Origin of the sequence: Pueribacillus sp. YX66, assembly GCF_041725775.1 — a bacterium.
GTDB lineage: Bacteria > Bacillota > Bacilli > Bacillales > UBA6769 > Pueribacillus.
Window position 1 is genome coordinate 1 of record NZ_JBEUEL010000007.1, and the last position, 112,993, is coordinate 112,993.

Genomic DNA, 112,993 nt, shown 5'->3' on the forward strand with positions numbered 1-112,993 from the left:
GTTTGTTTCAAGTTCTTCGCTAATCGTTTAAATGCATTTAATTCACAGTCTTGTTTTGGTGTATCCTCGGATTCATTTTCAATAAATTCTGAAGCAACACTGAATACCATATTTCCAACGACTAATTTCGCCTCAAGTACATGATGCATATAAACGGTTGTTGTTTCTCCAGTTTCTTCATCCTTGTATTCTCTTCGTAGACAGTGCTCACAATGCTTTTCTCTAAATGTATGAAGACCCGTACCATCTACAATAATTGGCCAATATTTATCTAAAATGCGGTAAGATTCAAAGCATCTCTTCTTTAGAAGTGCTTTAATCATGTATGTTCTTATTTTCTCTAGCTCTTCCATTTCCAACTTGGATAAAAAGTCATTGATTGTATCGTAATGAGGAAGTTCTTCGAGCTCATCTATGCTTAGAGCTGTTTTCACATTCTCAATACATTCATCCGTGTTAAAGTGCACAGTCATGTTTCTCATCGTATCAATGCCGATGATACTTTTAAGAAGAATGGTATATAAAATCGTTTCAGGTCCATACGTAATATAACCTTGGTGCCTAGGGTCTTTGACTTTATTTAGCTGTTTTATAAAGTCTTTGAAGAAATGATGTTGAATTTTGAGTAAGTCGAAAAAATAATTTTTATTTTTTTCTCTATTACGTTTTTCTTTTCGTGTAAGCATTTTAAAATCCCCCAATCTTTGATAAATACAGTTAAATTATCCCATATTTATCACATGTTGGGGGAAGATTATCTCGAAGAATTTTTACTCCTCAGACCTGAATTCACGATTCACCCTTCAAGTCTTCAATCCTATAAACGTAATACCCTTCATAATGATAACTTGCGTCGATTCCTTTCATATAAACATCTCGATCATTGACGTTATCCGTCAAAGCTGCTTTCAAAAGAACTTTGATTTCAACATCTTTTATTGGACTTCTCTCCATCGCTAAAAGATAATCTTCCTTGTCAACCTTACTCCAATCAACAACTTGTTTTAATTCTTTTTTCAATATATTGTCAAGCCATATTCTCATACTTCTACCATTTCCTTCTCTAAAAGGATGAGCAATATTCATCTCAATATATTTTTCAATAATTTCATCAAAAGTCGCTTGCGACATCTTCTCAATGTTTTGAAGGGCATCTGCTAGATATATCACAGGTGCGAAACGAAAATTGCCTTTTACAATATTTACATCACGTATTTTCCCGGCGAATTCATAAATCTCTCCGAATAGATAATGATGAATTTTCGATAAGGCTTTATAAGTTCCAACTTCCAAAGCATCTAAAAAACCAGTTTCAAACATTTCCAAAGCTTTTTTCTTACTAATCTTTTCCTCCACACGTGCTAGTTCCGCAGCATTCGTAATAGCTAATTTATTTTCAAGCACCATTACTTTACCCTCCTCTTAACATAATTTTTCATTTTATAAGATATCGTTCATGAATATACGACAAAACTATCATAGTATCTTTATTATAACGTAATGATACAGATGAACGTATTAATTTAAAAGGTCAGCCGTTAAATTGAAGTCAATATCTATACTATCCACTCTCCTGCTAGTTATTACTTCTGTCTACTCAATCTAGTTATTTTTCAGGCGCCCTTGATTTGTTCCCGCAAACCAAAAACACCTATTTCGCCGAGTTGACAAAATAGATGTTCTTTCTTAAAACGTTGTTATATCAATATTTACTCCTGTACTTTTAAAATAAACACTTTTCTTTCCCCACCCCACAACCACGCATTCTACCATTGCCTATTAAAATAAAGTTTTGGCTCACACTTTTTCATCACGCTTTTTCCCAATCCTTGATTTCATGGGCTTTGCAAGTCATTTCCTGGCTTAAGACAAATCTTTATTATAAAAATCGGGGGAAAGATTAGGGGCAAAGGAGACAAATGTTTATTTTAACGGATAAGACTTTATTTTAAATTCACAACTCCTGTACAATCAAAATAAACTTCTGCTTTTTCTCCCCCCTCAAACCCGCATTCCACCGTTCAAGTTAAAATAAAATTTTGCTACAGAACCCCCATTTTCACACATTTTCGGTTCAAAAACGACCGTTTTTCGAGCCTTTTTCGGCTGTTTTTTCACCTTTTTTCGAAGTTGGAATAATGTTTTGCTAGATAATAGAGTGAAGAATTGAAGAAAGAAGAGATGAGGAAACCAGAGAAAAATATTGGATTAGTATTGATTTTTTAATGATTTAATATTGAGTGTAATATTGGATAAACCCTTTTATATTAATGAGTTAGGAACATTACTGTATTGAAAAAGTATTGGAAAAGACATAAAAAAACTCGGGATCCTTTTGAGGAAAACCCGAGTAAATACTGAGTTAGATAATGAAAAAGCAAATGTTTATTATGGTGCTACAACTCCCTAGACATCAATGCTACCAACTCAACATGGAACGAGCCACCAAGCTTGATGTCTAGAGATTTTTTATGGGTGAGTAGGTATGCGGGAACATGTCGACTAACGATGTACGTACGTGGGAATAGGTCAATAAATTTTGTTATATGACAAGGCTTAAAGTCATCTTGTTCATCCTATTACTATCTTCAACAAGGAAATCTCATACTCTTTTATCAAATCTAGTGTTTGAAAAATATTCATCAAAAATATTTGGATCAAATGGTTCTCCATGTTTCCAAGTTGGATTGTTTTCCCTCACAATATCGACTAACTTTTGCGCCTCTGCTGTCTTTATCTGTGTCAACGTCCACATAACTGATGCACGTTCATCTACAGGTAAAGTCTTCGCATGCTTTTTTATGAGTTCATTAAATGATTCACTTTTTTCGTTTACCATACCAAATCCGTTTATAAAATTCTTCCTCGTCTGTTGAATAACCTTTTCTTTAATATCATCTGAAACTTCAACTAACTTTTTCCAATCGCTCCGTCCAGTAATATCCATTCCCGGTTCAATGAACTTACTCGGATCAAAAGTTTCCTGTTGATTTTGTGGATTAGATATTCTGTCTGCCTGTTGCATCGTCTTAATCCAGATAGATAGTGGTTGTCCTCCAATACGCATATTAATCAGACTCCTTTTATTTATGATTTTCTTATTCGTAACTAATGCTATTACAGTTATTAGAAAGTTTATGCTATATCATTATTTGTTAATACGTATAATCTACTGTCATTCGTGCGGTTGCAGTTGAAACCGTTCCAGTTGTAACAATATATACTTTCCAAGTACCATAGGGATCTAATCCATTAAATTCAGTAAACGATAGTGAGGTACTACCTACCAAGCGCGAGGCCGAATAACACTTGGGTGTTTAACGTAAAGATAAAACGAATCACTTCCAGAACTAACATTAACATTCACTTTAACACTTGATACTGATGCATTCCCTGGAACTGATCCCGATGAAATGTTCCATGAAGCAGATGGATTTCCAAACAGTGAGTTCATTGTGCTTGTACTACCAGTAAAATAATTTGACGCAGCATCCACTGGTAATGCCATTGTTAGACAAATCACAAAAGACATTATAATGATAGACATTTTCTTTTTCATCTTGAATAATTTTCCTCTCGTTTAAGTTTATTTACTATATATATCGGTCACCGTATACATTTCTAAAGTTTCACAATATAAAAACGACCTATACAATTATCACTATGTCGATTGTATAAGTCGTTTTTTGAATGAAATATTATATTTCAACTTCAACAGCCATTTCAGACTTAAATTCTATCTCCAACTTCTCAGGGTGAACAGTAATCTTTTCAATCATTCGCCTCACTAGTTGTTCATCATACGTTTCTAATTCACATGTTTGCTTTTTTAATAATTCTGCAATTTCATTCAATCGCTCTCTTCCATTATCTTGTTCTGCAATCTCTAGTTGAAGTTGTTGCTTTTCTTCCCTTTGTTTGTAAATATTATCAACAACGTCATTATAGTCTTTGTTCGAATTCGCTAGGCCGATTAAAGAATGTTGCAAGGCTTCCAGTTCTTTTTCAACTTTCACCAGTTTATCGTGTAAATGACTTGATAACGTATGTGCAATATTTTGTTCTAAGACTTTGAGAAAGTTGCTCCGATTTTTAAACAGTTCATTTATCGCTTGGATAACGGCTTGCTTTAAGTCCTCTTCTCTAACAGTTCGCGCATCACAAAACACTCCTGTATTTTCAAGCCTGCTGACGCATCGCCAAACGATTGACCTCTTCCCTCGGTTATTCCAATGGACTCTTCTAAATATTTCTCCACAGTTTTCACAAAATACAATTTGAGCCAAACTATGGTTGCTACTGTAATTTCGTCTTTGTCCATTTTTGCTAATATGAGCGATTTTTCGTTTTTTCAACTCTTCTTGCACGAGCATGAAGAGATGTTTTGGTATGATGGCTTCGTGGTTATTTTCCACATAGTATTGCGGTACAACCCCATCGTTGTTCACCCGCTTTTTTGATAAGAAATCAACGGTATATGTTTTTTGAAGAAGTGCATCTCCCATATATTTTTCATTCGTTAAGATTTTATGAAGTGAACTGCTGTACCATTTTTTTCTTCCTGCACCCGTCACTGTTCCCGCATTTTCGTGTTCGTTCCTGTAATGCCATCGTCTGCATAAAGAGAATAATCAAATAAGGCGATAATACGTTCGACCTACATGCATACCCTCTTTAGAAGAATAGTGAATAGGAATATACTTTTTTGCTTTTAAAGGAAAAAACTTCATGTCAATATATCACAATATAATATAATTATAGACAATTATATCACATTATGATATATTGTCTTTAGATACATGTATCACTTTGTGATATGATTTAAACAAATATAAGGGGTGATTATTTGAAAGAAACGGAACAATTAACAGACTCAATGTTTTATATAATGACTGCCTTAACTAAACCGAGGCATGGCTACGCTATTATGAGCCTAATTGAAGAAACAACGGATGGAATTATTAGTATAGGGCCTGCTTCAATGTACACAATCATTAAAAAGTTATTAAAACAAGAATGGATTTATTTGTATGATAAGTCAGATTCAAGACGTAAAACCTATCTACTTACCCAAAAAGGAAGTGAAGTACTAAGAAATGATTTACAAGTAAGAAAACGGATGATTCAATTAGCGGAAGAGGGATTAGAGGAGGTTAAAGAATGAGTCAAACAAAGTATATTACATCAGGTGGATTAGCTTTTTCAGAGAATAAGGATATGGAAAAATTACGCAAGTATTCTTTGAAAGGCTGGCATGTCCGTGACTTTAAGTTTATGGGCTATACCCTAGAAAAAGGAGTAAGCTCAGATTATGTCTACAGTGTTGATTATCGCTCATTAAAAGCAGAGGAAGAAGAGGAATACTTTGACTTTTTCTCATCTGCTGGCTGGTCACACGTTGCCTCAGAAGCAGATATTCATTTATTTAGGGCAAATCCTGGTACAAAACCGATTTATACAGATCATGACACAAGGATTGAAAAATATAAAAGTTCCATTGATTCCATTAGAAAATTCGCAGTTCCATTTGTCCTCATGACAATATTAGCATGGATTGGGACTATGTTAAGCTCAGGTAGCTTGGAATCAGTCCTTCTTGTCGTGGCTGTTATTCTTAGTGTTATTGCCCTTCCAATGACTTGGACTGTAGTCGCAACTTATCATAATAAATGGAAGGTAGAAGGCAGAGAGAAATTAGTGAATTTTATGAAGCTTATACCAGCTCTTCTCTTGATTATTTCAGTAATTATTTTGCTAGTTTTTAATGAAAGTGGGACAATAATAAACCTTTTATTATACATGATTATTGGTGGAACACTTCCCATAGCTATTTGGGCAATCATGTCCCTTTATCATAAATTCAGGGAAAAGAGTAATTAAAATAAAACCTACGAAATTTGTTTGAGTTGAGTTTATATTTTGTCTAATACAATACCCATCATGTGAACATTATTCTAAGTAAGATATAGTTGTTCGACATTGATAGTTTAACAGATGAACTCGATTGTAGAAAAACATAGATGATTTTGAAATTCTTTAGAAACTACCAAAAAGCAATTATACTTTGCGGGACTTTTGCTTTACTCTTATTTCACAAATGCATCCATAATCCTATTTTGTTTTCCAACAACTATTTAACAGAATAAAAACTTATTGAACATGACGTTTAATAAACTAGCATGATACTATATGGGAAATACTAGAGATAATATGCGAGGTAAATTGATGAGAACTCTAATTAAAAATCGACTATCATACCTGTATAAAGGTGAGTTATTTGGGATTATTACGTTTATTTTTCTAAGTCTTTTATTTAACAGAGTATTTCCTGAACTAAGAATATACTCCCTATATTCGTTTTGGGTTTCATTTATCCTTTTAGAATTTCTCTTACTACAAGGGACTGTGTATTGGTATGTAAAATGGAAAAGATTAATAATAGAACGGAACTCCATAACCCCTATACAGATTGTTAAACTATTTAATCGCATAAGAAAATTGAATATCATCTGGATTTTCGTTACGCCTCTTGTGTTTGTTATTGACATTTTTAAATGGTATCCTATTTTGCCAAGGGGCGGTTTAACTCTTTCGGGATTTATTTATATTTTCGCCTGTCTTGAGTACGTTAACTATTTTCATTTCCAACTCTCCTATGATAATTTTTCGGATATTAGGAATCTTATAAAATCAAAAAAGTTAAAGAAATCGTCTTTAAATAAAGACTTTAGAAGAATTAAATGAATAACAATTAATATCAAATTTTAGGCAACTTTAATAAGAAGGAGAAAAGCAATTTATTTCCTTGAATACATTCGGACCTTTTTACAAATAAGGAATCATTTTTACTATATTGATGATCAGATTTTTTAGTAAAGGGAGGAAGTTTTCTGTTCGAGACAATACGGATTATTTTAAAACCTCTTATTTCCCTGTTCATGGATTAATTAATGCACCGAGAGAATGAAGGAGGCATTTTTAAATGGATAATAATAAAGGAGAAAAAAAGTTGACAAGTTCTTGGTGGTTCCTCATGTTATGCATAATGATTGGAGGGATTTTATCTGTTTTTGAATTTAATTAACAAACATCGATTCATTGTAAAAATAAAGAGAGGACTGAATGTAATGACAAAAATTTTACCGTTACTAGTATTAATGATAATAGCTGGTAATACCGCTCTAATGTTAACTCAAACTGTACAGTTGCCATATATTTTATTTTGGTTTTTCTTGATATTATCTATTGTTTTTAATATTTGGGGTATAGTGGGTTTAGTTCTCCATTTTCGGATTCGAAAAGTTGAAGATTCGTAATAATATTCTCATCTTCTGCAATTGGGTTCGATTGTGGAAGAATATGAATTATTCTAAAAAATCATCCAAAGAGCCAGATTATACTCTTCGGATGATTTTTATTTACTCATACTTCACAAACGCATCTTTAAATCCAGCCTTTTTTGCTTTTTCCAGCTGTTTATCTGCATTCTTTTTCACACTATAGGCACCAATCTGTACACGATACAGTTTCTTGCCACTAGTTGTCGGTTTAGGTGTTGACGTACCTTGCGCTAATTCCTTCTTCACATCTGCCCGAATCGTATCCATTGATTTTCCATGTTTTGAAAACCAATGACGTGGGTCACCATGATTACTAGCAATCTTCTTTTGGTAACCTTCATAATGCCCGATGATATTTTTCTCCGTCAGTTTGTATTGTTTACAAAGGTAAGCAGCAAGTTCAACAGCTTCTTTATAAACTTTATTAAAGTAAGTTTTGTCGGTTAAATTATCTTCACAGATTTCAAAACCAATATGTGTATTATTCGCCTCTCCACCCGCATGCCATCCACGATGATTTCAGGGTAACGTTTGATAAGTGGCGATTGATCCATCTTTTAACTTCCCTATAAAGGCATGGACACACACTTGCCTTCCATCTGGTCGTGGCTGATTCCAGTGATTATTATATTGGTTTTTTCCCAGCAAGCCATCATCTGGACCAACATAGCGTTTTAAATTCGGATTGTTTGCCCCTGTGCTATGGACCATAATTCCTTTTGGTGTAATTTTCTTTCCTGCTTTGTAACATTCATTCTTTGTTAAATATAACTTTTTTAAATTCATGATTCGTTTCCTCCTTTATTGTGTAACTGAGCAAGTACATTTTTCAACTTCTCAGGAATCGGTAAACCTAACCGTGAAGCATTTTCTAGCATAGAAATACCTTCATTTGAGCAATAAAAAAAGATGACCGCGGTTCTAAGAACGCTGCCATCTCCTATTAGATGTATGTCAATCATATGCCCGACACCTACTAATATAAAAATTAATACTTATTTTAATATCCCTCGGTAACCAATTTCACTAGATAATTCTTTATCGGCAAATTTACTCGAAGTCCTTGCTGCAAAGCCAAAATGCCCACCACTATTCATACAAATAAGAACTCATTCTACCAACTCAATGCTACACTTCACGAAACGCTTACTATATGCGTACTTAAATAAATAGGCATCGGCTATTCAAAACCACAAAAATCTGACCTCTCGATCATTCGCTTTTCTCTATTCCCTAGACAACAAAGCAACCAGCTCAACATGGATAGAGTGAACCTAGTGTCGTATCATTTTTATCGTCTGACAAGTTTTGTTATTACCTCAACGTGGGACGAGTTGATACAATTGATGCATTTGCGATTTATAGCAAAACGGTCGTATGCGGGAACATGTCGACTATTTCGTACGTTCGTGGGAACATATCGACTTAATTGTACGTTCATGGGAACATATCAATAGATTTGCTTTATTTCCCTCTAGTCAGTTCTTTCTTTTCTTTCAATAATCTTTGAAATTCATCTTCTAACTCTTGTGAAGGCTCCAAACTCAACCTACCCAGAACGTCAGATATTTTAGTTTCGATTAGTAAAAGTTGATCATCATTGTTGGACTTTGTTTGATTCTCTAACCACTCTTCATATGCTTCGTATGATCCATCGAATACTGTTATCTTACCATCTTTTATATCAATTATTTTTGTAGCTATATTTTTTACTAACGTTCGGTCGTGAGTAACAAATAGAATCGTTCCATGATAACTTTTCATTAATGTTTCTAGCGCTTCTAAAGATTCAATATCTAAAAAGTTAGTTGGCTCATCTAATACGAGCATATTTACATCACTTAAAAACAGTTTAGCTAAGGCTATCTTTACTTTTTCACCACCACTCAATATACCCACCTTTTTATATACGTCTTCATCCCAAAAATGCATTCTTGCTAAAACAGTTCTTATTAATGTTTCATTCTGACTAGAGGTCGATTGTACATTTTCTATGATTGATTTCTCATCATTTAGGATGGTTAAGTGTTGAGAGAAGTAACCGATCTTAACTTTTTCTGGAATTGTCACTCCTTCATCTTGCTTCACTATTTTTTTAAGTAACGTTGTTTTACCTGAGCCATTTTTTCCAATGATAGCAACTTTATCGCCGCCATATAAATATAAGCTAAAGGGTTCCCAGAGCTTACGTTCACCAATCTCTCCCTTAATATTTTCAGCACGTAAGACAGATTGGTTTGTTAAGTTTTCTTCATTTAACATATCCATCTTAATTTCAGGTAGCTCTTTTGCCTTGTCAAGCTTATCCAATTTCTCCAGTCTTGTCTCTAAAGCTTTTACCGAACTTCTCAGCTTTTTCTGTATGTTGGCGTAGTGCGTTTTAGCACCCAATATTCTTGCATCAGAAGGACTAAGATTCTTAGGTTTTTTTGTTGCTCGTCGTGCGCTTTCTTCTTTTTGACGTATTGCTCTTTCTAATTTTTGTTTCTCACGTTCATACTTTTCAAATTCAGATTGTTCTTGTTTTTTCAATAATTCTTTTTGCTTTGCATATTCATCATAATTTCCTTTAAATATGTTTAACGTATTATTTTCAATTTCCCATATTTCAGTACATACATTATTTAAAAATGTCCGATCATGCGATACTACGACAGTTGCTCCTTGATAGTTTCTTATCTGTTTTTCTAACCAAGCAATTCTTTCCGTATCTAAGTGTGTTGTCGGTTCATCTAAAAGAAGCAGGCCTGAGTTCTCATTGAAAGCGTTCTGTAAATATTGCTGTGTTATTTCGCCACCACTTTTCTCCAATCTTGATTCTTTAAATTGTGGCACTAATTTTGTCGATGTAAAAAGCGTAAGATTACCTCCATCAGGTAATTCTTCACCTGTCATAATTTTTAATAGGCTTGTTTTTCCCGTTCCATTCCTACCTACTAAACCTATACGTTGATTATCATGTACTTGCAATAATTCAATATCAAATAGCACTCTGTCATGTAATTGTTTTTTGATTGATGTTCCTTCAAATAATAGCATAATCCCATCTCCTTATATTGAGGGGATATAAAAAACCCCCTAATTCCATTCAGAATAGGAGGTCAGTAAAATTTATAAGTATACACCTAAAAAAACATTACAAAATTAGGGTAAACCACACTGCACAATACAATCCTATTCTGAAAATTATACATAAAACGCTCCCCAAATAACCTAGGTTAAGTTATTGATTTACTATTTTATGTTGATTTTCTTTAATAAATAGGATTAATTGTCCATTGTGGTAAAATAACACCCTTTCCCGTATAATTTAATCTCAATATAAACTATCTATATGGCTCTGTCAACATTTCTATGCTTTACTTAGATAAGAAATTAAAACTTAGTCTGATCAAAGCGAAAATAACTAATCGGATGGGAGCTACAATTTAAGAGATTCCCGAGCCATCTTTCTGGAATGATTTCTGAACTCCTTGTAATGTTTTTTCTCTTGATTCATTTTCTCACTTCTCGTACAGCAAACTTGCTTCACTTTTATCATGACATCACCGTTACATTTCTAGTCTAACATTGGCTACTCATAACGCTTAGACAAACATTTTTTTACCTAAGTTTTCAATTTTTGTTACGATAAGCTGTGAATAGAGATAAGGCTCTTTATTTACCATCTTTAGATGGACTTGACTTTTTCATGGATAATAAGCCAATAACTCCACCAATAGCAATTAATAAAATGTCTATCGCAATTTCCCTACCTTGGAACGCATCAATATAATTCACTAAAAACCAGCTTTTTCCACCATTTGTCAAATGATTGATCAAACCTCCTACTCCTTGGATTAGGAAAAGTAAACTCATTCCACTAATAATTTCTTTCATATTAAACACCTCGTTCTTTTTTTTAATGTAAAATACCTCTAATACCAATATTAAAAAATACAGCTCCTACTACACCTATTGCTACTAATAGTGAAGAAATCGGTGCTTCATTTAACTTTGTTTTTATTTTGTCCAAAAAATGCTGCAACTTATCTTTAAAAACAATACTAATCCCTATCAATAATAGAGAAGGAAGCACCATTACAAGATTATACCCAATTAATACAGCTATAGATGAAACCGAAGGGATGGACAGATGATTTAATAAAAAAATCGAATAGAAATAAGGCAATGCCGTTATAAATTCAATAAGAAACACAATAACCCCTAAAATAATAATTCCCTTTATTGTTGTCTGTCTAGGAATCCATGACGTAAGACGTTCTATTGTGTTCTCTTTTGGTTTTATGAAGCTAACTAAAACAAGAAGTGTTCCTGTAACAGTATAGAACCAATTGATAAAATCAAATTTAGATAAACTGTTAATCAATCCCAATAATTGATCTCCACCAAAGTACAGTAATAAACCAATCATAAAATAACCTAACTGAATAACAATTAAAAATACCAATAGACGGGAAGCTAGCTGATTAGGTTGTGTAAGTAATAAATAGCCCGTAATAGCCAGCACACCAGGACTTAATATATCAATTAAGGCACAAATGGAAATGATAAGTAGAGCTACGGACATATCTATTGATGAAGAAGGCATCATAGCTTCAATGATCTCAATCAAATAATTAGTCCCCCTTTTTAAATTGTGATATCATCTAAATAACACACTGTGCTAAAAAGATAATAACACACTGTGCTAAGAAAGGGAAGTGATATTTATCCATGTCAAAATTTGTTAATCATAACAAGAAACGAAAGTTAATTGCTGAAGCTGCATGGAATATTATTGAGAATGAAGGTATTGAGAAAGTATCCATACGAAGAGTCGCAGCTGAAGCAGGAATGTCCCCTGGTGCGTTAAGACATTATTTTTCAACGAAAGATGAAATGCTGCTGTTTATTATAGAATACTTCATAGAAGAAGGAAAAAAGCGTTCTGATCAGAAAAATTGGTCAAAAAACCCATTACAGGCAGTTGAGGAAGTGTTACTGGAGCTTGTACCAATCGACGAAGAAAAGAAAATTGAAGCCAGTGTTTGGTGGATTTTTGCCCTCCGTTCCCTAACGAGTGATGTATTAAAAGAGAAGAAAGACGAAATGACTAATGGTACATATGATTTAGCAAATTCAATGATTAAGATATTAAATCTAAAAGGTATATTATCAGATTCAGTTAATACAGATTTAGAAAGCAGTCGGTTATCTGCATTAATTGAAGGGCTGTCATTCCATGCTTTGATAAGACCTGATATTTATACCCCTGAAAAGGTGAAGGAAGTAATCAATTATCATTTAAAAACACTCTGTAATAAATAAACAATACTCGGAAGTAGATAATTCATTCTCATTAGATTATCTACTTCCACCCTTATGGATATTAATATCGATTTCCTAAAATTGAAAACCTTATTGAAAAGATATTGAAAAACACATAAAAATATTCGGTATCCTAATTAGAAAAACCAGAGTATTTGTTGAGTTTTATACTAAAATGGCAAATGTGTATTATGAAAAGTATTGGTGGTGGATTTAGCAAAAGATTATTTTAACTAACAAATGTTTATTTTGGTGTTACAAACGTTTCCCCAACTTCACAACTGTCTCCGCATGGTATGCCTTTTCCGACATGGGCTCGTTGGGTATTCATATTATACTTCTTTGATAATTTCAATTCCTGACTTAAATTCAATCGTTAATTGTCTTTCATGGATCGTTATTTTCTCAATCAACCTTCTAACCAACACATCATCATACGTTTCAAGTTGCTGCGGTTGCTCTTTTAAAAACTTTGCCATTTCTTCAACCCGCTGCCTAAGTCCTTCCCTGGCTGCATTTTTCATCATAACTTCCTGCTTCAGTTCCCGCAATCGGTATATTTCTTCCGCTACATCATCGTAATCTTCTTTTGAATTTGCGAGTCTAAGCAGTTCCATTTGTAGTTCTTCTAGCTTTTCGTCAATATCAATTGTTGGTTTATCCGCATTTTCATGCAAAACTGTTTCAATATTTTCTATTAATAATTTCAAGTAATTATCTTTGTTGCCCAAGACTTCATTAATGGCTTGTACTATGGCTTGGTGTAGTTCATCTTCTCTGATTGTTTCTGCATTGCAAAGATGTGTTTTTCTTTCTAGTCGACTGACGCAACGCCATACAATGGACCTGTACCCTCGGTTATTCCAGTGAACCCTTCGAAAAACATCTTCACATTCTTTACAAAATACAATACTCGACAATGCATACTTGCTGCTATATACACGTTTCTTTCCTGTTTTTCCATTTCGAATATTTACCCTTCGCATCATTTCTTCTTGAACTTGTAGGTAAATCTCTCTTGGAATGATTGGTTCGTGGTTATTTTCTACATAGTATTGTGGAACGTGACCATTGTTGACAACTCGCTTTTTCGTTAAAAAATCTACGGTATATGTTTTTTGAAGCAATGCATCTCCGATATACTTTTCGTTTTGAAGAATCTTTTTAATCGATTCTGGTCGCCACTTCGTTCGTTTAGCTGCGGTAAGTATTTCATCCGCTTCAAGTCCTCGTGCAATTTGAACTAAACTTGCACCTTCTAAATATTCCCTGTAAATCCTTTTGACAATTTTCGCTTGTTCTAGATTGATGACTAGTTTGTTGTTTTCGTCTTTTGTATAGCCTAGAAAGCGATTATGGTTCACTTGCACCTCACCTTGCTGGTATCGGTATTGTATTCCTAGTTTTACATTTTGGCTAAGTGACTGACTTTCTTGTTGTGCTAGGGATGCCATGATGGTGAGCATAATTTCACCTTTTGCATCCATTGTATTGATGTTTTCTTTTTCAAAAAACACAGGTATTTCTTTATCCTTAAGCTGTCTAATGTATTTCAAACAGTCCAGCGTGTTTCTCGCAAAACGACTGATGGACTTTGTGATGATCATATCGATTTTGCCATTCATGCTATCTTCAATCATTTTATTAAACTGCTCACGTTTTTTGGTGTTTGTTCCAGATATTCCATCATCCGCATAGATACCAGCAAGTTCCCATTCAGGATTGTTCTGAATATAGGTAGTGTAGTGTTCCACTTGAACTTCATAACTAGTTGCTTGTTCTTCACTATCTGTTGATACGCGGCAATAAGCCGCCACTTTTATTTTCTCCTTTTCCTCAGCATTAACATTTCTTGTTCTTCTTCTCGCCGGGATAACTGTGACACTTCTTGCTAAAGCCATTTTAAGTCACCTCTTCTTTAATTAAGCTGTATACATATTCTGCTTGTTTAATTGGATTGTCGTATTTGTCTTCCACTTCTCCGATCGTAAATTCAAAACATGGTGTAAATGACTCTTCCTCTTTCGTTCTATTTAATCGTCCTAGTTTTTTCGCTCGTTTAAATCTTTCGTTTTTTAATTGTTCAAATTGTTCTTTTGAAATTAATCTCGGAAACAATTCATTTCCTAGATACCTTTCATCTGTTAATATTCTAGTAATTCCGCCATGTGACCGATTAATACCAGATTCCCTTGCTGCATTAGCTAAAGATTGGCCCGATAAGTATGATGCGATTAAAAGCTTTAATTGCTCAGCTTCTCTGGCATGAATTTCAATTTTGCCGTCTACTATTTCATATCCAAAGGGTGTGTGTGCCATTAGCGATCAATCCTTTCTCTAAGTGTAATGCCACAATTCAAATGAAATCCTATCTCATTAGGTGAATATACGATTATCTTTTTTACAATGCCTTGAAAAGATTCTTCATCAAATGCATCTATGAATTTTCCTTGCTTAAAATATTTAATGAGCCGCTTCACTTCACTTAGCTGATTTGAACCGTCATTGATTAAATACAGTAACTGCTCTCTTTCTTCTTTTAACTTCATGTGTCTTTGGGACAGTTCGATTTTCCGTTCATTAAAAATTGCTGGTTCCAAAAACCCTTTTGTCATTAATTGAATTAATGTATTTAGCTCTTCTTTTGTAACTTCGAGTTGTTCTTCTATCTCGGTGACTTTTTGATAGTTTTCATCTTGGTTTGAAGTTTCTAGTTCTTTGGATAGTGGGACTAATACATAACTATATCCATACTTTAATTTATTCATCATCGTAATAAAGGCTTGATGAATACGTTCTTCTTTTATAAAAAGCATCGAACATTCATCTCTGTTTTTGATATGTGTAGAACAGCACCAGGCAATATATTTTTTATGAGTTGAAGTGTGAGTTCTTCTTTTAAAGGTATCGCCACACTCTGCGCATTCAATCTTTCCTGAAAATGGATAGCGATTTAAATATTTTCTGCTTCCTACTGCTACATTCTTCTGACTTGCTTGGTATTCAATCATCTGATTGGCCGCTTCAAAATCAGCATGTGTGATAATCGCTTCATGATGATTTTCAATTAAGTATTGATCCAGTTCACCTTGATTTACTTTTCGGTTAAAATGCTCATCCGTAAAAGTCTTTTGAAGTAGCACATCTCCAGTGTATTTTTCGTTCTTAACTATTCCGCGAATCGTGCTTCCCGTCCAATTGCCATTTCGCTTTGTTGGAACCCCTTCTTCGTTTAACTGCCTGGCAATTCGTTCTGTTCCCACTCCTTTAAGCACACTATTGAATATCCGCTTGACCACTTGTGCTTGTTCTTCATTTACAATTACTTGTTCATCGATATAATCATAACCGTATGGTGGATACGATAATTTATAGGTCCCACGTTTGAATCGTTGTCTAATCGACCATTTACTGTTCTCTGATAAAGATACGGACTCATTCTCAGCAAGGCTACTTAAGATTGAAAGCATGAGTTCACTTTCCATCGAATTCGTATTGATGTTTTCTTTTTCAAAAAATATGTGCACACCTAAGTCCATCAACTTTCTAACCAGTTCCAAGCAGTCAATTGTGTTTCTCGCAAATCGACTAATAGATTTTGTTAAAATGAGGTCAATCTTTCCTTTTTCACAATCAGATATTAAGCGAAGCAATTCTGGCCGTCTATCCTTTTTCGTTCCTGTAATACCTTCATCACTATAAATATCAACTAGCTGCCATTCATCATTATTTTCAATTAAAGTTTTGTAGTGTCGTCTTTGCGCTTCTAAGCTAATCAGCTGTTCCTCGTTTGATGTCGATACCCGTATATATGCAGCGACCTTTTGTTTCGGTTTTACTACTGAAAATGTTGTCATATCAAGTGTTGTTATCTTTCTCATCCACTCACCCTCCTTTCTTGTACGTGACATATTAGCGTTAGAACACTGTTATATCAAGGTTTATCGCACATTAAAGGACCTAATAATGGATTGAATTTTTGACGATTTAATTTACTTATTTGATCGAATTCTTCCTGAGAAATGAGTTCTTTTTCGCGTAGTTTCATGAGCATTTTTTCAGCAAGATGAAAATGAAGTTCATTTTGAAGTTGTTCTTCAGTTGGTTTTGATGGTTTATGATTTGGTGTTTGATGCTCAGATGAGAGTTGTGTCATTCGCATATGGTTTTCCTCCTAAATAGTCTTCTACCTATATGCGATAAAAAGATAGGATTCGAACCCTTGTTTCTGTAATATGTTGATTAATAGTTGATATGTAATTGAAGTTCTAGATATAATGAAAGTAGATTATTCAACAAACGGGCCATATTGTTGTATAAGTGATGAAATACTGAATTTAAAACTTAGTTTATATGTGGTAAAATGTTTTAATCAAGTTTAGGAGGAATTAATTATGAAGTGTAATGAATGTAACAGGGTTCAATTAAAAGAGGGAAGCGTATCATTAACCCTATAAACTACGTCTGCCCTCATTATTGGAGGGTGAAATGTGAATACATCCTATTCACAATCGAATTTACGACACAACCAAATTTTAATTTGGCTTTGCATTTTATCTTTTTTTAGCGTATTAAATGAAATGGTTTTGAACGTCTCATTACCTGATATTGCAAATGATTTTAATAAACCACCTGCGAGTACAAACTGGGTGAACACAGCCTTTATGTTAACCTTTTCCATTGGAACAGCTGTATATGGAAAGCTATCTGATCAATTAGGCATCAAAAGGTTACTCCTATTTGGAATTATAATAAATTGTTTCGGGTCGGTAATTGGGTTTGTTGGCCATTCTTTCTTTTCCTTACTTATTATGGCTCGTTTTATTCAAGGGGCTGGTGCAGCTGCATTTCCAGCACTCGTAATGGTTGTAGTTGCGCGCTATATTCCAAAGGAAAATAGGGGTAAAGCATTTGGTCTTATTGGATCGATAGTAGCCATGGGAGAAGGAGTCGGTCCAGCGATTGGTGGAATGATAGCCCATTATATTCATTGGTCCTATCTTCTACTCATTCCTATGATAACAATTATCACTGTTCCGTTTCTTATGAAATTATTAAAGAAAGAAGTAAGGATAAAAGGTCATTTTGATATCAAAGGAATTATACTAATGTCTGTAGGCATTGTATTTTTTATGTTGTTTACAACATCATATAGCATTTCTTTTCTTATCGTTAGCGTGCTGTCATTCCTGATATTTGTAAAACATATCAGGAAAGTAACAGATCCTTTTGTTGATCCCGGATTAGGGAAAAATATACCTTTTATGATTGGAGTTCTTTGTGGGGGAATTATATTTGGAACAGTAGCAGGGTTTGTCTCTATGGTTCCTTATATGATGAAAGATGTTCACCAGCTAAGTACTGCCGAAATCGGAAGTGTAATTATTTTCCCTGGAACAATGAGTGTCATTATTTTCGGCTACATTGGTGGGATACTTGTTGATAGAAGAGGTCCTTTATACGTGTTAAACATCGGAGTTACATTTCTTTCTGTTAGCTTTTTAACTGCTTCCTTTCTTTTAGAAACAACATCATGGTTCATGACAATTATAATCGTATTTGTTTTAGGTGGGCTTTCGTTCACCAAAACAGTTATATCAACAATTGTTTCAAGTAGCTTGAAACAGCAGGAAGCTGGTGCTGGAATGAGTTTGCTTAACTTTACCAGCTTTTTATCAGAGGGAACAGGTATTGCAATTGTAGGTGGTTTATTATCCATACCCTTACTTGATCAAAGGTTGTTACCTATGGAAGTTGATCAGTCAACTTATCTGTATAGTAATTTGTTATTACTTTTTTCAGGAATCATTGTCATTAGTTGGCTGGTTACCTTGAATGTATATAAACATTCTCAAAGGGATTTCTAAATCGTTAAAGGATCAACTTTGGGAGAGAGTTCAAAATTGATCCTTTTTTTATAACAGGAATTCAAATCTTTTTGTTCCATTAAAGGGCGCGATTGTGGAAGAACAAATAGTCATTTAAGTTACAACCGAAGAGTTTAACTACTCCTCGGTTGTTTTTATTTATTCATACTTCACAAACGCATCTTTAAAGCCAGCTTTCTTTGCTTTTTCTAGTTGCTTATCTGCATTCTTTTTAGCACTATACGCACCAATCTGAACACGATATAATTTCTTACCGCCAGTTGATGGCTTAGACGTTGACGTACCTTTCGCTAATTCCTTCTTCACATCTGCCCGAAACGTATCCATTGACTTACCATGCTTTGAAAACCAATGACGTGGATCCCCATGGTTACTCGCAATTTTCTTTTGATAGCCTTCATAATGACCGATAATATTTTTCTCGGTTAACTTGTATTGTTTACAAAGATAAGCAGCAAGTTCAACCGCTTCTTTATAAACCTTATTAAAGTAAGTCTTATCAGTTAAACCATCTTCACAAATTTCAAAACCAATATGTGTATTATTCGCATCACCGCCCGCATGCCATCCGCGATGATTCCAAGGTAAAGTTTGGTAAGTTGCAATTGATCCATCTTTTAACTTTCCGATAAAAGCATGAACACATACTTGTCTTCCATCTGGACGTGGCTGGTTCCAGTGATTGTTGTATTGATTCTTTCCTAACAAACCATCATCTGGGCCAACGTAACGTTTTAAATTGGGATTGTTTGCCCCTGTGCTATGGACCATGATTCCTTTTGGTGTAATTTTCCTTCCTGCCTTGTAACATTCATTCTTCGTTAAAAATAATTGTTTTAATTTCATTCTTCATTTCCTCCCTTATTGTTTAACTGAGCAAGTACATTTTTCAACTTCTCAGGTATTGGTAAACCTAATTGTGAAGCATTTTCCAACATAGAAATACCTTCATTCGAGCAATAAAAAAAGATGACTGCTGTTCTTAGAACGCTGCCATCCCCTATCAAGTGAGTGTCAATCATATGTCCGACACCTACCAATATAAAAATTAATACCTTTTTAAATATCCCCCGGTAACCAATTTCACTAGATAGTTCCTTATCGACAATTGCACACATAACTCCAGTGATATAATCAGTAACAACCAATATGATCAATGCATACAAAAAGCCATCTAACCCTCCTAAAAACCAACCAATAAATCCACCTAGCGCTGTAACGATGATTTGTATCCAGTTCCATATATCCTTCATAGAAAAGTTTCCCCCTTTAATTTTAAAAACATCTATATAAAAAGGATGTCCACATTTTATATACACCCTTAAATGTTTATATTTGTTTTGGTAATGCTTCCCAAACTCGCATATCCTCCTGCCCTAATGACCAAATGGCAATGCCTCGTAATTTCCACCTGTAAGCTGCCTCATTTGCCCAATAAACCAAGCTATCAACATCTTGATAATAAAGAATTGAAAAACCATCCGCATCTCCTAAAAATAAACGTGATATCCAAAGGTTAATGTCCTTTGGTTTTATTTTGACGGTATAATCATTTCCCGCAATTAGTGGTAATTCTTGTGAGTGGAAGAAATCATAGTCCATTGATATATCATCACTTCTTGTGCTTATCTCCTCCACATCATTATTTACTTTAAAGACCTGAAACTCGTTATTCCAAGTAACACCTATTCTTGGTATCCTTCCGAATTCTACTGTGTTTCCATTTGGAAAAGTTATATCTACACTTTCATATGGTTCGTATGTCCATGCATCTCCTAAACGAAGTAAGTCAGATATCATGCGGTTATCTGAACGAATTCCTGCATAGCCTCCACTGAAATCATTTATATCCACTTTAAATCTGAATGTGTTTGCTGCCCCGGAATACACCCTGACAGAATTATTTCGTATCCGCATTTCAATCGTATAAAGATTAGGTGAAGTTCGTAAATTAGCATTTGGGGTGCGTTCTATTTGAACTTTATAACTTCCTAACAGTAAATTACCTTTATACAACTCCAAGCGCTGGGTACTGTAGTTTAAACAACAAAACAAATCGCCACAGAACACCCCCGCTCGCCCGCTTCCGTTTTGTGGAAATCCAATTCTCGCCCTAATGTGTATATCTTTAAAATCGGAATATCTCCAGGTCAATTTACCTGTTCCATCGAGTTGTGCATAAGGTCGTGGATTGTTAAATTCATCTTTTTTCCATACTTCCCATTCACCGCTTAGGGTTGTCCAATAATTGCTAGGCAGCGGATTTTCATCCCTGAAGTCCTCGTACCAGATAAGGGCTGAGTCTGGCTTTCTTCTCAATACTTCAGTCGTTAATTTAAATGCCCGATCCGGTTCCACCATTTGACCATTTACCCCTTTAAATTTTCTTGGAGCAAGTAAGAACTCCGCTTCACCCGCGCTAGATGATTGTTGAAAGTCTGAGCAAACTCTAAAACCATAAAACTGTACACCAGGTATTCCTGCTTTAACTTTGATGGTATGTGCACCTGCTGTTAAGGATATATTCTTCTTTAACGTTAACCAGCAAGTCGTTCTCCAATAAGGCCACCACAGCCTATTTTCATTAAAGGTTGTTTCATTACTATCAATCGATATTTTAATCGAATTCTTATCCCAAAAAGGAAATCCAATTCTTACTGCAATGTCATAAGTTCCACTGGATTGCAAAGTGAAATTATAGGTCGTTTCACCGTTCTCTCCAAGAGTAACCATCTGAGAGGAATCAGATACAATTCCAGCATGACTATCATAATTACTCCCTAGACGTTCAATAAATATATTTCCGAACTCTGTCTTTTGTTGTTTACTATATGCTGTTAAAAAACTTCTTCGATTATAATCTTCTGCAATTAATGGATTGGTTCGTGCAATCGCATCTGGACCTTCCATATAATCATAAACATGCGGCAGTGCCCAGGGGACTTTATCGTAATCATCCCAATAAGCAATGATAGGAATCATTGGTTGTGGTGGTGCATCATCTGTAAAATTATATCCTCCTATCATCCAAAGCTGTGCTGCATAATACGTATTAGATGTACCTCGATAAACCCTATTTAAGTTTTGAGGAGTGTCGTCAATTCGCCAGTTCCAGCCATACCCTGGAAGTCCTAAAAATATCTTCTTAGGTGACATGACGCTCGTCGCATAATTATAAATACCTTCCAACCAATCTCGCGGGGAAACAGGACCAGGAGCCGAACCTGCCCAAGCCATCCCATAACTCATAATCGCAGCTGTATCACAATAAGGATCTAAATCTTCATATACACACCAGTTTTCTCCACCAACAGAACCTTGAACCCCTGTCATCCCAGGTAAGCAAATATTGACAAGCTTTGATGAATCGTACTGTTTTACAGTTTGATAAATATCTTTAAATAAAAGGTTTGCGGCATCTTTGTTTTCATAGCCACCACCACGTTCCAAATCAATATCAACACCATCACACCATGGATACTTATTCATGATTCGAACGATTTCTGATAAAAATTTATCTTTTGCTCCATTCGTGTTATTTCTGATTGCTGTAAATATAGATGCCGTTCCATGATTCATGATTGTTAGCAACCATTTTATATGCGACCATTTGTTGATATATGGCATCATGCTCGATATACTTGTCCCTGTTTCTTTAATAGTGCCTGTAATATCTACCTCAAATGTAAATATACCGACCGTGTCAAGCCTATCACCATAATTATTTAATGCTTCGTACATTCTTGCATTTCCCATGAAACTCCACACCATTGTCTTTTTACCTTCGAGATATTGACTCATTGCTTGCCACTTCCTTCTTGCATTTCCTGGAATTCAAATAAAACTCGAGCTGCTTTTCCTTCTTCGAGTTCTACAATGTGCTTACTATCAGATGCTGCAGTATATTGATAGAACCCTTCTTTTTCTGTTTTACTTTGATTTCGCAATACTTGTCTTTTGGAAGCCAATAATGAAAATGTATCGTCCGAATTTGCGGCAGCTTTAAAATTCATACGATGCGAACCATAGCCTTGCGATAGTTTAATAGTTCCCGCTTTCATTGCTTGTAGTGGTGTAATATGACAATCTAGTCCAGCTGCAGTTGTACCTAGATTAAATATGACAATTGTTTCTTTACTTCTAACCACTCCGTTATAAAAACGAACTGGGACAACCTCGCTTTCTTCTCTATATTTTTCAAGTGAAGTTTCTGTATTTAAGACATATCCTGTTAACTTATCACCTTCTTGAAGTTGTATATCTGTATAATAAATCGTCCCCGTACAGTCTGTAACGAACAATTTCAAAGTTACATTCACGACTCTTTTATCTTCTTTCACACGTATCGTTTCACTAAATCGAGTAAACTGCATCGCCATTCAAATCACCTAACCATCAAGTGTCCACTTTATTTCTGATACATGCCCAACCCAACCAGTAGCGATTGAGCCACCTTGCAAAAGAATATCTGTAAAATACACTGCCCCAGTGCAATCTTTTACAAATAATCGAATTGTTAATTTCTTAATTTTCCCAGATCCTTTTGGAGTAATTGCATGTGCAGTTTGAGTTAAAAACACCATTGCCAACACCTCTAATATAAATCTATGATTCTTTTTTCAATCGAACCATCTTCGTATTCAATTTCCAGCTCAATACCTACTTGTCCATTTGGTCCTTTTTCCAAATTCTCTGAACCAATTTGAGCGGATATTGTATAATTTTTTCGATTTGCTGGGTATACGGTTTGATACATAGATTTCGTCATACCCAAAACACCTTCAGCTTTAAATGAAGCATCACCACTTGCACCGTTATTAGGGTCAACTGTAAAACCAGAATTCACCCAATACGTAAATCCATCATCTGCCCTTGAATTTCTCAAATGATTAAACGGTACTAAATCTTTTATTTCCTGCCGATCAAGCACATCTGTGTCATGTAGCATATCTGCAGCCTTATCCCACTGGGCTGATGAATCACCTAATTCTTTTAATTTCGTTGACAGTTCAATCACTGTTTTCCATGGTTCTTGTAAGTTATATTGTCTGCGTACAATACGAGTTTTCACTTGTAAGTTTAATTCTTTATCGTTTACCGTAACGATATCTCCTAAATCCCACTCTTCGTGTTCATAACCCGTTAGAACAGACAAGTCCATTGCTGTTAAAACATACGACACTCTCGGTTTTGCATATTGTCCTAATCTCATATTTGCAAATTCCAACATTTGATAAGGATTGCTAAATGATGAGGCATCAAGTGTTGCAATTCGAACTTCCGATGTAAAACTATAATCCTCTACATATGCTTTGTTATTATTGATAGATGAAAATGTCATGCCATCTTTACCGTATGCGTATAATCTTGTCACTAAACTTCTTGTATCCACTGTTCTTTGAATACTTTTCATATTCTTTTTATAACTAAATAACGCACCACTATCTTTCCCGCCAAATGTCAGTAAATGAACTAAACGATTCGCACTATCAAAAATTAAATCTCCACCATGGATATTTTGCACTTCTCGTAATATAGATAATGCATTTTTCTCTTCCGATTCCCATGTTCGCTTTGTTGTTACATTTACATTCCCAACAGACCACTCCGTTCCTTCTAACGCATATTTCATTGGGACATCAGCAGTATCCGCGTTAAATTCAATAGGCTGTTTGTCCGTACTAAAAGCTAAGTCATAAAAATCTGCTTCTGCATATACGTGAGTGATGATATTACCTTCTTGGCTTTTTTCATCCGTTATCGTTCGTATGCGATACACATCGTCTACGATTTGAATTTGTTTTTCGTTTTCAATACTTTCCCTTTTTAAATCATGAAAAGGAATCTTAAACTCTAAGATGTCAGCACCATTAATTTCACTTGTAACAATGACATCAAACGCATTTTCTAAAACTGCATCCCATGCTCCATTACTATCCAAAACGACAGGCCTAGCAAATCCAAGCTTTTCATAGGCGGGTTTTGGGATATCATGCAATACAACTTCTATTAGTTTCGGTGTTTTCGTTTCATCTTCTGTCGTTAAAGTAATTCGATAGCGGATATAGGCTCTATTAGGTGAAATTAATTCACCTGTTGGTCCAATTGTTTGCCACGAAGTCCAATCCTCAAGGTCATCTGATGTGGATGTTTCTACTAAACTAATCGCAGTTGTTCCAGCAATATATTCACTAGTTACTGAAACTCTACCATTGCCACCTAAACTACACTCTTTAGGTACTGTATAGAGCACACCACTACTTGGATATTTGTTATCCTCTTGCTTTAAAACAACAGCACCTGGCTCTTTTAATGCATCGACTTGAGCTGCACTATCCGCACCATTTGCTTGAATAGAAGATTTAAAATATAGGTGTATATCTTCCATTGTTAACTTTGAATCTTTCTCAAAAAACCAATCATCGAAACCACCTGCATAGTAATACGTATCTTGTAACATCCCCATCACAATATCAGCGGTACATTCCTCATTCAATACACCTGTATAACTTCTTACAGGTGATTGCCAAGTTGCCCCATTCGAGCGATCGCCGATAAAGTTTTGAATTGTTTTATCAGCCTTATTTATGATTGTTGTGATAAAATACCAACCATTATTTACAAAGCTAATACTTGGTGTCTCGGATGTATCATAAATTAATGTCCCCGCGTTGTTATAAAGCATTAATCGTAGTCTACCTTGATATAAAGATATATAGAAAATTGGTTGTCCTGGTCCATTTCTTGTACTAAATATAGGAATAAATGTTTGACCGATTGAATAGGTTGTTGGATTTATCCAGCCACCGACAACAATTTTCTCCCCTAAATCAGTAAAAAAGCTACCATCATTGGTAGCGGTGAGATACGTCTTTTCACTTGTTGGATTGACAATATTCTGCCTGAAAAATCGCCCAAACTTCCCTGCCACTAAACTGGCAGATGTTCCAGACCAATTTGATATAGTAAAATGATGATTATTTGTGCCACTATCTATCAGCTTACTTTCATTTGGTTGTGATTCATTAAAACGCCATAATGCGACTGTTTCATCATGAATCGGAAACTCACCAGTAAAATCTGTTTGAGATGTTACAACCGATTTAATCGCCATAATAAAATCACCTCCATCTACTTTGACTTAATATGTGAAGTTCCGTAAATGCTGCTCCTGTACTATTTACTTTTATTTCATTACTACCAGGATATAAAACTGGAAAATTTAACTCATCTAAAACAGATAAACCATTACGAACCGTATTTCCACTTGTATCTGTTATTTTTGCCGTCAGCAATCCACTATCAACGATTAATATTTCATTTGATGATAATGGTCCATTAACTTTTAAACTCTCACCATTTGTAGTAATCGTTAAAAATGTCGAACTTGAACTACTGATGTTCCCTTTCATCCGATATATCGGGAAGGACTCTATATTGCCTAACTCCCTTTCAACTACATGGCTACCAGTAGAATTAATCGTAAATTGCTCATCTGTAATCGCATAACCATAAGGGTCTGGACAAACAAATGTAAGTTCAAAGGAACCTGCACTTCTTAATATTCGTTCACAATCCACTTCCTCTACTAAACGTGCTAAAAAATATCTGTTTGGAATATCGTCTAGCACTAATTGTTTTAATCCTAAATTAGGGTTCAACCATTCAGCTACATCATCCAATAGATGAATCACTTCGGTAAATGACTGCTGCGGAAAAATATTACAAATGACTTTGATATATTTTTCTGATGTATCTGAACCTAGATCGGCAATTCCCATTCGACCAGGTATTACTTCAAATGCATTTCTAGGAGCGGGAGAAACTTGCCAACTAACAATTATTGCAGTGATTTTCATATTTTTCGAATGAACGCCATCAAATGTAAACCCCATGCAGCCCACTCCTTTCTAACTTGGCACAAACCTTCCTTGTGCTCGAGATCCTGTTTGAATCAAGTTATATAATTCTTGTGAAACCTTTCTAATATCATCTTCACTTCTGACAATCATTTGTTGGATTGTAATTAAGGAACCATAGCCATCTTGACTCGTTGCGATACCATTTGCCCCAACATTCACGTTTGATTGAATGTCGAAGTCTGTCGGAACTGCATCTTGAATATCTTCAGATACTTGACTCATTGCCTTATCAAAACCAACCCCTAAACCTTGAGCCATATCATCACCAATACCAGCAAATACAGTTGATGGAGATTTAATACCAAGTAAACCTTTTACTCCACTTACAATTCCACCTACAAAATTACTGATTTTATCTTTGATCCAAGTAACCATGGAGGCAATTCCATCCCAAAGACCACGTACAATATTTCGACCGATTTCGACAATTGCAATTGCTGCTTTTCCTATTCCCGTAATTAATGCCATCACAATTTGTGGTAAAGCAGCGACCAGGGAAGGTATAGCTTTAATTATGCCTACTACTAATTGCAAAATGATACGGATCCCCATATCGATAATCATCGGTAAGTTTGAGGTAATAAAGTTAATAATTGAATTTATTATTTGTGGTAAGGCAGCTATCAATCTAGGTAAAGCTGCAACAATACCTTCAGCTAAAGCCATAATAATTCGAAGAGCCGCATTTAATATTTGCCCTAAATTATTGATTAACGTATCCACTATTAAAATGATTGCATCTATAACCGCTGGAATTAGCTGTGGCAAGGCACCTGCTATCCCATTCGCTAATGCGATAACAATTTGGATGGCCGCTTCAATTAAAATAGGTAAATTTTCAATAATAAATTCCGCAACAGTTGTTACTAAGTATACGACCATTTCCACTAACGGCTCGATATTCCCTACAATCGCCTCAATAATTCCTGTTAATAAAGCAATCGCACCTTCTAATAAAGGTGGCAGTAAAGTAGGCAAAAGTTCTACCAATACATTCACCAGCTCTGTTAGCATTGTGGCTATCATATCAATGGCACCCGGGATATACTCTGTAATTCGATTAATTCCTTGAATTAAAAAAGATGATATTCTCTCGCCTATAGCGGTAATATCACCTTCTTGAAATCCATCATTTAATATTTCAGTTATATCTCGAACTAATTCTGTCACATCACCAACTGCCCCTTGGGCCATTTCTGCAAACTGTTCTCCGATAACGATTTGTAGTCCTTCATAGGCTGATTTTAAACTTCGTACAGAACCCGCTAGTCCACTTTCCATCGTGTCTGACATTTGCTGTGCGGCACCATCAGCATTTTCAAGTTCCTTATATAGGTTATTCATCTCATCGCCAGTTCCAGATAGTAATGCATTAACGCCCGCTAGATCTTGTTTATTGAAAATATTACTTAATGCGTTCATTTTATCTGCTTCTGACAATCCATCAAGTTCTTTATTTAAATCAGTAAATATGTCGTTCATATCTCGAATATTCCCTGATGAATCAGTGACACTTATACCTAAACTTTCTAACTCTTTTGCAGCAGCTGAAGTTGGAGATGTTAAAGACATAATGATGTTCCTAAGTTTCGTTCCACCTTCTGCTCCCTTAATACCTCGGTTCGCTAGGACTCCTAACATCACATTCAAAGTATCCAAATCTTGCCCAGCATTTTTCATTGTCGCTCCCGCAACAAGTATTCCTTCACCTAATTGCTGTACATCTGTGTTGGACTTTTGTGATGTCTTTGCCATTTTGTCCATGTACATGTCCATATCAGCGATTTCAAGGCCTAAAGCTGCCATCGAGTCTGTCACTAAATCAGATGCTCTTGCTAAATCCATATCACCCGCGGCAGCAAGTGTAAGCACACCTGGAAGTGCTCCTATCGCCTGTTCTGTATCATATCCCGCTAAAGCAAGATAATTTAATGCCTCAGCTGATTCTGATGCTGAGAAACGTGTACTTGCTCCCGCATCTTTTGCTGCTTGAGATAATTTATTAAAAGCTTCTTCCCCTTCTTCACCAGCTAGTCCCATTGTTGCTTGAACTTGTTTCATCGCATCTTCATATTCGCCATAAACATTTAAAGAATCCTTTATAAACTTACCTGATGCAACTGCACCAGTTCCGATTGCCGCCATTGCAGCAGCTGCTGCTTTTAAACCCGCTACCAAGACTTTACCAGCAATTTCACCCGCCGTTTTTAATCCATTTACAAGTTTTTCTACTTTTTCTCGGTTAAGATTCTTTACTTCTTCTTGCGAGTCCTTCAGTTCACGTTCTAAGTTGTTTAACTCCGCATTCGCATTATTTAACTGAGTTTGCCAGGATAGCGTTCTTCTATCATTTTCTCCAAAGGATTCAGCAGCATTGGCAAGGGCCTTTTCTAGCGTTGATACTTTTTCCTTTTGTGCATCAATTTCTTTATTTAATACTGCATTTCTTGCGGTTATTGCTTTAATAGATTTATCATTTCTATCGAATTCTGATGTCACTAACTTCATTTCAGAACCTAACACTCTGAAACTTTGGTTAATTTCCCGTAGAGATTTCTTAAATTCTCGTTCCCCTTCAACACCAATTTTAAGCCCAAAATTATCCGCCATACTGCCACCTCCTTTAAAAATGAGCATAAAAAAAAGAACAATCTATTGATTGTCCTTTATCTTGTTCATATAAATATTCTCGATGTATTTTTTTAATTACCTACCTTATCATTTAAAAAGTCCGTAAGTGATTCTATTTTATCTTCAATTTTTTTCATACGATCTGAAATTCCACTTTGTATAAGAGGAGAATTTTTCTTAATGTAGTCTAATTCTTTTATCTTTCGATCTTTTTTACTTTTTTCATTACCAATTAACCTAAATTCTAATGTTATTGATTCATCACATATCGTTTTATTAGTAAACCCAAAATATTCTGGACTCTTTTTCAATTCATACAAGTGTGATGCACATCTTACTAAAACAAATACCGATTCTCCTACATAAAGTACTTTAGAATCTCCATCCTTACTAATAACTATTTCATAGACCCCTGAACCTATTGCTTTGATTAAATCATTATTAAAAAAATTGATTTTAATTTTAATTATTATCACTTCTTTCTTCTAGTAGATAAGTATGTGTAGCATTTATATTATAGTCGAAGTACTACTAAATTGTAATTTATTAAATGCCATACGGAATAACATCATCAATCGATAGTTCATTTTTAGGTTTTGCAAGACCTGTGTATTGTTTGTGGATTTCCCATTGATCAAGCAAATGGCCAATAGGCATCAACCATACTTCTTCTTCAGTCCTTTTTAGCTGTGTAACTCCATAATAAATAAGTCGAGCAAACATTTCTTCATCGTTTACTCGACCACTTCGTTTTTTGTATCGGTTTCCTCCGACTCAATATATCGTTTTGTCCCTTTAAACATTGCTTCCATAATGGCATCTTTAAAAGTTGCCATTTCAACAGGAGATGTTAACAGTTCCACATCGTCTTCCGTTAACAATTCTTTCTTTTCTTCATTCAATCGATTATGGATATAGATACTTTGATTGGCAAGTAAGGTAATTAACCAGACAATTTCATCTAAAGCCATCTCAAAGTTTTCAGCTTTCATTAACTTCTCACCTAAATCTTCTAAGCCACCATACCTTTTTGCAATTTCCTTTGTCGCTTTTGTTGTTAAGATTAATTCATAGTCCAAACCACCAATCGTAATCTTAGCACTTCTTTCATTCGTCATAATTGATCGCTCCTTTTATCCTTCAGTCCCCGCAGCAAAAACAGGTTCATACACTTCACTATACCAACCAGTAATTATTTCTTGATTCACACCATCGTCACCTTCACTAACTTCCGCTTTCCATGGATGTTTTCCTTGACCATCAAGCTTGTTTCTCCGTAAAACCGTACCTTCAATTGTTGGTGTAGAGAAGGTAATACTATCCCCTTTTGTTGCGAGGTTTGTCGCTGGAATACCAAATTTCACTCGGTATAGCCAAAAATATCGGTATTTCCCATTTGCCTTTTTCGCCCTAAAACCAATCGCAACTGGATCTCCACCATCTTCACTTGTAGATATCAGTACATGATTATCGTCAATTGTTGCACCTGTTAAATCACTAGCCGCAGCCACACCAATATCATCAATACCAAGCGATAGTGTTCCACTTTGAAATTCTTTAATCACTTCAGCCGCACCATCATCTGCATATAAAGTCGCTTCAGCTAACTCAACAGATAGTTCAGCACTGATTGCCTTTGCTAAAGAAGTAGGGGTTTCATAGGTTTCTTCACCATTTTCTCCTTCTGTTATTTTTGCATAATAAAGCCGATCAAGACCAATAGTCGCCATAAATTATTCCTCCATTTCAAATTCATAATATTTTGCTACATCAATCGCTAAATGATGGTAACCCGTATCATCTTCATGACCAATATACCTTCTATCCGTAATAACAAAATCCGCACCTAGAAGAGTGCGGACTAGATTATTTTTTATTATTGTATAATTCTTTTTTGAAAACAACGACACTCTAACTTCTTGAACATCATACTTTGGAATATTATCTGCATGTAATTCAAACATCTCTACAATTGGTGTAATGACAATGTATAAATCAGGAGCAGTATCTGAGAATATTCCAGTTTCAACTGGAATACCACATTGTTCCGCAATTTGAGTTACTTCGGCTAATACATTCATATGCTTTCCACTTCTTCTTCCAATTTTTTAATCATCGCATCCATACAAGGTTGCCTTGATGTTCTTCTTGCTGGTTTTAAAAATGGCTTTGCAGGTTGACCCGATTTTCCGTATTCGATTATATTAGCTAATTTAGCGTTGCTAACCCCATCTTTACGTGGTTCATTAAACCCTACTTTAACATTATGATTTCCTCTTCGGTCAACTAAGGCAGGTGATACTCCTAATGCAGATACCAACTCACCAGTTGATCTACTCGGAAGTTTTGTGTCCTTCCCAATAACCGAGCTTAAATTAGACTTCATTTTATCTAATACAATTGCTCCTCCTGCTTCAAGAACCCTCGGAACGATTTCATCTGTTTTACTTCCCAATCTTGAAATCTTCATCAAGAATTCTTCTGGCATTTTAATATTAACTTTAGCCATCTGATGCCACCACCTTTTTTGTTAAAACCTCGATATACATATTTCTATTTTTCACATTATCAACGCTTACTACTTCATATCGTCCGTCATCACATACAATAAACATTTTCGGTTTAATGGTTAAATCGGGAATGTTTCTAAAACGAAATAACGCATTCGCTTCAGAAAAGGCTGCCCTATTTGCCCAAGTCTTACTACCAAAGCGTTCTTCTTTGTATGCTGTCACAGATGCTAGGATTCTATCGGTTTCTTCACTGAAAGACTCTTCATCTTTTACAATTTCACGTGTTACGATATCGATAAATGTACGCATTTTACCAAAACTCATACGCTATACCTTCCAATCTCTATCTAGCCTTAATAAAAGGTTGACTGTTTTCCAAACTTGCTCTCCAGCAAGTGCGCTATCTGCGAAAAATCCTCCTGTACTGCCATCTCGACTTTCGTAAAAGTGTGATGCCAACATGATAACCGCTTGTTCCGTTGTCGCGGGCATATTCTCATCTAAATATGTGCCTTCTTTAATATGTTGATAACTCTCTGCATAAGAAATGGCGGCAGTGATGTACATTTCTATTAAAGCATCATCTTTATCATGTTGGAGTATTAAATTAGTCTTTACTTTTTCTAGTAATGTCATCACTTTCGCCACCTTTATTCTTCTGACATATAACCAGATGTTTTTAATTTCGATAGTAATGCATTAAAATCCGCAACTAAGTCTTCTATTGTTTCTGCTGTACTATCCGATTGATTTGCCATTTTTTCATTTGAAGAAGAAGGAAGGCCAGTGACCTTCGCCCCTTCTTCAATAACAAGTTCCCCGCCAATCACCGTTTTTTCTCCGCCTTGTTCCGTATAATTCTTAGCGTTATACCCCATCGCATTCTACTCCTTTATTTATTTTTGTTGTAAGACTTTAATTGCTTCTGGCAAAATCAACTTTCCATCGACACGTTGACTTGCTAGGAAACCAACTTGCCCTGTTGTTGCAAAAAGTTCGTTTAAACGCTTGAATGAACGACCTTGTCTGTCTGCAATCCAATAATATCCGAAATCACCAAAGGCAATAGACTTTGCTTTCGTTTCAATAGTCGGTGCATAAGCTGAAGTGAATACTGGACGATTCAATATCGTATCTGGTGTACCGGCAGTTAGTGATGGTTGCCATAAGTACTGACCTTGACCATCTTTTAATTTTCGAATTGCTTTTATTGTTGCATCATTCATAATGAATACAGCATTTTTACGATATGGTGCTTTTAAAGAGTAAACTAAGTCAATAATTTCATCTGCAGTAATAGCTGTTGCTGATGTGGCAGTAACTCCTAATTCTGCACCACCAGTATCATGAAACACTCCAGTCGGCTTTCCTGCTCCATCACCGACAAGAAACGCCTCTTCCTCTTTAGCACCAATTCTTCGAGCAAATTCAGTTGAAATGTAATTCTCTAAATTAAATACACTATCATTCAATAATTCATCCGAAACTTTAATCATTGTACCTAACTTATAAGCACTGATTGAAGTCTGTCCAAACACTGAATCGCTTTCTTCAAATTCTTCTCCTTCATCCAACCATGCCGCTGAACCTTTAGTAGTGACAACTGGAATTTTACGATCGCCACTGGACGTTTTTACAATCTTAGCAAGTTTTCGGAATACGTTCTCTTCTTCTAATGACTGTACAAGTGTACGCTCGAATTCATCGGGAACTAAAAATCCTCCTTCTGAATCTGTTCCCACTGATAGTGAGTTCATAATTTCTTGTGTTGGATTTTTACTTCTCATCGCATTCCAGAATGCCTTTGTATAACCTTCAGAAGCTCGTCCACTCTTTGTTTCCATTCCTGGAACAGATGGATTTCCAATGATAGGTGTATTTATTGGACGATTTAATTCTGCATCTAAAGCCTCTTGCCGTTCTAATCGTTGAATTTCTTTGCCTAAATTCATAATATCCTCTTCCATACGATCATACATCTGTGCATCTTCAGCCGCTACCAAACCATCACTTCCACGTTTAGTATCTAAAAAAGTTTTAGCAGCCTCCCATGCTTTTGCTCTTTTCTCACGTAATTCTAAAATTTTATTCATATTGGTTTCCTCCTAATATTTCAATAAATTAAGCCGCTCATAAAGCGGATCAACCGATTGACCTTTTTGTGGTTTTTGTATCTTGTTTATTAATGAATTTGTTACTGCTCGTCTACTAAAAACAAAGCTGTTCTCAGGTTGGTTTTCATCTTTACCATTTGCGAACATAATGGCATCCGCAAATCCGAGTTCAATTGCTTTATGTGCATTAAGCCACGTTTCAGCATCCATTAATTCGGATAGTTTATTTCTTGATAAACTTGTTTTAATTTCATATGCGTTAATAATGCTTTCTTTTACTTCGTCAAGCATATGCACCGTCTTTTTCATTTCTTCACTATCACCAATTGCGACAGTAAATGGATTATGAATCATCATTAGGGACGTTGGTGACATTTGAATTTCAGTGCCTGCCATCGCAATCACAGATGCTGCCGATGCGGCAATCCCATCAATTTTGACAGTGACATCACCTGGATATTCCATCAACATGTTGTAAATTTGCGCAGCTGCAATACAATCACCCCCTGGCGAATTAATCCAAACTTCAATATCGCCTTTGCCTTGCACGAGTTCTTCCCTAAAGGCAGATGGTGTGACTTCATCATCAAACCAACTCTCCTCTGCTATTGCCCCATATAAATGAAGGGTTCGTTTATCAGTTTCATTATTCTTTGTCCAGTTCCAAAACTTCTTCATCTTCGGTTTCCTCCTTTTCATATTTCTTTGCAAACACACCTGCGTCTTGGAGTTTCGTCATATTCCCATTGATTAAATATAAATCTCCCCCAAGTTCATCCGGTATCCGGTCTAAATTCTCAAGTTCACGAATGTCATTAGCACTCATCCAGCCATTTTGCCTTGCTGTTGCATAGCCACTCATTCGTGAAGCATAATCACCTCTAAGCAATCCATCCACATTAAATTTCACAAAGTACGCTTTCTTTTCACTTTTAGTAAATAGTGAACGACTAATTGCTTGTTCCCACCGAATAACCCATGGATCAAGTGTGTATTTAACGAATTCTAACGATTGTTGCTCTATATTAGAAAAGCTCGACTTTTCCAAGTCACCTACCATGTGAGGTGGCACTCGGAAAATTCGAGCAATCTCGTTAATCTGAAATTTTCTTGTTTCAAGAAATTGTGCTTGATCGGGTGCAATTGCGATTTGTTGATACTTCATCCCTTCTTCTAATACAGCAACTCGATGGGCATTACTTGAACCTTGATAAGCTTTATTCCAACTATCCTTTACTCTTTGGGGGTCCTTGATAGTTCCCGGATGTTCTAAGACACCACCTGGTGCCGCTCCATTAGCAAAAAACTTTGCACCATATTCCTCAGTTGCCATTGCTAGACCCACTGCATTTTTAGCCATCGCAATTGGTGAATATCCAACTAAACCATCAAAACCAAGTCCGGGTATATGAAGTACATCTTCAGCTTTTAATGCAATAGTTGTCTTCTCTGACCCATTCATTTCCTCAAATGTTTTTGTGTATAAATAATACAGATTACCTCTCGCATCTCTTTCGACTGACATTTTATTTGGCATAAGTGGGTAAAGTGCAATAACCTCCCCTTTTCCATTGCGAATGATCTGAGCATACGCATTTCCCCATAATAAAAGATGAGTCATTAATGTTTCTCTAAACACAAATGAACTCATCTCAGGATTTGGTTCGTCATGAAGTAAAAAATATAAGGTATGGAATATTGCTTTTTCCTTCCCACCTGTATCTGTGTACTTATATAAGTGCAGTGGTAAACCAGCTACCGCTTCAGCTAATATGCGTACACACGAATATACTGCAGTCATTTGCATTGCTGTAAATTCATTAACGGATTTTCCACTACTAGAATTTCCAAAGATGAAACTATAATTGCTCCCAAATGAATAGTTTTGTGGTTTATCTCTTGCTTTAAATAAATTTGTAAACCACCGCATATGAACATCACCTCCTCAACGTTAGAACACAATCAATCCTCTATCATCATAAACGGAATCACTTGTTCCGCTTCTTCTTATCGCTCGGTCGAGTGCCATAATTGTTGCCACCGCACCATCAATCTTTTCCGTTGATTTTTCCTTGTCAGGTTTAATGTTTCCAGCTGGATCCGTTCGAACATGAATGTTATCCATCATCCAACGTAAAACTGGATGTCCGCCGTGAGCAAGTTTTTCTTCTAATGTTAATTTCATCAACTCTTTTGATGATGGGCTCATATCTTTAAAACCTTGTCCAAAAGGAACTACAGTAAAGCCTAATCCTTCGAGGTTTTGCGTCATCTGAACAGCTCCCCAACGGTCAAAGGCAATTTCCTTTATATTGTATTTCTTTCCTAATTCTTCGATGAACTTTTCAATATAAGCATAGTGAACAACGTTTCCTTCTGTTGTTTGCATGTGACCTTGTTGCTCCCACACATCGTAAGGTACTCTGTCCCTATCCACACGCTGTCTAATGTTTTCTTCAGGTATCCAAAAGTAAGGCAAAACAACATATTTATCATCTTCATATTCTGGTGGAAAGATTAAAACAAATGCTGTGATATCTGTTGTCGATGATAAGTCTAAACCCGCATAGCACTCTCTACCAATTAACCTTTTAGGGTCAACTGGCAAACCACATCTGTCCCACTTTTCCATTGGCATCCATCTGACAGATTGTTTTACCCATTGGTTCAATCGTAACTGCCTAAATAAGTTCTCCTCAGCAGGATTCTGTTTCGCACTTTCACATGCTTGTTCGACTTTCTCTATATCTACTGTAATTCCTAGTGATGGATTTGCCTTCTTCCAAACTTCAGGGTCTGTCCAATCATCATCTTCCTCTGCACCATAGATAACAGGATAAAAAGTAGGATCTATTTTTCTTCCCTCAAGTACATCTTTTGCTTTCTGATGTACTTCGTAACATATTGAATGCTGGTCATTTCCTGCAGTTGTGATTAAGAAATACAATGGTTGTTTCCTTGCGTCCCCTGAACCATGAGTCATAACATCGTATAGCCTTCGGTTCGGTTGTGCATGTAACTCATCAAAAACTACCCCATGGACGTTCAATCCATGTTTTGTATAAGCTTCCGCAGATAACACTTGATAGAAACTACCCAATGGTTTATAAATCAATCGTTTTTGTGAAAGGACGGGTTTAAATCGTGCCTTAAGTGCGGGTGACTGTTCCACCATATCAACTGCAACGTCAAATACAATCGATGCTTGTTGCCTATCCGCAGCACATCCATATACTTCTCCACCATGTTCAAAGTCACCACATGTTAAAAGTAAGGCAACCGCAGCGGCAAGTTCTGACTTTCCTTGTTTCTTAGCTATCTCAATATAGGCAGTATTAAACTGTCGATAGCCATTAGGCTTCATCGTCCCAAATACATCTCGAATAATCTGCTCCTGCCAATCTATCAAGTCAAAGTTTTTTCCAAACCATTCACCTTTTGTATGTTTTAAATAACTTATAAAGTTTACTGCCATATCAGCAGCATCCTTATCGTAGTAAGATTGTTCAGCTTTAAAGATTGTTGGTTTATAAATTTCTAGCTTTCTAATTATAACCACCCCCTTAGCAAATAAAAAAACTAAATGAATTTATAAAGTTTTGCACGACAAAAAAGCCCAGATTGCTATCTGAGCTTAAGACATCTATTTAATTGTTCCACAATCTGTACCCTTTTGCAGAACAATATTCACTGTTTAATTCACAATTTATGTGTTAAAATAACTTTAGGTTTAACAAGGAGGAATTTAAATGGGTAATTGTTCATTATTTGTAATTGACTTCTCCATTTTCGTCTAAGTTTTAACACTTAAAACGGAAGGAGAATTAGCACTTGGGTATTTTTAGCATTTTTGTAATAAATACAGTTCATTATCAACCAAATGAAAAATAATTGGTTATAATGAATTGTTAATATAGAAAATTCATTATAACCACATTGGAGTGGGTTATAATGAACAAAAAAGAGATAAAATTTAGTCAAAACTTTATTACCTCGAAACGACATATAAATAAAATTATGAGTAATTTAGAATTAAATAGCGATGATAATGTTTTTGAAATTGGTTCAGGAAAAGGCCATTTCACACTAGAACTGGTTCAAAAATGTAATTATGTAACAGCTATCGAGATAGATTCAAATTTATGTATTCAAACACAAAATAAAGTTACAAATTACGATAATTTTCGAATTATAAATAAGGATATATTACAGTTCAAGTTCCCAAACAACAGAACATATAAAATCTATGGTAATATACCTTATTATATTGGAGTGGGTTATAATGAACAAAAAAGAGATAAAATTTAGTCAAAACTTTATTACCTCGAAACGACATATAAATAAAATTATGAGTAATTTAGAATTAAATAGCGATGATAATGTTTTTGAAATTGGTTCAGGAAAAGGCCATTTCACACTAGAACTGGTTCAAAAATGTAATTATGTAACAGCTATCGAGATAGATTCAAATTTATGTATTCAAACACAAAATAAAGTTACAAATTACGATAATTTTCGAATTATAAATAAGGATATATTACAGTTCAAGTTCCCAAACAACAGAACATATAAAATCTATGGTAATATACCTTATTATATAAGTACGGATATAGTACGAAAAATTGTCTTTGAAAGTAATGCAACAGTTAGTTACTTAATAGTCGAGGAAGGATTTGCTAAAAGGCTACTCAATACAAATCGTTCTCTAGCGTTACTTTTAATGACTGAAGTAGATATATCCATATTAAGTAAAATCCCTAAAGAATACTTTCATCCAAAACCTAAAATTAATAGTTCTTTAATTATGTTAAAAAGACACCCATCAAAAATATCACACAAAGATAAAAAAATATATAATAATTTTGTTATGAAATGGGTTAACCAAGAATACAGAGAACTATTTACTAAAAACCAGTTTAATAAAGCCTTAAGTTATGCAAAAATAAAGGATTTAAGGAACATTAACTTCGAACAATTTTTATCAGTATTTAATAGCTATAAATTGTTTAATAACTAAGTGACAAATTCCTTAGCATTTAATAAAAAGGATTGCCATCTAGGCAGTCCTTTTTTGGTATTTTCCATTCACCTAGTGTGTTCAACTTTGCTTATATATTATCATATTATTCGGACTACACTAATTTCCCTCCATTAGATTCGTTTTCTAAAGTAACACCGTCTTTTTTATATGAATTCTCAACTGCTCTACGTAAATATTCGACATCAAATCCTGCGCTTTGATAACCTTCTAAAATGGTTGAGTAATAGTAACAACTCGGCTGCTCAAGTGGTCTGCCTTCATTCATAATATAGACCATCGCATTTACTGTCTTTTTATCTACTTTAACTTTCATCATTTCTTTTCTATACAGATGTGGCCATCCTTCATAACGATCAAGTGCCTTTTCGTCACTAGAGGTAATCTGCCACACAAGGACCGGAACGCTTTCTCCCTTGCATGGTTCAACCGTTGCAACTGCATGCGCGTGTGGCCCCCTAAAAACGAGTTTGTGCCCCTTTATTTCACTTGGTCCTACTACTTTTGCAGTCGGACATCTATTTGCCATTTGTTCTAGATTTAAATTTGATCCGTAAGCAATATATAATTTACCCATCATGTCAATCCTTTCACAATTTATTTTTGAATGATTCCGGGTAGCTTATCCAACCCGGAACCTCCACGCTGCTGAGCCTGACAAAGGCTTGGTTAAGTGTGCCCTACAGTTTGCGAACTCTTCTCCAATCAATCCGATTCGATTGAGGTATGTTCGCATGGCAAATTTTTCATTTTCAACTTGTGGTTTTTTCGATGAAGCGCTTTTCTGTGTTAATGCTTGATTGTTGATTGCTAGGGATAAAACTATGAAGCTTCTTATTTTCCCTGCGTGAAGGACACTGTTAAAGCCTCGTAACTCAACCGTTCGGTTTCTTCTAAAAAAGCTATGTAGATTTAAGAAATGGTATCGGCTATTATGATAGTGTCTACTTCTGCTTTCGCTGTATCCTTCATACCAAATGTCTTCAATTTCCCGCATTGTCTTTGGCTTTTTCCGATTCATCTTTTCTACTAAAATGTCATCCATCCGTTTGCAATAACGCATTCTCTCATTCTTGATTTCTAGTGCTTTGTAAAATAAGTCGTTTCTACTTGCGATGATGTTTACAAAGTTTCTTATGCTTCTTGGTGTATGTGGACTACCATCTAAGTGAATGTGAATGCCACAAGATGAATTTGTAAAGGCTCCCGCTTTCCGTATCATTCGAACAAGCTCCTGTAAAGTATCAATGTCTTTTCGGTAGGTTAGAATTGGGCTTACAATTTCAACACTATAATCTCTGTTTGCATTAACCCTTCTACCGCTTCGACTAACTTGCGTCCGAATACTTCCGTCATAAACAAATTCCCATATCCGTCCGTCTGGAGCCTTCACTTTCTTTACATCGTAATATGTTCCACCTTCGATGTATTCGCCTTCAAGAAACTTTGCGGCTACCTTCGCTGCCTTTTCTCTTGTGATTCCTGTAAATTCAATTTCAATTCCAAATTTTGCGTTTAACATTTTATCATCCCCTTTTAGAGTGTATGTGTGTTTTTGTTACATACATATATCACTCTAAAAGCCTTATATAGCAAGTGTTATCTACACTTTTTTGAATGTATTTTTATTGTTCGATGATTAGACACTTATCGACGCCAAATACAATCCCGAGTGAACTTCCTTTATCCCATTTAATGTGTATCGTTCCTATATCATCAACATAGGAAACTATTCCTTCATCACCTGGAATTAAATTTGAATATGGATCATCCATTTCAATCAAACGTACCCTTGTTCCAGGCTGATATTGTTTTTTTAACTTGGTCAGCGATTCTTTCGTTATGTTGTTCATGAAGCTTCCTCCATCTTTTTTGTTCTTTTAAATGAAGAATCACCTGACAACTTTGACATCAGAAGCTTTCTGTCGGCTTTATATTCACCGCCTATAAAATTCAGCTTTAACAGGAAACATCGAAATGCATATTTTTCGTTTTCGACTTGTTTTTCAACTGCCGTCACTCGTTTTTGCTTCAGAGCTGTTTCGCATAATGCGACAATGAATTTTGTATATGTTTCTAGTTCCTCTGGTGTCAACTCTCTTTCAAACCAAGGAAAACTTATACGGTCATCTTCCAGTACAATTTTAGTTGTTTCAATAGCTAGTGCCCGTTTAATTAGTGTACTTTTACTTTGGATTAACTTTTCTAAGTTCTCTATTGTTTGTTCATCGAAAGAATCCAACGGGTATTCAATGGAAAGTGTATAAGTTTCCGTTTGCTCATCCCGCTCTGCTTCAAAGTTATATTTACTTTTTAATGCATGGATTAACTCGTCTTTAGTTGGGCCTTCCAATGTTCCAACCCTATCAACTACATACTCTCCAATCTCGTAAGCAAAGCTTGGTGTTCCTTTATACTCAAAAGGAATATTCAAATGTTCACTAATTGCTTCCACTAACTTTTTCCGTTCTTTTCCCTTCACATTAAATTTTACAATCATTTTTTTATTCCACCTTTCAATTTTGGTACATACATATATCACTCTAAAAGGTGTTTATATCAAGTGTTTTGAACAGATTCCATCTGACTTCCTAATCTTTATTTAATTGTATGGCAATTCCAGTTAAAACATATATAACACAAGGAAGTGCGACTCCATTTCCCCACATTTTATATTCAGCAGTATCAGAATGTGGCTGGCTTAACCATTTGACGATTTGCTTTCGAGTTTTAGGTCGCTTATTTTTACTAATCAATTGTCGGTGCGTTTCCCACACTTTCTCCCAAAAGTTAATCTCTTCATCCGATGGGTTGTCTTCACTTAAGTTATCGCACCATCCATCTGGGAAACCTTGCAATCTCCCGCACTCAGTGGGAGTCAATCTTCTCACAATTAAATCTTCTACGTTTACTAATGGCGGATCCTTATAATCGGTAGCAACAAGCGTACTAGCGAGTTCTTTTTCTGCGCTTGTAAAATGTGAGTTTTTACTAGATGAATAGGTTGATTGTTTTCCTTTTCTTAATTCATCTTTACTACTCACAATTGCAATTCCGCCTTGATTACTGTTCGGTGAGTTGCCTGATGTATCTATTGTTCTTGACACATCACTTTCATAAATATTTGCTCGAACGTTAACCGTTCCTTCAGATGTCAAACGAATATCAAAGGTTCTCGGTTTCTCTAAAACAAATGGCTGATTGTTTCCACCAGTTCCATATAACGACACAACGGTCTGGGCAACATCAACCGGTCCTTTAATTCTTGCATCCCTTCCATGGTTATCGAATACAAGTGGTGGATGATTTGATTTTGCTCGTAAAGTTGCTGTTACCCCTTTGGTTACATCCATTCGGCTACCACCTTGGTCATTTAAGCAGATATTGCTTGTTTCTCTAGCACTTTTTGAAGTATCTCCGGTAGTTTCTTGCCCCGTTTTTTTGCTCTGCGTAAAATGCCCTCGCAAGCTCTCTGACTCAAATAGTATTTCGGATGCACTTCTTCCATTAAAATCTGCGACAAGAAAGATTCGTTTTCTTCGCTGGGGTACTCCCCAATATTGCGCATCAAGGACTCTCCAGGCAATTGAGTAGTTATCTCCCAACACTTCACCTGCATTTTCCCATTTATCTGGTTTAGGGATATCAACTTTCTCGACCTTGACCTTACAGAATTCCTCGATGACACTTTTGAAGTCTTCTCCTTTATTTGAGGAGAAGGCTCCACAGACATTTTCCCACACTGCGTATTTTGGATATTCACCATTTGTTTTACACCTCATTTCCTTTATAATTCGCATCGCTTCATAAAATAAAGAGGACTGACTTCCGTCTAGTCCTGCTCGTTTTCCTGCAATTGATAAATCCGTACATGGTGAACCAAACGTTATAACATCGACTGGTTCAATTTCAGCTCCATTAATTGAACTAATGTCCCCTAAATGTTTCATTTGAGGAATTCGTTTTGATGTAACACGAATTGGAAATGGTTCAACTTCAGATGCCCACTTTGGTTCAATTCCGCAAATGATACCCGCAAGAGGAAACCCACCTGAACCATCAAAAAGCGAACCTAAGGTAAGTTTACGCACTTTCACTCACCTCAAGTTCGCTATAAGCAATCCTTTTATTATTTCGAATGACATACACATCTTCATCTGTACCAACTTGTTCAATGTATCTTTTCGCAATCACATCACAGAACTTTTCGTCTAATTCAATCATGTAACATATTCGGTCGGTTTGTTCCGATGCAATTAAAGTCGAACCAGAACCACCAAACGGGTCAAGTACAATACTGTTTGTTAAACTTGAATTCATAATTGGATAAGCGATTAAGGCAATTGGCTTCATCGTTGGATGGTCGGCATTCCGTTTTGGTTTATCAAACTCCCAAATAGTCGATTGCTTTCTATCTGAATACCAGCGGTGTCTACCCTTCTTTTTCCAGCCAAATAATATCGGTTCGTGTTTCCACTGATAAGGTGAACGGCCAAGTACAAGTGATTGTTTCTTCCATATACAAGTTCCAGATAAATAAAAACCAGCTTCTTCAAATGCTCTGCGGAAATTAAGACCTTCTGTATCCGCATGAAACACATAAATGCTGCCATCTTTCGCAAGCGCATCTTCTGTGTTCGTAAAAGCATCCAATAAAAACTGGTAAAATGTATCATTATTCATATTGTCGTTTTTAATTTTCCCCGCACTGCCTTCATAATCAACATTATAAGGTGGATCAGTGACCACTAAGTTTGCTTTCTTGTCCTCCATTAACTTATCAAACGTTTCTTTTTTCGTACTATCTCCACATACAAGTCGATGTCTACCTAAAAGCCATATATCACCTTGCATTGTTATTGGTGGGTTTTGAAGTTCTTCATCGACATCAAAGTCATCATCTTCTACTCCATCTCGAAGTGTATCTTTAAACAAATCATCAATTTCAGCAGCGTCAAAACCTGTCAGTGAAACATCAAAGTCTGCTGCATCTAAATCTGTCATAAGTACAGCTAATTTTTCTTTATCCCAATCACCGCTAATTTTATTTAAAGCAACGTTTAATGCTTTCTCTTTTTCTTCGTCTAATTCGACCACGACACATTCGACTTCAGTTCTTCCCATACTTGCTAGAACTTTCAATCGTTGATGTCCACCAACTACTCTTCCAGTTGTCTTGTTCCAAATGACTGGATCAACATATCCAAATTCCTCAAGTGACCGTTTAATTTTTTCATATTCGCTATCGCCTGGCTGTAAATCTTTTCGTGGGTTATAATCGGCGGGAATAAGTTGTTCCACTTTAATCTTCTCTATAATCATGTTTACTCACCGCCTGATTAAATTCTTTATACCTTTTCACGTCTTCCCATGGATATAACCAACTATCAAAATGTCCGTAAACTGCTGTATCGGCATACTGAACATCTCGCAACTGTAAGTATTCAATAATCGCTGCTGGTTTTAAGTTAAATACTGCTAGAGCTGCTTGTTCAAGTATTGAATCTGAAACACTTCCCGTGCCAAATGTATTTATTGAAAATGCGACAGGATTGGCCTTTCCGATAGCATATGAAATACTTACTTCACATTTCTCTGCGTAATCACACCACACGATATGCTTTGCAATATGCCTTGCCATATAAGCTCCACTTCTATCAACTTTGGTAGGATCCTTTCCTGAAAATGCCCCACCACCATGCGCTGTAAAACCTCCGTAAGTGTCAACCATTAGCTTTCTCCCAGTTAATCCTGTATCAGCTGTTGGTCCTCCAACAACAAATCGCCCTGATGGATTGATTAAAATATCTGTATTTTCATCAAACGGGAAGTCTTCAAAAACCTGCCATAAGACATTTTCAATAATATCTCTTTCAATTTCTGTTTGTCTTTTATAAGGCTCGTGCTGTACAGATACTACGATTGTTTTCACTCTAACTGGTTGATTATTTTTATATTCAATTGTGACCTGGGCTTTCCCATCTGGAAAATAACCTTTAATAATTTTTCCTTTGCGGACTTCATCTAATCGTTTTACAATTTTATGTGAAAGCACTAATGGTAATGGCAGCATTTCCTTTGTTTCATTTGTCGCATAACCATACATTGTTCCTTGGTCACCTGCGCCAATTGTTCCGTAAGGCTCTTTGATTCTCTGACGAGCTTCAAGTGCTGTATCTACCGCTTGTGCAATATCTGTACTTTGTTTCTGTACATATACAGATATTTTAAAATCTGTAGGTTTGTAACCCACATCAACTAATACACTTTTTACAACATCTTTAAGATTAAGTTTTTCGCTACAGGAGATTTCGCCCGCCACGATGATTCTTCCTTTTGTCGCAAGCACCTCACATGCCACACGTGAAGCTTTGTCTTTTGTTAAACAAGCATCCAAAATACTATCTGATATTAAATCACAAAGTTTATCCGGATGACCCGCACATACACTTTCAGCTGTTAAATATTTAATCGTCATCACATTACCTCGTTTCAGTTATTTGCCTTTACGCATCGTTAATAAGCGCTCCATCATATCATCTTGTGGATTCGCACCAATGAATTCTGTTGCACTGTTTTCTCTTATAATTTGATAAATTTCTAACCAGAGTCGATTGGTTTGTGTCATGAAGTTTTGACTCATAGCAACATACGGGCTTTGCATAGCATTTCCCGTTGTTGGATGTTTTGCTAAAAAGCCAAACTCTGTCACAGCTGCCTCGCACTGCATCCATCTTGCTGCACTCATAGCATACCTTTCTAAAAGTTGCGGCATGATTAAATGAGCACAGTCCCTTTCATTTAACCAATTCCACGTTTCTTCATAAATTTCTGCCGCTTCAAGAGTTGAACCGTCCTTTTCAGTGGCAGATAGCATCTCCCTTGGCGGTGGCATTTCTTGTCCTTGAAGGTCTGGCGCATGTGTAAATTCAAGCACTTCTAATTTTCGTCTACCTGGATTTCCATCTTCTAACTTCTCATATAATGGCTTTCTTTTTCGTCCAGAGCCAACCCGAGCACCGCCCCTATTCGTTCCATCCTTGGCCATTTCAACACCTCATTTCTGCTCGCCCCCTATATACCCTCTTTGAAATCGCGACTTTTTGCGTGACGTTCCCCGCCCGTTGTCCACATTATAAGTTGTAGAGATTGATTACCCCCTACCCCTTCGCCAACGATCACCATCTCGTGCGGTAATCGATGAGTGACAAGGTGTGCAAACAGACATCAGATTGCTTTCGTCATGCGTTCCACCACGTGACAGCGGTAGGATGTGATGTACTTCTTGCACTGGAGTTAGCTTCCCGTTTCGCTTACATTCCTCGCAGAGCGGGTTCTTTGCAACGTAACGGTCACGTATCCTTTTCCAGGCACGTCCGTAACGCTTTGCAGTGTTTGGATCTCGTTGATACCTTTCATATCTCCTCGCCTCTGCCTTTCGGTGTTCATCACAAAAGCGTTCATGCGTTAACTCAGGACATCCTGGCTGTGAACAAGGTCGCTTTGGTTTCCTTGGCATAACTTTCACCTCCAAACAAAAAAGCCCCCGCAGGATTTCTCCCACGAAGGCTTGCGATATTTCGTCTATATTAATACCATAACATGCTCAAAGTCAAAAAGCGTCCGCAATATTACTCACTTGAATATTCAAAGGTCCATTTTGTTTCTCTTTGATACTTTTACCATACTACCACTATAACCTGCGTAATGTCTAAATGCATCCGCGATTTTACTCACTTGCCATAAAGCAGTAGTGTCAACCTATCCAACGCTCTATTCTTTTTGTTGTAGGCGGATGACCTTTCAATCTTAAAGTAATCGCAAATAGTATGCACAGCTTCGGTTCGTCTTTGATCTTCCACCATATAAAATTCATACAGAACAAACTGTTCATCTTCGGTTAACTCATCCCAAGCAGGCTGGAACCAATTCATATATTCGATGGCTTGTCTTAACCTTTCTTTCAGAACATCAATTTTATCTATGCTATAAGCAATACGGTTTTCATTTGCTTTTGGATTGTGTACAGACGGCATGCCATCATTCACTGGTGCACTTGGGGACATCATTCCATCATGAAGGATTGCAATATCATCATCGGTATTATCGATAATATGTTTCATACTATTATAATCTTTTATCACATCAATCGTTGCTGCTCGTTTATCCAAGTAGTGCCATACAATATTCATACAGGAATTCCCCCTTTTAACGTTGCTTTCACCGCATCAATCAGTGCTGACTGAGTATTATTCTTTTTATTCAAAGCATCCATCACTCGTTCGTCCATTGTTTCTTTAGCGATTAAATGATGGATGATCACTGTGTCTGTTTGTCCTTGCCTGTACAGCCTTGCATTTGTTTGTTGGTATAACTCCAAGCTCCAAGTTAGTCCAAACCAGACGAGTGTTGAACCACCCGCTTGTAAATTTAAACCATGTCCTGCGGATGCGGGATGAATGGCTGCAATTTGAATCTTTCCCTCGTTCCATTTTTTAATGGAATCACTACTTGTTAAAACTTCTACCTTAAATCGGTTTTGTATTCGGAGCAGGTCGTGTTTAAACCAATAAGCAATTAATACTGGTTTACCATTGGCCGCTTCAATGATATCTTCTAGCTTTTCGAGTTTTCGGTCATGTATTTGAGTAACAGAACCGTTATCATCGTAAACTGCACCATTTGCCATTTGAAGAAGTTTATTTGATAAGGCCGCCGCGTTTGAAGCGGTTATGTCCTCACCTTTTATCGTTGTAATCAAATCACGTTTCATGACATCAAGCGTTTCTTTTTCTTTCTGATTTAACGAAACAGGCATTTCATTCATGACTAAATCGGGTAGTTTTAAATAGTCCGTCCCTTTCATGCTGATAGTGATATCGCTTATTTTTTCATATATCGCTTCTTCTGCCCCTGGTTTTGGTTTATATGAAAAAATCATATGTTGATTTCTTTTGTCAGGATCAAAGTAGGATTCTCTAAAACGTCCAATGAATTTTCCAAGCCTTTCACCCATATCAAGTAATCGGTACTCCGCCCATAAGTCCATTAAGCCATTCGATGAAGGTGTTCCTGTTAAACCAACTATTCTTTTAATGTTAGGTCTCACTTTCATCAAACTTTTAAAGCGTTTTGATTGATGAGATTTAAACGATGATAATTCATCAATAACGACCATATCAAAATTAAAATCGATACCGCTTCTAGCAATCAACCATTCTACATTTTCTCGGTTAATGATATAAATGTGCGCGTCTAAATATAATGCTTCTAAGCGCTCTTTTTCTGTCCCAACAGCAACTGCATAAGTTAATCCTTTCAAGTGACTCCATTTTTCAATTTCTTCTGGCCACGTATTTCTAGCAACCCTGAGTGGTGCGATTACTAAAACCCTATCAACTTCAAATCGTTCTAACATTAATTCATAAATAGCAGTCAATGTAATAACACTTTTACCTAGACCCATTTCAAGGAATATTGCTGATATAGGATTTTCTATAATAAAGTTTGTTGCAAACTCCTGATATTTATGTGGCTTGAATTTCATCCAACATCCCTCCAATACTTTCAGGATCATCTAGACAAAAGACGATAAAACCTAGTGATTCTAACTGCTGTTTTCTTTTCTGCTGAAGCGGTCTGAGTTTCTTGCCTGGGGCTTTCACTTCAATAAAGCCAATTTTCCCGTTTGGTAGTAACACTAACCGATCGGGCAATCCATCAAAACCTAGTGATGTAAGTTTAATAGATAAACCCTTCATATTTTTGACCGCTTCGCTTAATTTTAACTCGATAGATTTTTCTCGCATTTCAAACTCTCCTGTTCCAAACGTTTTTAAACTTTCTTACGCGCGTATATGCGTATTTGCGTGATTTCATCCTATATTCTTATATTTTCCTAATATCATATTTTTCTTGGAACATTGGAACAAGTTTTTCACAAACCCTTATACAACATAGGTTGATTGCTGTTCCTAACTATGTGACGAACTTCTTTTATTTTGTTCCAGGAACATAATATTCTGTTCCAATGTGATGTTTTTGTTCCAAACTCGATTTTTTGGAACGTCACTTTTTTAATTCATACACCCACTGCGTTCCGTAAATGGGAAGTCTCTTTTTCTTTGATAAACCTGTCCAGCCACCAATGCTGGCCATAATGGTAGATATTTCGTTACCATCTATCCGTCTTAAATTGGAACGTTCCTTTTGGAAACATTCACACCAAATCTCCATATTAGAAACATGCTCCCGTTTCCAAACACCTTGTTTTGGACTATCACCAAATTCAGTTCCATTGAGAAATGCTCTACGTTCAAATAAGTCCATATCGTCCCAATCATCAGGAAGTAGCGTTTCAAGGTATTCACGAACCAAACCTTCTCGCTCGTCCGATTCCATCGCCATTCGTTGTTCTTCTTTCGCTAATTGATCAATATCATGCTCGAGATATAGCTTTTCACCTTGCTTTACGTATTCGAGTGTTTCTGCCCATATTTGCAACACTTCTTCTTCAGTAACTTCCCACGATTTCTTCTTTCCATCGCCTGGGGTTTTCACAGGCCAAAATCGTCTGTTACCCGTCGTATCCCTTAAGTAACCCTTCTCAGCATTAGTCGTTCCAAAGAATACACACTGTCTTAAATGTGGTGTAACTCTTTTCGCAAAACTTGCTCGATAAATGTCGTTTTGTCGTGAAAGGAAACTCCTCAGTGTTTCTACTTCTGCTTTTTTAAGTCCAGCGAGTTCCCCAATTTCAATGATCCAGTAACCTTGTAATTTCTCAGCAGCTGTCTTATCTTTTGTATCTGATAAACTTAAACTATCTGAAAACCACTCACCACCAAGCCTTGCAATAAGCGTACTTTTCCCGACTCCTTGAGGTCCGTTTAAAACGAGCATTGAATCAAATTTAATGCCAGGTGTGAGAACTCTAGATATTGCCGCACATAATGTTTTCCTTGTTACAGCACGAACGTATGGATTATCATCCGCTCCTAAATAATCAATTAATAACGTATCGACTCGTGCCACTTTATCCCACTCAGGCAAATTATCAAGATAATCACGAATCGGATGATACGACCTATCATCAGCTACTTTCGCAATTGCGATATCATAATTTCTAGCTGAAAACGTTCCATAGTGCGCATCGATATAACTAACTAACTGAGCATCATCCGCATCCCGCCAATATTTAGATGGATGCGACCAAGGAACAGGACTAACAATCTCCAAGTTGTCCGATAGCTCATTAAAAACAATCCCTTGAAGGTTTTCATCATGCTCCAGTATTAAAGTAAGGTTTCTAAGTGTATTTTTAACTGCACCTGTTTTATCAAGCTCAAGTTGTCCTTCCCAGTCATCTTCTGTAAACTCAATTTCCGCTTGTTCTTTACGTTCTTCTGCGAACTGCACTTTCACTAGTTCATCCTTTAAAGCAAACTCAGTCATAGCCTTAAAGGATGGGAGTTTTGTTACTGCGGTTGAATAAGATGATTTATCATCTAAATCTTGAAACAAATGCAATCGAACTAGGTCAAACGCATTGAGTAAGTTCCCTGAAGCAGGATCTGTTGCATGATGGCTATAAGCAAACTTTCCGTTATATACAACGACCCCAGCAGACGAATCAGCTGGTATATAATCAAATCTTCCTTCCATCAAACTTGGTTCATACACATGTGATAAAAAACTATCAATGGCTTCCTCGATAGAATAAGCCCTACAAAAGGCACCAATAATACCATCCTTCTCTAGTGGATCAGCCTGTTTTTTGATATTTCGTTGAACAACTTCTGACTGTCTTGATGACACAGGCCATGTTGTCGTATCTCGCCAATCGTCATATTTCGACAAATACAAATCAGGATCTAATAACTCACCATCTTTTTGTTCAAAAAAGAACTCACCGTTTGAAGGTGTCGATGGCCAGTACATTAATCTTGAGGGTTCATATGTTGTATCATCAAAATAATCAATACCGATTTCTTTTGCGACCATTCTTGCGACCGCTGGATATTCATCTTCCGAAACATCACGTTTAAACGGAATAATTAAACGTAGCCTTGGTTTTTCAGGAGTGTGTTTATGTGTTGAATATACGCAGCATTTAAAATCATAAAGAAGTTCAATTTGATCCCAAATACCAGGTACTGCGTAGTCCATATCAAGGGTAAGAAGTGAACGAGACAAAACATGTCCGTTCCTTCTTTTCCCCTGTTTCAAAGCACCGCCAACAAAGCCACCAACATCCTTTGTTGCATCTTGTTTTGCACGATTCATTTTTCTATATTCGTCTACCGTTTCAGTTGTACGGATTGTCTGATTTACAAGATTAATAAACTCGTCCCACGTTACATCTTTGTTCTTCCACTTTCTGTCCATTCGACTATTTCCGACAGCTATTTTCATATTGATTACCTCCAATGCTTAACTGTCCATTTCAATTTTTGGTAAGATGCCTTTTGATTTAAGTAAGTCATAAATAAACAATCGGCCTTTTTGCGTCCAATACGTATGAACTTTTGAACGATTATAACCATTGCTATCTTTATATGTGTGAGTTTTTGTTGTTGTATATCCAAACTCAGCATGGTTTTGATATAGCAACCAAATCTTCCCTTGTTTATATTGAACCCCTTGTTCGTGTAAGTATTTATTTAACCACCGAGCAGATTTTCCATAATCTTTTGCAATAACCGAAATCGCAACTGCATCCTTACAACTTAAAACAACATCGTAATAACTCGCTTTTGGTTTCATCTCAACGATTTGCTGTTCCTGAACTTTTACTGTTTCCGATAATTGATTGTTTTTTAACCGCTCTGCTTTTAATTCTTCTAACGCTTTAATCAAAATATCTGGATTAGCTAATACTTCATCCACTGCGTATAATCCATGCTTTCGAATAGATGGAAGAACGTCATGTGTAACCCATCTTCTGAATTCTTTTAATTTCTTCTTGCGTTGCAAAATATAATCTTCTGAAACCCCACGTGCCTTTGAAGGTTGCATAACAAAAAGTAATGAGTACAGACCAGATTCATTAACAATTGCAACCTGTTGTGAACCACCAGGGGTAGTCATTTGCGTATACCCCTTTTCATCTTCATCTAGGGACTGCATTGCACGATATCTATTCGTTTCGCCAAACACATCACAGATGTCTTTTGCAACCCACCATGGATTGCCTTCCTTGAATACCGTTCTAACTGAACTACCTTCGAAATCAAATACTTTTAAATTGTTCATCATATAAATGAACCTCCTACAAATAGTTGTAGAGTAAATAAATTTACCCTCACCTATATGCGAAGAAAAAGGGGTATTCGAACCCCTCTAAATTAATCTTTTTTATAGAAGTTTGTATCAAATCCATCCGCACGTAATTCCAACGTATCTGCCCAAGGTGGAGATACGCTCATTAAATCACTGATATATTCGACCGTTACATCGTTTGGTGCTTCAATGACAATTTCATCATGTACATGCATGACAATACGAAAACCTTCATCATGAACACGTTGCAAAGCAAAACACAATAAATCTCTTGAGACAGCCTGGACAATGTTCTCGACAAACTTGGGACCATAGCTGAAAATCCGCTCCCACTTCTTTGTCGCACCAATACCTTCATAAGAAACAGATTCATTTCCAAAACTATTTATCCCTATTCTTGGCTTTACATAAGAGAGCCATCTACCTGAAGGTAAACCAATCAGCAACATTCCGCTTTGATATTCAAACTTAATTCCATGGGTCATATGTGCTTTTCGTTGTCTCACAGTTTCTTTTGCTGCACGATCAACATCCCACCAAAATTTCACTATTTTTGAATTTGACTGCCGCCACACATCGACAAGTGGTTTTAATTCATGTTCTTCAAGTCCCATACTAAGAGCACCCATTGATTTCAACGCACCAACAGAACCTCCATAACCAAGCGCAAGTTCTGCAATTTTTCCTTTTTGTCTTAATGGACTGTCTTTTGAAATTTCATCCAAGGGAACTTTAAACATCTGCGCAGCCGATGCTTCATAGATTTTCCCGTGTGATGCAAACACTTCATTCCGCCATTTTTCACCTGCAATCCAGGCAATCACACGTGCTTCAATTGCACTAAAGTCAACGATTATGAAGCGATTGTTCCGAATAGGAACAAATGCGGTCCTTATAAGCTGAGAAAGTACACTCGGAACTGATTCATATAAAATTTGTAAGGCTTCAAAATTACCTTGTTTCAATAAAGCACGTGCTTCGTCTAAATCGGATATATGGTTTTGTGGTAGGTTCTGGACTTGAATTAACCTTCCTGCAAATCTTCCCGTACGATTTGCACCGTAAAACTGAATTAATCCTCTAGCTCGTCCATCACGACAAACGACATTTTCCATAGCCGCATATTTTTTCACGCTGGATTTTGCGAGTTGTTTTCTCAATTGAAGCACTTCCTTAATTTCACCTTCATTAGTTTTAATTAAATGTGTCACTGCAGCCTTATTTAAACTATCTGTTTCTACACCTTTTGTTTGTAACCATTCCCGCATTTGCTTTACGGAATTTGGGTTTTCTAGCTTAGTTATTTCCTTCATACGACTGACTAACTGATTGCGAATTAAATCATCACATTTAATAGCCTGAGCAACTAACTCCAAATCCAGCTTTATTCCTCTATCATTTATTAACTGATCAAGAAGGTAGTTATCCCACTCTACTTCGGGCATCGGAAATTTTGATAGTTTATCTTGTATCGCAATTTCGGTTTCTACATCACGTTTGTTATATGCTTTAAAACTGTTCCATTTGTTCGGATCGTGTTCTTTTAGATTTCTTGTTCGGCCGCCATTTGTTTTTGTTGGCTTACAAGGGATAGAGAAAAAACGAATTAAATCTTTCCCTTCCGACAGCTTTTGTTTATCCGCCCCCGTAACCATTGCAGCTCCTTCTAAAGATAACGGTAAACCTAAATAAGCAGACCACACCATTGTGCATCGCCAATCAACAGGTGATAAATGTTGCTTGAAATGTCTACTTAAACAAATCCGTTCGAACTGAGCATTGAATGCCCATTTTGTAACACCTTCATTAAATATCGCTTGTTCAATTTCAGACGGGATAGACTCACCGTTTGCCAAATCAATAACATAAACAGGTCCACTATCCACACTGTAAGCAAATAGCATTACTTCAAAATCATCTGCCTCCACATAGCGATAGACCCCGCTTTTAGCGAGGTCCACACTACTATATGTTTCAATATCAATATTTAATGTTTTCATGATAAGAAGTCATCATCCACATCAGTAGCAAAATCTACCGATGCATCCGTACGACCACCTAATGGCTCTCCATCACGAATCTTTTGAATGTTACCAAGGCCGCAAGCAATCCCTCGGTTACCATTTGAATTAAACGCATAAAAGTTAATACTTACACGAGCATACACTCCTGAATAAACCTCTGAGCGCTCTAAAATTGGATTAATATCAGCATCTACAATCTGTGGTGGTGTAATGCTGTTTGCATTAACAAAGAAACTATCCGCATACGCTTCATCATATGAACGGTCAATATCTCCATCACGAAGCGGTAATTTTAACGACTGCTTGTTTGGGATCTTTCCACCAAACTTTCCACGACCTTCTTCAATTGCAGCATCTACTGCTTTTTCAATTGCTTCTAAAGTTTTCCTATCACTTTTTGGAATAATAACACTCACACTATATTTTTCTTTTCCACCATTGATTGACTTTGGCTCCCACACATTTGCATAAGATAAACGAACGACACCTGTAATAACTTTTGTTGGATTTTTTACTGTTTTCGACATAATTATTTCTCCTCCATAAATTCATTTTTTGCTATTGATATATTTATTTCTGGACGCTTATCCGTTACTGGAACAAGCGTTGGTTTCCCTTTTGGCTTAGTAATGAAATCACCAAGTAGTTCATTAAACTTCTTTTTACCCATCAGTTTTTCCATGTTGGTTATGGTCAGCAGACTTTGCTTATAAATATCTTCATAGCCTGCCTTCTTTGCAGCTTCAGCTACCGCTTCTTCATCTGTGTATTTACGATTAGATCTACCTTCTACAACCTTAAAACCTTTCCACTGTTTTCCTTGTTGAACAGCGGCATTCGTTGCATAAGCAAATATTTCATTTGCCCATTTAGTAAGGTCATTCACATGAAGCAAGATTTCTGTAATTTCATCATCTGTTAATAAAGGCGGCTTTTTAAATTCAAATTTTGCTACCTTCAAATTTTCTTCCGCCCTTGCCCTGCACTCCACAGATGCCTTACAAAACCTACACCAGTCACCAGGCTTATATTCACCATCACCTTTGAACGCTAATTCAGCTTTTGGTTTAAGTGAACTTTCCGCCCAATCTATTAGACTAATTTTAGACATTTCAAAGGTTGAGATATTTTCACGTCTTGGTTGATAGATAGTGATTTTCACTGTATCGATATCATAAATCGCATCAAATAGATTTAGTGCTCCAAGTGCATATAGCATCATTTGCGGGTTATTTTCCGCTTCAACTAAAACACCTTGTCCATATTTAAAATCGATAACATGAACAACATCATCTGCAACAATGACACAGTCACCTGTTCCAAACCCTTCTGGTACATAATTTGAAAAGTCCAATCGTTGTTCAATAAGAAGAAGTGGATCTTTCGTTGATTGTTTTGCTACTGCTAGTTCTTCTAAAATAAACTGGACATATTCATCGGTATAACGTTCCATCTCTTCAGAATCATAAATGGATGTTGGCTTTTTCGTTGGGACCTTTAACGCTTCTCTAAGCTTATGTTCCCCTAGTTCATGAGCGGCTGTTCCTTCCTTAGCCGCTTCACCACTAGAATCTTCAAATTCTAATTCAAGACGTGCCGATGGAGTACAATTCATCCATCGATGTGCTCCTGACGCAGATAAAATGGCATGTTTCGTCATTGCAATTCCTCCGCATCTTTCATCAATGCTTCATAGTCTTTTTCTTCAATTTCACTTAACTTGGTCGCACCATACTTTTCAAGAAGCTTTTTAATATCGGCTGTAAAACCTGCTTGGCTCTTTTGTGCAAGTAATGTACGAACTTCTTCAAGCGATATTTTTTTCTTTTTCGGCTTTGCCTTTTTAACTGGTGTTTTTTCTTCCGTTCGTGGTGATTTTTCATTACTCGCCAACACTTCAGCAATCGTCTGAAGTGAGCCAGCTAAATTTTGTAAATCAGTGACCACATCAAGAAGTAATTTTGTTCTACTCATATTAAGCTTCACCGCCTTTCCGAGTCTCTTTTATTTCCACTGTTTCTACTGAGTTTCCAGGTGTTATCACGAGTAGATTTACTTTCTTACCAAACAGTAAATCTAGCATTCGGCTACGCACTTTTTTGCGCTTACCTTCAACCACTCTCGTTTTTTCACCATTTTCATCTTTAACATTGATGATTACCTTGTGTTTTAGACTCATCCGAAACACTCCTTTCTAAGGGTTTTATTTCGTCCCTTACTAGTAAGCGAAAAATCATGCCCTTTCGAACCCCTTTTTTAAAATAAAATTTAAAAGGCTCAATTAAGAGCCCCTTCTTATCAGTTTTTCTAATCTTCTGTATATTTTATTTAAACGATTTCTGATAGCCGCTTCAGTCACATCTTCTTCGGCTGCAATCTCAACGTTTGTTTTTTGTTCATAAAATTTCTTTTGTATGGTTCTAAATTGTTTATCTGTTAACTGCCCCATTGCTTTGTGCAATTGTTCGATTAACTTTTGTCTCTCTTCGCAGTTCTCCATTTCCAAAATTTTATTGAATGGATTTGCATCCCAATCTGCTAAAAGTTTGTTATGTTCAGCTTTTGAATCTCCATTTTCATCTACATAAGATTCTAAATTACAAGCAATTCGGTAATCATAGCGGCGACCTTCGTCCACTTCCTGATCATCTTCAGAATGTAAATATTCAATATCAACCTCTGTTACACCATTTTCCCCCGGTACGATGGTTGCTATCTTTTTACCTCCCGAATAGTAAATGTAAGATTCTCTGTTCTTTTGGCTTGTTTTGTACTTTTTTGTCATTGTTTGGCATCCTCTCCGCCAATTTGCGGTGGGCAAAGGATGCAAACAATGAAGAACTTGTCCTTTAGTAACCTGACCTTTACTTAAAAAAGTGCGCAACAAGGTAAGGGTACTAATATTGAGACACTACAATCCTGGTGTGGATTGCGTACTTCAATATGTATCCTTTGCCCTTATTGCAAATCAGGCATTTGATATTTTTTTAATAGATAACAGCTGTTTCTCTATTAGATAATTCCAGTATAGGAGAGTTAAAAACGCTTGACCCGGACACGCCATGTCCGTTTTAAGCATTAAAACAAATAAAAAAAGCATGAAACTGTAAACTTTCACAGTTTCATGCTTTTAAAAACAATAGAATTATAGAGTTTTATCACCGGACACGCCATGTCCGAATAAATTAAAATTTATTCATCAGATGTTAAAATTTTAAAACCCGCACTTTCTAAAAGTTCATTACATTCATGGATTGAAGCTTTATAATAGCCTGTTATAATCGCCTCGAACATTGCATGTTCGTCTACAGCAAACCTAATTGCATATCCGGAAATTTCAATAAGCTTTCTACTTAAAATAGGCGGGAGTTGCATTCCCACACAAAGTGCTATAACAGTTCTTAGTTTTGGTTCATAACCTTCTTCATTTCTCATTCTTTGAATTGTTTTTGAACTTAACAGACATTTTTCAGCTAATTCTTCGTTCTTTAAATCCTTCCACTTCATCAATGCTTTTAGTGCTTCAGGAAAATGGTTAGGTAATCTTTTCAAAATATCATTAACTTCTTTATTATATTGAATGATTAAAGCAGCTTTCTCCTGGGATGATATATTTTCATCACCATCGAATGCTACTCTAAAACTTAGACCTTCAGCATTTTTAAATAGTACACACTCTGTATAATATTGTTTCCCATACCTGTTTTTAAAATCTAAAGTTAAAGTGAATATTATACAGCATTCTTCCATGTTCAATTTAGCATATCGAGTTAAGCGTGGTTTTCCAAAAATATCGTATTCAATATATTTAGGAGAATTCAAACATAAATGTGAATCTACATATAAATAGGTTCCATTATCAATTAATTCTTTCAAGTTTGGATTATGCAGACTCTCTATAACTAAACTTTTATAATCTACACTAAATGTTTGATTTCTATTTAAAATCCCTTCCTTAACTTTATACGGCGGTACATACTTACCATTTATATAATTATAAACGCCAATAGCTTCTTCATAACCAACATCTATCAATCTTATTTTTGCAGCTTCTCTTGAAACTACAAAATGAGTTGCAAGTTCATCTACAACTATTTCTAATACATCAATAGTTTCAGCTGTATTCAGCTTCTCTCGATAATGTTTAATCAATTCAAATGCTTTCGTTTTAAACATCGCCAGTGGCATTTGAATTCTAGGAGTTAATGCATTCGCCTGCCATTCCATCCAATTTGCAGAATCAACATCTGATTCTTCAATACCACCGATTACTTTACAGCTTATTGCTGTTAATTCGTCATTATATAATCGTTCTAATTCAAAAGCTAAACGATGCAATTCCCAATGAACACATTCATGAATAATCGTATTATTTACTGAACCTAAATTACGCAAAAAGAATGCTTTAGGATCAACAAATATCGTTTTAGCGCTTACATCCTCACTATAATAAATACCCTGATCACTATCATAAAATTCTGAATTACTATCCCTAAAAAAAATCTGACCAAAAACAGATAAATCTTCTGTTATCTCACGCATTTCTACTGATAGACCCATTCGATAGGCTAATTCTTTGGTATCTATTGGAATAGGTTTTGATAACGCTTCTGGATAGTGTTTTTCTAAAAAAATTCTTGCTACCTGTTCTAAGTCTCTTTTATAAATAATAGGTACCAGACTGTCTGATAAAGGATACTTATTTTTCTCTTTCTCATAGTATTTCTCAATATTATGTATAGTAAAGTCCTCAAACTCTCTTTCTATATCACCTGAACATGAAATATGAAACCATTCTTGTATATGTTCTGATTCATCTAAGCGATGGTTTGTATCAAACACTTCCAAATATTGTTCAACAATAACATCGAATTCTAACTCTGTCCCAACTAAATTATTAACAAAAACATATCGAACTTCTATTTCAGAGTCAGAAAGATAGATTTCACCGATATTATTAACACGGTATAGTCTGAAATCTATATCATATTTATTTTCTTCAACAAAGGATTCTATGGCGGTAAAAAGCTCATCCTCAAATTTTACTGCCACATAATATTTAAATGAACGACTACTCGCCATATAGAATTCCCCCTTAAACTTTAAGTATATAAATATCTAAGTTAAACCTGTATAGAATTTTAAGACCTCTCTTATATCTAGGTACTCTTCATAAATTACCAAATCATCATTTTCCTTATTAAAGATAGGGTCCATTTTAAAATGGAGTTTACTATCTCTTTTTACTCCGGGAAGTATTAGTGCTGAGTGTGTAAAAGAATAGATTGGTAAATCATTTAAGTTTTCCCTTTTATTTTTTAAAAACAAAAAATACGAGATTTGTTTATAATCCATACCATTAACTTCTCTTTTATATTTAGCATCGAAAATGAATTGATTTTCCCCAGACGAAAAGTAATAATCGGGACTGAAGAAGTGGTTGTTATTAGCCATATTAGGTCTGAAAGCAGGCTTTTCAAATTTAGTTATAGTATTAGTGCTTTCTAATTTTAGTTTTCCATCTTTAACTTCTTTAAAGTGGTTTTCCAAATAAAATTTAACAGCATCTTCCCATATACTTGAAAACGTATAGTGTTTCAAATAATAAGTTCCACCTTCTTTTAAATTTGAAAAATAATTTATTAAATTATCTATTAGATTAATCAATATATCTTTAAAAGTCTCTTGCCTGATACTATATAACTTCTCGAGAACTCCCTCTCTATTATTGAGAAAAATTTCATCTGAAGCGAACCCATCCACTTTAGGCATATCTATCATAAAGTTAAATTTATCTATTGTGTGATTTATAACAAATATCATTGCTTCTGTTAAGAATGCTATGTTTTGATAAGACTTCTCATAGTAAAAAGGGAAAAAATAAAGTTGATTATTAATCAAATATTTATCTGATCTTCTAATTGTTTCCTTCCAGTTTATCTTACCACCAATGTTAGGCTTAATTAACTTTTTCTCTTCAAAATATAACCCGTACTCTTCATAATAATTGTAAACCTCAAAAAAAGCTGCAAATGGATAGTTGGATTTGTAATGTTTTCCGTATTCTGAACCAAAATAAATTTCAGGTCTTAACTGCAAATGTTTTGAAATCACATTAAATAATAATTTAGTATCTGAGTGTTCATTATAGACTTTAAAGTTTATAGGGAAAACCGCACATATTTCGGAACTATCATTAATTAAAAAACCAGAAAAGTCAAAAACATATTCGAAGTCCGCTGTTACTTCTCCAGAATTAACATTTTCTTTATTTCTCTTCCTGTAATCTCTTTCGATAATGTCAAAACCCATTTCAACTAATTCACTTTTCTTGAAAATGTCACCTTCATTATAGTATTTCAGAGACATGTAACCTCCCCCTGTTCCAACCTAATAAGGATATCTATTTATATTAGGAATTAAAAAGTTATTTAAAAACGCATCACTAAAAACCTTCTTTACTCCATAACTTGAATATAAATCCTCAAAACTTTTTATTTGATTATCAAAGAGGCTAATAGAATTATTAAATGTTACATGCCCTTGAACATCTTGCCATAAGTATAGGAGCAGTTTATTTTTCATAATATCCATAACTTCAATGTTCGCTTGATTTGCCACAGTTTGATTTGTTGAGTGAGAATCACTAACTAGTTGATCCCTGAACACAAGGAAAAATTGCCCCAGTTGTTTATCTTCGTTTTTCCCTAATCCATTTTCTTTATCTGTAATAAATTCATTTAGTGCAGTATAAAAAGATTGCCATGTTGTTTCTAAAGTGTTCGCTGTATTATCATCTGGTGACACATAAAGCTTAGGATTATTAAGTGATTGAATTGTATTACCTGCATCATCTTTAACTGGTAAACTCGTGATATACGCCCAATCAAAGCGCCTTTTAAAAGCAGTATCCATTGGAAATACATTCTGATCATTAACATTGACAGTTCCTATGATATTAAAATTTGACGGCAACTTAATTTCATCAGATGGTAATTGAATTATCTCATCAGCAATTTGTTTATTTCGAATCGGAAATTTACTTTCAAAAGATTCATTTCTATCTAACAGTTGGAAAATATCACCGAAAATAGCTGCTACGTTACCTCTTGATAGCTCTTCTAACACCAAATAAACTGGCTCATTATAATTTTGATAAGCTTCAACCAGTGCCCTTGTAAATGGACCAGGAGCAAATTCAAATGTTACATCTCCTGTTGTTGAGTCTTTCATTGGTAGCAACTGCCCAATAAAGTCAGAGTATGTAAATTCAGGATGAATAGTTACTCTAAACACTCTTTCATTATTTACATGATTCAAACTTTGATCTACCGAATGGCTCTTACCTGTACCAGGTGCACCGAAGTAAATAATTTGTTTATGCATATTTCATAATCTCCTTAATTTAATTTTTCAATAAACCTAAGTAGTGTCAAAAACCTTGGGAGTTTAGTTCCTCTCCTGCTAAACAATGGAGTATAGGTATTGTAAAAGTTCTCTAACTCTGCATAGTCTATTGTGTAACCATTTTTATGGGCTAATAATATATAAGGTAATATTTTAGCCCAATAGAACTTTTCAGAACTACCATTAAACTCGTATAATCCGGTTCGGCGATCATGTTTTAAATAATCACCCACAACCAATTTATCATCTTTTATCTTTAAGGACTTATTCCTAAAGTCTATCTCAAATTCCGGTGTAATATATACAGAAGCCCCCCTGTATGAAGGTTCATATTTTCTTATGAAGTCTCTTATATCAGATGGTACTCTTACTAATTCTGGAGTATTTGCAAACACTTCTATATATTCCATGTCTGCTGCAATCATACCCGCTATAGGATAATAAATGGAAGATTGAGTAATTCTAGACCCTAACATATTAAGGATGTATACTGGATGGTTAGCGACCTTATAGCAAGGGCCTCCTATTGTCATGTCCATTAATTCTATTAACTCTGGAAAGATAGATTGTGCTACAATATTACGACCGTCCATCTCAAGGTCTAGTATAAAAACATATGTTACGATACGCCTAGCGACCGTATCACCATTATTAATCCATATATAATAGCCTTTGTTCCTATAATTATCTTCACTACTCGCATTAATTACTTCATCTTCTATAATTGCTCCAAATAACTTCCCCCCCCCTAACAGGAAGATTAGAAAATTGATTGTTAATATTAGAATATTCAACTTCCTGTAGATTTAATTTTGGATTGTAAGTATTTATTGCTTGTAAAATCGCCGTTTCTACAAAGTCTTGTTTAGAAATTGCTGTTGGCGGAATCCTCACTGATTCAATAGCATTTATTTTTTCTGGGAAGCCCGACGCTGGTAATAAAAGTTTTCGCAAAGTTCTCACCTTCTTCAATCATAATTTTTTACTAGCACTTCAATTCTCGGATATTTGATTCCCGTTTTACCAATCTCAACAACTTTAAAGTCATGCGTATTTATCCATTTAAGCAATAAATTATGCCGTTTTTCCCCATGATATAAAACATTAGAAAGCATGAATTTATAACCCGCTTTATGAATTTTTAGCAAAAATTCTAGTAACTCCGTCTCACTATCAGAATCCCATCCATCTAAGCCTCTTTTACCATCGTTATACTCAGCCTTTGTTATGAAGTAAGGAGGATCAAAATAAAAAACTGTATCTTTTGGATAATCTTCTATTGGTAAGTCTTCAAATTTACCATTAATTAACCGATAATTTGGTGTTCTTATCCTAAATCTATTAATGCGTTCTCTGATCCCGTCACTAAATTCATTATTTCCTACAGGAGTATTCATTTTTTGTGAGTTGTTGAATCTTATAATGTTCTGAAATGCATATACTTGTAAAACGAATAAATTTAAACTTGACTTATCTTTTTCATTATAATGGCTTCTTAGATTTAAATATTGTTCTTTTCCTTTCTTCGTAAGTGCAAATTCATTTATCACATTTTCTATGCTACTTGTAAGGATATCTTTTTCAGTCTCTACTAACATCTCAACAATACCAAAGACATAAGGGTTATATTCATTATAAACCACTTCATTCATTGCCACTACGTTTGCTCCAACATTAAAAGCGCCCCCCATTGCATCTACAAATGTATCAACATGCTTAGGCAATTCTTTAAATATAATTGGCAATAACGCATCTTTGCTACCCGAATAATTTAGAGGTGACTTATTAATCGACAGATCCTTCTCGAAATATAATATTATTTCTTTCAGTTTTTTACCTTTTCCCTTATGACTCGAGTTATTTGTTGAATACTCTCTGTATTCATTCATTTCCACATGCACTTCACCATCTACAGCAAACAATTTTGCTAAACTTATAAGCTCTTCAATTGGTATAATTGATTGATTACTATAGCTAACTAAAACATGTTTAAACTGTATTTGACGGAACAAATCTTCAAATTCAAATAATGCCCTTTGTTTGTTCGAGTAATTCGAGAGTTCCCTTTTTACTCTTCTACCTGTTTTCCCAAATAGTTCGGGATAATCATACCTGGCTACTGTTTCCAATAGATGGTATGAATTAGCATATTGTGTAATTGTATAAGGTGGATCTATATAAGCTATATCTCCACTAATCTCTCTTACTAATTCATTTGTATTATAGCTATGTACAATATTTTCAGAATACAAATCACACTCATTAATTTCTAGTGGTATGATTTCAAATTCTTTTAACGATCTTGGTTCCCAGAACTTAAAAAATGCCTGGTAAGTCCCAGACGTGTTAGAAACTCTTGGAATACTTGCTATAAGTGATGCTAATAAATAAAAATATTCCTTATCGTTAATTATTTCTGTTTTATACATTTGTTCTATATCTAATCTAAACCCATCAATTTTTATCGCATTTTCTTCAGTTAAGTACATTCTGTTTCCAACTGGAGTATAATTATGATAAACAAAAAAGTTATCTTTAGGTTTATAGACTCTTTGATTTAACCATTCAAACGGTGAGACTTCGTATTTCTCAACAAACTTTTTAAACATAGGTATCTTGTCATTCAACAATTTTGCTTTATTTATTACTTTAGAAAAATACATATAATCATTTGATATTATCTTAAACCTATCTTTAAAATAGTCCCCCACCACTCCAGTACCTGCAAAAAGATCTCCAAAGGTGTCACCTTGTATATCATATTTTTTTATTACATTATCTATAAAATCTAATAACTTTGATTTATTACCTAAATACCTCAACAATTTCACCTTCTAATAATTCATAAAATAAATTTCAATCATTCGTTTTCTTTCTGTTATCTGCTGGTTTTACTGCCATAGATGGTATAACCCAAACCATCCCCACTTTCATCGCGCCTTTAATTCTTCCTTCACTACATAATGTTTGAACTCTTCTTTTGGATATTCCCCATTTTTCCGCTGCTTCTTTTGCAGAAATATAATCCATATAAAAAATCCCTTTCAAATTAAGTTAATATCATTATATTCCCAATCGCGAACAATATCAATTGTTATATAGACAAAATTAATTTTATCTATCCTATCAACTCCCCCACCCAAAAGTCATCCTATCAACTCAACCCTACCTTTACTGAAAACTACGCTTCCTTTTCAGCAAAATAAAAATAAGATTCCCCAGCTTGGACATTCTCCAAAACCACTGGAAAACCTTATTTTATCAACACTTCATCAGTTCTTATTCATTTACCCTAGACATCAATGCTACCAACTCCACATGCCCCGTCTGCGGAAACATATCGACTGGCTGGACTTCTTTCGTCTCAAATCCGCCGTCTTCTAAAATGCGTAAGTCTCTAGCCAATGTCGCTGGGTTGCAAGAGACGTAGACGACACGTTTAGGTTTCATGTCGATGATCGTGTTGAGTAGGGCTTCGTCGCAGCCTTTTCGTGGTGGGTCGACGACGATGACGTCGGCTTGGATGCCTTGTTGGTACCACCAAGGGATGACTTTTTCGGCTTCGCCTACGAAAAATTCGGCGTTTTCAATGCCGTTTAATCTGGCGTTACGTTTGGCATCAGCGATCGCTTGGCCGACGACTTCGACTCCGTACACTTTCTTTGCTTGTCGTGCTAAAAACAGCGAAATGGTTCCGATGCCACAATAAGCGTCGATGACGGTTTCGTTGCCTGTAAGTTGAGCGTACTCTAACGCTTTATCATAAAGCACTTTCGTTTGGATCGGATTCACTTGATAGAAGGATCGTGCGGATATGGCGAATTTAATGTCGCCAATGTAGTCATAAATGTACGGTTCACCCCAAATGACGTTTGTTTCATCACCAAAAATCACGTTCGTCCGCTTCGGGTTGACGTTATGAACGATCGATTTGACGTTCGGGATGTGCTCAACGATTTGTTCAATGAGTTGTTTTTTATGTGGAAAATCTTTCATTCTCGTAATGATAACGACCATCACTTCGTCTGTTTTTCTGCCATATTTCGCAATGATGTGTCGAATGACGCCGTGATGATTCTTTTCGTCATAGGCGCGAATACCTAGTTGTGAAGCAAGATCTCTGACGACACGAACGACGGTGTCGTTAGCTTCTTCTTGTATGAGACATTCTTCCATAGGAACGATGCGATGGCTGCCTTTTTGGTAAAAGCCTGTAATGAGCGAGCCGTTTTCTTCGCCGACTGGCACTTGCGCTTTATTCCGATAACGCCACGGGTTGTCCATACCAATGACAGGATGAACAGTAACGTCGTTAAGATGACCGATGCGAACGAGAGCGTCTTTCACTTGTTTGTGTTTATACAGCAATTGCCCTTCATCACTCATATGTTGCAATTGACAGCCACCACAACGGTCGTAAATCAGACATTCAGGTGTCACACGAAATTCACTTTCCGTAATCACGTCAAGCAGTTTTCCGTAGCCGTAATTTTTTTTCGTTTTTAAAACTTTCACGTTTGCACGTTCGCCTGGGAGCCCAAATGGAACAAACAGTGTATAGCCATCGATTTTTGCCACACCTGAGCCGTCATGGGTTAGATCTTCAAATTTAACTTCAATGATGTCGTTTTTTTGTACGGGTACCAATCTAGATGTCATCCTTTATGTATGAATTCACGTTCTACTGTCTTCTTGCGTTTTGCTTAGCATTTGCTGATTCTTCTCGTAATATTGCTTCGGTACAAACATTCTCATATGCTGTCGTAAATTAATAAATTCACGCGGAAAATGTCCACCGTGTTCTCCATCTAAGTTTAAAACCATATCGGCTTTCGTTTCAACTTTAATGCGACTCGCTTTCGTATAAATCAATTGGCGACTTTTCAAATGCGCACCGCGAACAGCAAGCAATAAAAGACGAATGAAATTAGAGACGGTTAATTTTTTCACGATTAAAAGATCAAATTTGCCATCGTTAATAATCGCATCGGGTGTCAATTTTTCAAAACCCGCAATCGAGTTCGTATTTGCAATAAAAAATAGTAGAATGTCGCCTTCAAAAACTTCATCGTCGTATTCAATTCGAACGAGCTGTTCATGTCTAATTTGCGGGAGCATTCTCGCGCCTTGTAAAAAATAAGCCGGGCGCCCGATTACTTTTTTCAATTTGCTTGGCGTTTCGTGCGATAAATTCGTAATTCGACCACCTCCAGCAAGATAAATAAAATATTCGTCATTTCCTTTGCCAATATCAATCGGAATGTGATAGCCGTCTACGATGACATCGACTGCTTTTTCATAGTTTTTCGGTATGCCTAACGCACGCGCAAAATCGTTCGTCGTTCCTGCAGGTATAATGGCAAACGTTGGTCGCTTCGGCTTAGGTGCAATTCCGTTAATGACTTCGCTAATCGTTCCGTCTCCGCCCGCTGCAATAATAAGATCTACTCCCGCATCTACCGCTTGACTTGCTTCCGTTGTCGCATCTCCTGGACCTGTCGTCGCATAGGCTGTCGCTTCATATCCCGCTCTGTTTAGCCGCTCTAACAAGTGTGGAAGCGTTGCTTTTAATTTGCCTTTTCCCGCCATCGGATTATAAATCAATCGTGCTTTTTTCACCGATTTTCACCCGTCTTTCCGAAATCTACTTTTTACATCATACCAAAAAAACAAACGATTATAAGTTCGCTATCATTATAGATGGACAGCACATGATCGTCAATAAGATTTAAAATCTTCAGATAAATGTTGTAATCACGACTAATGAAAGAAAGGGGTGAAATCGCTTGAAAATGATGCTGAAATTAATGAAAGGATTCACACTTGTTTTTGCATCGATCGGCTGCATAGCAGAAAAATATGATTGAATCGCCAATTGTTACACCTATAGATTATGAAGATTCTCAATCAATCGATTAATTCAAAAAGAAACGAAAATGTTGTCTCCGTTGCAAAACAACAAGAATCATTAAACTCAAACTCTACAATTAAACCATTGCGGTTTTAAAATTCAAGCGCTAAGCCTATCACTATTACACGAAAAAGGTGAAGTAAACAACTCTCTGCTATGGAATGATGAATGGAAATTATGATCATTTCATAACTCTACTTAAAAAAATCTATATAAGTCATCGTGGTGGACCTTGAGACGGATAAAAAGACAGCTCAATATGCCAGACATCTCGTCGTTGAGTTGAATGATTTGTCAATAATTAAAATAAAAATGTGCCACGATCACTTCGAGATGCGATTGTTGACACACACTTAATTTTATTCCTTCGTCATAACGGTAACATTCGACGCATTCAAAATAGTCATGACGTATGTTCCTTTTCCAAATTGTCTCGTGCCTGATTGAAAATGGTGTTCTTCATCTTCAGCTCCACCTACAATCTTCCATCCGTCGTGCTCATTCATATCATCTATGTTTTCTGCATTTAGCTTAACGTCCAAATCACTTGCAAGCTGAATATTTACTTCTGCCGCATTTTCGATCGTCCAATCGTTTTTCATTGATCTTGAATTTACATATAACGGTTGATCATTCGCCTTAATGTCAACTTTGACATGATCCGGTACGATCATCGTTGCATTCCGTTCATGATGATAGCTAAACCGATGAAGCATTTCGGGCATTTGCTTTAATGTGATAAAAAGCGTATCGCCTTTTATTTCTGTGAACAGGTAGTCTTCAACCGCTTCAATCGGTGCTTTTCCATCCACAACTTCTGTTACGTACGTTCCGAAAACTGAGATTTCACTCGATGTCCCTGTCTCAATCGTTAAAGGATTTAAGCCAGTATTTACGACAATCCGCTTAATCTTATCATCTAGCTTTGTTTCATACGTTGGTAAATCTAACGTTTTCATCTCCATAGTCACCCATTTATGAACAAGATCTAACATACCTGTCGCTTGAACGGTTACAAACCCGATGCCGACAAAACCGAGAAACCCAACAAAGAAAATGCTAAACACATCATATTTTACTGCCGGATCTTCTTGTTTTGCTAAAAATAAATAGATTAAAATCTCGATTCCTAGCACAATGAAAATAATCGGCCACCACCCTGTCATCGCATAGGCCGGCTTCCAATTAAGCAATTGTGATAAAACGAGAAAGATGCCTAGTAAAATGAGCGTCAATCCCATTGAAATCGTTCCGACTCGCCACGTTCTCATTCAGATTCCCCCTTTTTCTTGCTACCGAGCAATAATTTTATCCCGCCGCCAATTAACAACAGACAGACGATCGCGACTTGAAAATATTGATCGAACCAGTAAGCGACATCGATGTTAAAAAACTCATCGATGAAAGGTTTAAATACGGGCAAAAAGATGCTCGAAAATAAATAGTACGCTCCGAGCGCGATGAGCCCGATACCGAGCCATTTTTGATTGTTGACTAAATACGAAATAATCGGTGTATCTTCCAACGGTTCTTTCCCGATTCGTGATGCTTTTTGCAATCCGTCGAAAAAGCTATAAAACCAAATGATCGGAACGATAAATAAGAAGATTCCAAGATGCAACACGTCTAAAATGTAAATCGAGAATAAAAATGCTGCCATCAGTTGAATCCCTCTTCGCTGTAACCCGAGATATAAATGACCGGCACCCGGAAAAATCGAAAGGAACGTTGCGATCGGCTTACTTTTTTTCTCGTCTTCGCGTCGAGCTTCAAAGTCTTCTAAAATCGAGCGATCAACGAGGGGTTCGCCCTTTTGTTTTTTGTTTAATTGTTGCATGACATCAAAGAAACCGTAGACCCAAATAACTGGAAGCATCGCAAGAAAAACGAAAAATACTTCTCGACCTGAAAGGACGGTAACAAACAAGATCATCGCGCCTAAGCCGAAAAAGGATACGAGCAATGTCAAGCCGCGATTCATTAACCCGAGTTGAAAATGCCCGAGTCCAGGAACGAGCGATAACACGATCGCTAAGAAACGCTCGGATTCCAAATTGCTAGTGCCCGAAACAGTTCCACCGTTAGGACCCTCGGTTGAACCTCCTTCAGTACGAATGTGCTTCGATGCAGTGACGACTGTATCTACAAGACTAACAATGTACATAAGAAACACGCCCGCAATCCCGAGAAAAATAAAGAAATCTGTCTGATAAAAAATTTGATCGAGGATAAACGAACCGATCGGGGTTGCAAAAATAACTAGTGTATAAAACAACCCGCGAATTTTCCCTAAATAAAGCAAGCCTCCACCCGGAAAAAAACCGAGCAAAAATGCGATAATTGGATTTCTCACGCTTACTTCGCCTCCTTATTTCGTTCCATGACTTGTATGAAAGACAACGTTTTATCAAGTAATTCTTCTGTTAATGACGGATTAGGATTCTCTGCTTTTTGTTCGATGTTACTCGCCACTTGTGTCAATTGTCCAAAGATTCCCGAAGACATGAGAATAAGCGTCATCGCTGCAGCAATGACATAATGGAAGAATGATTTTTGATAAATAGGTTGAGTTTTTTGCTCGTTTTGCTTTGACTTCGTACGCTTTTTGACGTTTTCCATCACTTTGTCGGTAATATCGTCTGCGAGCTTCGGTAGCATATCGGCATTTGATTCGATCGCCTGCATATACAGGTCAAGACATTCATCACAAACACTTAAATGTTGTTCATACGCTCGGCGCATCGCTTCGTCAACATCATCCACAACATACGCAACCCATTGTTCATACTTAATATGACTCATAAAAAATCACTCTCCTTCCAACGTTTTTTCATCCATAGCCTTGCGCGGTGCAGCTTCGTTGCCACTGTTTCGCGTTTAACATTTTGTTCTTTTGCCATTTGTTCGTACGTTTTCTCCTCTATATAAAAACCATAAATGACGTCACGGTAATTTTCTGGCAGCTCATCAATTCGCTTGCGAACAATTCGTTGCATTTCTTTTTTTGCGACTTGATCTGGGACACTTTCTTCACTGCGCATGTTCGTGTCAAGTTGAAAATCTTCTGCCGCTTCCTCGCGTTGTCGGTACGCTTTTCGCCGCATATCGATCGCATGGTTAACCGCAATTCTCGTCAGCCACGTTTTGAAGCCTTGATTCTCGTATTGAGGAAGAGAGAGATAAATTTTGAGAAAGACTTCTTGCGTCGCATCTTCAGCGTCTTTCTGATTGCGAAGCACAGCGTAGACAGAATGAAATACGAAGTTGCGGTACGTTTCGACAAGAACACGAAAAGCATGCTCGTCACCAGCTTTTACTTTTTCAATTAACGCTTGCTCCAAATATCTCTCCCCTCCCCCTGACAGAGTGCGACGCACACGATGTGCTAATGTCAAAGTAGCAACAGAACGTTGCGTATTTAATTGACGACACTAATATAGACGATTGCAAACTGAAAACTTATACACTTGAATGAAAAAAGAACTGCAGCGGTTCATAAGTAGCAGTTCTTATTGATACGCACTATGAAATTTCGCATGTGGACACCGCTTTTTCAACTCATTCAGAAAAGCTTGTTCATCTCGCGGTGTAATTTTTACACTTCCGAAGACGCTCGTTTTGTAAAAAATTTCAATGCTTTTCTTCGCCGATAAAATTCGGTATCCTGTTAGAATATCAGTTGACGGCGAAACTTTCGTTACGTCTTCATACCGAATTCGGCTTTTAACCGGCCCGCCTTTCACGAATAAATAGACATCACGAAATTCGTATTTTATAAAAAGCGTAACCCAAAGCAAAAATCCGACCGATAAAAACAACAATGTGAGAACGACAGCCGTCGTCGAACTGGTGAGCGTCCCCTTCGAATAATCCCGATATAAAGGGAATAAATAGACTGAACTAATGATTACGATTGCAACTGCCATAAATCCGATGAAAAAAGAATCTACTTTCGCTCGAAACGTCAATGTCAGTCCCTCTCTATCTTTCGATATTTCGTTCATTATAACATGTTGAAAAGGGAAAACGGGATGTTTGTCGAAGAAGTTAAGGAATATATATAGTGGGGTATGGATAAAAATCGTTGTCAAATAAATGTACATAGCAATTTGAAGGTGAGCCCATATCCGTAAGTATGAAATTGAAAGACAATCGTGAAGCAATCTTGAGGATTACGAAAGAACATGGAATTAAAAGTATAAAACTTATTGGTTCTATTACAAGATTAGAGGATGGAGAAGAAAGTGATATTGATCTACTCGTAAGTTTCGAAGACGATAGAAGCTTATTCGACCTCATTCGATTTATCATGGGAAAAAACGTTGATGCAGTAACAGAAAATGCAATTACCATAGCATAAGAGATGAGATTTAAAATGAGGCAAGACCATTATGAAAAATGATCGTATGTATCTTTTGCATATTTTGGAATGTATACAGAACATTAATCACTATTTACCAAATAGAAAAGACGATTACTTTAGTTCAAAAATGGTTCAAGATGCAATGATTGGAAAGATGGAAGTCATCGGTGAAGCAAAAAAAAGAATTTCAAATGAATTAAAGTTAAAACACAAAGATATACCATGCAAAGAAAGTACTCATTCATAATTATTTCGGGGTAGACTAATCAAATTGTTTGGAATGTCGTAGAAAACGAATTGCCACTGCTAAAGAAAAGTTTTAATTGGATATTAAATAGCTTATGAACTTATAGAAATCGAAAGGTAGTGTTTTTCAATGAAAACATTCATTCCGTCATTGCTGGCTTACATCATTGCCTGTGTTTTTACGATTCTTATCCCGGCTTCCGAAGGATATAATACAGTAAGCTGGAAACTGTTCGTTGGACAATTATATGCGATACCTGTTTTTATCATCGTTGCAATGCTCACAATAATTGTGAACAAAAAACGTGCTGTAAGGGGGTAATTCTTTGAAACCATTAATGAAATCTTCGAAAGACAAGTCGCTGTTTGGCGTATGCGGAGAAATCGCTGAATACTTTGGCATCTCTCCTTTTCTTATCCGACTCATCTTTATAGAAATATCCTTTTCGTCTCGAATATTGGGAATTACATATGGCCTATGATCAGAAGAAGTGCATGTTAATTCAAAGTCAAGGCTTGTTAAAAAGCGATCCCAAGTGTTCACACATCTTTTCATCACTCTCGAAACTTCAGCAATGGAATAACTGCAAACAACTAATTGATGGTGCCGAAGGATATATTCAAGTAGCTGACTTGATATAGACTTATGGGAAAAGACAGCAGAAATAAGAATATTTGAATCATTTCATTTTTTGCGCTCATTCCACATGTCCTTTCTAATCTGTTCTAGTTCTTTTTGTAAATCATCTTCTGTAATCCCTTATTTCTCAGCTTCTTGACTAATTTCTTTTTGTAATTCACGAAAAGCTAAAATACTAGCCTTCGTAATCATGAGCCTCCCATTATCCTCAATAAAAACCACACGATCTCCTTCTTCTAGTTTTAATTTTTACCTAATCATTTTCGGTGCTGTTACGTGCCCTTTAGAGCTGATTCTTGATACTTCCACAAACATTTTACTCATACCGAAAAAATATAATGGTCGTTCACAATCATTCGTTGTAAAATAATTGTATAAAGTTTAAAATGTCATACAAATCATATATATTTATGAAAACAGTTCATTATTTCTCTATCTCATCGTCTGTGCAATTGGATTACTCATCCCTGCTTCACAAGGTTATAACACAATCAGATGGAAGTTATTTGTTGCGAAAATTTAATAGGGAGGATGACACGTGAAGCTATTAACAAAATCTTCACACGATAAAGCGTTGTTCGGTGTGTGCGGAGGAATTGCGGAATATCTAGGAATTTCTCCTTTTGTTGTCCAATTCTTTTTTGTTTTTATTATCCCTGCCTCTTTCTGAGTTTATCTCTTCCTGCACCTCGTAATGAAAGAAAAGCCTTCATTGTAACTTTTCATCAAAAAGTCGGATGAGCCACTCACCGGACTTATTATTCTATGCTTTTTACTCAACGTAAAATATGATAGTGACAATAGAAAATGAAAAATTAGATGCTATGAAATGGAGGTGGATATCATCGAGATTGCATTTTGGATGATCATTTTTTTCACGGTTGTCTATGAACCGATCATCGGCTATTTTGACTATAAAAAATTTAAAGTAAATGTAAGTGAAAATAAAAATGAAAGAATGAACTACTACATCAATTCGATCATTAGTTTATGGGCGCCGACGCTTTTTATTTTGCTTATTGTATCGTTGACGGAGCTTACTTTTAAGCAAATTGGCTTTGCGATTCCAACGATTCAAACGGAACCTCTCGGACCTATTATTACATATATCGCAATCGCAATTGGACTACTTTATTTTTTAAGTATTTTATATTCGATCGTCCGTTATCATGTAAGCGATAAATTTAAAGAAAAATTTTCACAAGCGATGAAAAAAGAACAAGCCAAGAGTGAATTCTACTTGATATTACCAACAACAAAAAAAGAAGCAAAATTTTGGAATGTCGTTTCAGTAACAGCAGGAATAACAGAAGAAGTGATTTATCGAGGATTTCTCATCTTCGCCTTTTCTTACCTGTTTCCAAGTCTCTCCATTTGGATCGTTATCTTGATCGTTTCATTGCTATTTGGGCTTGCCCATACGTATCAAGGAACCCTAGGAGTCGTAAGAACAACGATTATAGGACTCTTTTTTTCAATTCTTTATCTTAGTCTCGGTTCCATTTTACCACTTATCGTCCTTCACTTCTTCATCGATTATATGGGTAAGCTAAGTGATTAAAAAACATCAGTCAGGGGACTCCCCAACAAAACCGGGATCCCCTGACTACTTACAAATCATCAAATCCGTTTAAATCACTCGTTTTCGTGTAGTTGCGTGCTTTTTGCTCGAAGAAGTCTGTCTTCGTACCGTCAAAATTGTCAACATATGCTCGAATCCAGCGCATCGGGTTATCAACGTACTCTTGGTAAATTTCGTGCAACCCGATCATCCTTAGCATTTTATTTGCACGATATTTTATATAACCTTTCATTTCATTTAAATCGATTCCTTCTACGTCAGCGAGAACATACTGTGACCATTCGCTTTCTAGCGAAACAGATTTCTCAAAATGGTCATATATCCATTGAATAAACTTCTCATTGTTATATTCTCGATATTCTGCTAACGTTGCACGAAACAGTTCAGAAATAAACCGTCCATGCTCTAGTTCATCGCGATTAATATAGCTTACCATCGTTGATGTTCCAACCATTTTGTTTTGACGGGCCAAATTGTAGAAAAATGCGAAACCAGAATAAAAAAACATACCTTCTAATAAAGCAGTATACACCATCGTTTTTAAAATATTTTCAATCGTCGGTTCTTCAACGAACGTATTGTACTGCTCAGTAATTTGCTCGTTTCTTTTTAGTAGAATTGGATCTTTTCTGCCCAATTCAAATGCTTCATTTTGTTCGTCTAATGAAACGACAGATGAAAGTACGTACGAATAGCTTTCGTTATGAACTGCTTCTTGCTGGGCAATGACAGCAAGAATGGACTGGACCGATGGATCGGTCGCGTATAAGGATAGTAGCAACGCTGTCCGTGTTTGCGGAGCATCTAGCGTCGATAACAAACCGATAATTTTTAAATAAGCGTCTCGTTCTGCTTTAGTTAATGTTGAAAATTGTTTCACATCGCTAGACATATTAATTTCATCCGCCTGCCAGTAGTTTCCGAGCAGCCGTTTGTACATTTTGTACCAATGCGGGTACGTGATATTGTTCCAATTTAATATCCCGCTCGATTGTCCACCAAATAAGCGTGTCGATTTATTCGGATTACGTGGCTCTAGCGTTTTCGCTCGTTCAAGCAAAACTTTTTGCATCATAAAGCACTCCTTCTACCCATTGTCCGACCTTTGCTTCTTGGGAGCCGCGCGGAGATTGCTCGATCTTCAAGCCAGGCCATTTGCTTTCATAAAATGTTGCGAGTTTATCAACGGCGAGACAAAACATGTCATCTCCGCCAAATTGCGTATCCCCTGTGCCAAAAACGGCAACGTTTTCAGGTTTATAGCCAATCTCATACACGAAGTCTTTCACTTCGTCTGGCGTTTGCCCCTTTGCCCAAGTAAACGTTCCAATAAAAATGTAATTGTAAACAGATAGATTGTGAGGTCGCTCGATTCCGATGTCACACCAATCTACATGAAAATCTTCTTCTAATAAACGTTTTCCGATCAATTCAGCGACTTCCTCTGTGTTTCCGCTATACGATAAATAACTGACTAATGCTCTCATTCAAAATACCTCCTTCTCCGCATATATCTCAGCTATGGCACCATTCGCATTCCTCAATATCATTCGCCGTTGAGCGAACGTAATATGTCGTTTTAAGTCGTCCTTTCCACGCTTGTAAATGCAAATCGAGTAAGACAGAAGCACGAATGTTATATGGGACATAAATGTTAAACGAGATGCTTTGATCAACATGCTTTTGCCTTGCTACATTTTGCTTTACGGACCAGCGCTGGTCAACAATGTAGGCACTACGGCGATATACGTCGTACGTCCGATGGTTTAAATCAGGAGCGGTTGTTGGTATTTTAAAGTCTTTCTTTTCTTCGTAATAAAACGGCTTGAAAACAGGATCAATGCTTGCCGTTGAACCAGCAATTAACGCAGTCGATGAATTCGGTGCTACCGCCATTAAGTAGCTGTTTCGAATGCCATGTTTCTGAACCTGATGTTTCAAATTCGTCCATTTTTCATCTGCATAACTGCGTTCGTCAAAATATTCACCGGACTCCCATTTACTTCCTTTAAACAATGGATACGAGCCTTTTTCTTTACTAAGTTCCATGCTCGCCTTTATCGTGTAAAACGCAATTTTTTCGTATAGTTCATCCGCGTACTGGACCGCTTCTTCCGTCTCCCAATGAATGCCTTCCAATGCAAGCAAATGATGCCACCCAAACGTCCCAAGTCCAATCGCACGATATTTTTGATTCGTCAGTTTCGTTTGTTGAATCGGTAACGTGTTCAAATCTATAACATTATCGAGCATACGAACTTGAATCGAAATCAGTCGTTCTAACACATGAGCAGGCACTGCTCGCCCTAAATGGATTGAACTTAAGTTACAAACGACAAAATCACCAGAGCGATATTTTTTTACAATCGTTCCATCATTTTCAACAAACTCTTCAATAAACTGTGTCGGCGATTGGTTTTGCGTAATTTCTGTACATAAGTTTGAGCAGTAAATCATCCCTTCGTGAGCATTCACATTTTGGCGGTTCACTTCATCACGGTAAAACATAAATGGTGTGCCCGATTCAAGCTGGGAACGTAATATACGTTTCATTATTTCAATGGCGGGAACTTTTTTCTTCGTAAGCTGTTCGTTTTGAATGCATTGAGCATACAATCTTCGCCACGTTCCGCTGCCTATTTTTTCGTCATATGCATCTTCGAGTGAAAACCCCATAACTTGCCGTACTTCGTGCGGATCGAATAAATACCAGTCACCGCGTTTTTCGACTTGTTCCATAAAATAATCTGGAATGCAGACACCTGTAAAAATATCGTGCGCCCGCATGCGTTCATCGCCGTTATTTAGCTTTAAATCTAAGAAATATTCAATGTCTAAATGCCACACATCGAGATAAACGGCGATTGCGCCTTTTCTCGTTCCTAGCTGATCAACGCTTACCGCTGTATTGTTGAGCTGTTTAATCCATGGCACGACACCACTCGACATCCCTTTATACTCACGAATCGAGCTTCCACGCGCCCGAATTTTTCCCATATAAACACCGATGCCGCCACCGTTTTTCGAAAGCTTTGCAATGTCGGTATTGCTGTCATAAATCGATTGCAAACTGTCGTCAACCGTATCGATAAAACAGCTCGAAAGCTGTCCATGTGTTTTTCCCGCGTTATTTAACGTCGGCGTCGCAACGGTCATATACAGCTCGCTTAGTGCCCAGTACGCTTCAAGTACGTATGTTGTGCGGTATTTTCTTTGCTCATCTTGCATGAGATGCATCGCGATGATCATCCACCGTTCCTGCGGGAGTTCATATGTTCGTTTCTCGTGGTCTGTCGCAAGATACCTCGTTGCAAGTGTATAAATCGCAGGATACGTAAATAGCTCATCACGTTCAGGCTGGATTTGCTTTTCAAAATGAGCAATTTCTTGCTCTGAATATTTTTCTAACAATGCAGGATGATAAATTCCTTTTTCAACGAGCTCGTTGATAAGCTTATAAAAGCTTCCATAGCGTGCACTTTGTTCATAACCGCGGTTTTTAGCTGCTTCGCGATATAATTTTTGAAGATAAATACGAGCTGCCATAAACGTCCATGATGTGTTCGCTTCATCGATTTGCTCTAGCGCAACCTTAAGCAGGTTCTGTTCAATTTCCACCTCGTCTGTTACATGCGCACATTGCTGCAAGACTTTTTGTTTAAAATGTTCCACATCAAGTTGAAGTTTTTCATTCAAATCATCAATAAGATTACTTATCTTTTGCTGTGAATTTAGTAAATGAGTTATCATTTTCCCTCTCCTCTTGAACGTATTTTCATGATCTAAGGGCGAAAGAAAACCATTAAAAAACCGCCCACCCGGCTGGATGAACGGTTAAAAACGATCGAAATAGACGATGCTATTCTTTCGTTTCATACTCTTCCACCCCGAAGATCTGAAACTATGAAATGCTGGCAGGTCTCCTGACTCGTGCATCTTTCTACTAAGGTCCTTCCCATGTCAACGATGGACACAGTGGATATTCCCGTTCGTCCGCACTTACAGTTGCGGGGGCAGTCTCGGACTTTCACCGAGTTCCCTTTTCAGACGTTGCTCGCTCATCATGCAAAAACGTCACCAACAGTTCAAAACTATATATAGTTGTTATATTTAATAAGAACACAATATGTTGTATGTAAAGACTAGCATAGTCAAATAGGAAAAGCAATAGAAAAAAAGAAAGTGAAAGTCTTTCACAAATCCTTAACTATGCAAATCAAGCGAGGAGAGTTTGAAATGGATAACATCACATTTATTTGCCCGATCGAATACGGAAACGCTCCGAAAAAAATTGTATTACGAGACTTAATTTTAGCCTTTGTCGAAAAGATTTAAATTATTTTTTTGAATTTACTGCTGGTCACATTCATTGGTCAATCGTTGGTGATCGCTCTTTTCAAAGAAAAAAAGCAGTTTTGTAGCAAGTGAAACAGACCGAATCTGAAAAAATTGTTGAAATTGAAATCGTAAATTTAATTACTCACGGTAAAACAACCGCTGTCAATGGGGTGTTAAAAGCAAAAGATAACACTGTTTATGCTTTTTTGTAACGTCTGTATCTTCGTAAGTGCAGGCAAAAACATAATTAAAGAAATCACATCCTATGTGATCAAAACTTAGCGAAATTGTAGCTAAAATAAAAGCACTAAAGAGAGATGAGCGAATAATTTAAAATATTCTTTATAGAATAGAGGCGGATTTTATGAGTAAACAACGAAAGGCCGTCTTATTTATTGCTTCGAGTTTAGATGGATATATTGCTCAAAGAAGGAATCTCTTGAATGGCTCTATCATGGCGAAGGTGAAGCTGATTATGTCTTTTCGGAATTTTATGACACGGTAGATGCGATTTTAATGGGTAAAAGAACATACGATTTGGTAATGAACCAACATTTAAAGGAGTTCCCATATAAAGACAAATAATGTTTTGTATTTACAAGAACTTTTACCGAACATACTAAAGACGTGACCTAACTGATTTTGTAAACAAGCTAAAAGTGAAGATGGAAAAAATATTTGGATGGTTGGAGGTGGAAAATTATGGAGTTCTTTTTTACAAGAAAAATGATGAGCTCACTATAACAGTAGCACCAACGTTACTCAGCAAAGGGATTCCGTTATTTAAAGAAGGAAATTAATAAATATGCGGTAGTTCAATCCATTTGTTGAACTACACTATGAGGTTAAAAAGTGAAGGCACACAAGAATAAAGGAAACCATAAAAATCGGGTTTCCCTTTATTCTTAGCCTAAATTTAAGAAACGACTTCCGTTCGGTTTCCCGTTACAATCTCTTGTACTTCTTCGCCTTCAAGCGTTTCTTTTTTCATTAACGCATCTACGAGATGTTGAAATTCAGTTTCATGATCACGAATGAGTTGTTCTGTTTTTTGCAGTGCTTCTTCAAACAATGCTTGCATTTTTTCGGCTTTTTTACCTTTATCAAATGTAAGACGAAAGGCGTCTTGAAGCATACCTGTGTCAACCATTTGTTCAATGATTTGTTTCGCTTGTTGAACGTCGCCACTCACGCCGATGCTATGCTCGCCAAGATACATCCGTTCAGCGACACCACCTGCGAGAATCATACTCACTTGGTCGAGTAGTTCACTCGTCGTTGAAAGATGAAGTTCTTTCGGAATCGGTGCGACGTATCCGAGGGCTTGTCCGCGTGGAATAATCGTCGCTTTTCGAATCGAGCCTGGTTTCGTTAATGCTGCAACGAGAGCGTGACCTGATTCATGGATCGCCACTCTCCGTTTCGTTTGTTTATCATTTAGCGCTCGTGAACTCGTACCGAGAATCGTACGGTCAAGGGCATAGTCGATATCACTTGCTGTGATTTCTTCGCGACCTTCGCGAACGGCGCGTCTGCTCGCTGTTTCAAATAACGTGCTAATTTCTGCTCCTGAAAAGCCTGACGTCGATTCAGCAAGTCCGTCAAGTGATGCGATGACATCTTTAGCTAATGGTTTATCTTTCGTATGAATATCGATAATCTCTTTTCTTCCTTGCGTATCTGGTAATGGAACATGGAAAGTGAAATCTATTCGACCTGGTCTTAAAAACGCGTCATCAAGCATATCTTTTCGGTTCGTTGCTGCAATAAAAAGGATCCCATCGTTATTGTTGCCCCCGTCAAGTTGGACGAGGAGCTCTGTCAACGTTTTCTCGCCTTCATCACCTCCACCGTGCGCTTTCCGTCTACCTGCAAGCGCATCGATCTCATCTATGAAAATAACAGCAGGCTTTTGCTTTCTCGCATTCTGGAAAAGCGAACGAACTCGAGCAGCTCCAACACCAACGAATAGTTCTGTGAACGCCGCACCACTTGATGAGAAAAAAGTCGCTCCAATTTCACGCGCGATCGCTTGGGCCAGCAAGGTTTTACCAGTTCCAGGCGGTCCATACAACAAAATACCTTTCGGTGCCTTTAAGCCGATTTGTTCTGACCGTTTTGGATTTTTAATAATCGACAACGTTTGTAAAATTTCTTCTTTCATTTCGTTCGGAAGACCTCCGATATCATTCAGTGTAACATTTGGAAGAGGTGCTGCTTTCGAACGGCTATTTTTCATTGACTTAACACCGACACCGCCTTTTCCTTGTAATACAAAAAGTGAAATGAGCAGCGCAATGAACACTCCACCAATCATGATACCTCCAACTGCACCGCTATTCGAGTATTTATAATTAAGGTTATAATTTTTTATCCATTCTTCAACCATTTGACTTTCAGGTCGTACATTCGTTACGTAAAGACCATGATTTGTTTTTAAAAACAACTTTCCGTCTGATCGTTCAGTCAGATCAGCTCGTTGTCCATTTAAAGCTTGAATCGTTTGCTCCATCTGAGCAAATGAAACTTCAGTTCCTTTATTTTTATCAACGATTACCCAGCTTATCGTTGCTAGTCCCGTAATTACAATTAAAGCGAGTATAGTAAGCTTCGTTGCAAATTTTGATTTAGAGTTCAAGCTTGCTCACCCCCTATTTTATGGTTAAATTTTACATTTATAGATGCCGTTTACTAGATACGCATTCATGTAATAATCGCGTGTCTGAATGACTGTTTTTTAACATTCAAATCGCTATAGTACGTAGCTACATTTACTAAACCGATACTCTATGATAATAAAAGTCTCACAATCCATTATATAAAATAATAGCAGGCTTGAACACGTTAAAAAGAGGTACCCATGACATATATTGCAAAAATTTAGCAATACGTAGCAGTCATAGCATTCTCACCGACTAAATGTCGTTCAGAATGTCACGAATAGAATGACTCCATTAATCTTCAAACGTATAACTTAAAATTTCCCCTGTATAAGCTTGCACGTAAACGACCGCTTCTCTGTCGTCGTCCAATTCGATTTCTACAGCGTACACATGTGAGCCTTCAAAGCTTTCTAAATCAACATCATCCACTTCACCTTTCACTTTTGTGAGAGCAATTTCTGCTGCTTTGCGTTCACCAATTTTTGTTTTTGGTGTTTCTCGTTGTTCAGGATGATTTGCCTTTGGAGGTGGTGTTTCATGTTTTTGGGTAAGCACGAGTGACGATACGTTCCCAGTATTTCGATCAATTTTCACTGTATACTGACCGAATTCATTTTCAATCTCTGCTTGATACTCATTGCCTTTTTGTATAAATGTTTTCACTTCACCGCCATAGAGCGACTGAATGAGTTCTCTCGCTTCTTTATCGGTAAGCGAGCCTTTATCTTCTTTTGCAATAAGTTGATTAACGCTAAATCCTAGTGCAAATATGAACACCACTCCAAGTATAATCAATAGCCATTTTTTCCACATGCACAGCCCTCCTTATGTTTCATTCACGCATGGTAGGGAAATTTTTACTTCTGTTCCTTCATTTTCTTCACTTTCAATATGAATTGAACCGTTGTGGGCATCGACAATCTTTTTCGCAATTGCAAGTCCTAATCCCGTTCCGCCTTGCTCACGAGTCCGTGCTTCATCGACACGATAAAAGCGATCAAACACGCCCTTCTGATCCTTTTTAGAAATCCCGATTCCATAATCTTTCACAATAAAATAACAACTTTCCTGTTCTCGACCAACGAGAATGTCAATTGGCTTTTGACTATATTTTAATGCGTTATCAAGCAAAATAAATAACACTTGCTTTATTTTTTGTTCATCTGCATAAACGAAAGGTACCTTGCCTTCCCTTTGCTGAACAAAAATGTCACGTTCATAAACATTTTGAAACGTCCGGCTTGCCTCTTCACAAAAAGCTTTTAAATTAAACGTCGTCATCGACATGTTCCAATCTTCTTCATTTTTAGCCAGAAGGAGCAATTGTTCAGTCATTTCTTTCATTCTTGCCGCTTCTGAATGAATGGCATCGATCGATTCGTTTAAAAGATCAGGACGTTGCATACCCCACCGTTTCAGCATGCTTGCATAGCTATCAATGATCGTTAACGGTGTTTTCAGTTCATGAGACGCATCGGAAACAAATTGTTGCTGCTTATTAAAGTTTTGTTCTAACCTTTCAATCATATGGTTAAACGTATTACCAAGTTTGTACAATTCGTCGTTCGGTCTTTGTTTCATCGAAAGCTTCTTAAAAATCCCTTTTCGTTGTATTTCTTCCATCGTATCGATCATCGAATTGATCGGCTTTAAAATAATCACACTTAGAAGTCTGCCGCTAAAAAAGGAAAGTACAAGTACGAGAAGTGTTGCAATCGTAAGCACAATTTTTAATAAGTTTAAATTTGAAAGGACCGGTTCTAAGCTTGCGATGACTTCCAATGTAACGACATCACCGTTTTCCCAAATTATCGGGTAATAAGCAACAGCAAATTCATCTTGCCGTGCAAATACTTGTGACGGATGATGTGTCACTGTCCGATTCGCTAACTCGGTGTTTTTCGCAATGGTAACGAGTGCAGTTTGATCTTCATTAACGATGCGAATCATTCCGTCTGCTGGTAAAAAAGCTCTCAGCATCGCCGAACGTTCTGCTTCCTCCATACGTGGCTGAACGTTTCTAACGATTTCTTCTGCACGCTGAGTTACTCTTTCAAGCTCACTATTAATCGTGACGTTCGCAAATAAAAAGTAAATCGCAGCATTCACAGTAAGCAAAAGGATGAGGAGCCAGACGGTTGAAAATAAGTGGATGACATTTCGAATACGCATGACCGCTCACGACCCCTTTCCTCTTTATGATTGCTCGACTTTCAACATGTAACCGACACCACGAACAGTATGAATATACTCTGTTGCAGTTACATTCTTAATTTTTTTACGAACGTATCGAATGTACACATCAACAACATTCGTATCTCCGTAATAATCATAACCCCATACGGCTGATAAAAGTTGTTCGCGATTTAGCACTTGGTTCGGATGCTTCATTAAAAATTTTAATAAATCAAATTCTCGCGGCGTCAAGTCAATAACCGTCTCCTGAACTTTCACTTCGTAGCTTTTTTCATTTAATGATAGTTCACCAATCGTAAGCACGTCCTCATTCGGTTTATCAACTTGACTAAATTGCTGACGCGTTCTTAGAAGAGCTCGAATTCTGGCAAGCAATTCCTCGATTTTAAACGGCTTCGTCATGTAGTCATTTGCCCCTTGATCAAGCCCGCTTACTTTATCAGGGATCGAATCCCGTGCCGTCAATAAGATGACTGGCGTTACGTCACCCGCACTTCGCATCCTCCGCAACACTTCGATTCCATTTAATTCTGGCAACATGATATCTAGCAAAACGAGATCCCATTCATGCTGCTCTAACAGGCGAAGTCCTTCTTTTCCCGTCCTTGCCGTCGTTGCTTCATACCCTTCATATTCAAGCTCTAACTGAATGACACGCGCAATTTTACTTTCATCTTCTACGATTAAAATCTTTTCTTTTTCCATAAGCCTCTCCTACAATTGAGCACTACTGTATCAAATAGACCGGAGGGTCACAGAATGTGAGTTCTGGACATAATGCCTTTTTTGTCGAACACCCTTACTAGCTATTGTCCTCCTATTCGAACATGTATCTACAGTTTACCACTTTCATTCTTTAATCATGAAATTCTCATCAATTTCTAATCTTATTCGACGCGATTTCTCAGATTCAAAGGTTATAGTGAAAATAACAAAATGAGGAGGGAAAAATGATGAAAAAGAAAGCCATCATTATTGCATCAATTTTAGCAGTTGGGGCGATCGGAACGGCAGGTTATTCCGCTTCAGCCACGTATGGGGAAAGTAAAGCAAATGTTGAACAGGAAGACGTCATTCGCATCATCGAAGACAAATACGACGGGCATGTGAAAGAAATTGAGTTTGAAAAAGATAACGGTAAAGGGAAATATGAAGTCGAGTACACGAAAGGAAACAAAAAATACGAAGTCGAAATTGACGCCAAGGATGGAAAAGTGATAAAAGAAGAAGTGGAAGTTGCAAACCAACACGATGCCAATCACAAAGATGACAATTACGACGATCGCGATGTGACTAAACCGAACGAGAACGAAAAGAAAAACGCAAACATTATCACAGTACAACAAGCGATTGACATTGCACTTAAAGATCAGGCTGGTCATGTCACCGAAGTAGAACTCGATGAAGAGGACGGAAAGGTTCGTTATGAAATCGAAATCGAGACGAAACGCGGCGAAGTTGAAATCAAAATTGACGCAAAAACAGGCAAAATTTTAGACGTTGAATATGATGATTAGGAAAAAAGCTTGCATCCGTCCATCGATGCAAGCTTTTTCCTATTTCAGCTTTTCCATAATGCTATTGTAAATGTTAGTCCACAGTTGTTCGTCTGTCGTAAACCTACGATTAAATGCAGCGTATAATTCCTTTTGCTTATCTGCATAATTCGAAGCATCCTTCGGCGGAAGCTTAGATCTACCTTCATCAACTAGCAGTTGCACTTCAGGTGCCCGGGGACCCCATACAGCTTGTTCATTTCCTGCTTCGTCAATAAAAATAAAAATCGGGATCGCTCGTGCTGTGCCGTTCGTTAAATATTGATCCATCAATTCTAAGTTTTGATCACGTAGCAACATGCGTACGTCAATGTCTGCTTTTTCAGCAATTTTTAATAAAATCGGAACGTTAACCATTGCATCACCACACCAATCTTCGGTAAGCACGATCGCGCGAAGTTTCTTTGACTTCAGCTGTTTAAATTGCGCTTCTTCTTCATCATTCACTTGAAAACGTTCATAGATGGATTGCAATTGTTCTTTATTCACGCTCATCGCATCGATATACGCTTGTGGCGTCATCCCTTTTTCAAACCAGTCCGCTAATGTCATAATATATTCTCCTTTCTAAAAAAGGCAGACTCTACATTGAGAATCTGCCTGTTGTACTGCTAGTTACGCTATTACCGAATGTTTAACGATTTGCAATTTCTTCTCGTAATAGTTTATTAATCATTTGCGGATTTGCTTTCCCTTTTGTCGCTTTCATCGCTTGTCCGACTAAAAAGCCGAGAGCCCGATCTTTTCCGTTCTTAAAGTCTTCCACAGATTGCTCGTTATTGTCAAGAATTTCGTTTACGAGTGTACGTAGTTCACCTTCGTCAGAAATTTGCATTAAACCTTTTTCTTTTACAATCGCTTCTGGGTCGCCACCTTTTTCAATCAATTCTCCGAAAATTTTCTTTGCGATTTTTGAAGAAATTGTTCCGTTTTCGATGAGCTTAATCATTTTAGCGAGTGATTCGGGTTGCATTGCTATATCTGTTATTTCTTTCTGTTCTGCGTTTAAGTATGCAGACACATCGCCCATCATCCAGTTTGAAGCAAGCTTCGCGTCAGCGCCATGTGCGATCACGTCTTCGAAGTAATCGGATAAGTCTTTTGATTGTGTAAGGACCATCGCATCGTATTCAGGTAGACCAATTTCGTTTATGTAACGATTGCGGCGAGCGTCTGGAAGTTCAGGGATTTCTTCACGAATCCGATTTTTCCAGTCTTCATCAATTTCGATCTTAACGAGGTCTGATTCAGGGAAATAACGATAATCGTCTGCTGCTTCTTTCACACGCATTAAGATCGTTCGTTTCGCTGATTCATCCCAACGACGTGTTTCTTGCTCGATTTTTCCCCCTTCACGAAGAATGTCTGCTTGGCGAACTTCTTCATATGCAATTCCGCTTCTTACGTGTGCGAATGAATTTAAATTTTTCAATTCTGTTTTCGTACCAAATTCTTTTTGTCCAACGGGGCGAAGGGATACGTTCGCATCACAGCGAAGTGAACCTTCTTCCATTTTCACATCAGATACACCTGTATATTGTATAATCGCCTTTAATTTCTCGAGATATGCATAAGCTTCATCAGGTGTACGAATATCAGGCTCAGACACAATCTCAATGAGTGGTGTTCCAGCGCGGTTTAAGTCGACGAGGGAATGATCGGCACCGTCGACGTGCGTTAGCTTTCCAGCATCTTCTTCCATGTGAATGCGTGTAATTCCAATTTTTTTCTTTTCACCATTCACTTCAATTTCAATCCACCCATGTTCACCAATTGGATTTTCGTCTTGTGTTATTTGATATGCTTTTGGGTTATCAGGATAAAAGTAGTTTTTCCTATCAAATGTCATCGTATCAGCAATCTGACAATTTAGCGCTAATGCTGCCTTCATTGCAAAATCAACAGCCGAACGGTTTAATGTCGGCAATGTTCCCGGATGACCGAGGCAAATCGGGCAAACATTCGTATTTGGCGGTGCCCCAAACTCCGTTGAGCATCCGCAAAAGATTTTTGAATTCGTCTTTAATTCAACGTGTACTTCAAGTCCTATGATCGTTTCAAACTCCATCGTCTCCGCCCTCCTCACAGCTCCGGTTTTGCTTTATGGAAGTCTGTCGCTTGTTCAAATGCATGTGCTACACGGTAAACTGTATGTTCATCAAAATGTTTTCCAATAATTTGCAGTCCAATTGGCAGTCCTTCGGAAAATCCGCATGGGATTGAAATGGCTGGGTTTCCTGACAAGTTAATCGGAATTGTTAAAATATCTCCTGTGTACATTTTGATCGGATCGTCGATCACTTCTCCAAACTTATATGCTGTTGAAGGTGCCGTAGGTCCGATAATGACATCATACTTTTCAAACACTGATTCAAAATCTTGTTTAATTAACGTGCGCGCTCGTTGGGCTTTTTTGTAATACGCATCGTAGTAGCCTGAACTTAACGCATACGTTCCAAGAATAATCCGACGTTTCACTTCATTGCCAAATGCTTCGCTTCGCGAGTTGACATACACGTCTTGTAAATCATTCGCATTTTCTGTGCGATAGCCGTAACGAATTCCGTCAAAACGCGCAAGGCTTGCCGACGCTTCTGAAGATGAAAGCAAGTAGTAGCTTGCAACTGCGTATTTCGAGTGTGGAAGTGAAACTTCTTCCCAAACGGCACCCATTTTTTCTAACGTTGCGAGTGCTTCTTTAACGCTCACTTTCACGTTTTCATCGACGCCTTCTGATAAATATTCTTTCGGAACACCAATCTTTAATCCTTTCACATCACCCGTTAAGCTGTCGATATAGTTCGGAACATCAATATTCACCGATGTCGCATCGAGCTTATCTTGTCCGACGATCGATTGAAGCAAATATGCGTTGTCTTCAACAGACTTCGTCATCGTTCCGATTTGATCGAGTGATGATGCGAAAGCGACAAGACCGAACCGTGATACGAGCCCATATGTCGGTTTTAATCCGACAACACCACAAAAAGACGCAGGCTGGCGAATCGATCCACCTGTATCCGATCCTAATGCAAAATACGTTTGTCCAGCTGAGACAGCAGCTGCTGCTCCTCCGCTCGAACCACCCGGTACGTAGTCTAAGTTCCACGGATTTTTCGTTTGCTTAAATGCAGAGTTTTCCGTCGTAGAACCCATCGCAAACTCATCCATGTTTAGTTTTCCAACGACGACAGCATCAGCTTCATTCAGTTTTTCAACAACAGTTGCATCGTACAGTGGCTCGAAGTTTTCTAGCATTTTACTAGAGCATGTCGTTCGAACATCTTTCGTAATAATATTATCTTTTAAACCGACGGGCAATCCATAAAGCTGACCTTTTTCCGAATTGGATTTTTCATCAAGTTGTTTTGCTTTTTCAAGTGCTTTTTCTTCATTAAGCGTAACAAATGCTTCAAGCTTATCATCTGTTTCTTTTATTCGTTTGAACGACTGTTCCACAACTTCTTGAACACTCAATTCTTTTTTATGTAACATCTCTTGTATCTCTTGTAAACGATGATGAAATAATGTCATTCTATTCCCTCCTTACTCTAAAATCGCTGGCACTTTAATGAGACCATCCTTCTGTTCAGGTACGTTTTTTAGCGCTTCTTCACGACTGATCATCGTTCTCGCATGATCTTCACGCATGACGTTTTTCAATTCTAAAACGTGTGAAGTTGGTTCCACGTTTTCTGTCGGTAACTCATTTAATTGCTCGGCATATTCAATCAGTTTATCTAACTGTTGTGTAAATCGTTTCACTTCTTCATCCGTTAATTTGAGACGCGCCATTTCTGCAACTTTGCGAGTTTGCTCCTCTGTAATTCCTGACATCTCCCATTCACCTCCAACGATTTGCAATACAATGATAATACCAAAAAAAACCGGGAATAAGCAACAAGACCGATATGTTAACCTCCTCATCTTACACAGCTTACATCGATTTAGTTAGAGAAAGCTTTGAACTACGAAAAACGACTAGCTTGTGAACATCCATAAGGACGTGACTTCGCTTCTCGTTCAAAATGTACAGAATTATTTCTAACATTAACGATAAATGTGAACGAAAGGCTCTTTACGATCAGGAGATTTAACGATGACTGCTTCCTGTTTGTCCATCGATGTAATATTCACTTCAAGTGGAATATCATCCGCTAAAAATTGTGAAGCGACGATGTCTGTGACATGTTGGGCAAAGGCTATTAATTCGGACTTCCCGTGAAATTGCATCGGAATTTCAACCGTCATTTTTCGAAGTTCACCATTCTTATAAAAACCTTTTCCGATGACCCCTGTAAAATTAGGGAAAAAGCTCTCGACCTGCGTTTTAAAGTTATTAAACTTTTCCGCATCGCTTCGGTGGTCTTTTGTCACTTCATCTGAAGGGAATAAGTAATGACGTTCATCCAAATTTTCCCAAGAACCGATGTTACTTTTACCTTTACCGACTGAAGCTACTGAAATAAAACGACCAGGAATGAGAGACTCACGCGTTTCTTCTAAGTAAAGGGCAACAATAATCGGAACGTCTTGAGCCTCTTTTTTTTCCCGCAAATCTGTTACGATTTGTTGTGCAATTTTTTTCCCTTCCTCTAAAATTTTGCCCTCATTTGAGCGCAAATCGACTTCACCCGAATGAATTTTCCCTTCATCATCTTTCACAGAATAATAGTAGATTGAGTTTAAGGAAACACCGATCGTTATTCCACCAAGCTCGATGCTATCCCCTTTTTCAACCATATAATTTTGTTCCAATACGAACGATAAATAGCGTGGATTTTTTTTGTTAGCTTCCAACTTTTCTTTAACACTCGCTGACTCACTAACACCCAGTTCAGGATTTAACCCTTTTTTATTATCTTTCGAACGTCGATCAATCCAACTTTGTACCTCTTTTTTTTGTAAAATTTGTCCATCGCGAATAAAGTAATCATCAGGATCAAATTCACTTTGTGAAAGCCGAATAAGTCCCGTTTCGAATTCATCAATATCTAAACGATTGTCAACTCCATCTAAAATAAACCCACGTGAATCGCTTGCATAAAATGGCAATACACTTCGATAATAGCGATCCGTTGTATCAATATCTCGACTAATAATCACTTTTTCATCTTGACTTCCTTCTTCAACAACTTGCGGTTCAGTTTCAGGTGCACCCGGCAAACAACCTGAAAGCAGGAGCAGGAATATACTACACGCAATTATAATTCGCTTCATCGTTTTCCCCCCTTATTGGCACGTATTATCAAAAGTTTTTTTATGAAAAACTGTATTACCCTTTGTATTTAATGAACTTACGAGCAAAAAGTATTCTCCATCCCTTTATAAGAGGAGATTAACAGTCTTTTCCTGCTTAAGCTTTACATTAAGTAGCGAGCATGATATAAAACCTTATGCAACAAGGATTGCTGCGTCTTTCCTAAATCACTCATGCTCGTGAATGTTCAATGTCAAGCCTTCTAAATTCGAAAACTTATTACACTACCCGTTAGCATCAGCCTTGTTCATCTAAACTCGCTTGAAATTCATCCTCATTCATAATGTGAATATCGAGTTCCATTGCTCTTGTTAGCTTTGAACCTGCGTCTTCACCCGCAATGACGAGATCGGTTTTTTTGCTGACGGAACTTGTAACATTGCCGCCTCTCGCTTCGACCGCTGCCTTCGCTTCACTACGGGTAAACTTTGACAATTTCCCTGTTAAAACGACTTTTTTACCTGCAAAAATCGAATCGCTTTGTTCTGCTTCCGTTCGAACAGCACCTTTATACATCATATTAACCCCGAGTGAGCGTAACTCTTCAATAAGTGCGACAACTTCAGGTTTTTCAAAGTAACGAACGATCGAGTCCGCCATTTTTTCTCCGATTTCATCAATTTGTTGAAGCTCTGCACGCGTCTTCGAAATAAGTGCATCTATTGTCAAACAAGACTCCGCTAACGTTCGTGCTGCTTTTGCCCCAACGAAACGAATGCCTAGCCCAAACAAAAGTCGTTCAAGTGAGTTTTCTTTCGAACGTTCTATCGCCTCAAGTAAATTATTCGATGACTTATCACCCATGCGCTCGAGCTTCATTAATTTTTCTTTTTCAAGCTTATATAAATCGGCAATATCATGAATAAGCCTTTCGTTAAATAATTGTTCAACGACTTTTTCGCCTAATCCTTCAATGTTCATCGCATCACGAGAAGCAAAATGGATTAGACCTTCTGTAATTTGGGCAGGGCATTTTGGGTTTAGACAACGTAGTGCGACTTCACCGTCCAGCCGTTCAAGGACACTCCCACATGTTGGACAGTTGTCAGGCATTGAGTATGGCTGTTCAATCCCCGTTCTGCGATCGAAGATCACTTGTGTCACTTCCGGAATGATGTCACCTGCTTTACGAATAATGACCGTATCTCCGATACGAATATCTTTTTCCTTAATCAAATCTTCATTGTGCAAAGAAGCGCGTCGGACAGTCGTTCCTGCAACCGTTACAGGCTCTAAGATCGCTGTTGGTGTGACAACTCCTGTACGTCCGACACTAAGATCGATATCGATAAGCTTCGTTGCCACTTCTTCAGCAGGAAATTTGTATGCTGTTGCCCAACGCGGACTTCTCGCTGTCGTGCTTAACTCTAATTGTTGCGCTAATGAGTCGACTTTAATAACGATGCCATCAATTTCATAGTCTAAATTTGATCGTTTTTCAAACCAACCATCAATAAACGTCATGACCTCGTCGATCGTTTCGCATCGTTTCCATTCAGGATTCACTTTGAATCCGACCGATTGAAGAAATTCGAGTCCTTCGCTATGCGAATGGATCTCTTCATCTTCAATCAACCCAATCCCATATAAAAAGATATCAAGATTACGACTAGCAGCTATTTTCGGGTCTAACTGTCTCAATGATCCCGCTGCCGCATTCCTCGGGTTCGCAAATAACATTTCACCTTGTTTCTCACGAATTTCATTGAGTTGTAAAAATGATTGTTTTGGCATAAATACTTCGCCTCGAACATCAAGGTTGACCCGCTTTTTTAATGTCAACGGAATTGAGCGGATTGTTTTCAGATTGCTCGTAATGTCCTCTCCGATCATCCCGTCTCCACGTGTTGATCCTTGAATGAATTCCCCATCTTCATAGCTTAATGAAACAGCAAGTCCATCAATTTTCAATTCACAAACGTAAGAAAAATCATCACCGATCCGATCGCGAACTCTTCGATCGAAATCTCGCAATTCTTGCTCATTAAATGCATTGGAAAGACTAAGCATCGGAACGGTATGCTCGACTTTCTGAAACGCATCGAGCGGTTCGCCTCCTACACGTTGTGAAGGCGAGTTCGGTGTCACTAACATAGGAAATTGTTCTTCAAGTTTAATCAGTTTCTGCATTAACCGATCGTATTCCGCATCAGGGACTGATGGTTGATCGAGTACATAATACTCATAATTATATTGATTTAATTGATCACGTAGTTGATTTATCTGTTTTTCTGCTTCTTGTATGTTCATTCTGCCACCACCATCCTTATAATTTAGGAAAACAAAATGAAATGGTCTATATTCAGCCTGATTTGAAAACGCTCATGAGACACCGTCATTTATTCATTGTTGGATCGTTCTAAGTTTACTCTCAGCACAGCTTAGCTTACTCACTAACTTTTGCGAAACGGAAGATGTGTAAGTGCCGCTGTTCTCAAGGACGTGAAGCTTTTAGGTGACGTACTATAATGTTGGCTTTCGTTAAGTTTTACATTTGTACATGAAGATGGCGAGTAAGGCGAGTAAGACGAGCAACAATGCATGCAAACATTTATCGACAGACTAATTATGCTTTTTCAATCGGTGCAAACTTAGCTAACAACCGTTTTATGCCGGTCGGGCTCGGAAAGGCAATATCAAGTTCAAGAGAATCTCCTTCGCCACGTACACTAACGACTGTGCCGACACCCCACTTCTTATGAGCCGCTTTATCACCAACGTTCCAATCAAGTTGTTCTCCTCCAGACTGATGGAACCTTTTCACCGCTTTTCGGACTGGCTTTTGCTTTGTCATAGATTCTTCTTCTCCAAAGGAATACAGCAATTCGGCAGGTATCTCTTGAATAAATCGTGACACTTGATTCATATTCATTCGTCCATACAATGTTCGCATGCGGCAGTTTGTAATAAACAATTCTTCTTCCGCTCGCGTCATGCCTACGTAAGCTAGGCGACGCTCCTCTTCCATTTCTTCTTCTTCAAATAGTGAGCGCGAATGTGGGAAAATGCCTTCCTCCATTCCGACTAAAAAAACGACTGGAAACTCAAGCCCTTTTGCCGAATGAAGGGTCATTAATGTAATCGCTTCGGAGTTTTCTTCTTCATCCAATTGGTCAATATCCGCAATCAACGCTAAATCGGTGAGAAAAGCGATTAAACTTTTATCTTCACTTGCTTTTTCAAACTCAAGGGCAACAGATAGAAATTCGTTTAAGTTTTCGAGCCGGCTTTCCGATTCGAGCGTCCGTTCATTTTGAAGCATCTCACGATATCCAGTTTTCTCAAGCACTTCTTCAATCAGTTCACTCACTGACAAATAGTCTTGCATTTTTTCAAAGTTTTCAATGAGATTGTAAAACTCTACCAAAGCGTTTTGAGCGCGTTTTGAAAGACCGATATGTTCGACTTCTTCCAACGCGGTAAGCATTGTTACATCATGCATCGTTGCATAGTTCATCACTTTTTCAATCGAAGCAACACCGATTCCACGCTTCGGTACATTGACGACCCGTTCAAGACTAATATCGTCATCACGGTTCGCTATTAACCGTAAATATGCGAGTAAGTCTTTAATTTCTTTCCGGTCATAGAACTTCGTCCCGCCGACGATCGTATACGGGATATTCGCTTTCACTAAAACGTCTTCAATGACACGTGATTGTGCATTCGTACGATAAAGGACGGATATATCACTATAGCTTCTACCTTTTTCTTTCATTTGGCTAGCTTGTTCAACGATAAAATATGCTTCATCCCGTTCCGTTTCACCGCGATAATACGTAATCTTATTTCCTTCATCATTATCTGTCCACAATTTCTTCTCTTTTCGGTTTCGATTGTTCGCAATCACTTCATTTGCTGCATTTAAAATCGTTTTCGTTGAACGGTAGTTTTGTTCGAGTAAAATAACGTTCGCATTTGGATAATCATGTTCAAACGATAAAATATTCCCGATATCTGCGCCACGCCATTTATAAATCGATTGATCGGAGTCTCCAACGACACAAAGGTTTTGATGGCGTTCGCTTAGCATTTGAATGAGGACATACTGCGCCCTGTTCGTATCTTGATATTCGTCGACATGAATGTATTGAAACTTTCGTTGATAAAAGTCAAGCACGTTAGGTACACGTTTGAAAAGTTCGATTGTCGTCATTATCAAATCGTCAAAATCGAGCGCGTTGTTTTTACGTAGCTTTTTTTCATATTCTTTATATACGTCACTGACGACCGATTGAAAAGGATTAAAGCTATGATCTAGCAATTTTTCAACGTCTGTAGCTGTTTTCAACTCGTTTTTCGCACTGCTAATTGATGCAAGCACACTTCTTGGGTCAAATTTTTTCGTGTCGATATTTTGTTCTTTCATCACTTGCTTTACGACTGTCAATTGGTCGGTAGCATCTAATATAGTAAAGCTTGTACTCATACCAATTTGGTCAATATTTCTCCGTAAAATTCGTACGCAAAGGGAGTGAAATGTTGAGATCCAAATTTCTTCTGCCTCGGGCCCAGTCAAGTGTGCAACCCGTTCTTTCATTTCCCGTGCCGCTTTATTCGTAAAAGTGATGGCAAGAATGTTCCACGGTGTGATATTTTTCTCAAAAAGCAAATAAGCAATCCGGTGCGTCAGGACACGTGTCTTTCCACTACCCGCACCAGCCATAATTAAGAGCGGTCCGTCCACTGTTTTTACCGCTTTTAATTGTTGTGGATTTAGGCCACTAAGTAAATGATCGATTCCTTGTTGCATCATTTCCACCTCTTTATTTCACTGCTTCCACTGTCTTTAATGCTTCTTTCAAGTTTTCATATATGACATTTCCTACAATAATTGTATCCGCATAGTTAGCCATTTCGAGCGCTTTGTGGCGACTATCAATCCCGCCACCATAAAATAATCTCGTTTCACGAAGCTCACTTTTCAGTGAAGCGACAAGTGTGGGATCCCCGTATGTCCCGCTATACTCAATGTAAAATATTGGCAAGCGAAACATTTTTTCAGCCATTTTTGCATAGGCAATAACATCTTCTTCCGTTAAGTCTGTCTCCGCATTCGTCAATTTCGCTACTTTCGAATTTTCATTTAAAACACAATACCCTTCAACGACCAATTCGTTCCAGTTTAGCAATGGACCAAATTCTTTAATCGCTTTATGATGAAGTCCTTTAAACCAAAGAGCATCGTTGCTGTTAAGCACAGTCGGAATAAAATAATAATCAAATCCTGGTGAAATGGAAGCAATCGTTGATACTTCAAGTACGCACGGCACGGTGTATCGACGAACTCTACCTAATAGTTCAATCGTATTATCAAATGTCACTCCATCCGTTCCGCCGATGATTACAGCATCTGTTCCTGACATACAGATCACTTCAAGACTCATGTCGTCGAGCGATTTGTTCGGATCAAGTTTAAAAATATGCCGCCAATTTTTGTAATCTTCCATGTCCCATTTCCCCCTCGTACAAGTTCCTTTTCGAATTATATCATAATACTATATAAGCCCCCACCTGATTTTCTATACGGTGGAGGCTTATGTGACTCGTTTTTATTTCCTTTTTGGGATTCGCTCGAGCACCATTTCATACGCATCATTTCCATAATTTAAACATCGTTTCACACGGGAGATAGTCGCAGTGCTTGCACCTGTTTCAGTTTCAATTTTTTGATACGTGTTGCCTTCGCGGAGCATACGAGCGACTTCTAGACGCTGGGCTAACGATTGAATTTCGTTTACAGTCGCTAAATCATCGAAGAAACTGTAACATTCTTCAATCGTCTCAAGCGACAAGATCGCTTCAAACAATTGATCTAATGCTGGTCCACGTAGTTTATCGATTTGCACTCTATTTCCTCCTCTAACAACTATTCCGTTTCAGATAGTTTAACAGTTTGTTGAAGACCTGGACTTGTTGGAACGATATGCACCCACGTTCGTCCTGGAATAAAACCAACTTCGCCTTCGATCGTTTTTGGAACAATTCTACCATTTTCGTTCGCCCATTGAATATGACGTGCGATCCCATTTTGAAGAAGAATCGCGTCACCTCCAGAGCTTATATCGACTGACCTACGTCCAACATCATCAAGAACTTGATGATTCATTTCGATTATTAAAATGTTGGCAACGCTTAGCGGTTCGTTCGTATCGTAATCAACCGTCTGCTCTTGACCGATAAAGCGAGTGTATTCGTTAGCTGATAAGTCATAGTTATATGTGACAGAATAACGATTGCTATATTGCACGGTAACATTCGCTGCTTCATCACCTTGTATATCGTTCACATCATCTTCTTCTAAAAACGTAAGCGGTTCTACGGCTTTATCAAGCGTATAGTTATTTTGCTCAGCACCTTTTGCGATGTTTTCATACGTAATGTACGAATTATGTGGTGCTTTTCGGAATGACACTCGTTGAAATAATGAACCATCATAGGAAATGCCGTTAATGTGATCAATTGTACCTGATTCGAGCATTGCTTTCGCTTCCGGACTATACCCATGCGCTACAAAAAACGCATCGTAACCTTTAGCTAAGTTGATAAAATATGGACGTGCACTACGAACGGGTCCGATATTTTCTGGTTTCTCACTTTGAAAAATGGCCAAAAAGCGAGTAATATTACCTTCAGTTAAAACCTCATAAACGATGTCAGCTTCGTTTAAACCCGTTTGCGGACGCGCTTTCGGATCGTTATTAATGACGACAGCGACTGGACGTGACTCGACCGCCGCTTCATCACTCGTCTTCATACCCGTAAGCGGAAACGTAAACTCAGCTTTCGATTCTGGATCGACAACTTTATTCGGTTCATTTTTTTTACATCCTGCGAATAAAAGTGCGCACGTTAGCACTGTAAAAAATGCGATGCTCGTTGATCGTTTCATCATTTTAACCGCCTTTTAAAATATTGAAATTTTCTTCAGTTCAAAAAGTAAAACAACGAGGGTTCGATAACTAAAGATGTTCGACTAAAAGCATCACATTTGAGACATCCAAATCCGAAGAAGTATTGTTTTTGTTTACTTTCTCGATGGATCATTCCCATGGAAAAGCGAGACTTATCAAGTTTCTAGCACAACGGATGCTTGACACGTAATAACGTCGAACTTGTAGACATCCGGTCTTTTTGATTACTTTAGTAGTTTAACGCATAATCGAAGGAAAGAGTACTGTTCTATTTTTAATTTCAAATAATCCTTTCGGTGTAACGCGAATGTACGGTAAATGTGTTGATGAGAAGAAAAGCAAACTGTAAATCGGGTCATCATGCTTATAGCCGCGTTCCTTTAACTTTTCCTCTAAGTCTTTTTGAATTTCGATTAACTTTTCCATCGGTTCAATTGACATCGTTCCTCTAATTTGCAACGGAATGTTACAAAGCACTTGCCCATCTTCAACGAGTGAAATCCCTCCACCCATTTCTTTCACTTGACGAAATGCTTCAAACATATCTTTGCGGTTTTTTCCGATTAAAATGAGGTCACCAGAGTTTGTAAATGTACTTGCGAAACCTTGTACTCGATTCGCAAACCCTTTCAATAATGTCGTCACACGCCATTCACCATTCCGAGCGATCATCGTTAAAAACGATTCATCATGATCAACGGATAGCTCTTTCACACCAACATCAATATTAATATTATAAGGCTTCGTAACAACAGAGTTAATCAATTCAATCCCAACAGGCAATGAGAACATTATGTCATCATTGGTTACGTCAAAATCAAAACGAAGTGGTTTAATCCCGTACGTTTCCCATGGTGCATGAATTTCCGGATACGTATCCTCTCCGTTTACAAGAACCCACTGCCCTTTCGCCATCACCGACACTGGACGTGGATTGTCTATGCTTTCAAGTACATTAATATGTGCGATACGTCCTGGTGCAATCATGCCCAATAAATCATCCATATCATAATGTCTAGCAATGTTATAACTTACCATCGCGTACGCATCTTCGGGTGGTACCCCTTCTTCAAGCGCAATTTCTACCATGCGATCCTGCATTCCTTGCTCATAAAAAGCAGGTGTCGAACCGTCTGTATTGAAAATAACTCGATCGTAATTTTCTACACCCAGCTCACGCATTTCGCGTAGAAGCTTAGCTAAGTCAGGACGAATAGACGAATAACGAAGTGATGCAGTCATTCCAGCTGATAAGCGATTGACAACTTCCTCACCTGTCATCGCTTCGTGATCCGCATCGACACCGAGCAACGCCATTTTCGTTAACGTTTTATAAGATGCTCCTGGAAAGTGACCTTCAATTTTCTTTCCAAGCTTTGTCGTTTCTTGCATCCAATGTAAAATTTCATCGTTGCCAGCGAGCACTTTAGGCCAGCCTGTCAGCTCTCCTCCTTGTAGAACAGACGGATGAGATAACCACTGTTTCACCTTTCCGTTCGTAAAAATTAAATCTTCGTTTTCCATTTCAGACTGTGAATCATAACGAGCCCACCAGTAAATCGATGATGGCAGATTATTAAATTCATCAACAATTGAAAGCGCTTTCTCGAACGACAACTGCAAAAACATTAGTAAGTTATCATTTACAACTGTTGTTGTGCCATGTTTTGCGGCAAATTGTGCAAGTGTTAACGGATTATATATGAAAAAGGGGTGTGCGTGCGGTTCAATATAGCCTGGAACTAAAAATTGATTAGAGCAATCGATCGTTTCATTAGCAGATTTCGCAGGCATTTCTGGACCGACGTAAACGATCCGATCGTTTTCGATCCATATGTTCGCTTTAACCCATTTTTTTAACGCTGTATTTAAATAAGTGGCATCTTTTAATACGAACGAAGGTGCTTTTCTACCATCGATAATTGCAAGATGCGACCTCATATCTTTTTTATTCCAATGTAATGTACGATTAGCCAATTGGCTTCCTCCTAAACTAAAATTAAGCTTAGCTAGTATTATATTAACACATTTTAACGTGCTAAAGAAGGAAAGAATGTTACTATTTTTTGTCGTTAGGCTTACTTCGATTTCGAGTAAACTAAGTTTTCGTATACTAGTTGCTTTATTCGTTTTCAAATGCTTCTATTCGAGCGTTTTCAATTTTATGTTTAAAGGTAAAAATTTATGCAAAACCTACGTTAAAAAAACGAATATTTGTTGGGCTAGTTGCAGACGTTAATGGTGATATGAAAGGAGGGTTCCTCGATGGATAGACAGCGTGCTAAAGAAATTGCTTCCTCACCAACGATGGCACACGTTACATTTAACGGCGTCCCCATATATATTCAAAACGTACATGAACAACAAGACGTTGCGAGAATTTATCCTCTAGATGATCCAGAAAATGAACAAGATGTTCCACTTGCTCAACTAGAGGAACATTAAAAAGAGGAGGGTGTTCGATGGATCGACAACAAGCATTGAAAAAAGAATGGAGCCTAGCATCGTTAAACGATAAACAGAAAGAAGAATTAAAACAATTAGAAAATGACTTAGGTGTCGTGCTGATCGCGTATGAGCATGGAGAAAATAAACATTAAATAAAAAAGGCTTACTTTTCACATAGAAAAGGAGCCTTCATTCTTTTTCGGTGCTCTCGACTCTTTCATCCTCCCGTGAATACCGCGGTTTTATGATTCGCAACCGTTGAGATGATGCTTTTTATCCATCCTCCACCAATTAGTAAACTTGGCAGAGCATTGTTTAATAAAATTACCTGCTTTCCAAAGTAAATAATCCTACAATTTAGTCAATAAATGATGCTAGTATAGTTTCATGGACACATCTTAGTTAAGCCAATACAATCAATTTAAGGGAGATGTGTCCGAGGAGTTAAAAAGATAATGGTAATCGATTCAATGATGATTTTCGTAAAATGATTGTCGAATTGTATCATTCTGGTCAATCCGTTAGAGACTAAAAAGTCATTATGCTTCCATTTTACTAAGTGTTAGCTTAAAAAGGACAATAGGAGCTTGTTAATTCAAGCTCCTACTTTTGTGACTCCCATATGATTTAACTGTGTTTTCCTATTGTTTTGCTTTTGAAATCGCACGATGGGCAATATCTTTCCGATAAAAACAGCCATTACAATTCAAACGGGATAAGTTGTCATACACATGATCTACACTTTGCTGTAACGTATCACCTATGCCGACGACGAGAAGAACACGTCCTCCGTTCGTAACGAACGTTTCATTTTCCTTTTTCGTTCCTGCGTGAAAGACAAGCACACTCGGATCGAGTTTCTCAAATCCTGTTATCGGACTGCCTTTCTCATAATTTCCCGGGTACCCTTTTGACGCCAAAACGACACCTGTCAGATTATCGTCAGACCAGCTTAGTTCAACAGGTTTTTCGTTTAAAATGTTAGTGATTACATCGACGAGATCATTTTCAAGTCTTGGCAAAACGACTTGGGTTTCCGGGTCACCAAAACGTGCATTAAATTCGATCACTTTTGCACCATCTTCCGTTAAAATGAGACCCGCGTATAAAATTCCCGTAAACGCACGATCTTCTTTCATCATTGCTCTTGCTGTCGGTTTTAAAATCGTTTCAATGGCACCTTCAACAATGGAGCCATCAATTTGCGGTACCGGAGAATAGGCACCCATTCCTCCTGTGTTGGGGCCTTGATCACCGTCATATGCACGTTTATGGTCTTGAGAAATGACCATCGGATAAACCGTCTCACCATTTACAAAAGCCATAAGCGAAAATTCTTCTCCATCGAGAAATTCCTCAATGACAACTTGGGCACCCGCTTCACCGAAGCGCCGATCTTCCAACATATCATGCACGCCTTCAATTGCTTCTGCTTCTGTCATTGCGACAGTAACTCCTTTTCCAGCAGCAAGTCCATCAGCTTTAATTACGATCGGTGCACCTTTTTCTTTTATATACGCTGTCGCTTCTATAACGTCGGTAAACGTTTTATATTCTGCTGTCGGAATATTATATTTCACCATTAATTCTTTTGCAAAATTTTTACTACCTTCGATAATCGCTGCGTTTTTTCTAGGACCGAATACGGTTAAACCTTCAGACTCAAATCGATCGACAAGTCCATCAATCAATGGCTGTTCGGGACCGACAAATGTGAGATCGATATTTTCCTGTTTAGCAAACGCAACAAGTTCATCTTGTGCACTCTCTTCGATTGGAACGATTTCCGCTACATCTGTCATTCCATCATTTCCCGGAGCAACAAAAACTTTTTCTACTTTCGGACTTTGCGCAAATTTCCAAGCAAGCGCGTGCTCACGACCACCTTTACCAACAATCAGAACGTTCATTTCCTTCCCTCCTTACGTCTTTTTAATGTTTGAAATGTCTTACACCTGTAAATACCATCGCAATCCCATGTTCATTCGCTTTATCGATCGATTCTTGGTCACGAATGGAGCCACCCGGTTGAATGATCGCCGTTACACCAGCTTTTGCTGCTTCTTCGACTGTGTCATTCATTGGAAAAAATGCATCTGAACCCATTACAGACCCTTTTGCATGAGCGCCAGCTTGTTCAATCGCGATTTTAGCCGCTCCGACACGATTCATTTGACCCGCGCCAATTCCGACCGTTCGATCGTTTTTCGTTAAAACGATCGCATTCGATTTCACATGTTTTACGACATTCCAAGCTAGCTTCAATGCTTCCCATTCTTCCTCATTCGGTTCTCTTTTTGTCGGGATTGAAATGTCAGCATCCTCCAATGTATGGAGGTCAGCATCTTGAACGAGCAAGCCACCTGATACTGACATAAACTGTTTGTCATCTTTTGACGAGCCTTTCATATTAATCGTAAGAAGTCGCAAATTTTTCTTTTCCATCAAAATGTCAAGCGCTTCCTTACTGAATGATGGGGCGATCACAATTTCCAAAAAGATGTCTTTCATTTTTGCAGCTGTGTCTGCATCAATTTCACGATTCGCCGCAATAATCCCACCGAAAATTGACACGGGATCCGCCTCGTACGCATTCGTATAAGCAGAAATCAGTGTTTCGCCTCTACCAACCCCGCACGGGTTCATATGTTTAACAGCAACGACCGCTGGCTCTGTAAATTCCTTGACAATTTGCAACGCAGCGTTCGTATCTTGAATATTGTTGTACGATAATTCTTTCCCATGCAATTGCTTTGCAGCTGCGAGCGTACGATCGCTTTGAATAGGCGCTTCATAAAATGCCGCCTTCTGATGCGGATTTTCTCCATAGCGCAAATCTTGTTTTTTCGTATACGTCACCGTATACGATTCTGGAAAAGCCTCATCTGTTTCTTTCGTCAAATAATTTGCAATAACTGTATCGTACGCTGCTGTGTGACGGAATACTTTCGCTGCAAGCTGAAGTCTCGTTTCAATCGATGTTTCACCATTTTCTTTAAGTTCAGCGAGCACTTTTTTATAATCAGCTGGATCAACGACGACTGTCACATCGTTATGGTTTTTTGCAGCTGCACGAAGCATCGTCGGTCCGCCGATATCGATATTTTCGATCGCATCAGCAAACGTTGCTTCTTCCTTTGCAATTGTTGCTTGGAATGGATATAAATTAACGACGACTAAATCAATCGGGGTAATATGATGTTCAGCTAGCTCTTTTTCATGCTGTTCATTTCCACGCATGGCAAGTAAGCCACCATGAACGTTCGGATGGAGTGTTTTAACACGTCCATTTAAAATCTCAGGAAACTGTGTTACGTCCGAAATTCCTGTTACTGGCAACCCAGCTTCTTCAATTTTTTGTTTCGTTCCACCCGTTGAAACAATCTCAACGCCGAGTGCTGTCAGTTGTTCTACGAAAGGAAGAATTCCCGTTTTATCTGAAACGCTAATAAGGGCACGCTTTACTTTCATTTGTTTGAAGCCTCCTGTTTGTTCTTTTCAAATACATGTGCTAATGTTTGCGGATAAAGTACATGCTCAACGGTGTGAATTTTTTTACGTAAACTTTCTTCCGTCTCATCGTCAGAAATTTCAACCGCCTGCTGGGCAATGATTGGACCTGTATCCATTCCACTATCGACGTAATGAATCGTAACGCCTGTCACTTTCACACCGGCTCGAAATGCTTGCCCAATTGCGTCGAGACCGGGAAATGCAGGGAGAAGTGAAGGATGAATGTTCACGATTTTATGTTCATACGCTTCAAGGAGCGTTGGTCCGATTAGGCGCATATAACCTGCAAGAGCGATAAAGTGAACATCATAATCTCGAAGTTTTTCCAAGATCGCGCGTTCAAATGCAGATTTATTTTCAAAATCTTTTATTTTAAAAACGAAAGCAGGAATGTTTGCTTTTTCTGCCCGCTCCAATACTTTTGCACTCGGTTGATCGCAAATGAGCACCTCACACGTCGCCTGTAGTTGACCACCTTCAATTGCATCAATGATGGACTGAAAGTTCGACCCATTTCCTGATGCAAAAACGGCAAGTTTACACATCAAAGCCACCGCCTCTGAGCACGATTCCGCTTTCTTTCGTTACTCGGCCAATGACATGCGCATTTTCGCCTAACTCATTTAATTCGTTCATGAACGATGGAACTTCTTCCTCAGAAACGGCAAGCACCATCCCAATTCCCATGTTAAACGTGTTGAACATTTCTTTTTTTGATAGTTTTCCTTCCGTTTCAAGCAATGAAAAAATCGGGGGCACGACCCATTTATCACAATCAATCACTGCACCGAATCCGTCCGGAATCATGCGGGGAATATTTTCAATAAATCCGCCACCCGTAATATGTGAAATTCCATGAATTTGAAATTTTTCCAACAACGTTAAAATCGATTTTACGTAAATGCGTGTCGGGCGTAACAATTCTTCGCCTAAAGGCATCGCTAAATCTCCATATGTTTTCTGTAAATCAAGTCGTTTATCTTTTAATAAAATTTTTCTTACGAGTGAATAACCGTTACTATGCAAACCATTGGATTCAAGACCGATTAAAATATCTCCTGCTTTAATCGCGTCACCTGTAATGACGTTTGATTTTTCAACAATACCGACTGCAAATCCAGCCAAATCATACTCATTTTTAGCATATAAATCAGGCATTTCGGCTGTTTCACCACCAATTAACGCGCAACCTGATTGTGTACAGCCATCTGCAATCCCCTTAACAATCTGTTCAACGCGCTCGGGAACGAGGTTTCCAGTTGCGATATAATCAAGAAAATAGAGTGGTTCAGCACCTTGGACAACGATATCGTTCACACTCATTGCGACACAGTCAACCCCGATCGTATCGTGCTTATCGAGCATAAATGCGAGCAATAGCTTTGTGCCAACACCGTCAGTACCCGATACGAGTACAGGTTCCTTGTAACCGAGTTCTGAAAGATCAAACATGCCACCAAAAGCACCTAAACTACCAATGACACCTTTTCGTTCCGTTCTAGCGACATGTTGCTTCATGCGTGAGACTGCTTCATATCCTGCTTCGATATCGACCCCAGCGCGTTTGTATGCATCAGTCATTTCTTTTACTCTCCTTTACGATGAATGGGATCCTTTTGACGAAATGGAAGTCTCGCCAGTCGCCCACAACACTTTTACGAATAAATCACGGACGATAGATCCTTACACGTGCTCGTTATATTTTCGAACATGCTCACTCGGTGAATTGTTATAAATTTCGGTTGGATATTTGCCAGTAAAGCAAGCGAGACAATGTCCAGATCCTATGCCTTCTCCATCACTTTCAAGTGCTTTAAGCATGCCATCGATACTAATAAATGCGATTGAATCCGCACCGACTTCTTCTTTAATTTCTTCAATTGAATGGTTTGCTGCAATTAATTCTTCTTTCGTTTTCATGTCGATTCCGTAATAACATGGATTTTTAATCGGTGGAGCACTAATTCGAACGTGAATTTCTTTTGCCCCCGCTTCCCGTAACAGTTTCACAATTCGGCGAATCGTTGTGCCACGGACGATCGAATCATCGACCATGACTACACGCTTTCCTTCCACGACCCCACGAACAGGTGAAAGCTTCATTTTCACCCCTTGTTCACGCAACGTTTGTGAAGGTTGGATGAATGTCCGCCCAACATAACGGTTTTTAATTAAACCGAGTTCATACGGGATGCCTGATTCTTCCGCGTAACCTATCGCTGCTGAAATGCTCGAATCAGGAACACCTGTAACGACGTCAGCGTCAGCTGGGGCTTCGAGGGCAAGCTGCTTACCAAGATTTTTTCTAGCCGTATGGATGTTCATTTGATTGATATCTGAATCTGGACGCGAAAAATAAATATATTCCATACCACACATCGAACGGGCATTTGAAGTTGAAAACATTTCTGAATGAAGCCCTTCATCACTAATGACGATGAGTTCTCCTGGTTTTACGTCGCGAATGTAGTCTGCACCGATTGTATCAAAGGCACACGTTTCACTTGCAACAACATAGGCTTCACCGAGCTTTCCAAGGGAAAGGGGACGAATGCCACTCGGATCAAGAGCGACCATCAGTTTATTTTCCGTCATGACGAGAAATGCATATGCGCCTTTAATCATCGAAAGTGCACTTTTAAACGCATCTTCAAGATTGACGTACGCACTTCTTTTTATTAAATGGACAAGTACTTCTGAATCCGATGTCGTTTGAAAAATACTTCCTTGGCTTTCAAGCTGGTGTTTCAATCCATATGCGTTCGTTAAATTCCCGTTATGTGCAACTGAAATTCCGCCTGTCATTGACCGAAAAAGGAGGGGCTGGATATTTTCATATCCGCGACCGCCTGCAGTTGTGTAACGAACATGACCGATTGCACTTTTACCTTTTAGTTCTTCAAGTACCCTTTGACCGAAAACATCATTGACGAGTCCGATATCTTTATGGACTTTTAATTCTTTTCCATTATTGACTACGATGCCCGCCCCTTCTTGACCTCTATGCTGTAAGCTATGAAGACCATAGTATGCGATTTGGGCAGCGTCTTCATGGCCCCATATGCCAAACACACTGCATTCCTCCTTCTAAAGTTGACACTACTTTGCCATCACGTTCGGAATTGCTTTTTCCCATGCGTTTTCAAGTTGCTCCATTTCGAGTTGCACGATTAGTTCATCGTTTTCATTTTTAATCGTTAATGTGGTGTCTTTCGTCACACGTCCAATCTGTTGAGCTTGAACGATCGATTCAAACTGTTCTTTATGTTCCTCTTTTACTGACACAACAAAACGTGATTGTGTTTCACTAAACAAAGCTGTCACAGCACAGCCTGAAATCGTAATTTCAGCTCCTTTTTGTCCGTTAAGTATAGATTCCGTTAACGCAACAGCTAGTCCACCGTCAGACAGATCGATTGCAGAGGCAACGAATCCTAACTGAATCGCTTCAAGTAACTCGGCTTGGCGGACTTTTTCAACGTCTAAATCAATCGTTGGTGCTTTGCCTGAAATGTCACCATTTACAAGCTTTTGCAACTCGCTTCCGCCAAATTCAGGAAATGTTTCACCGACTAAATAAATGAGATCACCATCTTCTTTCAAACTCGACGTCGTAACATGATTCATCTCTTTAATAAGTCCGACCATACCGATAATCGGTGTTGGATAAATCGCTTCACCGTTCGTTTCATTGTAGAGTGAGACGTTTCCACTTACGACTGGTGTCCCAAGAGCTCGACACGCTTCACTAATACCTGCAGCTGACTGCTCCATTTGCCAAAAAATTTCTGGTTTATCAGGACTTCCATAGTTCAGACCATCTGTGATCGCTATCGGTTCAGCACCTGTACAAACGATGTTACGAGCCGCTTCTGCAACCGCAATTTTCCCACCTGTATTCGGATCGAGGTAAATGTAGCGAGCGTTACAGTCTGTCGTCATCGCCACCGCTTTATTCGTACCCGGTATACGTACGACTCCTGCATTTGCACCCGGACTTAATAGAAGGTTTTGATCGCTTTTTTCGAAGTGATCATACACCCACTTTTTGCTTGCAACAGAGGGTTGCGAAATGAGCTGTAAAAAAGTTTCTTGAATGTTATCTATCATTGGTTTCTCGTCTCGTTCGGATTGAAAGGCTTTATCGTTGTTTGGCTCTTCTGAGCGTTTATAGTAAACAGGCGAATCTTCCGCTAACGCATCTGCCGGTACATCTGCCACGACTTCACCGTTAAAAAGGAGTCGGAATTGCTTGTCATTCGTCACTTTCCCGATAACCGCACATGGAACGTCCCATTGATTAAGGATTTGTTCAATTTCATGCTCGCGCCCTTTTTCAACGACGATAAGCATCCGCTCCTGCGTTTCAGACAACATCATTTCATACGGTGTCATGTTCGGATCACGCTGCGGAACTTTTTCCAGGTAAAGTTCGATTCCTGTTCCTGCTTTACTCGCCATTTCACTTGCAGATGACGTTAATCCTGCTGCACCCATATCTTGCATTCCGATGAGTGCATCGCTTTTCGCCAGTTTGAGGCACGCTTCTTGCACACGTTTTTCAAGCTCAGGATTTCCTTTTACAAACACTCCTTCTGAGTCATCGTCAGACAACTCTGAAGATGAAAATGTCGCACCATGTATCCCGTCGCGTCCTGTCTTAGGTCCAACATACATCACACTATTTCCTGTACCAGAAGCTAAACCTTTCACGAGATCATCATGCTTAATGAGGCCAACGACCATCGCATTAACGAGCGGATTTCCTTCATAGGCTTTATCAAACTGAACTTCACCGCCAACGACTGGAACACCCATCGTATTCCCATAATCTGCAATTCCTTTCACAGCATTTCTAAACAAAAATTGCACACGTTCAGATTGTAGTTCACCGAAACGCAATGAGTTCAACGCAGCGATCGGTCTTGCACCCATAGAAAAAACGTCACGCAATATCCCCCCGAGTCCTGTCGCAGCCCCATGGTACGGCTCAACAGCAGATGGGGAGTTATGACTTTCAATTTTAAACACGAGTGCATCGTTATCCCCGATATCGACAACACCAGCACCTTCACCTGGTCCTTGAATGACTCGGTTTCCTTCCGTCGGAAACTTTTTTAAAATCGGCTTTGAGCTTTTGTAGCTACAATGCTCAGACCACATGACTGAAAATAGTCCTGTTTCCGTATAATTCGGGAGTCTGCCTAAAATTTGCGTAACCTTGTCATATTCCTCATCGCTTAATCCGAGCTCGCGATAAAGCTTCTCATCTTGAATTTGTTGAGCTGTCGGTTCGTCGTAAGTGCTCATTCCTGCTCCTCCAATCGTAATCGCTTAAAAATCAAATCAACATTTTTTAAATGGTATTCGTAGTTGAAGCAATCCGCAATTTCTTCGTTCGAAAGTCGCTCTGTTATCTTGTTCTCAGCCTCTATTAAGTCGCGGAATTGGACTTGCTCTTCCCACGCTTGCATCGCTTTTGGCTGAACGAGGTCATAGGCTTCCTCACGCGACATTCCTTTATCAATGAGACTTAACATAACACGTTGAGAGTAAATAAGTCCGAACGTTCTGTTCATATTTCGCTTCATATTTTCAGGGTACACTGTTAAATTTTTCACAATGTTTCCGAACCGATTGAGCATGTAGTTTAATGCGATCGTTGCATCAGGCAATATAATCCGTTCTGCTGATGAATGAGAAATATCGCGTTCATGCCAAAGTGGAATGTTTTCATATGCTGTTAACATATGACCGCGAATGACCCGGGCAATGCCCGACATGTTTTCTGAACCGATTGGGTTTCGTTTATGCGGCATCGCTGAAGACCCTTTTTGTCCTTTAGCGAAAAATTCTTCAACTTCACGTGTTTCTGATTTTTGTAGTCCACGAATTTCGATTGCAAATTTTTCAATGGATGACGCAATGAGTGCAAGCGTCGATACGTAATGGGCATGGCGATCTCGTTGCAATGTTTGCGTTGAAATTGGAGAAGGCTTGAGGCCAAGGTTTTCACATACGTATTTTTCGACAAACGGATCGATATTCGCATACGTTCCGACAGCGCCCGATAGTTTTCCAACTCGTACCGTTTCAGCTGCTTGCTTAAATCGTTCAAGATTTCGTTTCATCTCTTCGTACCAGAGCGCCAGCTTCAGTCCGAACGTCGTCGGTTCCGCATGAACACCATGTGTCCGTCCCATCATCACAGTGTATTTATGCTCAATAGCTTTATTTTTTAAAATCTCGAGAAAGTTTTCAAGATCGCTTTGTAAAATATCATTCGCTTGCTTCAATACATATGATAGAGCTGTATCAACAACATCTGTTGACGTAAGGCCATAATGGACCCACTTTTTTTCTTCTCCAAGTGTTTCAGAGACCGCTCTTGTAAAAGCAACAACATCATGGCGTGTTTCTTCTTCGATTTCACGGATTCGTTTTACGTCAAAAGACGCTTTTTCACGTATGCGTTTCACATCTTCTTTCGGAATTTCCCCAAGTTCTGCCCACGCCTCACAAGCGAGAATTTCGACTTCAAGCCATGCTTTGTAACGATTTTCTTCTGTCCAAACTTTTCCCATTTCAGGTCGCGTATACCGTTCAATCATGTTGTGTCTCCTTTTTTATTCCCATATTTGCAACTTGTTTATCGTTTCAAATGCTTCGTCTACACTATTTGCAAGTACATTTAAATGACCCATTTTGCGATTGTGCTTTGCTTCAGCTTTTCCGTACAAATGAAGCTTGCACGTTTCAAAACATCCAATGCTTGCTAACGTTTTTTCGACATGTTGTCCTAAAATATTGACCATCACAACATCGGTATGTAACGCTGTCCTTCCAAGTGGCCAACCGCAAATAGCCCGAATGTGCTGCTCAAATTGTGATGTCTCACACGCATCAAGCGTATAATGACCAGAATTGTGTGGTCTCGGTGCAAGCTCATTCACATAAATCGTCCCTGCTTCTGTTAAAAACATTTCAACCGCGAGCGTTCCGACAAGCTCAAATGCATCTGCCAACTGAATCGCAAGTTGTTTTGCTTTTTCCGCGGTATCTTCAGAAATTCTTGCTGGTACTATACTTTGATGCAAAATATTATTGACGTGGATGTTTTCTGCGACTGGAAATGTTGCTGTTTCTCCTGTTACACTTCTCGTAACAATAACGGAAATTTCTTTTTCAAACGCAATCCATTTTTCGAGCACACATTCATTTTTTTCTAGCAACTTTCTTGCGCTGTCAATGTCAGCATCACTACGAATAACGATTTGTCCTTTTCCGTCATATCCTCCACGCGTCGTTTTCAGTACAGCTGGAAAGCCTAGTTCCTGAATGCCTTTGTTGATCTCATCTGATGTCGTCACAACGTGATAAGGAACTGTCGCAATACCCGAATCATTAATTTTTTGTTTTTCAAGTTTGCGATCTTGAGTCATGGCAAGCAGTTTGCTCCCTTGCGGCAAATAAGCTTTTTCTTCAAGCCATTTCGCCGTTTCGTCACTTATGTTTTCAAATTCATACGTAACAACGTCGCTTACTTTTGCTAATTCGTTAGCTCCATCTTTGCTGTCATATGGAGCGACAACTTCAATGTCTGCCACTTGGGCGCAAGGCGAATTTGGTGTCGGCTCAAGAACGGCTATACGATAGCCCATTTCTTTCGCTGCGATCGCCATCATCCGGCCAAGCTGACCACCACCTAATATTCCTATCGTTTGTTCCGGAAGAATTGTTTTCCTCATGTTAATTTGTCACTGCTTTCCATTACGTTTTGTTCTAACTGTTTACGTCGTTCAGCCAATTTATCTGCAATCATTTCATCAAATGCACCGAGAATTTCTGCCGCAAGCAAGGCTGCGTTCGTTGCCCCTGCAACCCCGATGGAAACGGTCGCAACAGGTACTCCACTCGGCATTTGGACGATCGATAATAACGAATCAACGCCCTGTAGTGTTCTCGATTTCACGGGAACTCCGATAACGGGTAATGTCGTTTTTGCTGCGACCATCCCTGGTAAATGTGCGGCGCCACCTGCCCCTGCGATAATTACCTTAAGTCCGCGTTCTTTCGCTTCTTCTGCATAACGAAACATATAGTCAGGCGTACGGTGTGCAGAAACGACTTTTTTTTCGTACGAAATGTTCAACTCATCAAGCACATCACACGCATGTCTCATCGTATCCCAATCTGACGTACTTCCCATAATAACACCGACAATTGGTTCCATCTAGCATGCTCCTTTCATCTATATAGCATCGTTTAAAATCCATTAATTTACTCTTTTAAAACAATTTTTAATTACGTTAACCTTTCGTTGTGGTTGCTTGAACATGGAAACAAACAAAAAGCCGAAAGAGAATCGATCTTCTCTAATGACTAGAGAAAGCGTTCACTTCGGCTTTACGTTCAACTTCATCCATCCATTTCATTGCAAATAAGCAAAAATTGCGATCGGAAGCTTTCTCCTCATAGTCTAACAATTCACGGTCGTTAGGTAGAAACATTCAGGCCATATTCCCAAACATATATGAGGCGTACGTACTTTTTAATTCATCTCTATCTTAGCAATGTTGTTTTTCCAATGTCAATAAAAATCGAACGTTTTGTCTTTTTAATTTTATAATGTTCGTGTTTTCTTCACTTCCCCTCTTTTATTCCTTCAAAAATAATCGATTGCTTCAAATATTCCGGTTCACTTTTTTTTCGTTTTTGTTGAAAAATTGGCTTTTCGATTCGTCGGACTGGTTTGTAGCCTTCGCGTTTCATACGTTCGAGACAATCGCCAATCGTTTCATTTTCAAGCACTTCAAATTTCTTCTTCTGCGGCACGTTTTTGCAACCCCTTTACAGCTTTGACCCAAAATCCGCCATGAATCGTACGCGGTTCATATGTGATGATGAATGCTTTCGGATCAATTTCTTTTAAATGTACGTGTAATTTTTTTTCTTGCTTACGCGGTGTTAATATTTGCATCACCATTCGCTGGCCTTCACGGCCATGGGCAATCCAACTCGTCACACCATACCCTTTATCACGGAGTTTCGCCTCCATTCGATGATCGATTTGAGATGTAGTCACATGAACTGTAATGTAGCCAAGCGCAAGCTTTTCTTCAATTTTCATTCCTGCGATGACGCCAAGACCGTATCCAACCGCGTACGCCACTAAATTTTGAATTTCATTTAAATTTTCAAGCACGAGACCTAATCCAATAACATAAATAACAACTTCAATCATACTGACGAACGCTGCTGCATAGCGAAAACCTTTTAACGTTAAAATCATCCGAATCGTGAAAAAAGATACATACACGATGTTTATGATTAAAATAAGCGTAACCATGACCAACCCATTTGTTAGCATACCTGCAATCGCTCCTCTCCAAATTGAACTAGCAGTAGCACAAAAATAGCATACATAACGTAGAAAAGAAAAAGGACCATCATGGCCCTTACTATACATTTATATATGACCGTTATATATATCGGTCAAACCTAATAAAAATTATGGAATTGAAACTGAAAATTAGTGAAATGATGTTATCTTCAAAATCACTGTTCAAGTTAGTTTTTCTTAAAAATAGCAAAAAAGCCTTTAATTTGTTTACAATCGCAAGCATAAGGTGATTTCGACTACCATTGTAGCGTTAAATTTTATTTTTATAGAATACATCGCCGATGAATTCAATGATTCTATAGGTTATAACGTTCCATTGTTCGGAACCGCATTATTGTTTCATTAATTTAACTAAAATACGAAGATATGATAAATTTTTGTTTGCGTTCTGTATAAAAATCTTCTATTTATCACCTGTATATGGTAACTTAAAAGTGATCCACCATGACAATTGAAAACTGATCCACTCTTGATAGAAAATAACCCTAACGA

General features: G+C 37.6%; 117 protein-coding genes, 2 pseudogenes and 2 riboswitches. Of the genes and pseudogenes, 20 read left to right on the top strand and 99 right to left on the bottom strand.

Going from position 1 to position 112,993, the window contains the following annotated elements; all coding sequences use genetic code 11:
• The 5 genes from ABU914_RS04725 to ABU914_RS04745 form a co-directional block, all read right to left on the bottom strand.
• Window positions 1–686: transposase family protein (locus ABU914_RS04725; protein ID WP_379668607.1), on the bottom strand; the 686-nt coding region annotated here is incomplete at its 3' end.
• A 103-nt stretch (window positions 687–789) separates the two neighbouring features.
• Window positions 790–1,404 carry a protein adenylyltransferase Fic gene (gene fic, locus ABU914_RS04730; RefSeq protein ID WP_483880143.1) on the bottom strand — a complete coding sequence of 205 codons (615 nt, stop codon included), beginning with the start codon at window positions 1,402–1,404 and terminating at the stop codon, window positions 790–792.
• Between the two features lie 1,198 nt (window positions 1,405–2,602).
• Window positions 2,603–3,067, bottom strand: a complete 465-nt coding sequence (locus ABU914_RS04735; RefSeq protein WP_379668609.1) for a DUF3879 family protein — start codon at window positions 3,065–3,067, stop codon at window positions 2,603–2,605.
• Window positions 3,068–3,283: 216 nt separating this feature from the next.
• Complete coding sequence (locus ABU914_RS04740) at window positions 3,284–3,547, bottom strand: hypothetical protein (RefSeq protein WP_379668610.1); 264 nt, start codon at window positions 3,545–3,547, stop codon at window positions 3,284–3,286.
• 151 nt (window positions 3,548–3,698) lie between these two features.
• A complete protein-coding gene (locus ABU914_RS04745; protein ID WP_379668611.1) occupies window positions 3,699–4,574 on the bottom strand; it encodes a recombinase family protein in 876 nt (291 codons plus the stop codon).
• 272 nt (window positions 4,575–4,846) lie between these two features.
• On the opposite strand from ABU914_RS04745, the gene ABU914_RS04750 reads away from it, so the two are divergent.
• The 3 genes from ABU914_RS04750 to ABU914_RS04760 all read left to right on the top strand — a co-directional run bounded on the left by ABU914_RS04750 (window position 4,847) and on the right by ABU914_RS04760 (window position 6,744).
• Window positions 4,847–5,164, top strand: coding sequence for a PadR family transcriptional regulator (locus ABU914_RS04750; protein ID WP_379668612.1), 318 nt, complete (start codon window positions 4,847–4,849; stop codon window positions 5,162–5,164).
• Complete coding sequence (locus ABU914_RS04755) at window positions 5,161–5,880, top strand: DUF2812 domain-containing protein (protein ID WP_379668613.1); 720 nt, start codon at window positions 5,161–5,163, stop codon at window positions 5,878–5,880. The genes ABU914_RS04750 and ABU914_RS04755 overlap by 4 nt, the downstream gene beginning before the upstream one ends.
• A 345-nt stretch (window positions 5,881–6,225) precedes the next feature.
• Window positions 6,226–6,744, top strand: a complete 519-nt coding sequence (locus ABU914_RS04760; RefSeq protein ID WP_379668614.1) for a general stress protein — start codon at window positions 6,226–6,228, stop codon at window positions 6,742–6,744.
• Window positions 6,745–7,418: 674 nt separating this feature from the next.
• Here the strand turns inward: ABU914_RS04760 and ABU914_RS04765 are convergent.
• The 7 genes and pseudogenes from ABU914_RS04765 to ABU914_RS04795 form a co-directional block, all read right to left on the bottom strand.
• Window positions 7,419–7,607 carry an SPOR domain-containing protein gene (locus tag ABU914_RS04765; RefSeq protein ID WP_379668615.1) on the bottom strand — a complete coding sequence of 63 codons (189 nt, stop codon included), beginning with the start codon at window positions 7,605–7,607 and terminating at the stop codon, window positions 7,419–7,421.
• 39 nt (window positions 7,608–7,646) lie between these two features.
• Window positions 7,647–7,844, bottom strand: a pseudogene (locus ABU914_RS04770) (N-acetylmuramoyl-L-alanine amidase); the annotation flags it as partial.
• Between the two features lie 15 nt (window positions 7,845–7,859).
• Window positions 7,860–8,126 carry a hypothetical protein gene (locus ABU914_RS04775; protein ID WP_379668616.1) on the bottom strand — a complete coding sequence of 89 codons (267 nt, stop codon included), beginning with the start codon at window positions 8,124–8,126 and terminating at the stop codon, window positions 7,860–7,862.
• Entirely contained in the window at window positions 8,123–8,329 is a 207-nt protein-coding gene (locus tag ABU914_RS04780; protein ID WP_483880144.1) for a phage holin family protein, read from the bottom strand. The genes ABU914_RS04775 and ABU914_RS04780 overlap by 4 nt, the downstream gene beginning before the upstream one ends.
• A gap of 475 nt (window positions 8,330–8,804) precedes the next feature.
• Window positions 8,805–10,379 carry a Vga family ABC-F type ribosomal protection protein gene (locus tag ABU914_RS04785; protein ID WP_379668617.1) on the bottom strand — a complete coding sequence of 525 codons (1,575 nt, stop codon included), beginning with the start codon at window positions 10,377–10,379 and terminating at the stop codon, window positions 8,805–8,807.
• A 618-nt stretch (window positions 10,380–10,997) separates the two neighbouring features.
• Window positions 10,998–11,219: a hypothetical protein gene (locus ABU914_RS04790; RefSeq protein WP_379668618.1), complete on the bottom strand. Its 222-nt coding sequence runs from the start codon at window positions 11,217–11,219 to the stop codon at window positions 10,998–11,000.
• A gap of 22 nt (window positions 11,220–11,241) precedes the next feature.
• Window positions 11,242–11,955, bottom strand: a complete 714-nt coding sequence (locus ABU914_RS04795) for a GAP family protein (RefSeq protein ID WP_379668619.1) — start codon at window positions 11,953–11,955, stop codon at window positions 11,242–11,244.
• Between the two features lie 101 nt (window positions 11,956–12,056).
• On the opposite strand from ABU914_RS04795, the gene ABU914_RS04800 reads away from it, so the two are divergent.
• A complete protein-coding gene (locus ABU914_RS04800) occupies window positions 12,057–12,650 on the top strand; it encodes a TetR/AcrR family transcriptional regulator (protein WP_379668620.1) in 594 nt (197 codons plus the stop codon).
• Window positions 12,651–12,982: 332 nt separating this feature from the next.
• Here the strand turns inward: ABU914_RS04800 and ABU914_RS04805 are convergent, their stop codons facing one another.
• The 4 genes from ABU914_RS04805 to ABU914_RS04820 are packed head-to-tail and all read right to left on the bottom strand — an operon-like array spanning window position 12,983 to window position 16,812.
• Window positions 12,983–14,551: a recombinase family protein gene (locus ABU914_RS04805; protein ID WP_379668621.1), complete on the bottom strand. Its 1,569-nt coding sequence runs from the start codon at window positions 14,549–14,551 to the stop codon at window positions 12,983–12,985.
• 1 nt (window position 14,552) lies between these two features.
• Window positions 14,553–14,969, bottom strand: a complete 417-nt coding sequence (locus tag ABU914_RS04810; RefSeq protein ID WP_285615162.1) for a recombinase — start codon at window positions 14,967–14,969, stop codon at window positions 14,553–14,555.
• The gene (locus tag ABU914_RS04815; protein WP_285615164.1) at window positions 14,969–16,531 is read right to left on the bottom strand and encodes a recombinase family protein; all 1,563 of its coding nucleotides are present in this window, start codon (window positions 16,529–16,531) and stop codon (window positions 14,969–14,971) included. Before ABU914_RS04815 ends, ABU914_RS04810 begins: the two co-directional genes overlap by 1 nt.
• A 53-nt stretch (window positions 16,532–16,584) precedes the next feature.
• Window positions 16,585–16,812, bottom strand: coding sequence for an SHOCT domain-containing protein (locus ABU914_RS04820; protein ID WP_186088529.1), 228 nt, complete (start codon window positions 16,810–16,812; stop codon window positions 16,585–16,587).
• 232 nt (window positions 16,813–17,044) lie between these two features.
• On the opposite strand from ABU914_RS04820, the gene ABU914_RS04825 reads away from it, so the two are divergent.
• Together ABU914_RS04825 and tet(L) are read left to right on the top strand one after the other, a co-directional pair.
• A complete protein-coding gene (locus tag ABU914_RS04825) occupies window positions 17,045–17,107 on the top strand; it encodes a tetracycline resistance efflux system leader peptide (protein ID WP_012779615.1) in 63 nt (20 codons plus the stop codon).
• A 33-nt stretch (window positions 17,108–17,140) separates the two neighbouring features.
• The gene (tet(L), locus tag ABU914_RS04830) at window positions 17,141–18,517 is read left to right on the top strand and encodes a tetracycline efflux MFS transporter Tet(L) (protein WP_001574277.1); all 1,377 of its coding nucleotides are present in this window, start codon (window positions 17,141–17,143) and stop codon (window positions 18,515–18,517) included.
• A gap of 159 nt (window positions 18,518–18,676) precedes the next feature.
• On the opposite strand, the gene ABU914_RS04835 is transcribed toward tet(L), so the two are convergent.
• The 20 genes from ABU914_RS04835 to ABU914_RS04930 all read right to left on the bottom strand — a co-directional run bounded on the left by ABU914_RS04835 (window position 18,677) and on the right by ABU914_RS04930 (window position 37,268).
• The gene (locus ABU914_RS04835) at window positions 18,677–19,384 is read right to left on the bottom strand and encodes an N-acetylmuramoyl-L-alanine amidase (protein ID WP_285615165.1); all 708 of its coding nucleotides are present in this window, start codon (window positions 19,382–19,384) and stop codon (window positions 18,677–18,679) included.
• Window positions 19,381–19,791, bottom strand: coding sequence for a phage holin family protein (locus tag ABU914_RS04840; RefSeq protein ID WP_186088527.1), 411 nt, complete (start codon window positions 19,789–19,791; stop codon window positions 19,381–19,383). The genes ABU914_RS04835 and ABU914_RS04840 overlap by 4 nt, the downstream gene beginning before the upstream one ends.
• Window positions 19,792–19,867: 76 nt before the next feature.
• Window positions 19,868–22,339 carry a glycosyl hydrolase family 18 protein gene (locus ABU914_RS04845; RefSeq protein WP_379668622.1) on the bottom strand — a complete coding sequence of 824 codons (2,472 nt, stop codon included), beginning with the start codon at window positions 22,337–22,339 and terminating at the stop codon, window positions 19,868–19,870.
• Window positions 22,336–22,917, bottom strand: coding sequence for a hypothetical protein (locus ABU914_RS04850; RefSeq protein ID WP_379668623.1), 582 nt, complete (start codon window positions 22,915–22,917; stop codon window positions 22,336–22,338). Before ABU914_RS04850 ends, ABU914_RS04845 begins: the two co-directional genes overlap by 4 nt.
• 9 nt (window positions 22,918–22,926) lie before the next feature.
• Window positions 22,927–23,121 carry a hypothetical protein gene (locus ABU914_RS04855; protein WP_379668624.1) on the bottom strand — a complete coding sequence of 65 codons (195 nt, stop codon included), beginning with the start codon at window positions 23,119–23,121 and terminating at the stop codon, window positions 22,927–22,929.
• An 11-nt stretch (window positions 23,122–23,132) separates the two neighbouring features.
• Complete coding sequence (locus ABU914_RS04860) at window positions 23,133–25,652, bottom strand: phage tail spike protein (RefSeq protein ID WP_379668625.1); 2,520 nt, start codon at window positions 25,650–25,652, stop codon at window positions 23,133–23,135.
• 7 nt (window positions 25,653–25,659) lie between these two features.
• Window positions 25,660–26,433 (bottom strand): distal tail protein Dit, encoded by a 774-nt coding sequence (locus ABU914_RS04865; protein WP_379668626.1) that lies wholly within the window; start codon window positions 26,431–26,433, stop codon window positions 25,660–25,662.
• 15 nt (window positions 26,434–26,448) lie between these two features.
• Complete coding sequence (locus ABU914_RS04870; RefSeq protein WP_379668627.1) at window positions 26,449–29,070, bottom strand: phage tail tape measure protein; 2,622 nt, start codon at window positions 29,068–29,070, stop codon at window positions 26,449–26,451.
• A gap of 92 nt (window positions 29,071–29,162) precedes the next feature.
• Window positions 29,163–29,567, bottom strand: coding sequence for a hypothetical protein (locus ABU914_RS04875; RefSeq protein WP_379668628.1), 405 nt, complete (start codon window positions 29,565–29,567; stop codon window positions 29,163–29,165).
• A 258-nt stretch (window positions 29,568–29,825) separates the two neighbouring features.
• On the bottom strand, window positions 29,826–30,209 hold the full coding sequence (locus ABU914_RS04880; protein WP_205178010.1) for a hypothetical protein: 384 nt from the start codon (window positions 30,207–30,209) through the stop codon (window positions 29,826–29,828).
• Window positions 30,210–30,224: 15 nt separating this feature from the next.
• Window positions 30,225–30,821 carry a major tail protein gene (locus ABU914_RS04885; RefSeq protein ID WP_379668629.1) on the bottom strand — a complete coding sequence of 199 codons (597 nt, stop codon included), beginning with the start codon at window positions 30,819–30,821 and terminating at the stop codon, window positions 30,225–30,227.
• 3 nt (window positions 30,822–30,824) lie between these two features.
• Window positions 30,825–31,172: a hypothetical protein gene (locus tag ABU914_RS04890; protein WP_328018832.1), complete on the bottom strand. Its 348-nt coding sequence runs from the start codon at window positions 31,170–31,172 to the stop codon at window positions 30,825–30,827.
• Window positions 31,169–31,600: an HK97-gp10 family putative phage morphogenesis protein gene (locus tag ABU914_RS04895; protein ID WP_205178016.1), complete on the bottom strand. Its 432-nt coding sequence runs from the start codon at window positions 31,598–31,600 to the stop codon at window positions 31,169–31,171. Before ABU914_RS04895 ends, ABU914_RS04890 begins: the two co-directional genes overlap by 4 nt.
• On the bottom strand, window positions 31,593–31,928 hold the full coding sequence (locus ABU914_RS04900) for a head-tail adaptor protein (RefSeq protein WP_061114368.1): 336 nt from the start codon (window positions 31,926–31,928) through the stop codon (window positions 31,593–31,595). Before ABU914_RS04900 ends, ABU914_RS04895 begins: the two co-directional genes overlap by 8 nt.
• 3 nt (window positions 31,929–31,931) lie before the next feature.
• A complete protein-coding gene (locus ABU914_RS04905) occupies window positions 31,932–32,240 on the bottom strand; it encodes a head-tail connector protein (protein ID WP_328018864.1) in 309 nt (102 codons plus the stop codon).
• 14 nt (window positions 32,241–32,254) lie between these two features.
• Window positions 32,255–32,482: a hypothetical protein gene (locus ABU914_RS04910; protein ID WP_061114370.1), complete on the bottom strand. Its 228-nt coding sequence runs from the start codon at window positions 32,480–32,482 to the stop codon at window positions 32,255–32,257.
• Between the two features lie 18 nt (window positions 32,483–32,500).
• Entirely contained in the window at window positions 32,501–33,697 is a 1,197-nt protein-coding gene (locus ABU914_RS04915) for a phage major capsid protein (RefSeq protein ID WP_379668630.1), read from the bottom strand.
• A gap of 12 nt (window positions 33,698–33,709) precedes the next feature.
• Window positions 33,710–34,396 carry a head maturation protease, ClpP-related gene (locus ABU914_RS04920; protein ID WP_211651034.1) on the bottom strand — a complete coding sequence of 229 codons (687 nt, stop codon included), beginning with the start codon at window positions 34,394–34,396 and terminating at the stop codon, window positions 33,710–33,712.
• Window positions 34,365–35,648, bottom strand: coding sequence for a phage portal protein (locus ABU914_RS04925; protein ID WP_379668631.1), 1,284 nt, complete (start codon window positions 35,646–35,648; stop codon window positions 34,365–34,367). The genes ABU914_RS04920 and ABU914_RS04925 overlap by 32 nt, the downstream gene beginning before the upstream one ends.
• Window positions 35,649–35,669: 21 nt before the next feature.
• Entirely contained in the window at window positions 35,670–37,268 is a 1,599-nt protein-coding gene (locus ABU914_RS04930; protein WP_205178098.1) for a terminase large subunit, read from the bottom strand.
• A 281-nt stretch (window positions 37,269–37,549) separates the two neighbouring features.
• Here ABU914_RS04930 and ermCL point away from each other — a divergent pair, with 281 nt between their 5' ends.
• From ermCL to erm, 3 genes and pseudogenes are all read left to right on the top strand, one after another.
• A complete protein-coding gene (ermCL, locus tag ABU914_RS04935; RefSeq protein WP_123317386.1) occupies window positions 37,550–37,609 on the top strand; it encodes a 23S rRNA methylase leader peptide ErmCL in 60 nt (19 codons plus the stop codon).
• A gap of 60 nt (window positions 37,610–37,669) precedes the next feature.
• Window positions 37,670–37,987: pseudogene (locus ABU914_RS04940) on the top strand (23S rRNA (adenine(2058)-N(6))-methyltransferase Erm(C)); the annotation flags it as partial.
• Between the two features lie 13 nt (window positions 37,988–38,000).
• A complete protein-coding gene (erm, locus tag ABU914_RS04945; protein WP_070458552.1) occupies window positions 38,001–38,735 on the top strand; it encodes a 23S ribosomal RNA methyltransferase Erm in 735 nt (244 codons plus the stop codon).
• Between the two features lie 115 nt (window positions 38,736–38,850).
• Here erm and ABU914_RS04950 read toward each other — a convergent pair whose 3' ends face one another.
• The 34 genes from ABU914_RS04950 to ABU914_RS05115 all read right to left on the bottom strand — a co-directional run bounded on the left by ABU914_RS04950 (window position 38,851) and on the right by ABU914_RS05115 (window position 71,347).
• A complete protein-coding gene (locus tag ABU914_RS04950) occupies window positions 38,851–39,336 on the bottom strand; it encodes a gamma-glutamylcyclotransferase family protein (protein ID WP_078756219.1) in 486 nt (161 codons plus the stop codon).
• Between the two features lie 42 nt (window positions 39,337–39,378).
• A complete protein-coding gene (locus tag ABU914_RS04955) occupies window positions 39,379–40,278 on the bottom strand; it encodes an amidoligase family protein (RefSeq protein WP_379668632.1) in 900 nt (299 codons plus the stop codon).
• Window positions 40,279–40,381: 103 nt separating this feature from the next.
• The gene (locus ABU914_RS04960; RefSeq protein ID WP_257455549.1) at window positions 40,382–40,609 is read right to left on the bottom strand and encodes a DUF4314 domain-containing protein; all 228 of its coding nucleotides are present in this window, start codon (window positions 40,607–40,609) and stop codon (window positions 40,382–40,384) included.
• On the bottom strand, window positions 40,606–41,256 hold the full coding sequence (locus ABU914_RS04965; RefSeq protein ID WP_285615195.1) for a virulence protein: 651 nt from the start codon (window positions 41,254–41,256) through the stop codon (window positions 40,606–40,608). Before ABU914_RS04965 ends, ABU914_RS04960 begins: the two co-directional genes overlap by 4 nt.
• Window positions 41,257–41,347: 91 nt before the next feature.
• Window positions 41,348–42,847 carry a DNA cytosine methyltransferase gene (locus tag ABU914_RS04970; protein WP_379668633.1) on the bottom strand — a complete coding sequence of 500 codons (1,500 nt, stop codon included), beginning with the start codon at window positions 42,845–42,847 and terminating at the stop codon, window positions 41,348–41,350.
• Entirely contained in the window at window positions 42,840–44,078 is a 1,239-nt protein-coding gene (locus tag ABU914_RS04975) for a site-specific DNA-methyltransferase (protein WP_379668634.1), read from the bottom strand. Before ABU914_RS04975 ends, ABU914_RS04970 begins: the two co-directional genes overlap by 8 nt.
• Entirely contained in the window at window positions 44,059–45,234 is a 1,176-nt protein-coding gene (metK, locus tag ABU914_RS04980) for a methionine adenosyltransferase (RefSeq protein WP_379668635.1), read from the bottom strand. The genes ABU914_RS04975 and metK overlap by 20 nt, the downstream gene beginning before the upstream one ends.
• An 18-nt stretch (window positions 45,235–45,252) precedes the next feature.
• On the bottom strand, window positions 45,253–45,804 hold the full coding sequence (locus ABU914_RS04985) for a P27 family phage terminase small subunit (protein WP_061114380.1): 552 nt from the start codon (window positions 45,802–45,804) through the stop codon (window positions 45,253–45,255).
• Between the two features lie 105 nt (window positions 45,805–45,909).
• Window positions 45,910–46,275 (bottom strand): HNH endonuclease, encoded by a 366-nt coding sequence (locus tag ABU914_RS04990; RefSeq protein WP_120021212.1) that lies wholly within the window; start codon window positions 46,273–46,275, stop codon window positions 45,910–45,912.
• A gap of 214 nt (window positions 46,276–46,489) precedes the next feature.
• Window positions 46,490–46,948, bottom strand: a complete 459-nt coding sequence (locus ABU914_RS04995; protein ID WP_123317334.1) for a hypothetical protein — start codon at window positions 46,946–46,948, stop codon at window positions 46,490–46,492.
• Complete coding sequence (locus ABU914_RS05000; RefSeq protein ID WP_379668636.1) at window positions 46,945–48,303, bottom strand: SNF2-related protein; 1,359 nt, start codon at window positions 48,301–48,303, stop codon at window positions 46,945–46,947. Before ABU914_RS05000 ends, ABU914_RS04995 begins: the two co-directional genes overlap by 4 nt.
• Window positions 48,284–48,565, bottom strand: coding sequence for a VRR-NUC domain-containing protein (locus ABU914_RS05005; protein ID WP_379668637.1), 282 nt, complete (start codon window positions 48,563–48,565; stop codon window positions 48,284–48,286). Before ABU914_RS05005 ends, ABU914_RS05000 begins: the two co-directional genes overlap by 20 nt.
• 259 nt (window positions 48,566–48,824) lie before the next feature.
• Window positions 48,825–51,170, bottom strand: coding sequence for a virulence-associated E family protein (locus tag ABU914_RS05010; RefSeq protein ID WP_379668638.1), 2,346 nt, complete (start codon window positions 51,168–51,170; stop codon window positions 48,825–48,827).
• An 18-nt stretch (window positions 51,171–51,188) separates the two neighbouring features.
• Entirely contained in the window at window positions 51,189–52,013 is an 825-nt protein-coding gene (locus ABU914_RS05015) for a phage antirepressor (RefSeq protein ID WP_483880142.1), read from the bottom strand.
• Window positions 52,014–52,102: 89 nt separating this feature from the next.
• Entirely contained in the window at window positions 52,103–54,037 is a 1,935-nt protein-coding gene (locus ABU914_RS05020; RefSeq protein WP_379668639.1) for a DNA polymerase, read from the bottom strand.
• On the bottom strand, window positions 54,034–54,588 hold the full coding sequence (locus ABU914_RS05025) for a DUF2815 family protein (protein WP_379668640.1): 555 nt from the start codon (window positions 54,586–54,588) through the stop codon (window positions 54,034–54,036). The genes ABU914_RS05020 and ABU914_RS05025 overlap by 4 nt, the downstream gene beginning before the upstream one ends.
• Before the next feature lie 2 nt (window positions 54,589–54,590).
• Window positions 54,591–55,721: a DUF2800 domain-containing protein gene (locus ABU914_RS05030; RefSeq protein WP_379668641.1), complete on the bottom strand. Its 1,131-nt coding sequence runs from the start codon at window positions 55,719–55,721 to the stop codon at window positions 54,591–54,593.
• Window positions 55,718–56,035, bottom strand: coding sequence for an rRNA biogenesis protein rrp5 (locus ABU914_RS05035; protein WP_379668642.1), 318 nt, complete (start codon window positions 56,033–56,035; stop codon window positions 55,718–55,720). Before ABU914_RS05035 ends, ABU914_RS05030 begins: the two co-directional genes overlap by 4 nt.
• Window position 56,036: 1 nt before the next feature.
• Complete coding sequence (locus tag ABU914_RS05040) at window positions 56,037–56,240, bottom strand: hypothetical protein (RefSeq protein WP_379668643.1); 204 nt, start codon at window positions 56,238–56,240, stop codon at window positions 56,037–56,039.
• A 102-nt stretch (window positions 56,241–56,342) separates the two neighbouring features.
• Entirely contained in the window at window positions 56,343–56,846 is a 504-nt protein-coding gene (locus ABU914_RS05045; RefSeq protein ID WP_061114391.1) for an RNA polymerase sigma factor, read from the bottom strand.
• Between the two features lie 407 nt (window positions 56,847–57,253).
• Window positions 57,254–59,143: a transcriptional regulator gene (locus tag ABU914_RS05050; protein WP_379668644.1), complete on the bottom strand. Its 1,890-nt coding sequence runs from the start codon at window positions 59,141–59,143 to the stop codon at window positions 57,254–57,256.
• Between the two features lie 36 nt (window positions 59,144–59,179).
• Complete coding sequence (locus ABU914_RS05055; protein WP_061114393.1) at window positions 59,180–60,430, bottom strand: LlaJI family restriction endonuclease; 1,251 nt, start codon at window positions 60,428–60,430, stop codon at window positions 59,180–59,182.
• Window positions 60,431–60,451: 21 nt separating this feature from the next.
• On the bottom strand, window positions 60,452–61,447 hold the full coding sequence (locus tag ABU914_RS05060) for an AAA family ATPase (protein WP_379668645.1): 996 nt from the start codon (window positions 61,445–61,447) through the stop codon (window positions 60,452–60,454).
• 14 nt (window positions 61,448–61,461) lie between these two features.
• Window positions 61,462–62,007, bottom strand: coding sequence for a hypothetical protein (locus tag ABU914_RS05065; protein WP_211651020.1), 546 nt, complete (start codon window positions 62,005–62,007; stop codon window positions 61,462–61,464).
• A gap of 172 nt (window positions 62,008–62,179) precedes the next feature.
• Window positions 62,180–62,422, bottom strand: coding sequence for a hypothetical protein (locus ABU914_RS05070; RefSeq protein ID WP_379668646.1), 243 nt, complete (start codon window positions 62,420–62,422; stop codon window positions 62,180–62,182).
• Window positions 62,423–62,436: 14 nt separating this feature from the next.
• Window positions 62,437–64,290, bottom strand: coding sequence for a DNA adenine methylase (locus ABU914_RS05075; protein WP_379668647.1), 1,854 nt, complete (start codon window positions 64,288–64,290; stop codon window positions 62,437–62,439).
• A gap of 34 nt (window positions 64,291–64,324) precedes the next feature.
• Entirely contained in the window at window positions 64,325–64,498 is a 174-nt protein-coding gene (locus ABU914_RS05080) for a helix-turn-helix domain-containing protein (protein ID WP_057987602.1), read from the bottom strand.
• 249 nt (window positions 64,499–64,747) lie between these two features.
• Entirely contained in the window at window positions 64,748–66,127 is a 1,380-nt protein-coding gene (rlmD, locus tag ABU914_RS05085) for a 23S rRNA (uracil(1939)-C(5))-methyltransferase RlmD (RefSeq protein ID WP_379668648.1), read from the bottom strand.
• 15 nt (window positions 66,128–66,142) lie between these two features.
• Window positions 66,143–67,087 (bottom strand): diacylglycerol kinase, encoded by a 945-nt coding sequence (locus tag ABU914_RS05090; RefSeq protein WP_379668649.1) that lies wholly within the window; start codon window positions 67,085–67,087, stop codon window positions 66,143–66,145.
• Between the two features lie 651 nt (window positions 67,088–67,738).
• Entirely contained in the window at window positions 67,739–68,650 is a 912-nt protein-coding gene (locus ABU914_RS05095) for a hypothetical protein (protein ID WP_379668650.1), read from the bottom strand.
• Entirely contained in the window at window positions 68,647–69,732 is a 1,086-nt protein-coding gene (locus ABU914_RS05100) for a hypothetical protein (protein WP_379668651.1), read from the bottom strand. Before ABU914_RS05100 ends, ABU914_RS05095 begins: the two co-directional genes overlap by 4 nt.
• A gap of 2 nt (window positions 69,733–69,734) precedes the next feature.
• Window positions 69,735–70,181, bottom strand: coding sequence for an anti-sigma factor family protein (locus ABU914_RS05105; RefSeq protein ID WP_379668652.1), 447 nt, complete (start codon window positions 70,179–70,181; stop codon window positions 69,735–69,737).
• Window positions 70,178–70,720: an RNA polymerase sigma factor gene (locus tag ABU914_RS05110; protein ID WP_379668653.1), complete on the bottom strand. Its 543-nt coding sequence runs from the start codon at window positions 70,718–70,720 to the stop codon at window positions 70,178–70,180. The genes ABU914_RS05105 and ABU914_RS05110 overlap by 4 nt, the downstream gene beginning before the upstream one ends.
• 168 nt (window positions 70,721–70,888) lie before the next feature.
• On the bottom strand, window positions 70,889–71,347 hold the full coding sequence (locus ABU914_RS05115; RefSeq protein WP_379668654.1) for a PH domain-containing protein: 459 nt from the start codon (window positions 71,345–71,347) through the stop codon (window positions 70,889–70,891).
• A 173-nt stretch (window positions 71,348–71,520) separates the two neighbouring features.
• Between ABU914_RS05115 and ABU914_RS05120 the strand changes: the two genes are divergently transcribed.
• The 7 genes from ABU914_RS05120 (at window position 71,521) to ABU914_RS05150 (ending at window position 74,189) form a co-directional block, all read left to right on the top strand.
• A complete protein-coding gene (locus tag ABU914_RS05120) occupies window positions 71,521–71,739 on the top strand; it encodes a nucleotidyltransferase family protein (RefSeq protein WP_379668655.1) in 219 nt (72 codons plus the stop codon).
• Between the two features lie 31 nt (window positions 71,740–71,770).
• Window positions 71,771–71,989 carry a HepT-like ribonuclease domain-containing protein gene (locus ABU914_RS05125; RefSeq protein ID WP_379668656.1) on the top strand — a complete coding sequence of 73 codons (219 nt, stop codon included), beginning with the start codon at window positions 71,771–71,773 and terminating at the stop codon, window positions 71,987–71,989.
• Window positions 71,990–72,118: 129 nt separating this feature from the next.
• The gene (locus ABU914_RS05130) at window positions 72,119–72,310 is read left to right on the top strand and encodes a DUF4017 family protein (RefSeq protein ID WP_379668657.1); all 192 of its coding nucleotides are present in this window, start codon (window positions 72,119–72,121) and stop codon (window positions 72,308–72,310) included.
• A 16-nt stretch (window positions 72,311–72,326) separates the two neighbouring features.
• On the top strand, window positions 72,327–72,470 hold the full coding sequence (locus ABU914_RS05135) for a PspC domain-containing protein (protein WP_379668694.1): 144 nt from the start codon (window positions 72,327–72,329) through the stop codon (window positions 72,468–72,470).
• A 564-nt stretch (window positions 72,471–73,034) separates the two neighbouring features.
• Window positions 73,035–73,151: a DUF4017 family protein gene (locus ABU914_RS05140; RefSeq protein ID WP_379668695.1), complete on the top strand. Its 117-nt coding sequence runs from the start codon at window positions 73,035–73,037 to the stop codon at window positions 73,149–73,151.
• 15 nt (window positions 73,152–73,166) lie between these two features.
• Window positions 73,167–73,298 carry a PspC domain-containing protein gene (locus ABU914_RS05145; RefSeq protein WP_379668658.1) on the top strand — a complete coding sequence of 44 codons (132 nt, stop codon included), beginning with the start codon at window positions 73,167–73,169 and terminating at the stop codon, window positions 73,296–73,298.
• Between the two features lie 159 nt (window positions 73,299–73,457).
• Entirely contained in the window at window positions 73,458–74,189 is a 732-nt protein-coding gene (locus tag ABU914_RS05150; protein ID WP_379668659.1) for a CPBP family intramembrane glutamic endopeptidase, read from the top strand.
• Window positions 74,190–74,238: 49 nt separating this feature from the next.
• On the opposite strand, the gene ABU914_RS05155 is transcribed toward ABU914_RS05150, so the two are convergent.
• From ABU914_RS05155 to ABU914_RS05165, 3 genes are read right to left on the bottom strand one after another with little or no spacing between them, the layout of a single operon-like run.
• Window positions 74,239–75,282: a ribonucleotide-diphosphate reductase subunit beta gene (locus tag ABU914_RS05155; RefSeq protein WP_379668660.1), complete on the bottom strand. Its 1,044-nt coding sequence runs from the start codon at window positions 75,280–75,282 to the stop codon at window positions 74,239–74,241.
• Entirely contained in the window at window positions 75,263–75,697 is a 435-nt protein-coding gene (locus ABU914_RS05160) for a flavodoxin (protein WP_379668661.1), read from the bottom strand. Before ABU914_RS05160 ends, ABU914_RS05155 begins: the two co-directional genes overlap by 20 nt.
• A 28-nt stretch (window positions 75,698–75,725) precedes the next feature.
• Entirely contained in the window at window positions 75,726–77,960 is a 2,235-nt protein-coding gene (locus ABU914_RS05165) for a ribonucleoside-diphosphate reductase subunit alpha (RefSeq protein WP_379668662.1), read from the bottom strand.
• 146 nt (window positions 77,961–78,106) lie between these two features.
• Window positions 78,107–78,307: riboswitch (cobalamin riboswitch) on the bottom strand.
• A 327-nt stretch (window positions 78,308–78,634) separates the two neighbouring features.
• Here ABU914_RS05165 and ABU914_RS05170 point away from each other — a divergent pair.
• Window positions 78,635–78,760 (top strand): hypothetical protein, encoded by a 126-nt coding sequence (locus ABU914_RS05170; RefSeq protein ID WP_379668663.1) that lies wholly within the window; start codon window positions 78,635–78,637, stop codon window positions 78,758–78,760.
• A gap of 704 nt (window positions 78,761–79,464) precedes the next feature.
• On the opposite strand, the gene ABU914_RS05175 is transcribed toward ABU914_RS05170, so the two are convergent.
• From ABU914_RS05175 to ABU914_RS05190, 4 genes are all read right to left on the bottom strand, one after another.
• Entirely contained in the window at window positions 79,465–81,186 is a 1,722-nt protein-coding gene (locus tag ABU914_RS05175) for an AAA family ATPase (protein WP_379668664.1), read from the bottom strand.
• Window positions 81,187–81,502: 316 nt separating this feature from the next.
• Window positions 81,503–82,024, bottom strand: a complete 522-nt coding sequence (locus tag ABU914_RS05180) for a PepSY domain-containing protein (protein WP_379668665.1) — start codon at window positions 82,022–82,024, stop codon at window positions 81,503–81,505.
• A gap of 12 nt (window positions 82,025–82,036) precedes the next feature.
• Entirely contained in the window at window positions 82,037–83,383 is a 1,347-nt protein-coding gene (locus ABU914_RS05185; protein WP_379668666.1) for a sensor histidine kinase, read from the bottom strand.
• Window positions 83,384–83,407: 24 nt separating this feature from the next.
• Window positions 83,408–84,112: a response regulator transcription factor gene (locus tag ABU914_RS05190; RefSeq protein WP_379668667.1), complete on the bottom strand. Its 705-nt coding sequence runs from the start codon at window positions 84,110–84,112 to the stop codon at window positions 83,408–83,410.
• A gap of 248 nt (window positions 84,113–84,360) precedes the next feature.
• On the opposite strand from ABU914_RS05190, the gene ABU914_RS05195 reads away from it, so the two are divergent.
• Window positions 84,361–84,924, top strand: a complete 564-nt coding sequence (locus tag ABU914_RS05195) for a PepSY domain-containing protein (protein WP_379668668.1) — start codon at window positions 84,361–84,363, stop codon at window positions 84,922–84,924.
• Between the two features lie 39 nt (window positions 84,925–84,963).
• On the opposite strand, the gene ABU914_RS05200 is transcribed toward ABU914_RS05195, so the two are convergent.
• The 11 genes from ABU914_RS05200 to ABU914_RS05250 form a co-directional block, all read right to left on the bottom strand.
• Complete coding sequence (locus ABU914_RS05200; RefSeq protein ID WP_379668669.1) at window positions 84,964–85,515, bottom strand: thioredoxin family protein; 552 nt, start codon at window positions 85,513–85,515, stop codon at window positions 84,964–84,966.
• 82 nt (window positions 85,516–85,597) lie between these two features.
• Window positions 85,598–87,031, bottom strand: coding sequence for an Asp-tRNA(Asn)/Glu-tRNA(Gln) amidotransferase subunit GatB (gatB, locus tag ABU914_RS05205; protein ID WP_379668670.1), 1,434 nt, complete (start codon window positions 87,029–87,031; stop codon window positions 85,598–85,600).
• Between the two features lie 14 nt (window positions 87,032–87,045).
• Entirely contained in the window at window positions 87,046–88,497 is a 1,452-nt protein-coding gene (gene gatA / locus ABU914_RS05210) for an Asp-tRNA(Asn)/Glu-tRNA(Gln) amidotransferase subunit GatA (protein ID WP_379668671.1), read from the bottom strand.
• A gap of 12 nt (window positions 88,498–88,509) precedes the next feature.
• Window positions 88,510–88,800: an Asp-tRNA(Asn)/Glu-tRNA(Gln) amidotransferase subunit GatC gene (gene gatC, locus ABU914_RS05215; RefSeq protein ID WP_379668672.1), complete on the bottom strand. Its 291-nt coding sequence runs from the start codon at window positions 88,798–88,800 to the stop codon at window positions 88,510–88,512.
• Window positions 88,801–89,013: 213 nt separating this feature from the next.
• Entirely contained in the window at window positions 89,014–90,183 is a 1,170-nt protein-coding gene (locus ABU914_RS05220; RefSeq protein WP_379668673.1) for a CamS family sex pheromone protein, read from the bottom strand.
• 277 nt (window positions 90,184–90,460) lie between these two features.
• Window positions 90,461–92,473, bottom strand: a complete 2,013-nt coding sequence (gene ligA, locus ABU914_RS05225) for an NAD-dependent DNA ligase LigA (RefSeq protein WP_379668674.1) — start codon at window positions 92,471–92,473, stop codon at window positions 90,461–90,463.
• A gap of 316 nt (window positions 92,474–92,789) precedes the next feature.
• Window positions 92,790–94,976 (bottom strand): DNA helicase PcrA, encoded by a 2,187-nt coding sequence (gene pcrA / locus ABU914_RS05230; RefSeq protein ID WP_379668675.1) that lies wholly within the window; start codon window positions 94,974–94,976, stop codon window positions 92,790–92,792.
• A 13-nt stretch (window positions 94,977–94,989) separates the two neighbouring features.
• Window positions 94,990–95,673, bottom strand: coding sequence for a heptaprenylglyceryl phosphate synthase (gene pcrB, locus ABU914_RS05235; protein ID WP_379668676.1), 684 nt, complete (start codon window positions 95,671–95,673; stop codon window positions 94,990–94,992).
• Window positions 95,674–95,775: 102 nt separating this feature from the next.
• The gene (locus ABU914_RS05240; RefSeq protein ID WP_379668677.1) at window positions 95,776–96,072 is read right to left on the bottom strand and encodes a YerC/YecD family TrpR-related protein; all 297 of its coding nucleotides are present in this window, start codon (window positions 96,070–96,072) and stop codon (window positions 95,776–95,778) included.
• A 20-nt stretch (window positions 96,073–96,092) separates the two neighbouring features.
• The gene (locus tag ABU914_RS05245) at window positions 96,093–97,115 is read right to left on the bottom strand and encodes a DUF3048 domain-containing protein (RefSeq protein WP_379668678.1); all 1,023 of its coding nucleotides are present in this window, start codon (window positions 97,113–97,115) and stop codon (window positions 96,093–96,095) included.
• Window positions 97,116–97,374: 259 nt separating this feature from the next.
• Window positions 97,375–99,114: an adenine deaminase C-terminal domain-containing protein gene (locus tag ABU914_RS05250; protein ID WP_379668679.1), complete on the bottom strand. Its 1,740-nt coding sequence runs from the start codon at window positions 99,112–99,114 to the stop codon at window positions 97,375–97,377.
• A gap of 288 nt (window positions 99,115–99,402) precedes the next feature.
• Between ABU914_RS05250 and ABU914_RS05255 the strand changes: the two genes are divergently transcribed.
• A complete protein-coding gene (locus ABU914_RS05255) occupies window positions 99,403–99,582 on the top strand; it encodes a small acid-soluble spore protein H (protein ID WP_379668680.1) in 180 nt (59 codons plus the stop codon).
• A gap of 17 nt (window positions 99,583–99,599) precedes the next feature.
• A complete protein-coding gene (locus ABU914_RS05260) occupies window positions 99,600–99,737 on the top strand; it encodes a hypothetical protein (protein ID WP_379668681.1) in 138 nt (45 codons plus the stop codon).
• Between the two features lie 489 nt (window positions 99,738–100,226).
• Here ABU914_RS05260 and purD read toward each other — a convergent pair whose 3' ends face one another.
• The 11 genes from purD to ABU914_RS05315 form a co-directional block, all read right to left on the bottom strand.
• A complete protein-coding gene (gene purD / locus ABU914_RS05265) occupies window positions 100,227–101,495 on the bottom strand; it encodes a phosphoribosylamine--glycine ligase (RefSeq protein ID WP_379668682.1) in 1,269 nt (422 codons plus the stop codon).
• A 22-nt stretch (window positions 101,496–101,517) separates the two neighbouring features.
• Window positions 101,518–103,056: a bifunctional phosphoribosylaminoimidazolecarboxamide formyltransferase/IMP cyclohydrolase gene (gene purH, locus ABU914_RS05270; RefSeq protein WP_379668683.1), complete on the bottom strand. Its 1,539-nt coding sequence runs from the start codon at window positions 103,054–103,056 to the stop codon at window positions 101,518–101,520.
• Window positions 103,053–103,643 carry a phosphoribosylglycinamide formyltransferase gene (gene purN / locus ABU914_RS05275; RefSeq protein WP_379668684.1) on the bottom strand — a complete coding sequence of 197 codons (591 nt, stop codon included), beginning with the start codon at window positions 103,641–103,643 and terminating at the stop codon, window positions 103,053–103,055. Before purN ends, purH begins: the two co-directional genes overlap by 4 nt.
• Window positions 103,636–104,679 (bottom strand): phosphoribosylformylglycinamidine cyclo-ligase, encoded by a 1,044-nt coding sequence (gene purM / locus ABU914_RS05280; RefSeq protein ID WP_379668685.1) that lies wholly within the window; start codon window positions 104,677–104,679, stop codon window positions 103,636–103,638. Before purM ends, purN begins: the two co-directional genes overlap by 8 nt.
• 102 nt (window positions 104,680–104,781) lie before the next feature.
• On the bottom strand, window positions 104,782–106,170 hold the full coding sequence (gene purF / locus ABU914_RS05285) for an amidophosphoribosyltransferase (RefSeq protein ID WP_379668686.1): 1,389 nt from the start codon (window positions 106,168–106,170) through the stop codon (window positions 104,782–104,784).
• A 27-nt stretch (window positions 106,171–106,197) separates the two neighbouring features.
• Window positions 106,198–108,408 (bottom strand): phosphoribosylformylglycinamidine synthase subunit PurL, encoded by a 2,211-nt coding sequence (gene purL, locus ABU914_RS05290; protein ID WP_379668687.1) that lies wholly within the window; start codon window positions 108,406–108,408, stop codon window positions 106,198–106,200.
• Window positions 108,405–109,709, bottom strand: a complete 1,305-nt coding sequence (gene purB, locus ABU914_RS05295) for an adenylosuccinate lyase (protein ID WP_379668688.1) — start codon at window positions 109,707–109,709, stop codon at window positions 108,405–108,407. The genes purL and purB overlap by 4 nt, the downstream gene beginning before the upstream one ends.
• A gap of 15 nt (window positions 109,710–109,724) precedes the next feature.
• On the bottom strand, window positions 109,725–110,846 hold the full coding sequence (gene purK / locus ABU914_RS05300) for a 5-(carboxyamino)imidazole ribonucleotide synthase (protein WP_379668689.1): 1,122 nt from the start codon (window positions 110,844–110,846) through the stop codon (window positions 109,725–109,727).
• Window positions 110,843–111,331, bottom strand: a complete 489-nt coding sequence (gene purE / locus ABU914_RS05305) for a 5-(carboxyamino)imidazole ribonucleotide mutase (RefSeq protein WP_379668690.1) — start codon at window positions 111,329–111,331, stop codon at window positions 110,843–110,845. The genes purK and purE overlap by 4 nt, the downstream gene beginning before the upstream one ends.
• Window positions 111,332–111,553: 222 nt before the next feature.
• Window positions 111,554–111,655, bottom strand: a riboswitch (purine riboswitch).
• A gap of 86 nt (window positions 111,656–111,741) precedes the next feature.
• Entirely contained in the window at window positions 111,742–111,933 is a 192-nt protein-coding gene (locus ABU914_RS05310) for an NETI motif-containing protein (RefSeq protein ID WP_379668691.1), read from the bottom strand.
• The gene (locus ABU914_RS05315) at window positions 111,911–112,468 is read right to left on the bottom strand and encodes a DUF2179 domain-containing protein (protein ID WP_379668692.1); all 558 of its coding nucleotides are present in this window, start codon (window positions 112,466–112,468) and stop codon (window positions 111,911–111,913) included. Before ABU914_RS05315 ends, ABU914_RS05310 begins: the two co-directional genes overlap by 23 nt.
• Between the last annotated feature and the right edge of the window lie 525 nt (window positions 112,469–112,993).

Coding starts and splice junctions, on each gene's coding strand:
- ABU914_RS05255 (WP_379668680.1), top strand. CDS start 99,403: ATGGATAGACAGCGTGCTAAAGAAATTGCTTCCTCACCAACGATGGCA.
- ABU914_RS05160 (WP_379668661.1), bottom strand. CDS start 75,697: ATGAGAGCATTAGTCAGTTATTTATCGTATAGCGGAAACACAGAGGAA.
- ABU914_RS05220 (WP_379668673.1), bottom strand. CDS start 90,183: ATGAAGCGAATTATAATTGCGTGTAGTATATTCCTGCTCCTGCTTTCA.
- ABU914_RS05185 (WP_379668666.1), bottom strand. CDS start 83,383: ATGCGTATTCGAAATGTCATCCACTTATTTTCAACCGTCTGGCTCCTC.
- ABU914_RS04765 (WP_379668615.1), bottom strand. CDS start 7,607: ATGGATACGATTCGGGCAGATGTGAAGAAGGAATTAGCGCAAGGTACG.
- ABU914_RS05010 (WP_379668638.1), bottom strand. CDS start 51,170: ATGAAAATAGCTGTCGGAAATAGTCGAATGGACAGAAAGTGGAAGAAC.
- metK (WP_379668635.1), bottom strand. CDS start 45,234: ATGACGATTAAATATTTAACAGCTGAAAGTGTATGTGCGGGTCATCCG.
- ABU914_RS04885 (WP_379668629.1), bottom strand. CDS start 30,821: ATGGCGACTATTGGTCTTGATCGGCTTTATTATGCAAAAATAACAGAA.
- ABU914_RS05165 (WP_379668662.1), bottom strand. CDS start 77,960: ATGATAACTCATTTACTAAATTCACAGCAAAAGATAAGTAATCTTATT.
- ABU914_RS05315 (WP_379668692.1), bottom strand. CDS start 112,468: ATGCTAACAAATGGGTTGGTCATGGTTACGCTTATTTTAATCATAAAC.
- ABU914_RS04760 (WP_379668614.1), top strand. CDS start 6,226: ATGAGAACTCTAATTAAAAATCGACTATCATACCTGTATAAAGGTGAG.
- ABU914_RS04960 (WP_257455549.1), bottom strand. CDS start 40,609: ATGAACAACATAACGAAAGAATCGCTGACCAAGTTAAAAAAACAATAT.
- ABU914_RS04860 (WP_379668625.1), bottom strand. CDS start 25,652: ATGGCGATTAAATCGGTTGTAACATCTCAAACAGATTTTACTGGTGAG.
- ABU914_RS05245 (WP_379668678.1), bottom strand. CDS start 97,115: ATGAAACGATCAACGAGCATCGCATTTTTTACAGTGCTAACGTGCGCA.
- ABU914_RS04890 (WP_328018832.1), bottom strand. CDS start 31,172: ATGAATGTATTAGCCGAAGTAACTCAAATTGCGGAACAATGTGGTATT.
- purE (WP_379668690.1), bottom strand. CDS start 111,331: ATGGAACCAATTGTCGGTGTTATTATGGGAAGTACGTCAGATTGGGAT.
- ABU914_RS05035 (WP_379668642.1), bottom strand. CDS start 56,035: ATGAGTAGAACAAAATTACTTCTTGATGTGGTCACTGATTTACAAAAT.
- ABU914_RS05050 (WP_379668644.1), bottom strand. CDS start 59,143: ATGGCGAGTAGTCGTTCATTTAAATATTATGTGGCAGTAAAATTTGAG.
- ABU914_RS04920 (WP_211651034.1), bottom strand. CDS start 34,396: ATGAAGAAGTTTTGGAACTGGACAAAGAATAATGAAACTGATAAACGA.
- ABU914_RS04995 (WP_123317334.1), bottom strand. CDS start 46,948: ATGAATATTGTATGGCACTACTTGGATAAACGAGCAGCAACGATTGAT.
- ABU914_RS05060 (WP_379668645.1), bottom strand. CDS start 61,447: ATGCATAAACAAATTATTTACTTCGGTGCACCTGGTACAGGTAAGAGC.
- ABU914_RS04950 (WP_078756219.1), bottom strand. CDS start 39,336: ATGATGGGTAAATTATATATTGCTTACGGATCAAATTTAAATCTAGAA.
- ABU914_RS04810 (WP_285615162.1), bottom strand. CDS start 14,969: ATGGCACACACACCCTTTGGATATGAAATAGTAGACGGCAAAATTGAA.
- ABU914_RS04910 (WP_061114370.1), bottom strand. CDS start 32,482: ATGGGGTATAACGCTAAGAATTATACGGAACAAGGCGGAGAAAAAACG.
- ABU914_RS04975 (WP_379668634.1), bottom strand. CDS start 44,078: ATGATTATAGAGAAGATTAAAGTGGAACAACTTATTCCCGCCGATTAT.
- ABU914_RS04735 (WP_379668609.1), bottom strand. CDS start 3,067: ATGCGTATTGGAGGACAACCACTATCTATCTGGATTAAGACGATGCAA.
- erm (WP_070458552.1), top strand. CDS start 38,001: ATGAACAAAAAAGAGATAAAATTTAGTCAAAACTTTATTACCTCGAAA.
- ABU914_RS04845 (WP_379668622.1), bottom strand. CDS start 22,339: ATGAGTCAATATCTCGAAGGTAAAAAGACAATGGTGTGGAGTTTCATG.
- purL (WP_379668687.1), bottom strand. CDS start 108,408: ATGAGCACTTACGACGAACCGACAGCTCAACAAATTCAAGATGAGAAG.
- pcrB (WP_379668676.1), bottom strand. CDS start 95,673: ATGGAAGATTACAAAAATTGGCGGCATATTTTTAAACTTGATCCGAAC.
- ABU914_RS05195 (WP_379668668.1), top strand. CDS start 84,361: ATGAAAAAGAAAGCCATCATTATTGCATCAATTTTAGCAGTTGGGGCG.
- ABU914_RS04775 (WP_379668616.1), bottom strand. CDS start 8,126: ATGAATTTAAAAAAGTTATATTTAACAAAGAATGAATGTTACAAAGCA.
- ABU914_RS05080 (WP_057987602.1), bottom strand. CDS start 64,498: ATGGATTATATTTCTGCAAAAGAAGCAGCGGAAAAATGGGGAATATCC.
- ABU914_RS05015 (WP_483880142.1), bottom strand. CDS start 52,013: ATGATGAACAATTTAAAAGTATTTGATTTCGAAGGTAGTTCAGTTAGA.
- ABU914_RS04955 (WP_379668632.1), bottom strand. CDS start 40,278: ATGTTAAACGCAAAATTTGGAATTGAAATTGAATTTACAGGAATCACA.
- ABU914_RS05005 (WP_379668637.1), bottom strand. CDS start 48,565: ATGCGAGAAAAATCTATCGAGTTAAAATTAAGCGAAGCGGTCAAAAAT.
- purB (WP_379668688.1), bottom strand. CDS start 109,709: ATGATTGAACGGTATACGCGACCTGAAATGGGAAAAGTTTGGACAGAA.
- ABU914_RS04785 (WP_379668617.1), bottom strand. CDS start 10,379: ATGCTATTATTTGAAGGAACATCAATCAAAAAACAATTACATGACAGA.
- ABU914_RS05025 (WP_379668640.1), bottom strand. CDS start 54,588: ATGTCGAAAACAGTAAAAAATCCAACAAAAGTTATTACAGGTGTCGTT.
- ABU914_RS04855 (WP_379668624.1), bottom strand. CDS start 23,121: ATGGTGTTTTTAACTCAAACTGCACATGCAATTACTCCAAAAGGATCT.
- gatC (WP_379668672.1), bottom strand. CDS start 88,800: ATGTCAGGAATTACAGAGGAGCAAACTCGCAAAGTTGCAGAAATGGCG.
- pcrA (WP_379668675.1), bottom strand. CDS start 94,976: ATGCAACAAGGAATCGATCATTTACTTAGTGGCCTAAATCCACAACAA.
- ligA (WP_379668674.1), bottom strand. CDS start 92,473: ATGAACATACAAGAAGCAGAAAAACAGATAAATCAACTACGTGATCAA.
- ABU914_RS04740 (WP_379668610.1), bottom strand. CDS start 3,547: ATGTCTATCATTATAATGTCTTTTGTGATTTGTCTAACAATGGCATTA.
- ABU914_RS05040 (WP_379668643.1), bottom strand. CDS start 56,240: ATGAGTCTAAAACACAAGGTAATCATCAATGTTAAAGATGAAAATGGT.
- ABU914_RS04900 (WP_061114368.1), bottom strand. CDS start 31,928: ATGAGTTTTGGTAAAATGCGTACATTTATCGATATCGTAACACGTGAA.
- ABU914_RS04895 (WP_205178016.1), bottom strand. CDS start 31,600: ATGGCTAAAGTTAATATTAAAATGCCAGAAGAATTCTTGATGAAGATT.
- ABU914_RS05150 (WP_379668659.1), top strand. CDS start 73,458: ATGGAGGTGGATATCATCGAGATTGCATTTTGGATGATCATTTTTTTC.
- ABU914_RS05055 (WP_061114393.1), bottom strand. CDS start 60,430: ATGTCTCTGAAATACTATAATGAAGGTGACATTTTCAAGAAAAGTGAA.
- ABU914_RS05065 (WP_211651020.1), bottom strand. CDS start 62,007: ATGGACATGACAATAGGAGGCCCTTGCTATAAGGTCGCTAACCATCCA.
- purN (WP_379668684.1), bottom strand. CDS start 103,643: ATGTGTAAACTTGCCGTTTTTGCATCAGGAAATGGGTCGAACTTTCAG.
- ABU914_RS05045 (WP_061114391.1), bottom strand. CDS start 56,846: ATGACAAAAAAGTACAAAACAAGCCAAAAGAACAGAGAATCTTACATT.
- ABU914_RS05105 (WP_379668652.1), bottom strand. CDS start 70,181: ATGAGTCATATTAAGTATGAACAATGGGTTGCGTATGTTGTGGATGAT.
- ABU914_RS05125 (WP_379668656.1), top strand. CDS start 71,771: ATGAAAAATGATCGTATGTATCTTTTGCATATTTTGGAATGTATACAG.
- ABU914_RS04835 (WP_285615165.1), bottom strand. CDS start 19,384: ATGAAATTAAAACAATTATTTTTAACGAAGAATGAATGTTACAAGGCA.
- gatB (WP_379668670.1), bottom strand. CDS start 87,031: ATGGAGTTTGAAACGATCATAGGACTTGAAGTACACGTTGAATTAAAG.
- ABU914_RS04850 (WP_379668623.1), bottom strand. CDS start 22,917: ATGGCGATGCAGTTTACTCGATTTAGTGAAACGATACGTGTGAAAGAA.
- ABU914_RS04820 (WP_186088529.1), bottom strand. CDS start 16,812: ATGCGAATGACACAACTCTCATCTGAGCATCAAACACCAAATCATAAA.
- gatA (WP_379668671.1), bottom strand. CDS start 88,497: ATGACATTATTTCATCATCGTTTACAAGAGATACAAGAGATGTTACAT.
- ABU914_RS04840 (WP_186088527.1), bottom strand. CDS start 19,791: ATGAAGGATATATGGAACTGGATACAAATCATCGTTACAGCGCTAGGT.
- purK (WP_379668689.1), bottom strand. CDS start 110,846: ATGAGGAAAACAATTCTTCCGGAACAAACGATAGGAATATTAGGTGGT.
- ABU914_RS05135 (WP_379668694.1), top strand. CDS start 72,327: ATGAAATCTTCGAAAGACAAGTCGCTGTTTGGCGTATGCGGAGAAATC.
- ABU914_RS05130 (WP_379668657.1), top strand. CDS start 72,119: ATGAAAACATTCATTCCGTCATTGCTGGCTTACATCATTGCCTGTGTT.
- rlmD (WP_379668648.1), bottom strand. CDS start 66,127: ATGACATCTAGATTGGTACCCGTACAAAAAAACGACATCATTGAAGTT.
- ABU914_RS04925 (WP_379668631.1), bottom strand. CDS start 35,648: ATGCGGTGGTTTACAAATTTATTTAAAGCAAGAGATAAACCACAAAAC.
- ABU914_RS04965 (WP_285615195.1), bottom strand. CDS start 41,256: ATGATTGTAAAATTTAATGTGAAGGGAAAAGAACGGAAAAAGTTAGTG.
- ABU914_RS04985 (WP_061114380.1), bottom strand. CDS start 45,804: ATGGCCAAGGATGGAACGAATAGGGGCGGTGCTCGGGTTGGCTCTGGA.
- purH (WP_379668683.1), bottom strand. CDS start 103,056: ATGAAAGTAAAGCGTGCCCTTATTAGCGTTTCAGATAAAACGGGAATT.
- ABU914_RS05180 (WP_379668665.1), bottom strand. CDS start 82,024: ATGTGGAAAAAATGGCTATTGATTATACTTGGAGTGGTGTTCATATTT.
- ABU914_RS04865 (WP_379668626.1), bottom strand. CDS start 26,433: ATGGGGTTTACATTTGATGGCGTTCATTCGAAAAATATGAAAATCACT.
- ABU914_RS05095 (WP_379668650.1), bottom strand. CDS start 68,650: ATGAGAACGTGGCGAGTCGGAACGATTTCAATGGGATTGACGCTCATT.
- ABU914_RS04990 (WP_120021212.1), bottom strand. CDS start 46,275: ATGCCAAGGAAACCAAAGCGACCTTGTTCACAGCCAGGATGTCCTGAG.
- ABU914_RS04815 (WP_285615164.1), bottom strand. CDS start 16,531: ATGAGAAAGATAACAACACTTGATATGACAACATTTTCAGTAGTAAAA.
- ABU914_RS05020 (WP_379668639.1), bottom strand. CDS start 54,037: ATGAAAACATTAAATATTGATATTGAAACATATAGTAGTGTGGACCTC.
- ABU914_RS04870 (WP_379668627.1), bottom strand. CDS start 29,070: ATGGCGGATAATTTTGGGCTTAAAATTGGTGTTGAAGGGGAACGAGAA.
- ABU914_RS05000 (WP_379668636.1), bottom strand. CDS start 48,303: ATGAAATTCAAGCCACATAAATATCAGGAGTTTGCAACAAACTTTATT.
- ABU914_RS05200 (WP_379668669.1), bottom strand. CDS start 85,515: ATGACATTAGCGGACTGGTTTGAAAAAGGGATGACGCCACAAGCGTAT.
- ABU914_RS04800 (WP_379668620.1), top strand. CDS start 12,057: ATGTCAAAATTTGTTAATCATAACAAGAAACGAAAGTTAATTGCTGAA.
- ABU914_RS05155 (WP_379668660.1), bottom strand. CDS start 75,282: ATGCAAAAAGTTTTGCTTGAACGAGCGAAAACGCTAGAGCCACGTAAT.
- ABU914_RS05190 (WP_379668667.1), bottom strand. CDS start 84,112: ATGGAAAAAGAAAAGATTTTAATCGTAGAAGATGAAAGTAAAATTGCG.
- ABU914_RS04915 (WP_379668630.1), bottom strand. CDS start 33,697: ATGAATAAAATTTTAGAATTACGTGAGAAAAGAGCAAAAGCATGGGAG.
- ABU914_RS04905 (WP_328018864.1), bottom strand. CDS start 32,240: ATGACATTACTAGAAAAAGTAAAGACTAATTTAATACTCCAACATGAT.
- ABU914_RS04880 (WP_205178010.1), bottom strand. CDS start 30,209: ATGACGAATGAAAGAAGTGCTAAGATTACGATTGGTGGTTTGGACTAT.
- ABU914_RS04805 (WP_379668621.1), bottom strand. CDS start 14,551: ATGGCTTTAGCAAGAAGTGTCACAGTTATCCCGGCGAGAAGAAGAACA.
- ABU914_RS04790 (WP_379668618.1), bottom strand. CDS start 11,219: ATGAAAGAAATTATTAGTGGAATGAGTTTACTTTTCCTAATCCAAGGA.
- purD (WP_379668682.1), bottom strand. CDS start 101,495: ATGAACGTTCTGATTGTTGGTAAAGGTGGTCGTGAGCACGCGCTTGCT.
- ABU914_RS05260 (WP_379668681.1), top strand. CDS start 99,600: ATGGATCGACAACAAGCATTGAAAAAAGAATGGAGCCTAGCATCGTTA.
- purM (WP_379668685.1), bottom strand. CDS start 104,679: ATGACTGATGCATACAAACGCGCTGGGGTCGATATCGAAGCAGGATAT.
- ABU914_RS05030 (WP_379668641.1), bottom strand. CDS start 55,721: ATGACGAAACATGCCATTTTATCTGCGTCAGGAGCACATCGATGGATG.
- ABU914_RS04755 (WP_379668613.1), top strand. CDS start 5,161: ATGAGTCAAACAAAGTATATTACATCAGGTGGATTAGCTTTTTCAGAG.